The organism is Salinibacillus aidingensis (genome assembly GCF_039522525.1).
Classification (GTDB): Bacteria; Bacillota; Bacilli; order Bacillales; family Alkalibacillaceae; genus Salinibacillus; species Salinibacillus aidingensis.
This window is the reverse complement of record NZ_BAAADO010000005.1, coordinates 57,672-173,014: the sequence shown is the minus strand read 5'-3', so window position 1 is coordinate 173,014 and position 115,343 is coordinate 57,672. Positions and strand designations below refer to the sequence as shown.

Here is a 115,343-nt window from a genome sequence, read left to right as displayed (position 1 = left end):
AGTGAGTGCAAACATTCACTGTATTTTTTATGTTGGACGGTCATTTTAAAATATCGGATTTGTGACTAAGAAATCAGAATGGCCGCGTCCGCCTTTGTTTATGGGGGTCATTTTAAAAAAATCGTTCGACAAATTCAGGGATGGTTTTAGTCTTTTTTTGGATATTTCTTTGATAGGTTCCCTCTCTTTTCAAATTTTTTCCCTGGTTTTAATAATATAATATAAATCTCGGTTATTATGTAAATATTTGTAATATTGTCATCGACATTTTATTCCATTCTTTTAATCTTAAGTCTTATATACTACTTTATGGTATCTATAGACTAGAGAACATGTTTCGGGAAAGTCTTACTTAAAAAAGAGAAAGTATTTATTCTTAGAGCAGAGGGGGAATCAATGGAATGAGTCAGCTTACAAGCCTTGACCCTGAGTGGGTAGAACTCATACTGGAAGCGCTGGAAATAGGTATTACTGAGGAGGAGATAAAAAAATTTCTTACCAATCCTGTTCCCTTTTAGTCGTATAGACTTAATTTTTAAAAAATTACGTTCTCCATATCAAACAGCTGGACGTTTTTATGTTATAATGAGGCCTAAGGAAGGTGAAGAAGATGATAGGGGAACGTATAAAAAAGCAGCGTGAACAAAAAAATATGTCACTCTCCGAACTAGCTGAACAAGCAGGTGTGGCAAAATCATATTTAAGCTCCATTGAACGGAATTTGCAATCCAACCCTTCCATTCAGTTTCTTGAAAAAATTTCTGCTGTTTTAGGTGTATCGGTAAATACCTTTCTTCATGACAGCACAGAGAATCTGTCAAAGGAACATTTAGATCAGGAATGGATAACCTTAGTTCAGGAAGCCATGCAATCTGGTGTTTCCAAAGAGGAGTTTAAAAGCTTTTTAGAATATAATAAATGGAAGTTAGAGCAAAATAAATAAAGCGAACCTTCCATGAGTGGAGGTTTTCTCCATCCCCCACTGATGGTTAGTTGAACTTATCAGGAATTTAATGGCCGTTTATCCTCCACTTAGTCTTGTTGGGTACCCTCAAAACCTGAAGCGAGGGTATTACGGCCAGTTAATGCGTGATAAACGTATTACATAGACAAGGCTTAATGTCCCGAAATAAAAAAGAGCATTTCCAAATCACCTTGAAAATGCTCTTTTTCGTACATCTCCTATTTTTGGTCAGCCGGAAACACAACGCCTACCTGCTTCCGCGCTTCCTCCATAATTCGGGCTGTTGTGACGGAATTCTTAAAGGTATTGATATCTGATTCCAATTTATTCTCTTTTATTAGCGAAATGAATTCCTTTGCTTCATCATACATGGAATTCTCTTTTTGTGGAACACTTAAATCTTCTTCATTTCCATGATGGTCCCGGAATACTACTCGTTCAGCCCTATGTATAGGGTCAATGATAAGGCTCCCTTTCTCACCTTGAATTTCAGAAGGCAATTCTGTATTGGTAATCTTGGAATGCATAACGATGCCTTCCATTTCATCATATTTCACTAAAACCGTACCTTCCCCATCTACTCCGGATTCTAACATTACACCATTTGCTTTTACCTCTTTAGGTTCGCCAAACAGCACCACCATTGGATATATACCATATACTCCAATGTCCATCAGAGATCCATTCGAAAATTCAGGTTTAAAGGCGTTTAGCACAGTACCTTCTTTGTAAGTATCATATCTGGAAGAATATTGGCAGTAGTTGCCTATATATCGACGTATCTTCCCCACTTTATGTAAATTTTCCTGAACAGCCTTAAAATTAGGCAGAAAGCTGCTTTTTAGCGCTTCCATAAGCAAAACCTGATTGTCCCGCGCTGCCTGGATCATTTCTTCCACTTCACGCACATTTGACCCCATAGGTTTTTCACATAACACATGTTTTTTTCCATTCATTAAAGCAATAGCATACTCTTTATGAAGAGAATTTGGAGACGCAATGTATACGGCATCAAGCTGATCACTATCCGCCATCTCCTGAATGCTCGTAAATGTATATGGAGCATTATACTTCGATGCAAATTCTGCTGCTCTTTTTTCTGTACGTGAAAACACAGCCGTTAATTGAAAATCCTCTACCTGTTGAGCTGCATCTAAGAACCGTTCTGTTATCCAATTTGTCCCTATAATTCCGAATCGTACCATATAAAAACCTCCTAGTCTCTAGTTATAAATCCTGGGTAATCCTCTTATGTTGTCGCGATCATCACGGCCCTTCTCTTTACTATTGTCCAGCTGCAGGGCCTGGTCCTGGTAATATAAGAAATGCCACTTTTTCTTATATAGGTTCAAAGCTTAGCAAGGCCCTTCCGCTTTCCTATGTATATTTTACATGGTATTTGTGAATTTATAAACGAATAAACTATTTTTGATGGGATGTTTTATAAAGTGTTTGTGCGGTTATAGAACTATATAAGGAGGAATGATGTTGAAGCTTAATGTTACCCAAAAGCTGATAAAAGACCATTTGGTATCCGGGGAGATGACTCCTGGTGAGGAGATTGGGTTAAAGATTGATCAGACTTTAACACAGGATGCAACCGGAACAATGGTTATGCTTGAGCTTGAAGCGATGGGACTGGATTATGCCAAAACAGAGGCATCAGCCCAGTATGTCGATCATAACCTGATTCAAGTAGATAATAAAAACCCTGATGATCACTTGTTTTTACAGAGTGCAGCCAGACGTTTTGGACTGTATTATAGTCGCCCTGGAAACGGCGTTAGTCACCCTGTCCATATGCAAAGATTAGCGAAGCCCGGGAAAACATTATTAGGTTCAGACAGTCATACATGTGCAAACGGCAGTATGGGAATGCTCGCCATGGGGGCTGGCGGTATTGATGTTGCAATGGCTATTGCCGGCGAACCCTTTTATGTCAAAATGCCTGAAGTCTGGGGAATTAAATTGACCGGTGAACTGCCTGACTGGGTTGGAGCCAAGGATGTTATTTTGGAATTGCTCCGTCGTCACGATGTAAAAGGCGGAGTCGGACGTGTGATTGAATATTATGGTCCAGGATTAAAGAATTTAGATGCCATGGATCGGCATGTGATTGCCAATATGGGCGCTGAACTTGGAGCCACAGGAACGGTCTTTCCTTCCGATGAGGAAGTGAAGCGCTTCTTAAAAGAACAGGAACGTAGGGACGAATGGATTGAATTAAAGGCGGATAAAGGAGCTTCCTACGATATTGAGGAGGAAATCAATTTATCCGAGCTTGAACCTCTTATTGCAAAGCCATCAAGTCCAGGTAATGTAGTCCCAGTTAAGGACATTGCTGGCGAATCCATATATCAATCCTATATCGGCTCTTCTGCTCAGCCTGGTTTTCGTGATTTTGCCATGGCAGCTGAAATTGTAAAGGATAAAAAGATTGCTGAAGGCGTTTCCTTAGATGTTAATCCAACATCACGACAGATGCTGACAGAACTTGTACAGGAAGGACATATCGCAAGCTTCCTTCAATCGGGAGGACGTCTTCATCAGGCTGGATGTAATGGCTGTATTGGAATGGGGCAGGCGCCTGCAACCGGCCGAAACAGCCTGCGTACAACACCAAGAAACTTTCCTGGTCGTTCCGGCACCAAAGAAGACAGTGTCTTTCTATGCGGACCAGAAACGGCAGCCGCCTCCGCATTAAAGGGTGAAATTACGGATCCTCGTACATTGGAGATGAATTATCCAAACATTAAAGGGCCGAAAAAGCCGAATGTAGATGATCAGCTACTGGATAAACCCTTACCGGAGGAAGAAGCTAAAAAAGTAGAGCTCTACAAGGGGCCTAATATTGCCTCCATACCGGAAATGGATAGGCTGCCAGATGAGCTGGAGGTACCGATACTTCTTAAAATGAACGATAACATTTCCACAGATGAAATTTTAGCTGGTGGCGCCAGGGTTCTCCCATACCGCAGTAATTTACCTGAAATCAGTAAATTCACTTTTGAAATCATAGATGAGAGCTATTATGACCGTGCTATGGATATTCGGGATCATGGCGGCCATGCTATTGTAGGCGGCTATAACTATGGTCAAGGGTCCAGCCGTGAACATGCCGCACTCGCTCCACGATACCTCGGATTACGTGTCGCTGTAGTCAAAGACTTTGCCCGTATTCACTGGCAGAACCTGGTTAATTTTGGTGTCCTCCCTCTTACCTTTAAACACGATGAGGACTTTGACAAATTACAGCAGGGAGATGTACTCCAATTTAAAGACCTGCGTGACAAGGTACAGCAGGGTAATGACATAAAAGCGACGGTAAAAGACAAGAATATTGAAATGGAACTTACACATGCTCTATCTTCCAGACAAGTTGACATGATGCTTAAAGGCGGCTTAATTAATTGGGTGAAGGACAGACAGAATTCAAAAGCTTAATACCACGCATGAATTTGCGGTACCGTGTAAAACTATGGGCAACCATTGAAACAAGGAGAGATTTACCATGGTTGACCGTAATCATGTATGTAAAGCATGCGATGGTACTGGACTTTTAGCTGATGATGAGGAATGGCAGTATACGTGTACTGTCTGTGGGGGTGATGGGGTTTTTCAGCCGGGAGACAATCCTGAGCCTGACACTCCTTTTTCGGTAGATGAAAATAATCGAGTTCTTGAATAAAGGAGTGCTTATTAGCACTCCTTTATTTTGATATGTGCATTTTTATGATGTAAAAAATCCGCAGCAATAAAAAGCCTGTTAAAGCTCCTACTGTATTAAGAAGAATATCATCCACGTCAAAGCTTCCTACTCTGAAACTCAGCTGACACAGCTCCAGAATAAAAATACCGACCAAAAATACTTTAAGAAAATCCCTGATTACCCAAAGCTTTTGAAAGCACAGAGGTAATAGCACTCCAAAGGGAATGAAAACTCCTATGTTACCGGCTAAATTGATCAGCCAGGTTTCTAAAGGAAAGTGAGAAAAATTCTCGATATAAAGCTTTAATGTTGATAACGGAATCAGATTATACATGTAATCTTCGGTTTGTACCCTGGAGAAACCAAAAAACATCCAATAAATAAGTAAACCTGTATATAGTATTAAAATAGCGACAGCCTTTTTTCTCAACTAAAAACACCTCTAAATTGATTATAGATTACCTGTAACACCATGACTACTGTAATCTGAAAACCTTCGAAAATGAACAGCCTAATCTTTAGAAAATTTTTGCGGATAGAAAACGTGAAGCATAATATACTTGTAAATAGGTGCAATCATCAAGGAGGTGCTTTCTCATTTTAAGGATCCTGAAAAATAAGACACCGCTGACCGAAAGCATTCCTCCCGTGACGCAAAAGGAAGGAACGGTACAGATTGGACAGCAGATGGTTTTCTATTCGATCATGGAATTGGATGAGGAAATTCCCTCCTACGTCCATACTCCTAGAAAACCAATGGGTGAAAGAGGGTAATTTTTCCCTTTTTCACCATATCTTATAGGTTTTTCCATTACACTTTGTTAAAATTTATGTAATATAAAACAAGGTGTGGTGATGGAATGAAGTTTCGTAAATTCTTGAATGTTACTTACATTTCAAGCATATTGGGAATTTTCAGCTTTATCATCCTAACCGCCACTTTATCAAAAGAAAATTTGAATGAAGTGACAGGCTTTATTTTATTTCCCTTTACGGATAAGCTTCAGCCTGGTTTACAATCCTCACGATTTATCCATTGGCTGGTGATTTCCCTGGCTATGATTTTTTATATAATTATGATTAAAGGAATAATCAGATTATTTCAAAAGCCGGTCCAACCGCAATCCTCCTACCCTGAAATGGTCTGTCAAAGCGAAATTGCCTCTATGTTAGATGCTGTAGACTCCGAAGATGATGCCAAAATTAATGAAAAAATTATAACTTTTATGAAAAAATTTGACGAAATGGTTGCAGAAATTTTTGAAATGGATAACAATGATTTAAAGAGTTTATGGGTGCTGCAAATGGATAAGGATGAATACCAGAAATCCATTGAAAAAGAAAATGAGGAATTTTATCAAAACGATCATAAAAGCTTTTTAATGATTGTAAACTTAAATGAGCATTTGAAGCCAACCGAAGAAGATAAACGTATTATAAGATGGGCGCTTCAGCAGCCTAATCCGCAGTTTTGGGATGATCGGGTGAAACGTAATTTTAATGGAGAAAACCGGGAATTTGTGTTTGTCCGGAATTACGGGGAATTTCGCCTTGGTTATGCTCTATTATTTAAACATCAGCATATGATTACAGAAGAAAAGCTTCAACACTTTCAGGCAGCGTCCTCCTATTTGATGCTGTTAGGCAAAATTAACGACCTTACACACAAAATGATTAAATATATACTAGAAAAGGTGGTATAAAAGTGAAAGTAAAGGAAAAGGAGACGAAAAAGAATCCGACAAATATCTCTGTTTTAACTTTATCAACAGATATGAAAGTCCCCCCTGCCAAATACGAATCAGGATTTAAAAAACTGGATTCAAAAACCGGAAAATGTTCACCAGCAAAAGCCCGCACCTTACTTCGAAAATGGGTATAACAAAATACACTCCTATAAGCTAATTGACATGAATACCACTTATCTATATACTTATTCCATGAAATAGAATGATCCATAAAAGTACGGGAGAGGTTCTTAGCTTAAACCCTCTATAAAAAACTAAGGACATATGACGTGATAGAATCAGCCATATCCCCTTAGGATATGGCTTTTTTAATGGCCGAATAAAGGGAGGTTTGAAGATGTCCGACAGAAATGATGAAGAGCTGACAGATCTGTCACTACTGGGAAATCAGCAGACAACTTATGCTTTTAATTATACACCTGAAGTGCTGGAAACATTTGATAATAAGCATCCGAATCGCGATTACTTTGTAAAGTTTAATTGCCCGGAATTTACAACCTTATGTCCTAAAACCCACCAGCCGGATTTTGGTACGGTTTATATCAGCTATATCCCCGATCAAAAAATGGTAGAGAGTAAATCTTTAAAACTATACTTATTCAGTTTCCGTAATCATGGAGACTTTCATGAAGATAGTATGAACATTATAATGAATGATTTAATTGAACTTATGGACCCTCGCTACATAGAGGTATGGGGCAAATTCACCCCTCGAGGCGGAATCTCCATTGATCCATATTGCAATTATGGAAGACCAGAAACCAAATATGAAGAAATGGCCATGCATCGCCTGATGAATCATGACATGTATCCGGAAAAAATAGATAATCGATAATAGAGGGGAAACTTGGAATCCTCCCATAAAAGGAGAGGATACAGAATGTTTGTTTACTTAAATGCTTTATTTGTGGGGTTATTAGTTTTATCAAATATCCTGGGTGTCAAATTGTTCAGTATCGGTGATTTTGTTTTACCAGCTGCCGTTATTGTATATGTCATTACCTATTTAATTACAGATGTGATCGGTGAAGTATACGGAAAAGAGGCAGCAAAGAAAACCGTCCAGGCTGGTTTTTTCACTCAAATTATTGCGCTAATATTCCTGTTTATCGCTATAGAGTTGCCTGCTGCTCCGCTGTTTGGAAATCAGCAGGAATTTGAAACCATATTAGGTGGCAGTCTCCGTGTAATTTTAGCCAGTACATTGTCCTATCTTGCCAGTCAGCATTTTGATGTGTATATTTTTCATCGTCTAAAACGTAAACACGGTGCAAAGAAACTGTGGCTGCGAAATAATGTTTCTACTATATCAAGTCAGTTTGTCGATACAAGTATATTCATTACGATTGCTTTTATGGGAACTGTTCCGGCAACGGCATTACTAAGCATGATGGCCACCCAATATGTATTTAAACTGATTGTAGCGCTTCTGGATACGCCAATTACTTATCTATTCGTAAAGATCGCCAGAAAGGAAAAAGAAACTTCAGATTTGCCAATCAGTGCATAATCTATTGAACTATGAGAGGGTGGGACGTAAAAAAACAGACGACCCACCCTCTAAAATTTCTATATAAACGAAGAAGGCTAACTCATCATTTTGAGTCAGCCTTTTATCAATGGGAGTGCTCCACGGGTTGGGTTTATTCAAATTAAAGGATATCCAGCTGGATGAGGAATGCTAGAAGAACTTGAACAAGTACTTGCAGGGACAGGGCGATATCCGTATCGCTGGTCGTTACGTTTACATCTTTGGATCCTTCGATACGTACTTTCTGTTTATTAATCTGCTTCATTTCCGTGCGTTGTAACAAGTCATTGGTTACCTGCTCGGCGCGGTTTGAATCTGCAATCGTGATATTAACAACGACTGCGATAGCAATCTGGATAGCCACCTGAATGGATAGAGCAATTTGTGTGTCATTGGATGTGACATCTACATCACAGGAATCGATAATCTCAATCACTTCATGGGATCCCTGATGCATTTCGTCAACCTGATAGGCAGCATTATCAACAAGCGCATCGTCATCACTAAAGCCTCTATTCCCCATCATAGCGCCAGCACGAGCACCTCTTTGTGAATCACAGCCGCAGTCACAATGGGAAGATCTGACGTTTCTGTGTGATTCACATCCACAGTCGAAATCACTAACTCTGGCATTTCTGCGTCTACCGCAGCCACAATCATTCTCCCACGTATTTCCTGCAAAATCTACAAAATCGTTTCGCCTTCTTCTCCTTCTTACCATTATCCATCAACCTCCTTTTCTTTCTTTTCCTTTAAAAACTCTCGAAGCGGACTTTCCTTAGGTTCTGAATCCTTCTCTCCATCTTCTGACTGAGATGATGAGTTAGAATCATTTTGCTGGGCAACATATTCGTTAACCATCGTTTCAAGATTTTGGGCTATATTTCGTAGTTCCTGTTTTTGAGAATCTGATAAATCGTTGACACCTGAATCTTGACCTATGCCATGCTTTTGCAACACTTTAGAAACCGAAACACCGGCTAAGCTCTTGGATAAATTCTGCAGCTCCTGGTTGAGTTCATTCATTGTTTATCCATCACTCCTTTCAACTATCTTTCACTAGTAGTATATGGGGGAACTCTATGTTAGTCAGGGCTGTCTCCTATTCTATTGTAAAAAGGGTTCCTATCCATAGTAGAATATAATAGTAGAGTTACCTATAATCATTTGCTAAAGCTTACGATGACAGGAATGAAAAGGGAATTCCATTAAACCTGGAGTTCTATATTCTCCTTGTATTAAAGTAATTTTTAAATTAAGAATAAAAAGATAAACAGAGCACAATAGCAATGAACTCTTATTGAAACCCTTTAACAGTAGCATTTTCTTTTTTACAAGAAAGACGCTCAGAGATGATGATCCCTGAGCGTCTGCAAAGAATTAACTATGATTTTTAATCTGATTAAACTTACCTTACTGCCTTACTTCTGTTATTTAGCAAATGAACGACCTTTTGCTCATACTTTTTGATTTTTTTATTGTTTTTGGTTTTCTCAAAGAATTTGATGACATCTGCGAGGGCATTTTCCAGTAACTCCCCAGGTCTTTTCAGCTTCAGTCATTTGATTGAGTTCAATATATCCCAATATTTCCAACACGTTCAGCGTATACATGTCCTCCCCATCAGACTCCAGCTCCTGTTTGGCTTCCTCCACCGAATGAATAAGGTTCTCATAATCTTCCTGTTCAAAATAATAGACGATATCGTTTATAAATTCTGTATCCGTACTCTCTTTCGGCTGTTCGAGTCGATTCTTAATATTTATCTCCAAAACGTGATCCTCCTTTTTAAATGGCACACCAGGACACTACTTCCATTCCTCTCCATTACGAAAAAGCTCTATTCTTAATTTTTTGATTGATCCACGTAGCGGAATAGAATCGGTGCAGTAAATATCCGTCTGTACTGTTTCTTTTGCTTCCTTAAATCACTGCTCTGGATAAACAATAGAGAAAAGGTCTCCCAAAGAAATACCCATCCGCCAACTGTTAAGCTTAAAGAAATGATTTCTCCTACTAATTCGCTCTCATTTGTCGCTTTAAAAAAGTACGATACAATGGTAAATAGCAGGGACAGGATAATGTATATAATCGATCGCTTACGCTTTTCTGAGAAGCGCTTCTTCGTTATGTAGTGAGAATATTGGAAATAATTTCGTATTCCTTCAGCGATCAAAGCTTCCATCTTTTCGTCTTTATTTTGATTACTCATATTAAATCGAAGCTTAATGCTCCTTTTGGAATCAATGTCATAGGAGCATTCCTCCAAAAAGGATTTCAGACTGGAGTCCAGATCACGAATATTATAAACGGATGAATCCCAGGTATTAAAAACATCATCATAGTTTTGAAGTGAAATTTCTATGATATATTCACCTGTCTCTTGATCTATCGTATAAAACTGATCCATAAAATTCTGTTTCAAACGTATCTCTCCTTTTTTCGGAGTTCCTTACCTATCGTAACACGACTATTTATCGCATCTCTACTATTTGGAGTGATCATAATGACAAAGAAGCAACGTCTTGAGTTTGAACGATCTTGGAACAAGAATCTATCTGAAAGGGACCGGCTTATCATTCAACAAATCTTTCAAAAAACCTGTGCTTCCCAGCAGTTCTTCACACTTCTATGGACAGCTGTTAACTATCGGTCAGATTTTCTGGTAACTGTACTTATCCATAATCGAAGTGAGCAACCACTGACATTTAATAATCGTACGTTACGTTATGTAAACAAAAATCAAGTTATCGCTGAGCATACGTTTCAGTTACGTGACCTTATCATTGAACCTTATACAAGTGTGCCCTGGACGTTTATATTTCCCGAAAAAAATTGTTATTCAAAGGTTACAGGTGTAAGTGAAGGATATGTGGAAAACATACTTTGAGGCTTCTATTCATTCTGAAGGCAAAAATAACCTGCCTTGAAGTGATTAGCTTCAGGGCAGGTTTTTATACTTTACTGATTTTGTTTTCTGAGGATATCCCCCGCGAGTGCATAAAGAATAACAGTGGTTACAAAATGGGAGGAATTATCATTGGCATCCTGCTGAGGGTAAACCTCAACGTAGTCCATCCCATTTACACCTAATTTTGCAAAGGCATGAACCAGTTCGACTAGCTCATAGGAAGTAAGACCATTGCCATCCACCGGTCCACCCGGATTAAAAGCAAAATCCAGCACATCACTGCAAATGCTTAAGTAAACCGCATCGGTACCCTCGCTTGCAATATCATAAGCATGCTTTGCCATTGCCTCTACATCATTGCTTTTCCTGATTTCTCTTGAAGTTATCGTCGTTGCGCCGGCTTCATCTGCATATTTACCAGTCTCAGGTTTATTTCTTGGGCCATGAATTCCCATATGGACAATGCTTTCGTTTCGTACACTTTCACTTTCATAAATACGTGCAAAAGGGGTGCTTCTTGCGTATTTATCTCCCTCATAATCAGGATGGTTATCGTAGTGAGCATCCAGGTGAATGATCCCCACTTTTCCATCGACCTTTTCACTCAGGGCCTTTACAATCGGATAGGTAATCCCATGATCCCCGCCAAACGCAACGGGAAAGGCATTGGTATCCCATACTTTGGCTGCAAAGTTCGTGATTCTGTCCATCGTTTCGAACGTATCCGCCGGAACAACATCCACATCACCTAAATCAGCAAGCTGATAATGACTCAAAACATCGATATGGTTCAACTCTGGTAAATATCCCGAATAACGGGCAGAATTGAGACGAATCACTTTCGGACCAAGCTCAACACCTGTGTAATCTCCCCAGGTAACCGCACCTTCCCACGGTACACCATAAATGAGTACATCATAATCATTTACATTCTGATCCTTAATCGAAGCTTTTTTACCCCCTAAAAAACAAGGGGTATTGCCATATAATTTTTCATTACTCATGCTGTTCCACTCCCTTTGCCTTGAATGTTAATAGTTGTTTGATTACTGCAAAAATTCCGTTTATAACTATATTGTAGCGGAAGGTGGGCTTCCCTTAAAGCAACAGGTATTTTTTGAAACACCTTATCCTATTATGCGCCGGCAACCTTATCATACTCTTCCTTCACTTCATCAGATGATTTTTGACCTACAAAACTGAAGATGATAATAGCAATACTGGAGAAGACAAAGCCTGGTACCATTTCATACAGGGCAGATCCTGTATACTGCCAGGTAAATACTGTGACACCACCGACAATAATACCGGCAAGTACCCCGTTTCTGGATGTATTTCTCCAGAATAAGGAGAATAACACTGCAGGGCCAAACGTTGCCCCGAATCCAGCCCAGGCATAAGATACAAGATCCAGCACAGAGCTCGTTTCATTCCAGGCAATCAATAGCGCAATAATGGCAATCACTAACACAGAGAGACGTCCAACCCAGACCAGCTCCTTATCTGAAGCATTTTTACGAAAGTATTTACGGTAGAAGTCTTCAGAAAGTGCACTGGAGGATACGAGCAGTTGGGAGTCTACCGTACTCATAATGGCAGCTAATACAGCAGCTAACAGCGCACCAGCTATCCAAGGGTCATATACGACCTGCACAAGCTGAATAAACACCTGCTCAGAGTCTGCAAGCGGCTGATCAAATGTCACAATCCCAAGCATCCCAACGATAAGGGCACCATATAACGGAATGACAAGACCAAGGGATATGCTGATTAACCTTGCTTTTCGCACTTCCTGATGGGATCGGATAGCCATAAACCTTGCTAAAATGTGAGGCTGTCCAAAATAACCAAGCCCCCAGGCCAAGGCAGAAATAATTCCTACGAAGCCTATCGGACCTGCCGCTTCCCAAATAATTCCTTCCGGCTGATTATAGGAGGTTGCAGCAAAACCATCTACCAGGCTTCCATTAACTGCACTCAGCTGCTCGAACAGACCACCAAAACCGCCAACCTGAATAAGTCCATAAATGGATGTAAATAACAGAGCCGTCGACATTAATACACCTTGTATAAAGTCTGTATAACTAACCGCAATAAATCCGCCAAGAAACGTATATCCAACAATGATAAGAGCACCGATAATTAATGCGAAATGATAATCGACGTCAAATGTCCCCTGGAACAGTTTGGCACCACTCACCAAACCCGAGGCTGTATAGAATAAGAAAAAGGCTAAAATAAATACCGCTGAAATAAGACGAAGCAGATTTGATCGATCACGGAATCGATTTTCAAAAAACTCCGGCAGGGTGATGGAATCATTGGAGTATTCCGTATAAACACGAAGGCGCTTTGCAACATAAGTCCAGTTAATCGCAGCTCCAACTGCAAGACCTACAGCAATCCATAAGCTCCACTGGCCAAAACCGGCTGCATAAGCTGCCCCGGGCAATCCAATTAAAAGCCATCCGCTAAAGTCACTGGCTGCAGCCGAAAATGCCGTCACCCAGCTTCCAAGCTTACGACCACCCAGCACATAATCTGATAAAGTATTTGTTTTACGATACGTTATAATTCCAATGGTTAACATAAGTGCCAAGTAGGCTACAAAAGTAATTAAAATCGGATCCATTAACCTTCATCCTTCCCTTCTTTAAAGTAAGTGTATATTGCCCAGATAACGAGTAACGGCATGGGCACCGCAAACCAGAATAATGTCCAGCCTGTAATCATTTTCTTCCCTCCTCTTATGGAATGTATAGAAAACGATCCTGAAAACAGGAATCGGTTTTCTCATGTCTCAGGGTTCCTTCCTGTCCATTTCCCGCTTCCTTGAAGTGACAGAATTGAATATAAATATAGAATTTTTAAAAAATTGTTATACATATAATTAAAAGGGATATTCCTTAATGAATCAAGTATTTTGTCAAAAAACATCATAAAGTGAAACTTCCATCAGTGGGGGTTTACTCCCCCCACTGATGGTTAGTTGAACTTATCAGGAATTTACTGGTCGTTTATCCCCCACTTGTAGTTTTGTTGGCGTAACCTCAGGACCCTTGAAGTGGGGATATTACGGCCAGTTAATGCGTGATAAAATCCTTATACCTATATGTACTTACTGATTTATCCAAACTTTATGAGGAATAAAGAAAAAATTATAAAAGAATGGGTGGTCCCAAAATGAGATCACCCTTCAGCACTTCTCCTTATAAGTTCCTAAGCATTATCCTATGAGGTCTTTTTTCGAATGGCCGGGGCCATGGACAGCTTTGAATACCCAACAAACATGAGAATGATCATTCCTACCACAAAAGCAATAAAGTATGGAGAAATTATATCCCGTATAAACCCGGTAACAAAGGAACTTATAATAATTCCCAAAGAATAAACAGCTGACATGACACCAAAGGCTCTGCCATGATACTTTGCAGAAACACTTTCCGTAATGGCTGTAGCAATGGCCGGCATGACCAGACCAAAGAAAAAACCAACGAAAAACAATGACACAGGTAAAGCAAAAGATAACCCGAACAATAAGAACAAAGAGGCATTCATCCCTGCAAGGCCTGTCATAAACCTTTTAAAGGGATCGAAGCGATTAATAAAGAAAAGGGATAAGGCAAGAAACGTACCAAGCCCCATAAAGCTGAACAACTGACCTGTATTTAACGTGGAAACCCCTCTTTCAACCGTTAAATAAGGTATTTCATAAGCAATGACGCCGTGGATATACATCACGGCAAATCCGATCAAATAAATGAGTTTCAGTTCCTGTGAAGTAAAGATTTTCATAAGACTAACTTGTGTACCTCTCGGCTCTTTCACGATAAAATCTCTTTCCTTTAAAAAGGTCATCCCATATATACTAGTAAGTAACATCGCAGATCCAATAAAGTAATACGTATTCACATAACCTATCCACACTACCATCTGCCCACCAATGACAGGAGCCATAATGCTTGCAATGGTTGTAAGAATCCCGTTAATCGCCATATTCTTCCCCTGTTGTCTTCGGTTTTTCGCATATCCTGATAGAAGTGTGAAAGCTGCCGGAATTAAAAAGGCCATAGCAAACTCATTTAAACCATGCAAAAGAAATAGTTCACTCGAGTTTGAAACCAGGCCATGCGCTATAAATAGCCCTCCAGAAACAAACAAGGGAAAAATAATAAAAAGTTTCTTCCCAAAACGATCAACCAGGGGCCCCGCCAATAAATTTCCAACCAGGTCGGCCAGTGATCCAAAACTGAGCATCATTCCGATCAAAACACTTGTAGCCCCGAACCCAGATGCAAAGGGTGTGAAGACAGGTGATTCGATACTCGCAATTAAACTAATCAAAAACATAATCAAAAAGATTGGTAGTTTTTCTGCAGCTGTCTGCTTCAAATTTCCTCACCTCTCTCCAACAATGTATGCAGAGAATAGCGAAGTTAGACAAGCTAATTTTTTGGGGACTGTCCCTAAAACAAGGTAAGGGAGTGTTGCACATGAAAACGATTGGACTTATCCGTGGTATGAACTGGAAATCATCATTGGAATATTACCCAATCATTAATGAAGAAGTGAACAAAAAATTGGGCGAAATGCATTCCGCAAAATGCATTTTATATAGTATTGATTTTGATGAAGTCGAACAATATCAGAGAAACTGAGGATGGGATAAAGCTGGTCAATTATTAGCAGAAGTTGGACAATCTTTAGAATATGCTGGTTCAGATATGATCGTGATTTGTACCAATACCATACATAAAGTCATTCCTTATATGGATAAAACGCTAACTATCCCTATTATTCATACCGCCGATCCAACAGCCAGGAAACTCCAAAACGAAGGTATTCAAAGAGTCGGACTGCTTGGAACGCAATATACAATGGAACAGGATTTTTATACATCACGTCTGGAGGCAAATGGTATAACGGTATCTATTCCAAACAGAGAAGATAGACAGAGACTAAATGCCATTATTTTGAAGAATTGTGCGTCGGGAAAACCAGCCTCTCTCCAAAAATTTTGTTTTGGACATTATAAAACAGTTATTCAGTCACGGAGCTAAAGGGATTATTTTAGGCTGTACGGAACATGGCTTATTAATAAATCAACAGGATACAGATATTCCTTTATTTGATACTACTTTTCTACACGCTAAAGAAGCTGCTCATCTGGCATTAAACATAGAATCATAGACTACAATAAAGGCTTCTCTGGTAAATATCAGTAAAACCAGGAAGCCTGAGACAAAATCTGTTTTCTATGATAACAGGACTAAATAACCGGATAATAAGGTTCATATCTTGGATAACAGTAATATGGCGGTCTTGGACCAATCTTCGGTGCCTTAAAAGGATGAGAATTCTCATCATAGATGACTGCATCCTTTTCATTAGACTGGTTGATCAACAGTAACTTCACTTCAGGATTGTAATAATATTGCATTCCAATTCCTCCTCATTGCATATTCCCTATATGCTATTCTCCTTTCAAAAAAACGAGCCTGTACTTATTTGCACGTCATTCGCCTAAGAAACATAGGTTAATTTAAATTGTTAATGAGGAGGATTGTGCATAAAATGTCTACGAATCACTCAAAGAACCAAAATTATCCCTTGTACCCGAACTACGGGAAAATTACACAATATGAGGAGGTTCCCTTAACCGTCCCTGAGCAGCGTCAATATCGGCAGCCTGGTGTAGAAGGAGCAATGGTACCAAAGCCCATAGTTGAAAATCCCAACTACAAAGGAAGTGGCAAATTAACAGGAAAGGTTGCCCTCATTACTGGAGGAGACAGCGGAATGGGGGCAGCGGCAGCTATTGCCTTCGCAAAGGAGGGCGCAAATATTGCCATCGCTTACTTAGATGAGCATGAAGATGCTAAGCGAACAAAGAATAGAATTGAAGAGATTGGTCAAAGGTGTTTATTGCTGCCTGGTGATCTCAGACACAAACAACAATGCATTGACATTGTAAATCTTACGGTAAATAGGTTCGGAAAACTCGATATTCTATGTAATCATGTCGGAATTCAATTTCAGCAATTAAGCTTACTGGATATCACCGATGAACAGTTCGATGACACCTTTAAGGTCAACATATACTCACATTTTTATACAACCCGTGAAGCACTGAAACACCTAAAAGAAGGGAGCTCCATCATTAATACATCTTCTGTAGTCGCGTTTGATGGCAACGAACAATTAATTGACTACACTGCAACAAAGGGAGCCAACGTAGGATTCACCCGTGCTTTAGCCAACAGTCTGGTAAAAAAAGGAATCCGTGTCAATGCCATTGCTCCAGGACGTATATGGACTCCTTTAATTCCATCAAGTTTCTCTGCAGATCAAGTGCCACTAGCCAATAATCCCATGGATCGACAAGGCCAGCCATTTGAAGTCGCTCCTACCTTTGTCTATCTTGCTTCTGATGACTCCCGTTTTGTAACAGGGCAAACATTACATGTAAATGGCGGGCAGGTGTTTGGGTAACTTCCTGAAAAGAAGCAGAACATTTTTATCTGCTTCTTTTTCTGTTACAAAACGTAAAGACCTAATGTTGTTAAAACCTTATTTCTCTTAAATATCCTTATCCTCCCACCGTTTTTTCCGTATATAGTACACAACTGAATAAGGAAAAAGAAAACATTTGAACTACCCGCCACTTATCACCCTTCGGGCTGATTGAAGTGGGGATTCCTAGGAACACCAACCTATCGGTCAGTTAATTATTAGGCTATCCCCGCAGTTCCTGCGGTTAATCGTATTGCTTCCTTACGAAGATTGATACTTGCGTTAATATCTCTATCATGATGAGTGTTGCATTCTGGGCATTCCCACTCACGCAATGCAAGATTCTTAACGTCTTTGTTTTGATAGCCGCAACAAGAACAAAGTTGGCTGGAAGGGAAGCTTTTCGCTACTGTGACTATTTGTTTTCCATACCATTTTGCTTTGTATTCAATCATGGTACGGAATGGCGACCAACTTACTTCACTTATCGCTTTAGCTAAGTTGTGATTTTTCAACATATTACTTACCTGCAAATCTTCCATACCAATGATGTCGTGGTTTTTGACAATACTGGTAGAGATTTTATGCAAATAGTCCTTTCGTGCATTAGCTATTTTTTCATGCAATCGTGCAACCTTGATACGTTGCTTATGCCAGTTAGAAGAACCTTTTTTTCGTCTGGAAAGAACCTTTTGGGCTTTTGCTAACCTTTTCTCAAGTTTACGGAAGTATTTAGAATTCTTATATACCGTTCCGTTAGATAGAATCGCAAAATCCTTTAGTCCAACATCAATGCCAACAGACGAATTTGTTTTAGGTTGCTCATGGACTTCTGTTTCAACAAGAATAGATACAAAGTATTTCCCACTTGGGTTACGTCTAATCGTAGCGTTTAAAATACGACCTTCAACTTCTCGGCTTTTTGCAAACTTAACGAAACCAATCTTAGGTAACTTGATTTTATTATGAACAATAGCAATGTTGCCGTTTGTATGTTTAGTTACGTACGATTGAACCTTGTTCTTTTTAGACTTGAAACGAGGGGATTTGTTCTGTTTTTTAAAAAATCGAGTGTATGCATCTGAAAGGTTCTTAAGTGAGGATTGAAGGGCAATGCTGTCGACTTCCTTTAACCAGACTAATTCTTTCTTAAGTTGAGTTAATTGTTTAAAGGAGGCCTTATAAGTCAAGCCTTTGCCAGTCTCTTTATATATGTCCTTCCATTTTGCTAAAAAGTGATTGAAGACAAATCGAGAACATCCAATAGTTTTAGCAATGAGAATTTTTTGCTCTTTTTTTGGACAAACCAAGCCTTGCCCAGTAACCTTTTTAAATACCCTGTTGTTATTTGCTTTACCGTTAAAATTGGCAGGAAAAATAAACGATCAAAAGAGTCCAGATAAATTCGTTAATACGTGGTAAATATTTTTCTATAAATAAACAACAGTCTTTTAGATACAGCCAGCTATTTATTTTACAAAAAAACTCAACACTTCTTTTATATTGTCTTAACATTTGAGCATTAAAATAGAATTAACTTATCTACTTGTGTCAAAATTATTAATCAATTATATGGGGGTAGGTAGTGTTGAACCGTATTGTCACGTGGATATCAACAAATGATAGGTATGCATTTCAAATCATTAATCATAAACTAAAAAGTAAATGGCTGGATTTGATCTTGCCAAAATTAACACATTTAGGTGGAGCAACATGTACGATTTCATCTTTGCTATTCATCATTCTTATTTCTGAGTCAATATTCCGGGCAGTAGCAATAAAAGCGCTTATTTCGCTGGCATTAAGTCACTTTTTTGTTCATATCATAAAGAAAATATATTCCCGTGAGCGTCCCTACGTAAAACTACCTGATATTCAATTAGGAGTACAGCCACTTAAAGATTATTCCTTCCCTTCTGGTCATACCACGGCAATTTTCTCCATAGCTGTTATCATTGCATTACACTCCATTATCTTAGCGATTATCCTCTTACCGATAGCGATGTTAGTAGGATTTTCACGAATGTATCTGGGTTTACATTATCCCACTGATTGTATTATTGGTGCTCTACTTGGAACAATCAGTTCTTTTATCGTCTATTTCACGACAATTTTTTAACAACTTTAAGTACTTTCTTATCAAATGAAAACCCTCTATAACCTGCAAAGATTATAGAGAGTCTTCATGTTCAGCTATTTTATCTGTATTTTCTCCTTCCCTTCAATCCATTCCGGAAAGAAGGCCAGTTCAAGCGACACAGGTGACTTCAGCTCACTTAATTCATTTGAAATCACTTCGATTTGTGAAAAACCTCTCTCCTCATATCCATACTGCATGCTTGAATTCGCTGTAATTTTCCTCCCATTTGCTCCGGTTATCGTACTGAAAATCGAATAATAAAATTCCTCTTTTGTATGCAATTCCATCTTCAGAGAGCCCTTATCGATTTGCAGGTTTCTCAATTTATTTCCATCCGGCTGTTTCAGGATTTTCTCTTTGTCCATATCAATGACAACTTCACTTTCGTCCCGATCAACAGCCTGCAACCTGTTAACAATCAGGTACAGTTCCTTAGGTTCATGAAAATAATTACTCTGCATATAGATCATCTGTTCATCATCTGATAGGCCTGTTGCTGTCACGCCATTATTAATTTTTCCCCACATTTCTCCTTGCTCATCAACCAGCTGTAAACCTTCATAATTTAAGATTTCCTTTGTATTGTCTGAATCTGCTTTTATCCGGATAGCCGTTCGAATCGGATTGACCGTTACATCTAAAACGTTAATCCTTTGACCATCCAAAACGATTTCTTTGTTAATCTCATATGTCTTCTCGCTCGGTAATTCTTCCGGTATTGTAAAAGGAATTTCCATTTCTTCAGCAGAGCTTCTTAATCGGGTCTGAAGTACAAATTCTTTGACTTCATAAGTTTCATCGAAGAAAACTTCAATGGTACCACTCGAACCATATTCATCCTGATCGGTCAGGTTGTCACTGCTCATGGATAAGGAGCGATAATCTACTTGTTTTCCATCCGGGGTTTTAAGCCGAACATTTTGAAGGGCTGCCGGACGTCCTCCATCCTGATCCTCAAGAGTATAGAATAGGACAAATCCCTTTTGATCCGCAATGATTCCATCCAGTGTAATCTTCACTCCATTATGATGAATGGACGTGCCAATTTCGTTATAGTGATCATTTTTAATCGCTGACATCATGCCTTTATCATCCCTGATTAATTCCACAATTTTCTCCATTCCCGGAATCGATGTCATGTATTGGGCAAATGCCGGTGAAATCCGAATAGAACCAATGAAGGAAATCAACAATACAGCCACTGCAGCCGCACTGATTACCCATCTCTTCATATTTTTAGACGGCCGACCTGATGCCTTTGCTTTTTGAAAGCCCGTAAAAATAGCGTCATCGAGAGCCTCAGAAGGAATGTCTTCCTGGCTATATTTTTCTTTGAATGTGTTCAGTTTTGCTTCTTCCTTTTCAAACATCTGCATTTCCCTCCTTCTCATCCAGCACTTGTTTTAATGACTGCAAGGCTTTGTTCAGCCAGGTCTTAATGGTACCCTCTGGCCTTTTCAGAACTTGTGCGATTTCCTTAATCTTTAACTCATGAAAATACTTCAGCATTAATAATTCCCGGGAACGGTCATCCAGTAGCTGCATGGCATCCTCAAGCTCCATTTTTATATGGCTGTCATTGGTTTGAATCGTCTCCATTTCTACCGGTTTAGAGGTAAATCGTTTTTTCTTCCGGAGCTGATCATTACAATAATTAATCATGATTCTGATGATCCAGGTTTTGAAATATGCCGGCTCTTTTAATGTTTTTATTTTTCTGTACGCCCGGAATGTGACCTCCTGCACCGCTTCAATGGCATCATTTTCATTTTTAAAATAAGCGAGCGCCGTTTTATATAATTCTGTTTTGTATCGCTTCATTAGTTCCAGGAACGCTTCATCACTGCCCCGGATGGCTTCCTGGACTGTTTGAATGTCATTTGGCAAGGTGTATCCCCCTTATGTACGGTATCTCTACCCTATTAGACTGTGGGATGAGTAAAAAGTTTTGTTTTTTTTATCATAACCCGCTTGTCCTCAGCAAAAAACTACCCACTCGCTAAAAGATGTGCGAATGAGTAGTTTTTATATAACTTAAATTTTAAATAAAACCATATTACTTTCCATTTTTAATAGCCCCCATTTATTTGGCCAAGGCTTTTTTATCCATTGTTCATTGTTGTTCATATTCATACACACGTAACCGCAGTCCGATTTCTTTCACTGATTGTAATACCTTCCTGTCAAAGCTGCTGCTGAATATTTCTCCTGGTCCTGAGCCACGGCTGCCCGTCGTCGGCTTAATAATCTGATTATGGCGATCATAGAGTTGAATGATATCTCCCTTGGAAACAAGGCTGACTTGCCCGCCTCGGTTTGTTATATGATATTGGCTGAGAAATTTGCCACTTCCTGCTTTAAGATTATGCTGAATATTAAATTGAAAGTGATAGCTCCCCGATTCATTCCAAACCTTCTCAAGATAAACTGTTGATTGAAACCTTTTATCGACTTCTTCATTAAAGGACTTCGTGTCCCCCTCAGGAACGTCCATTCACTTCTTATCTAACCGAAATTTCAGCGTATCCTCTTCAACCTCATTTACGGCATACCCGTTTTGCTGATAAATATCATCTTCCAGCTGCTCAGGATAGATAGAAAAATAGAAATAAAAAGCAAAGCCTATAATCACAATTACCGCAATAGCAAGGTAAACTTTTTTTCTCAAATGATCCCTCCCCTTGTTCCCTTTAAAAACAAGCCCACATCCATTGATTACACATAAACTTACAAATACCCTTTCATCCTGATTACTTTACCGTCAACTTCAGGACCGATTTCCACCATCCCGTTTTTATAATAAAACTTTATCGCAGAGGTATTGGAGGGAGAGACTCTCAGATGATATTCGTGGACCTTATGATTGCGGAAAAACTGTTTTGCATAGTTATGTAAGTGTTCTCCTTTCCCTTTTCCTCTCAAGTCAGGTACCAGGTAAAATAAGTGCACGTATCCAATGGTTCGCCCATCATATTCGCGAATGGATAATTCTATCTGTCCTATATATCTTCCATCTTCCTTCACTAAAACAAAACCTTCTGGAAAATCCTTTTGTTTTTCTTCTACCCAACGCAGGTATGCTTCTTTGTCAAAATTGGAAGCATCTCCAAAGCTGACTTTGAATGTGTCTTTTCGGAAGTTAAACATTTTTTCACTATGCTCTTGCAAATCTATTTTCTCAAATTGCACTTATTCTTCCCCCCTGTTCTCACTTCTTTTCCAATCTCTTGTTTCACTTCCCTATTTAGGAAGGTGCCTCTCAGTCGCAGAAACGATCAGGAGTCCAGAATCACACCGGAGAAATCTCCTTTTAGCACCTTCTTTTCCTGCTGGTTTCTGCATATAAAAGAAGCAACAATCGCTGTTCTGTTCTTATCCTCCTGCCATTCATATTTTTCAATTTTAACCTCGCAAATGATTCGATCCTCAGTAAATACAGGACGTAAAAATTCGAAGTTCATATTGCGGGCGAGTACGTTATAATCCCCACCCACTTTTGTCGGCAAAGTTGCAGTCAATAACCCCTGAACGACAAGCCTTCCTTGTTCATCGGGCGTTAAATGATGACTTCCTTCATCACGGGACACTTCCGTAAATAATTCCACATCCCTGACTGTAAAGGTACGTTCAAACGTAATGATATCTCCCACTTTTAGCGGCATCATGATCTCCCCCATAAGTTAACGCTATATAGTCAATAATACTCTGAATATTTACACACTATCAACCTGATAATTTTATACAGCCAGAAACATATACCATTTTTCACGTGAATTCGCATTGATTTTACACACTCAAGAACTCATATTCTTAACAACAGGGTGTCTGATATATAGTGTAATGAAAGCGAGAATGATGTGATTATCCATTGAGAGGTACTTTAAATTCAGATTAAATAGAAAATTAATATCATTGGTCTAAAGCATATAAAGATGAAGAGTTATTTGATTAACGGGTGCGAATGCTTAACAAGGTATTCGCTTCTTTCGTTATAGGGCAGGATTGTTTAATAAGAATATGAAACTTTACAACAAACCATAACGTCGGATTAAGCAAAAGAGGGATACTGTAATGAGAAAAATTAAATTGATTTCCATACTCTTATTATTTTCTTTGGTCTTAATAGGGTGCCAAAAAAGTAACCTAAACCTGAGTGACGATGTTACAAGTATAGAGGTGTATGAATGGGGCAGTGAAGAAATGGTCACTACTATTGATGAAAAAGAATTTATTGAGGAACTTGTAAAAGAGTTAGATAGTGCAAAAACAGCTTCAACAGCATCTATGGACCTTGCATTACCAGATTATGACTTACATTTTAATAATAATGATGGAGAAACATTATTTACAATGGGATATTATAAAAAAGTTATGAATTTAGATGTAGAAGGTCGATATATAGATTTTAGTGAAGATATAATGTACAACGTCGAACTCGAGTTACCACTTGAATAATTAGTGCTATTGCATTAACGGGTGCAATAGTCGAACAAGAGGCTGTCGAATGTGGCAGTTCTTATTGTGTCAAAGAGGTAGTTTAATTCTACAAAGTTAAAGTATTATGAGAATTTCAAAGTAAAAATTGGTTGCTTTAGAAAGGGGTATTATTATAGTGTATCGCATTAGTTTAGAGAAGTTTAAAAAAAATGATTTTGATTTTTATTTTAGTCTTGTTTCTAACGAATCGGTTATGGCAATGATTACTGAACGTTCAATTCCAATGAAAGAAGCACAAGAGAATTTTCAGAAGTTATTAGATACAAATAATGATTTTGAGGGATTTGGTACATACAAAGTTTTTAACAGTAAAAACGATGAGTTTATAGGACTTGGAAAGCTAATTAAAAGCAATGAAAATAAAGAAGCTGAGTTAGGTTATATGGTATTACCAGAGTATTGGGGGAAAGGGTATGGTAGTGAGATTGCTGAGATTTTATTAGAGAATGCTAATAAATTAAGTTTAAATCGTGTAACTGCTATTATTGACCCTAATAATTTACCTTCAAGGAAAATATTAATTAAAAAAGGATTTATATCGGAAAAGATATGTGACATAGATGGCTTACCTGGGGAATATATGAGTAAAGTTTTATAAATTGTTGTTTCAATACGTTAAATAGATTTAAAAATAGTAATAAAACAATATTAGCCACTTTGTGAAAAGATGCACTTAAAGTAACGGGAGCAATAGTTCAAGAAGCAATTAAAAATAAATAGAAGAAAAATCTCAGTTCACTGAACTGAGATTTTTTTAATTTTAATAACAATTATAACCAATCCTTTTTTGTATGTTTTATAACATGTAACCATCTCACATCACTAAGATTGGGGATTGTGATAGAATAAACCATAAATAATTTTGGAATGGGGAGACAAACAAATGATATTAAATAACAATAATGGTCTTCTTCTCATGCGCCATGATCACTTACATGAACGAGACTGGAGAAACGATGATTGCTACAAACTTATTTTTTCTCCATATGGGCAAGCTGAATATCAGTTAAATCAAGGCGATATTTCTATCGGTCAAAATGAATTTTTTATTTTCAACCCTAATATTGATCATAAACAATTAAAAGCAACAGAGGAAAAGTTCCTAGTTGAAATACAACCATCATTACTACAAGAGACCGCACAGCAATTAGGATTCAAAATGATAGAACCTGAATTTTCTTTGCTTTCCTATCGACATGCCCAGATTCATCAATGGACATCATTTATAAGAGACTTTTTAAAAGTTAACGAGGATTCAAATCCAATGTCCAATCAACTTTTTCTCGAAAATAGTTTAGCGCAAATTTCTATTTTAATGCTTCAATATGGTTCTGGTTCACACCAAAATCAGTTTCCAAAGATAATTAGCGAGAAGAATATTAATAATGTATTAGATGCACTAAAGGATAGCTATCAGGAAGATTGGACGTTGGATCAGATGTCTGTAGTCGCAAGAATGAGCAAATACCAGTTCGCTCACTTTTTCAAGGAAAAAATTGGGATTTCTCCATATTCATGGCTTCAGTTATATCGTCTATTTAAAAGTCAACAACCACTTATTTCAACAGATCAAACAATTTTAACCATTGCCCTTGAACATGGTTTCAGTAGCGTGTCATCTTATAACCATTTATTTAAAAAAATTTATAGTAAAACGCCAACGCAATTTCGTTTTATTCATGGTAATTAATAAACCTATAATACTTGTTGTAATTATAAGAATGCCACTAAATAGCATTAACTTTTGTATCGAAATGAATGATACCAAAAAACCGTAGATTCCTAATGAAACAGTATTTGAAAAATATAATAAAACTGCATTTGAGCTAAAGGCTCTCCCCATTTTTTCTTCAGGAACAAGTGACTGAATAAGGTAAATGCGTGATAGTCCAGCTATTGGTAATCCAATAGCTACTATTGCGCTGCCAATAAAAAAATGGTTTATCCCATAGAAGAGACCATAGTAAGCTATCCCAATTCCCCAAATCATTGCCCCAACAAGATGAATCTGAAGAGTCATTTTCTTTAAGAAAAGTGGTAGGATGATATTGGTTAAAATAACTACGCCTCCAAAAACTCCTTGGATAATACTGTACAATTCTTCACTTTCGGAACTCATTTCACTTAGAGCAAGTAAAAGCCCCACCTCCCAGACCCATGTGTTAAAGAAAACTGTTATAAAAGTGAAAAGAAAGAGTTGTCTTACACTAGTGTGTGCTTTAGCCCAAGAAGCAAATTCTGCGATAGAACTAAAAACCTTCTTAACTGATTTGTTAACTACCTGTTTTCTTTCCTGTATATTTACTTTTGAAATACAGTATGCACTAACTGCGTATGTTAAGGCATCAAAAGTAAAGAAATGGATGACTCCATAACTGTTCAATAGCCAAACAGATAGAAATGGACTTAAAACAGTCACTCCTCTAGTTAGGGTATCATTTAAACTGTTTACTTCAGTTCTTTCTTCTTCCACTGTTATGATAGGCAGGACAGTTCTGTGCGTCGGATTAAAGAAACAACCAATACTCTGAATAAGAAAACTAACGACTAACAAGTAAAAGTAGGAGAGTAATTCTAAGTAAAATAGGCATACAATGGATAATATTAATGGGATCCGAATCATATCTAAGACAATTAATAATTTTTTCTTAGGTAGCCAGTCTGCTATAACTCCACCAATCAACCCAAATAGTAAATAGGGTAGGGTCTCTGCAATAGCCATTCCAGTTGTAAGAACTTTGGATCCTGTTAAGTCGTAAGCCAAAAATAGAAAAGCCATTCCCGATAGAACATCCCCGAGCTTAGAAGCTCCTCCTCCAAGTAAGTAGTACCGTATATTTTTATCTTTCCATATCCTCGTAAACAATTAAATCACCTCAGAGACAACTATAAGGATAAAGCTAGTTAGAATCTGCTTGATTATTGTTACAAAAGAGGACAATTTCCCGCAAGAATATTCTTTCGTAAAAGCTTATCCTAAATTATGGGTAACATCTTTGCCTATTCATCTAGTCTTTCAATTAATAAGGAGTGATACAATTGAAACATGCGTTGGTAGTTGGTGGTACTGGAATGTTATCAAATTTATCGGTTTGGTTGCTAAAGAATGGTTATCATGTATCTGTGATTGCAAGGGATAACAGGAAAATGGAAAATTTAATTAAAAGAGCTGGTAAGCGCAATATCACACCAGTATTGGTTGATTACAGAAAAGATAAAGAACTAAGATACAAACTGAAGGAGGTTATCCAAACAAACGGCGAAATTGATTTTGTTGTAGCTTGGATTCACTCCAATGCCGAAAATGCACTTGAAATAATTGCTGAAGAAGTAACCAAAACGGTCAATCAATGGGATTTATTTCATGTGTTAGGGAGTAGCGCTGATCTTGAAAACCTAAAAAAGTCAGTAACGATTCACGGAAATTGTATTTATCACACTGTTCAACTTGGTTTCATTCTTGAGAATAACCACTCAAGATGGCTAACTAACAATGAGATTTCTGAAGGAGTTATTGAAGCTATCAAGAATGACAAATCAAATCATGTTGTTGGGGCTATTGAACCTTGGGAGCTTCGTCCTTAATAAGGTTTGTTTATAATTTTGTAGGTATAACATATTAAATAGCATGAGGGTCCTCATTTGACTGTTACCACAAGACTGAATAATACTTCTGCAAGAAATATGGAAAGAAACGGTTTTAATTTTAGTGTATAAGAAAGTGATAATGAATAGTCCATTGTGGAACTAAAGGGGGCGATAATTGAACAGGGCTGTCGGTTCTTAAACTATTAAAACAGATTGGTAAAATAGGGGAGGAAGAGTTAATGTCTGAATTCGTAAAAACAATGTTGGTATGGATTATAATATTTCCAATATTAACTACAACTCTTTCAATAGTGATTGATTACTTCAGAGGTTTATCCATTGAGGTGATATCCTACTTGCCCAATTTATTAGGATTTGCAATAGGTGGTGTACTCATTGGCTTTTTAAGGTATTACTTACAACAAAAATCAAAAGAAGAAAAATGATACAATGCTTATTACACTAAAGGGTGCGAATATTGAATAAGGGGGTGCCGATGCGGCAGCTCCTATTGTGTTAAAGGGCAGTTAAGTTGATATAACTGTTAAAATACAGGAACGAACGTTCTTTTAGGGGGGGGACTGAAATGCAACTTTATTTATACGATGACAGACTTAAAAATGCAATCGAAAATTATGAATTGACTGAGGAACAACTTCGCTATAGTGACATCCCAAAGATTATATAAAATTATCTGACGAAGATTCTAATCGTTATTCAATCTTAGCAATGGAAGAAGACAAACTTGTAACTTATGTTTTCTTTTGATATTAGAAATGACCATCAACACCCCTATTAAATAAATGAAATACCAATTTCTAAGAAAGTAACCACTGAAGACCAAAAAATTACTATGGTGAAGTAAACTGATGATTGTAATTCTCTTTTGGCTTTTGTTGCTTTTCCATGCCTTTTATCTTTGACTATTAGATAGATACCAGAAATAATTCCTAAAATAAATAGCCCAAACCAAAGGGCATATGTGAAATCGATCTTTCCCACCTTTTTATAAAACTTCTTACTAAAAAAACTGCCCTTTGCCACAATAAGCTATTGCTCTTATTATACAAACGCCCCTGTTACTTCAACAATTATTCAGAAGCCACAAGTTCTACTTTTATTCTATCTGGGTCTTCAAAATACACAGCATAATGATTATCCCCCCCAGCAAAGGGATGTCTTTTTGGATAAAGAATGTTTATTCCTTTGTCTTTTAATTTGTCTGTTATTTCATCTACATTTTGACGTGAACTTGCGTGAAACGCCAGATGATTAAGACCTACTCGGCATCTGTGGTATCGAATGTCTAAAAACCTATCCTCTGTTTGCACAAAAACAATATATGTATCATCTATTTTCCAACTTTGTCCACTTTCCCATTTTTGAAAAGAAGTGTATCCTAATTCTTCAAGAAACCAGCCCCAAAAATCTAATGTCCTTTTTATATCTGAGACATATAATTCAATATGATGAAGCAACCCTTTTGACAATGAAAACTCCTCCCTGCTTTTTATTCTATTGCGTTAGTCCATAAGGAATGGTGGAGACAACCTTTTTCCACTAACGCCCCCCGTTAGCTTAAAGTCACAAAATGTATTTTAGTAATTTTTTCTTCTTCCTAACCAAAAAGTACAGCTATAATAGATAACCCAAAAAGCAATGACAACTAGAAATGAATAGTACCTATATTCACTTGGCAAAAAGTTAAATAGCAAAATTGCTAATATTAAAAATAAAGGCATTAGTATCCAATAAAGCTTTCTCTTTGTCAATGTATCTCCACCTCCTTTAGATAACGCTTCTTAAACTATCGTACCCGTTACTTTAATAAGCCTTAATCTAATAATTGAATTGTAATCGCTAATGTACCCCATTCCTTTTCTTTCTCTGGAGTATATATTCTATAAGTCCGTTCTACCATATCTTCAATTGAACGACCTACAGCATCAAAATCACTTGCAGGAATGCTTTCATACATTTCTTTGAATGTTGAAAACTCCCTTAATTCAATAACCTCAACTGTTAATGTTTCATTTCTATATGGAATTTTTGTGAAATTTATAGTATCTCCTACACTTATTTTTCTCCTTTTCTCATCATTCAATCTTACTTCTACTTTCTTTTTTCCTGACTTAATTGAATCAAAAGGTGTTTCATAAAGTCCCATATTGTGTTCCATTTTCTCAACTCCTAATTATCTATTTCTTATTAAACAAACCTGCTTCGTTAGCATTTACGAGTAAATTAAATCTATCTGAGGGAGTTGAATAACATCATTTAACTTATTTTACCATATATGAGTTAATTACCCTGAAATTCAATCAATTAATTATACAATTTGAATTGTAATGAGCCTTACAATTTAGCCTACAATTCAATATGAAAAAAGTAGTTCAATCAGGGGTACAAATTACATTTTTGTACCCCAAAACTGAACTACTTAAGAAAAATTCCAAGTCCTTTTTGATATGAATTTTATTGTGAATTTAGTGCGAATTCCGTAAAGTTTTGCACGTCACAAAAGAACGCGTTAATAAGTTCAACCTATTTTCACATCCCTCGAGCCACTTTCACAATTATTCCTCTTCCGGCTCATCCCCAAGGATCTTAACTTCTCTCTCAAGCTCTACACCAAATTTTTCTTTAACGGTATCCTGAACCATTTTGATCACTTTGATGTAATCCGATGTAGTAGCATTATCCTTGTTCACAATAAAACCGGCGTGCTTGGTGGATACCTCCGCACCGCCAAAACCTTTTCCCTGCAGGCCGCTATCCTGAATTAATTTTCCGGCGAAATATCCCGGTGGCCGTTTAAATACACTGCCGCATGAAGGGTATTCCAGGGGCTGTTTGGATTCCCTTTTATAGGTAAGATCATCCATCACCGCTTTTATTTCATCAAAATCTCCCGGTTTTAAATCAAATGTTGCTTCCAGGACGATATAACCTTTGTCAGGGATGTTACTGGTTCGATAACCTAAGTCCAGTTCATCAGCAGATAAGGTGAGCAGTTCACCTTCGCGATTTACCACAACAGCGTGGCGTAAGCAATCTTTTACTTCTCCTCCATATGCACCGGCGTTCATAAATAAGGCACCGCCTACCGTTCCCGGTATTCCACAGGCAAATTCAAGACCTGTCAGTTCCTCATCCAACGCTTTCCTTGATGCATCAATAATCCTTGCTCCACTTTCGGCAATAATACTGTTGCCTTCCCTGCTTATTGAATCAAACCGTTTGAGACTCATCACAATGCCACGAATCCCGCCGTCATGAATAATTAAATTGGATCCGTTCCCCAATAAAGTAAAAGGAACCTCTTCTTTATTGGCGAGCCTGACGATTTGCTGCACTTCATCTATGCTTGCAGGAGTGACAAAAAAGTCTGCTTTTCCTCCCAAACGTGTGTACATATGTTTTTTCAAATATTCGCCCATCATCACATTCTCTTCAGCTGTAATGGTACATAACTGTTCATAAACATGATGGTCATTACCCAATTTCATCATCCTTTTACCTACCTGACTATAATTTGTTCATTTAAAATGATTTCTTATATATATCATACTACAAGATGACTGTAAATGTTGCATATATGGAAGGTGAATCATGAATTTTAGTTTAGTTATAAACGTATCTCGGGTTTGGAGAGGCTTTCCACCATATGTCACAAAATAGTTAAAGAAATAGAAGAAATCATTACGGAAACAGATGGTGGACATAGTATAATAAAGTGAAACTTCCATCAGAGGTGGTTTTCTCCATCCCCCACTGATGGCTAGTTGAACTTATCAGGAATTTACTGGCCGTTTACCCCCTACTTAGTCTTGTTGGGTTACTCTCAAGACTTAAAGCAGGGTTATTACAGCCAGTTCATGCGTGACAAAATTTAATCATGATAAAGTGGAGTGAGTGGAAATGAGATTAAAAACCATTATCGTTACTTTACTCGTTGCAATTGTACTAGCTGCCTGCAGTAGCAATAGCAATGAGGAAACAAAAAATAATCAAGAAGTAGATATTAAAAAAATCGTTCAGGATTATAGTACAGACGAAATCACAGCCCAGTCTGCTTCCATCACATCAGAACAGCTGATCGTTACAGACAACAACGGTGATGAATCGACCTATTCATTACCTGAGGATGAGTTTTTTGTTTCGATTGCCCCATTCATCAATGAAACCCATCCCTGTACGAATCATAGCTTAACGGGCTGCCAGGGAGAACTGGTCAATAAAGATTTCGAGATTTACATTGAGGATATGGATGGGAACGTCATTTTTGATGAAACGAAGAACTCAGGCTCAAATGGATTTGTAGATTTATGGCTGCCAAGAGAGAAGACTTATCGTGTAAAAATTAATTATGAAGGAAAACAAGTAGAATCAGAGGTTTCCACTTTTGAAAATGATGGCACCTGCATAACGACCATGAAATTAACATAGAAAATTCCAAGTCATTCAGTTTTGCATTCCGCAAATTCAAATCAAAATGGCTATAGATTTTATCCGATTTGCTTTGCAGTGAATGATAAACACTCATTTAATGAAGTTGTGTCAGCAATAAAAGGTCATACCATAAAACGATTATCCATTCTCACTTAAACTTGAGGATGGATTTTTCGTTCTTATATTATACGACTTAAGCAGTAACATTAAAAAAGCAGTTCAATGGTACAGTACTCCAAAACCGAACTTAACCTATTTATGATACTATTTTCCTTCCAATAAAAGCATACTACCCTTCGTCCTGGATAAAACTACAATTGTTAAAACGATGAAAGGAGTGAGGATAATGGGCGTATTATCCAGTTCACCAACCACCATGGATCAATGTATTGAAGAATGTTTAAGATGTGCCCGTGCCTGCGAAGAGTGCCATACAGCATGTCTGCAGGAGCCGGACGTCCAGGCACGCATTCAATGTATGCAGCATTTAAATGACTGTGCTGAAATCTGTTTCCAGGCAGCTGGACTGATGGCAAGAAACAGTCAAAGTGCCAAGGATTTCTGCAACTTTTGTGCAACAATGTGTGAGGGCTGTGCAACGGAATGTGACAAATTTCAGGATGAACATTGTAAAGAATGTGCTGAGATTTGCCGTTCATGCGCAAATACATGTAGACAAATGGCCTCTTAACACACATATAGAAACGAGCGTTAGGTTTACAAGTCCCAACGCTCGTTTCTATTTTTACATTACGATTTAAAGCTTCCATTCATATAAAGCCGCTTATAACTATGCCTTCAATAATCTTGCATTAATCGCTACGATAATCGTACTTAAACTCATCAGTACAGCACCTACCGCAGGACTAAGTACAATCCCAATCGGAGCAAGCACACCTGCTGCAAGTGGAATGGCAAAAATGTTATATCCAGTTGCCCACCAAAGATTCTGTACCATTTTCCGGTAGGTTTTTCGGGATAAATTCATTAAGGCGACCACATCATTTGGATTGCTTTTCACAAGCACAACATCAGCTGTTTCCATGGCTACATCCGTCCCTGCACCGATCGCAATCCCTAGGTCGGCCGTGGCCAGCGCAGGAGCATCATTCACACCATCACCTGTCATAGCAACCTTCCATCCTTTTTCTTTAATCCGTTTCACTTGATTTGCTTTATCGTCTGGTAAAACTTCTGCATAAACTTCATCTATTCCTAACTGACCCGCTACCCAATTGGCTACATTCTGATTGTCACCTGTCAGCATAATCGAATGAACGCCTTTATCTTTTAGCGTTCCAATGGCTTCTTTTGCTGTATCACGAACAATGTCTGCAAGTGCAATCATACCAATCAGTTTATCTTCAAGCAGAGCAAAGACAACGGTTTTTCCTTCCTCTGACATTTTATCAAAGACCTGCTGATCATAAGACAGGTTATTGTTATTCACATAACCGGGACTCACGACATTCACTTTTTTTCTATCTACGTACCCTTGAATGCCTTTACCTGTTATGGATTCGAAGTCTGTAACGTTGCCCAGCTCAATATCTTTTTCGTTCGTCTCTGTTACGATTCCAGCTGCTATCGGATGCTCCGAATTTTGCTCGATACTGGCTGCCAACTTTAAGATTTCTTCTTCCTTATACCCCTGAGCAGGTATAATATCTGTTACGCCAAATTCTCCTCTTGTTAGCGTTCCTGTCTTATCAAACACAATCGCATTTAAATTGCGTGCACCTTCAAAATTTGCACGGTTGCGGATTAACAGTCCATTTTTAGCTGAAATCGATGTGGAGACAGCTACCACTAGAGGCGCAGCTAACCCTAACGCATGAGGACAGGTGATGACCATTACTGTTACCATGCGTTCAACAGCTACATCAAAGGAATATCCAAGGAATAACCATATAAACAGGGTAGCGAAACCTGCTGTTAAAGCCAGGTAAAACAACCACTTTGCTGCACGGTTGGTTAAATCCTGTGTTCTCGATTTTGACTCTTGCGCCTCTTTAACCAACGTAATCACTTGGGATAAATACGATTCTTCCCCTGTTTTTTCTACTTGTAGTTTAAGCGATCCTTCCTTATTCACTGAGCCACCGATTACCTCGTCACCGTCTGTTTTTTCGACTGGCACGGATTCACCTGTAAGCATTGACTCATCGATAGCTGATTTTCCCTCAATGATGGTACCATCAACCGGAATCTTTTCACCCGGCTTTACCAAGACCCGGTCATGATTCTGTAGCGCTGATAAAGGAACATCCTCCACTTCATTATTCTCATCCAAGCGATGGGCTTCATTAGGCATAAGTTTTACCAGCTGGTCAAGAGCGTTCGATGCTCCCATCACAGATTTCATTTCAATCCAATGACCTAATAACATAATATCGACCAATGTAGCTAATTCCCAGAAGAACTGACTGCCTTCCCACCCAAAGACAACCATGGTGCTATACCCATAGGCAATGGTGATCGCCAAGGCAATAAGTGTCATCATACCTGGATTCTTTTCTTTCAGCTCACTTATACCCCCGGAAATAAACGACCAGCCACCGTAGAAAAATACAATGGATGACAGCGTAAATAAAATATACAGATCCCCTGTAAAGCGCCAATCCACCCCAATAAAACTTTGGATCATCGGTGATAGGGCGAGAATAGGAAGGGTAATAATAAGTGAAATGTAAAAGCGCTTTTTAAAATCATCTACCATATCCCCGTGGTCATGATGATCATGTCCTCCGCTGTGACTGCCATGATTATGATGGTCATGATTTTCATGTTGATGATGGTCTTTGTGTCCATGATGTTCATGATGACTTTCATGAGTATGCTTGCCATTATAATCATGAGAATGATGTTCATGGTGGTGATGATCATGATTATAATTGTGTTCATGGCTCTCGTGACCTTTTTTATCCAATTGAATCACTCCTTTTAAACCAGGCAATAGTTATGATATTTATTTTGTACAAAGTATCTTTAGGGTAAAATGATTTGGTAAACAATAGAACAATCCCTTCCTGATTGTTCTATTGTTTTACGTTCCTAACTTTTAGGGAAAAAGACCTTTACCTCTGTCCCTGCATTCGATTCACTGTCAATCTCAATTTTTCCCTGGTGTGCTTCTACTAAAGCTTTTACAATCGAAAGGCCAATCCCTATTCCCCCTGTCTTTCGGTCTCTGGATTTATCCCCGCGATAAAATCGTTCAAAAAGATAAGGAATGTCTTCACTGGCAATTCCAATCCCCTCGTCTTTCACCAGAAATCCCACATCATCATTCGTAGCCTCTGTCTTCACAAGGACCCTTTTTCCGGCAGGGGTATATTGAAGAGCATTATTTACGATATTGGTTAAAATTTGTACGACACGGTCACGGTCTGCTTTAAACCAATATTCTCGATCAGGCTTTTGAATGGTTAATTGAACGCCTTTATCCTGAAATGCCGGTGTAAATTGCTCTTCCAGTGAATGCAGAAGCTTATGTACTTCTATGTCTGTTTTATTCAGTTTCATTTGCGGGTTTTCAGCAGCAAGTAAATCTTCCAATTCATTTACAAGACGGACAAGACGCATCAACTCATCGTGGCTTTGCTGCAGCCTTTTCTCAGTTGGTTCAAATATACCATCGAGGTACGCCTCCATCTGACTTCTCAATGTAGCAATCGGCGTCCGTATCTCATGGGCAAAGTCTGCGGTAAACTGTTTCCGGAGCTTCTCTTCCTTAGATAATGATTCAGCAAGTTCGTTAAACGATTCGCCAAGTGGCTGCATTTCCGTGGTTAGTTCATTCACATCCACACGCGTCCGCCATTTATGCGCTTGCAGTTTCTGAATCGCTTTTGAAAGTTTTTGTAATCCGCTTGTCAGATGTTTCGAAAATAAAAGACTGAACAGCAGAGCTAATAGGACCGTCACAATTACAGCGAGATAAATATTCGATTTTATCGTTTCTAAAAAGGCAACCTCTTCACCGATCAATTCCTTAGGAAAATAAACCTCCATTCGGCCAATATCGGTCGTATCCGTTGCCAGGTTATAAGATGCTTTTTCATATTCGGTAGCCTTGTTTACATCAGAATTCATCCCCATGTTTCCCATCATGCCAAGCATCATTGTTGTATCAGCAATTAATTTTCCGTCTTCATTATAAATTTTATAAAATAAGTCCTCTGTCATAGCCTGCTGATGGAGCAAATTGTTAAGCCGATTATTCATCAGCTTCCCTGATTCTTCATAGGATTGAACGATTTCCTGCTTGATTAATGAACTGCTTTCCGTTCGGTTCGTTTGTAAGTACTGATTAAATTGATTTTCAAATCCCCACAATACTGAAAAACTGGTCAGTAAAATACCGGATAGTGACACAATTAACAAGTAAATGAAAATCTTAGAACGCAGCGTCAGACGCATCAAGAGTTCCTCCAAACTTATAGCCCATTCCAAATACAGTTATGATATATTCAGGGTGACGAGAATCCGCTTCAATCTTTTTACGCAGGTTTTTCACATGTGTATCAATACTTCGTTCATACCCTTCAAAATAACTTCCATCCTCCTGAATCTTCTCCAGTAAATCCAGTCGACTGTAAACCCGCCCCGGGTAGCTTGCCATGGCGACCAATAGCTTATATTCAATGGGGGTAAGGGATAGAATCTCACCATTGGATTCCACCTCTTTTTTAACAAGATCTATCATCAAATTTTTATCATTAAAGGAGAGCTGTTGTCCTTTATCTGCTTTCTTTACCCTCCGCAAAATGGCCTTTGCTCGGATCACGACTTCTCTAGGACTGAATGGTTTCGTTACATAATCATCCGCACCGATGATGATGCCGTTAATTAAATCGTCTTCTGCTGATTTTGCGGTCAGCATAATAATCGGAACATCACTTTCTTTTCGCGTTAATCTGCATACCTCTTCCCCCGATATATCCGGCAGCATCAGATCTAAAATTATAATGTCCGGTTGAGTATCTTTTACTTTTTTTAAGGCTTCAATTCCATTTGAGGCTAATGTAATGTCCCATCCCTCTTTTTCAAAATAGGCCTCCAGCACTTCAAGAATGGCCGTTTCATCATCGACAATAAGGATTTTTGTCATATTCCATCACCTCTTTTGCCTATCTTACCACCTTATGAAAACGAAAATCATCATCTTCACAACTTCCACACAAGTTCATCACAAAATATCCATCTGTGAGAGTTATGATTTAAGTAAGAAAGGAGAGGTTATAAATGAAAAAATTATTAACAGGACTATTAGCAGGCGGACTTTTATTAGGAGGTGCTTCCTTTGTTGCAGCCGAAACAAATGGTTATGGCCCCTTCAGTTTTGAAGAAATGCAGCCATTTATGGAAGAGATGCACCCTGATTTTTCAAGGGAACAGCAGGAACAAATGTTCAATGATTGCCATGGAGAAGATGGCTACATGAGAAATCAAACAGAATACCGCGGCATGATGAACAATTTTTAAGCTACAGAGGTGATTTTTATATGATGGGTGGATATGGCGGCCACGGTTTTGGAATGATGGGTTATGGGTTTCTTGGATGGATCATCAACCTGCTCGTTATTGGCATTGTCGTTTATTACGCCACCAAGCTGGCATTGAAACATCATGATAAAGATAAGCAAAAGGACTGACTTATATGTCAGTCCTTTTGTATACCTATAATGCGGCCTTTTCAAATTGATCAAGCAATTCACGTACTTCATCAGTTGACTCTGTATCCATTAACTGATTTCTTAATTCACTCGCCCCTCGAAACTCACGGACATAGATCTTAAAAAAGCGAAGAAGAGGTTTAAATGGACGTGGCTCAAATTCCTTTGAATATTTATCATGGAGATCAAGGTGAAATCTTAAGAGATCAAGCAATTCCTTACTGCTATGCTCCTTTGGCTCCTTTTCAAAGGCAAATGGATTTTTGAAAACGCCACGCCCAATCATCACCCCATCCACGCCATATTTCTCAACGAGCTCAAGGCCCGTCTGACGGTCAGGAATATCCCCATTTATTGTCAGGAGTGTATCAGGAGCCACTTCATCACGAAGTTTCTTAATCTCCGGGATCAGTTCCCAATGAGCATCGACTTTACTCATTTCCTTTTTAGTACGCAGGTGAATGGATAGATTCACAATATCCTGTTTCAATAAATGGGTGAGCCAGTCGCGCCATTCCTCTACATGTGTGTAACCAAGCCTTGTCTTTACACTTACGGGCAATCCTCCAGCTTTTGCTGCCTGTATTAAATCAGCCGCAACATCCGGACGACGGATCAGACCGCACCCCTTTCCTTTTGGTGCGACATTAGGTGCGGGACAGCCCATATTAATATCAATTCCCTTAAATCCTTTTTCGGCCATCCCGATGCTCATTTGACGAAAGTATTCAGGCTTATCTCCCCAAATATGAGCGACAATCGGCTGTTCATCCTCTGTAAACGTTAATCGCCCACGTACACTGTAGATTCCCTCTGGATGACAGTAACTTTCCGTGTTTGTAAACTCTGTAAAAAACACATCAGGCCTGCCCGCTTCACTTACCACATGACGAAACACAACATCCGTCACATCTTCCATTGGCGCCAGAACAAAAAACGGTTTAGGTAATTGATGCCAAAAATTATCTTTTCTATTCATCCTTCATATCTCCTCGTTTATAGTATCGGGACACGGGGACAGGTTCATTGTCCCACTTACGTCCGCAGCTTTTTATATTTCGCTCTTTCATCATTCGTTTATTATATCTGCTATCGATAAAATACCCTAAATCATTATATACTCATTTTTATGATGTTAAAAGTGGGAAGCAAGGTGAAAAATCATTCAAACACTTCCATATTTTACCCTTTGTGATTTATTATGGTTGTAGTGAGTTTTCTATCGCAGAGGTGGGGTATGTTGAAACAATTACCGATTGATAAAATCAAAACTTGTACACTGATTGTATTAGCGCTCCTGGTATTGATAGGTGAACCCATATTATACCAGGAAAAAGCGGAAGATAAGAGAGATTTGGAATTATTGTTAAATCATTTTTATCATGAATTAGACCGAACGATTTCAGCAATGGACTACACTTTAAGCCTGGACCTTGATAAACAAGAGAATCAGGAGAACTTTATCCGTTCCCTCTATTCCATTGAAAAACATTTAGAACGTACGGGGCTTATGTTAAAGGCTGGTGACTTTTTTGTAAGTGATACCATCACGTACGAACCCATATTCTTTATTAATCGAGGAATAACTGGAATTGGGGAAGATAAGCAACTTGATGCCAGTGAAGCAACATTCCTAAGAAATTTTAAGAATGAACTTGAGACCATACGGAAAAGGTTGTATTCCGGAAACCGGGCAAGAGAATCCTGATCTTACAGTTGAAGAGTTTAACCAGGTCATTTCTGAAGTTGTGAACAACAGTGATTTATTATTTTAACTAACATTTTTCACTTAAAACATTATGCCAGCCGCGTTCCTAAGAAAAGGCTGGCTTTTTGAAAATGAAAAAATATATCACTTTATTTTCTATAGTTATAATAATAATTACAATCTTATATCTAGTTTGGTATGCATTCCCTAAGAACTTTAATTCAACTTTTAATGGGATACTCTTTAATCTGGATGACCCTGATGTGGAAGAAAATGTGAGCATTTATTTTGATGGAACAATTCGAAAACGCCTAAATGGAGAAATGACTTATGATGGAATTGTTCGTATAAAGGGTGATAAATTCCCCGTTCCAAAGGGAAAAAGAGATTTAATTATAAACTTTGATAAAAATGGTATGGGGCTAATGACATATATGTATTACACAGAAAATGGTGAGCCAAAGCATTATGTATATGGAACCATTACTCTTAACGAGGACCTTACTAAATTGACTATATTAAGATATAGAAATAACGGTTCTCATGGAAGTTGGACAAAAAATGACGGCGATATAATATCGGCACCTGCAACGACAAGAAAAGAAGCATTAAAAATTGCAGATCCATTCGTTGATTATCATTTACAGCAGAGGGAGAAATAAATTTAGCGTCCGGTCTTCTTTATTGGAATAATGAACCTTTGTCTCAGTCCTCTCATTCTTAACTTTATTTTCAATCTTTTGCTCAATTGATCGAATAAAATCATATGTATAAATCTCCCCATTCTTTTCCTCCGTTTTTGTCACTTCCCACTGATTACTACTTCGACTGATATGAAATAAAGTATTTACCCCCGTTTCTGGTCTTTTATCAAGAATAAAACCATCGTTCTTTTCTTCACTTATATATGCCTTAAGTCTTGTCCTTCAATGAATTCCTCTACTAAAAAGCGGTGTTCCCACTCTTTAAATACTTCCACTAGATTAACAACTCCGTCTACATCACTAAGCTTTTGTAAAGCATTACGTTCTATCTGGTGCCTTCTTAATGCATCATTCCCTCTCCCATCTAATCCAGCATTTGGTCTGGCTTCCTTGACGATAACTTTCTGATTATCCTTCTTCTTGCTAGCGAGGTATAACCCACCAGAATTACTATAATTCAGAGCTGTTTCAATCTTATATTTCTGTAACTTACTTTTCTCTTTCTTCTCTGCAGTTTCAGAAGTATTCATACTATCTAGATAATCATCGAAATTCTTAACAAAGTCAGGTACCTGATAAAAAGGGGTCCTTTGATCTTCAATTAATTTCCCCTTCTCGTCTCTAATACAATGTTCACCATGTTCGTTTAGAATTCTTTCAAATGCTCCATATCGATAGAATATATTGCTGTTTTTCCACCTCTTATCATTAAGAATATATGGTCCTTTTTCAAATTCCTTAGTTTCTGAAACAAGTAAATCTAGCAGTTCGAGAAAGTTTTGATCATTAATAAGATAGATAGTAATAAACTTACCCGATGAAGAACGATTAGCATTTTTTGAATTCATCTTTACATAGCTCCATCAATGATTTTTCTGAAGTAAGAAATTGTATGTGATTTAAAATTCTTTCTTTTGATAAATAACTAAAGCAATGAAATAAGAAAAAATATAAAGGATGATACCTACCGTAATAAATAATATCGGTATGGTTATCGATAAATCTAACTTTAGTGATGAGAGTGGTAAATCGGCCACTATATAGCCAAATCCAAATCTAGCAAAAAAGCCAGCAATTCCTCCTCCAAGTACAATAGCATCCGACTTATTTGCACCAAAGATATAAAGGAGGGGATAAACGATCGAACCAGCAACAAGAACAACGAAAAGCCCCATCGCTACAATATTAAATAGGCTATCGGTTGGTGTTTCAGTCATGTTGTTATAGACATAGAAGATACAATACGACAGTACGGCTCCGATAATAACTATACAAAAATAAAACGTATAATGACTTTGCACAACATTACTTCTAGTAATCGGCAAAGTAAGGACGAATTTGTCATAATCAGACTTACTTTCGGTTTTTATGACTTCCAGTGAAGGCATGGCCATTAATAAGATAATTAATAAAGTGGCAATCCCCTGCATAGAGGAACCACCAAAATACAAAAGGATTCCAGCTATTAATATTGCTAGCCCTGTGTATGCGAGAATACTTCGATAGACTAGGTAAAAGTTTGTCAATAATAGGCCTCTCATTTATTTTTCACTCCTAGTTAGAAATACACTAAGTTCATCCATCGAGAAGTTTTTGGAGTCAATTCCCTCCGGCAACTCTTTTCTGTCCGATACAAGTACACTAAAATGAGAACCATGGTTCCTTTTCGCCACAACAATATTTTTGTTGAGTACAGGCAGTTGATTCTCATGAACATCTACAATCGCATAATTTTCAATAACCTTATCTTTCTCTTCACTTAGTAAAACCTCACCCTCTTTTATAAATACTAGATGGCTAGCTACTTTCTCAATGTCACTCATAATATGAGAGGAAAGTAATACACCTTTATCTCCATACTTCACAAAATTTATTATCTCCTCTAACACTTCTTCTCTAGAAGAAGGATCAAGTCCTCCAGTCGCTTCATCTAGTAGTAATAATTTTGCATGATGAGATAACGCAACAGCTATCGAAAGCTTCATGGACATTCCACGGGAGAATTCATTTACCTTCTTATCCATAGGCAAATGGAATGAATGAATTAGTTGATAAAAATGATTTTGGTCCCATGTGTTATATAATTTTTTTAACACATTATTTAATTGTTTGATTGTCAGATGAGCTGGTAAGTTCATTGCATCGAATACGACACCAATCATCTCCTTCTTCTCAGGGTGGATATTTATATTTTCCTCATCAAAAATTTTAACTGTGCCGGTATCATGGGAAACTAATCCTAGAACTGTTTTAATTGTTGTAGATTTACCTGCTCCATTATCACCAATAAACCCTACTATTGCACCAGGTGGTACATTGAATGTCATATCTTTTAAGACAACATTATTGCCAAATGATTTTCTTATATTACGAATTTCTAATAAATCTACCATTTTTTCACTCCATATTCATACAATCTAATAATTTTCTTCATGGTCATACTTACATTAGATGAATGGTAAAAACTTTAAATAAATGTATTTTTTTGCCATAATAAATCATAAGTTAGATTACTCGATATAAAAAGTGTCTTTCGAATCATTTCTTCCTGCCTTTTATCTAACATTTATGACATTCTTCATATGAATATTTTCTTAAAGTAATTTGCCCCATATGCATTTTGTCCTCATAGCAAACGTGTCAATTATCCATTCCTTCTTGATTTCAAACTAGATTTGTTAATCAAAATTATAGGATTCTATTTATTGTTTTATGATTAGTGTTGTACGTGACTCCTCGGAAAAGTGTGCGTGTAATACTCCTTCCAGGTCGTGTTCGGTTATTGTTTCAAGTGTATGTAACACTTCAAATAAGTTCATCTCGTTAAACTGATACCGTGAAAATTGATTTGCAATGAATTGAGGCGAATTAATCGACCTTAAAAAACTGCCAATCTCTTTCTTAATAGCACGTAAGTACATCATCTTTCTTTATTGACATTTTCTTAAATTTAGAAACTGTCTTGTTGACAATATTTATAACTTCTTCGGGCTCATTACTATTTCCCCCAATTACAAAAACCAAATTTTTTCATTTGTATAGTCATAAGTAAGTGACTCATCGATATAACCATTATTAAACATTTTTTCATTCGCTTCAGAACTACTACCGAACATTAACTTCAACAAAACATTAAGAGATAACTCATATTTAAGCAGCTCTTTCCCCTTTCTCATTGGGTTTGATTCTTAATACCCTATAATAACTTTTGGTATTTGTACTGGAAACTTCATAACGCTTGACTTTCGGTTCACCTTTACATCTTCTTCAGGGAAAATGCGTTCTATCTCTCCAAATTTTTGAAACGTTTTTTGCTCTTGATTTTGTTTAATGAACTCAATGACTTCGTAAGGATCCACAGGACCAAATACAAATAGTAACATGTTCTTAGGGTGATAAAATGTATTATAACAAGTGTATAAGTCCTCTTTAGTAATTTTATTTATTGAAGATAGGGTTCCCGCGATATCATTTTTTACAGGATGATGCTTATACATATTTTCTAAGATTCCAAATCGAGCTTGCCAGTTCGGGTTATCGTCATACATTCTGATTTCTTTTCGATGATCCCTTTTTCCTTTTCTATCGCTTCATCAGTAAAGTATGGTTCTTGAACAAAGTCGAGAAGACTAATAATATTTTTTTTATATTCGACGTAGCGGACAAGTTATAGGTCGTTTGAGTAAAATTAGTAAATGATACCCTGATATCGAAGAACATGTAAGCATTCAGTTTGATGGAACATTTAGCAAGCGGCCTAATGGAGAAATGATTTACGATGGAATTGTTCGTATAAAGCGAAACTTCCATAAGTGAGGATTTTCTCTCCCCACTTAGTCTTGTTGGATTACCCTCAAAACTTAAAGTGGGGGGTATTACGGCCAGTTAATGCGTCATAAAAGGTGATGAAATTCCTGTTCCAAGAGGAAAAAAGGGACTTAATTATAAACTTTAATAAACTTTGTATCGGGCAAATGACATTCATATATTACACAGAACAAAGTTTATTTTTCATTCTTAATTTTACTTTCAATCTTTTGCTCAATTGTTCGAATAAAATCATATGTATAAATCCTTCCATTCTTTTCCTCCATTTTTGTCACTTCCCACTGATTACTACTTCGACTAATATGAAATAGAGTATTTATCCCCGTTTCTGGTCTTTTGTCAAGAATATAACCATCGTTCTTTTGTTTACTTATATATGCAAATGTATATCTTGGGTGATATACTCTTTCAGAGAAGTACTTCGTTAAAAAATCTTTGGAAAAAGTATCGATTTCTTTAAAAACATAACCTTCCAAATTCATTCCAAAGTTGCTCTTAAATTCTTTTAGCACTTCTTTATTTAAAGTCTTAATTACCTTTTGGTCATAAAGCTTCCTAAAGCGTTCCTCCTTTTTCTCATACTTAGCATTGATTTCCTCAAGAGTTAGATCCTCTGAACTTTCTTCAGGTTTCACTTCCTCTTCAGTTACAAAACTTACACATACGATAAATATGAATAAGGCAATGACCGACACGATAAGTGATGTCCTTCTATGCAACAATCACTTCAACTCCTTCGTCTAATTTCTTAAGGATTAAATTAAATGATTTATTTCTGGCTTGTTTTAGACAAAATTTCTCTCACACAATTTTAACATAATATTCCATTCAGTTAATACAAAAAATCCCATATAATAAATAAGTACTTCCGTTGTGACGTACATAATACAACTCAGAATTAGCAGTTACTACTACAATCGAATGAAATTTGTAATTTTATGTTAAAATGATAATAGAGTTTGTAGAGTAATGAAAACCGAATGTTTTAATGAAAGAGCTGTAAGGGGGAGTAGTGTTGAATCATGTCATTAAAACTTAAATTATTGGAATTAGTTATATTTTTTTCAGCTACTGGTCTATGCTTTTATTTATTTGATGGCTGGTTGGAATTTATAAGCTTTATAACTACTGCAGTGATCCTTGATATTATTTTTGATAAATTCAATAAACGAAGTAACAGAGTGGAAATGAAACCGTAGTTATTTTTATTCACTACAATCTATAACATTTTGAAAAAACACACTTAAATTATTGGAGGTATATTCATTGATCAAAGGTCTATACGAAGCACATTTACCAGTAAGTGATTTAAATAAGTCGATTGAAATTTTTGAAGGGCTTGGCTGAAGTTTGATCATAAAGTGGAAGATCGATTAGCTTTTTTATGGATTATAAAAGACCAAAGCTGGCTTGGTTTATGGAAAACCGATAAAGTTGAGGCAGAGTATCATCCTTCCATTAGACATATAGCTTTTGAGGTATCTTTGGATGGTTTGAAAAACTCGGTTAACTGGCTAACAAATAGAGGATAAACCGAGAAAAACTTTTGGCTTTGAGCCTGTTGAACCATTTGTGATGCCTAATCCAAATGAACGGTTTGGCCATGCAAAGATACATTTTAATGACCCGGATGGAAATAGTTTAGAGTTCATTTGCAAGATTAATAATCCTAACCATTTGACTGAAAAACTGTATTTAAGTGAATGGGAAAAATTAAATGGATTAACAAAATAGTATGCAGCCTTGATGAAAGCAAAAAAGCGTTTGAAAGACAAAGAAAGAGATTTCTCACTTTCTCCGTTTCCCTCAAACGCTTTAAGCCTTTTTCTTTATAAAATTGGGGTTTTGGCAGAACTCTATGCCAAAAAGTAAAAGGTTATTTTTGCATTACAAATTCAACTCTATTTGCGCCACGCATTCCACATGGCTCGTCTGCGGAAACATATCCACTGGCTGCACCTGTTTAGTTTCATACCCACCCTCAGCTAAGATATTCAAATCTCTTGCTAAAGTGGATGGATTACAGGAAACATAGACAATTCGCTTCGGCTGCATGTCCAGCATGGCCTTTAGCAGTGTTTCATCACAGCCTTTTCTGGGAGGATCCACAACGATAACATCCGGTCTTAATCCTTGCGCTTTCCACCAGTCCATCACCTTTTCAGCGGCTCCGACATAGAATTCTGCATTATCAATATGATTCAGTTTTGCGTTTTTCTTTGCATCATCAACAGCCTCAGGAACGATTTCTACTCCATACACCTTTTTGGCTTTCTGAGCCAGGAAAAGAGAAATGGTTCCAATCCCGCAGTACGCATCAACTACGGTTTCATTACCGCTTAAATCAGCGTATTCCAATGCTTTGTCATACAGGGTTTTCGTCTGCTCAGGATTTACCTGATAAAAGGACTTGGCTGAAATCGCAAATTGTGTATCCCCAATGGAATCATGGATGTACTCTTCTCCCCATAGGAGTTTTGTCTTTTTCCCTAGAATAACATTTGTCCGTTCAGGATTTACGTTCTGCATAATGGATTTTACATTCGGATAGGCCTTACGAATTTCCTCGACAATCTTCTCCTGTTGCGGAAGCTTGTCCGTCCTGGTTACAAGCACAACCATAATCTCGTTGGTTTCCTTGCCATTACGGACCATGATATGCCTTAGAATCCCGCGATGTTTATCCTCATCATACGGAGTAATCCCTGCATCCTCGGCAATTCGGCGCACGGCTTCAACCATTCGATCATTCTGTTCATCAGTAATCGGGCAAGTATCCATATTAATAATGTCGTGGCTCCGCTTTTTATAAAAACCTGTTTCAAGGCGGCCTTCTACTCCCTTAACAGGAATTTGAACCTTATTTCGATAACGCCATGGGTCCTCCATACCAATCGTCGGATGTACAGGAACCTCTTCTAAATGGCCAATTTTTCGCATGGCATCCTGTACCTGCTTTTGCTTCACGTCCAATTGCATCTTATAGCTCATGTGCTGAATCTGACATCCACCACATTGGTAAAACACATCACACGGAGGTTCAATACGCTCCGGGCTTTGATCGAGGACCTTCAGTAATTTTCCGAATCCGAAATTTTTCTTGACCTTAACAACTTTAACCTTGGCTTTTTCCCCTGGTAATCCATAGGGAACGAACAGAGGGTATCCATTTATCTTTCCTACACCTGAGCCTTCGTGGGTCAAATCGACAAATTCAAGCTCGATGGTTTCATTTTTTGCCACAGGTGGTTTCACTTTTGCCATTATGAATCTTCCTTTATGTTTAACTTTAGTTCTATTTTTCCATTAAAACGTTAAAACAATCATCTGATTCAAAGTTTGTCCATTTGCATCACCTTTACAAACAAAGAATACGAAATCAGACAACCTCATGTCTAATCCGTATTCTCAGGTACGAAGAATTCAATATGCTGATACAAATTGACAAATTTCCCGGGCAATAATCCGCCATATTCCCCGTCAATATTTAACGATACGTTTTCTTCTACATCAACCGTCAGTGATTTTGTCTTTGTATAAATGATCTTGTCGTGGTGAATATGGTTCCCCTTAAGAAGGCTTGTCGCTATTTTAGGGATATCGCCAAAATGTGTTTTACGAACGATCAATAAATCAAAATAACCATCGTCCATTTCACCTAAAGGGTTTGCTCTTTCAAACCCGCCGATTGAATTGGAATTCGAAATCAGAAACATCATGATGGGCTCTTCCAGAATATGATCATCATATTCAATTCGGACATTGATTGGCTTCATAAACGGAAGCATTTCGATTCCTTTAATATAATAAGCAAGCTGGCCTAGCATCGTCTTTAATTTGCTCGGAACCTCATAGGTGAGCTCGGTTATTTTTCCACCACCAGCTATATAAATAAAATACCTATCCTCATCAATTTTGCCAATATCGATTTTTTTCGTATTCCCGGCGATAACGACATCAATAGCCTTTTGAATGTTTCTCGGAATTCTCAGAGATCGTGCAAAATCATTGGTTGTCCCCACAGGAATCACACCAAGCTTGGGTCGAAAGGGTTGCTCTGCCAATCCATTGACGACTTCATTAATCGTTCCATCGCCACCAGCTGCGATAACAACATCATATTCCCTTGTGACAGCTGTTCTTGCTGCTTCTGTTGCATCTCCCTCACCGGTTGTGGCATGTGTAGAGGCTTCATACCCTGCTTCTTCCAGCTTTCGTAAAGCTCTGGGCAGCTCTTTCTGAAATGCTTCACGTCCCGATGTCGGATTATAAATAATTCTGGCACGCTTCATTTTCTTCACCTTCATTTTGGATATCTATACCAATCTCATCATATCCCTTTTTATTTGAAATGAAAAGAGCAGATTCAGCTGTATCTGCTCTCTTCACTATATTTATGCGGACAACCTTTATTTTTTCCTGTTTTCTTTATCTCTTTTCCATTTCGCCTAAAAGAATTTTGTTGACCATTTTCGGATTTGCCTGTCCTTTAGTTGCCTTCATCACTTGACCGACTAAGAAGCCGAGCGCACGATCTTTTCCGTTCTTATAGTCATCAATGGACTGTTGGTTTTTATCAAGAATACCTGTAATAATTTCGGTAAGCTGACCTTCATCCGAAATTTGAACAAGCCCTTTATCTTTAACGATTTTTTCAGGATCTCCACCTTTTTCAACCAGCTCGCTAAAGACTTTTTTCGCAATCTTGGAAGAAATGGTCTCATCTGCAATAAGCTTCACCATTTTCGCAAGGGATTCAGGAGTTAAAGCAATATCTTCCAGTTCCTTATCATTTTTATTCAGATAACCTGAAACTTCCACCATTAACCAGTTGGAGGCTAGTTTTGGATCGGCACCTGCTTTAATCGTCTCTTCAAAGAAATCGGACATTTCCTTTGTAAGAGTTAGAACCATGGCATCATAGGCAGGAAGCCCCAGTTCATTCATGTAACGGGCTTTTCTGGCATCAGGAAGTTCAGGAATTTCTGCCCGAACCCGCTCTTTCCATTCTTCATCAATATAAAGTGGAACTAAGTCAGGCTCTGGGAAGTAGCGATAATCATCGGACCCTTCCTTTACACGCATGAGAATCGTTTCCTTCGTTTGCTCATCATAACGACGGGTCTCCTGAAGAATCTCACCACCGGACAGAAGCACTTTTTCCTGACGCTTTTCTTCAAACTCCAGCCCTTTTTGCACATAGTTAAAGGAGTTTAAGTTTTTCAGCTCCGTTTTAACACCGAATTCCTCCTGACCAATAGGACGAAGGGAGATGTTGGCGTCACATCGAAGCGAGCCCTCCTCCATTTTACAGTCGGAAACTCCGGTATACTGAATAATCGACTTCAGTTTTTCCAGGTAAGCATAAGCCTCCTTTGGTGTGCGAATGTCAGGCTCTGAAACAATCTCAATCAGCGGTGTACCCTGACGATTAAAGTCAACCAGAGAATAGCCATCATCACTGTGTGTCAGCTTTCCGGCGTCTTCCTCCAAGTGAAGACGGGTAATCCCGATTCTTTTCGTTTCACCATCTACTTCAATTTCAATCCAGCCATTTTCCCCGATTGGCTGATCAAATTGCGAGATCTGATATGCCTTAGGGTTGTCCGGATAAAAGTAGTTTTTACGATCAAATTTTGTATTTGTAGCAATATCGCAGTTCAAGGCCAGTGCTGCCCGCATGCCGAAGTTTACGGCTTCTTCATTTAAAACAGGCAATACACCTGGATACCCTAAGTCGATTGGGTTTACGTTCGTATTGGTATCATCCCCAAATGCGTTTGGACTTGGACTGAAAATTTTCGACTCTGTTTTAAGCTCCACGTGAACCTCTAACCCTATAATGGTTTCGAAATTCATGACTGAACACCTCCCAATGCTGGCTTTTGCTTATGATAATCGGTCGCCTGCTCAAATGCATGGGCTGCACGATAAACTGTACTTTCATCAAAGTGCTTACCGATAATTTGCAGACCGATTGGCAGTCCCTCTGGTGAGAAGCCACAAGGAATGGAAATCCCCGGTACGCCAGCAAGGTTAACAGGAATGGTCAAAATATCATTCGCATACATCGTCAATGGGTCTTCAATTTGTTCCCCGATTTTGAAAGCAGGTGTAGGCGTTGTTGGTCCCATGATGACATCATACTCTTCAAGAACTTTATCAAAATCCTGTTTAATTAATGTACGAACCTGCTGTGCTTTTTTGTAATAAGCATCATAGTAGCCTGAGCTTAAGGCAAAGGTTCCCAGCATAATCCGGCGTTTAACCTCTTCACCAAAGCCCTGGCTGCGAGACTCTTTGAACATATCCATCATCGACTTCGCATTTTCGGCACGAACTCCATAACGAACCCCGTCAAATCGTGCCAGGTTCGCTGATGCTTCAGAGGATGCGAGCAGGTAATAGGTAGCCACAGCATACTTTGAATGAGGCAGGGAAACCTCCTCCCATTCTGCACCTAATTCTTCATATTTTTTCAGTGCTTCAAGAATGGAATCGCGAACCTCTTTATTAACCCCTTCTCCTAAATATTCTTTAGGCACGGCAATCTTTAAGCCCTTCACATCACCTGTTAAGGCTTCGCTGTAGTTTGGGACTTCAACATTCGCACTTGTGGAATCCATTTTGTCGTGTCCGGAAATCACTTCAAGCACTTTTGCATTGTCCTCCACCGTTCTTGTTACAGGACCAATTTGATCAAGGGAGGATGCAAAAGCAACCAGACCAAAACGGGAAACTCTTCCATATGTAGGTTTTAACCCAACAACACCGCAGAAAGCTGCCGGTTGGCGAATCGATCCGCCAGTGTCAGATCCCAATGCATAAAGGACCTCGCCGGATGCCACAGCAGCTGCAGAACCCCCGCTGGATCCACCTGGGACATAATCGGTATTCCATGGATTACGTGTCGTAAAATAGCTGGAGTTCTCATTGGACGATCCCATCGCAAATTCGTCCATATTCAGCTTTCCAATCGTAACCGACTTTGCCTGATTCAGCTTGTCCACCACGGTGGCATTATATAAAGGATCATTAAAGTTATCTAAAAACTGACTTCCGCATGTAGTGCGCAGCCCTTTCGTTACAATATTATCCTTGATCCCGGCCGGAAGTCCGAACAGCTTTTTTTCGGCTGTCGCATCACTTTCATCTAGCTCTTTTGCCTGTTGACGTGCCTCTTCCTCATTCAGGGTTAAAAAGGCTTTCACCTCGTCATCCACATCGGAAATTCGTTGATAAGTCTCATCCACTAAATCCTGAACCTTGATTTCGTTATTATGTATTTTTTCCTGCAGTTCTTTAATAGAAAAATCAAATAGTGACATGTCTCCTGCCTCCTTACTCTAAAATAGATGGAACGCGGAATTGCCCATCTTTCTTGTCTGGCGCGTTCTTCAGTGCTTCTTCCTGAGTGAGCCACTGCTTCGGTTCATCTTTACGCATCACATTTTTTAAATCCAATACGTGTGTGGTTGGCTCTACATTTTCCGTATCCAGCTCATTCAATTGCTCAGCAAATTTAATAATCGAACCAAGCTCATCCGTTAATTTTTCCGCTTCTTCTTCCGTAATCGCAAGACGAGCAAGGTTTGCAACGTGTTTTACCTGATCTTTAGAAATATCATCCATCTCATTCACCTCCAAATTTTCTCGAACACTTACAATATTTATTTATAATAGCAAAATTACCTATGAAGTAGCAACTTGTACCAATCTATATTCTAACATTTTAGAGGGGGGAGAGGAACAATTTAGGATGAGTAATGTGGTTAGGGGATAACCCATGGGGGAGACTCGTAGGAGATGGATATGCGCGGGCGGGATTGATGACTTTTGTGTTTTGGTTGATAAACTGCTCATGTTGGTGGATTCTTCCTCTGAATTGATTGATACTTCTGCGGGGATAGTGGATAAAACCTCGAGGGAAACGGATACGCACAGCCGGGACTGATTCCTGGGGCATATTGATTGATAAACTGCTCAATTTGGTGGATACTTCCCCCAAATTGACTGATACTTCCGCGTAACTGACTGATAAACCCGCGGGGGAGACCGATTCACACAGCCCGGATCGATACCTGATGTATTTTAATCGATAAACCCCTCAATTTAATGGATTCTCCCTCCAAATTGACCGATACTTCCACAAAACTAACCGATAAACCACTCACTCCGACCGATTCCTCCCACCCCCCCTGATATGAGCGCACTCCACCAATTCAATCAAACGTTTGTTTAACACCCCTGCTCCCCAATTCAAACAAGCTGATTTCCCGGAAACCTATTGCTTCTTTTCCATTCTATTGATATGTTTTGAATAAGCCAGAGGGAGTTTTCGACCAATAAAAGCTGGGGGCAAACAAAAGAATGCCTGCTCTGCGGCAACAGAACAGGCATTCATGGGTATTCGTTTAGGATTTAACGGTAAACTGCTCTTCTTCTGTGGAACCTTTAAGGGCGGTTGTGGAAGATTCGCCTCCAGAAACAATGGTAGATACCTGATCAAAGTAACCAGTTCCAACTTCCCTCTGGTGCCTTGTTGCTGTGTAGCCATCTTTTTCACTGGCAAATTCGGCCTGTTGCAGCTCAGAGTAAGCTTCCATTCCACGCTCTTTATAGCCTTTAGCCAGCTCAAACATGCTGTGGTTCAAGGCATGGAAACCAGCCAATGTTACGAACTGGAACTTATAGCCCATCTTTGCCAGCTCTTTCTGGAAGCTTGCTATGGTTTCCTCATCAAGCTTTTTCTTCCAATTAAAGGATGGAGAGCAGTTATAAGCAAGCAGTTTATTTGGATATTTTTCATGAATAGCGTCCGCAAACTTTTGTGCTTCTTCCAAGTTTGGCTCAGACGTTTCACACCAGATCAGATCTGCATATGGAGCATAAGCCAGCCCTCTTGCAATCGCCTGATCAATACCAGCTTTCGTACGGTAAAAGCCTTCTGAAGTACGTTCACCAGTAATAAATTCATGATCATACGGGTCTACATCACTTGTTACCATATCCGCTGCATTTGCATCGGTACGGGCAATAACAATCGTTGGTGTGCCCATTACATCTGCTGCAAGTCGAGCAGAAATCAGGTTTCTTACCGCCGTTTGTGTAGGAAGCAGCACCTTTCCACCCAGGTGACCACATTTTTTCTCAGAGGATAGCTGATCTTCAAAGTGAACCCCTGATGCTCCGGATTCAATCATGCCTTTCATTAATTCGAACACATTCAGTTGACCCCCGAATCCTGCTTCAGCATCTGCTACAATTGGCTGAAACCAATCGATGGAATGGTCATTTTCAATATAGTGAACCTGGTCAGCCCGCTGTAGTGCCTGGTTAATCCTTTTTACAACGTGCGGAACACTATTTGCCGGATAAAGGCTTTGGTCGGGATACATATGACCGGATAGATTGGCGTCTGCTGCAACCTGCCATCCACTCAAATAAATGGCCTTCAATCCTGCTTTTACCTGCTGAACAGCCTGGTTTCCTGTCAAAGCACCAAGAGCATTAATATAATCCTCAGTATTTAAATAATTCCAAAGCTTCTCGGCACCCTTTTTCGCCAATGTGTGCTCAATATCAATAGAGCCTCTAAGGTTAATCACTTCTTCAGCTGAATACGGACGTTCTACACCCTTCCAACGATTGTCCTGCTCCCAGCTTTTTTCCAATTCTTTTACTCGATTATCCATTATAAATTCCTCCCCTGAAAAATTCATATTATAAAATTTCATAGCCTGGTAATGTTAAAAATTCTTCCAATTCATCTTTCTCAATTAACTCGTCAAACAGCTCAACAGCCTCATGAAATCTTCCCTGTTCAAACACCTCTTCTCCTATCTCTGACATAATTTTGTCAACCTCTTCCTGCTTGAACTGTTGATAGAGATTGACGGTTATCTTCCTTCCATCTGAAAGGACACCTTTAGGATGACGGATCCACTGCCAGATTTGTGCTCGTGAGATTTCAGCAGTTGCCGCATCCTCCATTAACTGATTGATAGGGACAGCCCCTCTGCCTTGTAACCAGTTCGCGATGTAGAGAAGACCAACGCGAATATTTTGTCTTAGTCCAAGCTCTGTAATATCACCGGTTGGAATTTCAAGTAAATCCCCATCAGTCACCTCCAAGTCCTCCAATTTCTTTATATCAACCTGGCTGGCACCTGGCATCTCCTTATCAAACACTTCCTTTGCTACAGGAACCAATCCAGGATGAGCAACCCATGTTCCATCATGACCATCTTTGGCTTCTCGTTCTTTATCGGCTTTCACTTTGGCAAAAGCATCTTCATTTGCGGCTTCATCATCCTTGACCGGAATTTGTGCGGCCATTCCTCCAATCGCCTGCGCTCCCCGTTTATGACACGTTTGAATGGTCAGCCGGGAATAGGCTCTCATAAACGGAGCGGTCATCGTTACCAGCGAACGGTCCGGCAGTATAACCTCTTCATGGCCTCTAAGCTTTTTTAAATAGCTGAAGATGTAATCCCACCTTCCACAGTTTAGTCCTGCAGAGTGTTCTCTTAATTCGTATAAAATTTCATCCATTTCAAAAGCGGCCAATATCGTTTCAATTAATACCGTTGCTTTGATTGTACCCTGTGATAGGCCGAAATAGTTTTGGGCGAATGTAAATACATCATTCCACAGGCGGGCTTCCAAGTGACTCTCCATTTTCGGCAGATAGAAGTATGGCCTCGTGCCCGCTTCTACTAACTTTTCAGCATTGTGGTAGAAATACAGCCCAAAATCAAACAAGCTCGCACTCATCGGTTTTCCATCAACCACTAAATGTTTCTCGTCTAAATGCCATCCCCTGGGTCTGACAAATAAGACAGCTGTTTGATCATTCAGCTCATACGTCTGCCCGTTATCTGTGATCATGTCAAGCGATCTTCGTACAGCATCCTTCAGATTAATCTGACCCTGAAACACATTTTCCCATGTAGGAGAAGTGGCATCTTCAAAACAGGCCATATAGACGTTTGCATCTGAACTGAGAGCGTTGATGACCATTTTCCGATCCACCGGCCCTGTAATTTCCACTCTCCTATCCTGGATTTCCTCGGGGATTGGGGCAATGGTCCAGTCACCCTCCCGAATATGTTTTGTTTCAGGTAAAAAGTCAGGTTTCTTTCCAGCATCTAATTCCTTCTGTCGTTCTTCTCTGTACTGTAACAGTTCTTTTCTGCGCTTACCGAATTTCCTTTCCAGCTGCTGCAAAAAGACAAGTGCCCCAGCTGTCAGGATCTCCGTCTCGTCGCGCCTCTCTTCCCTTGGCCTCGGAATACCTGCAACCTTAGCTGTCAAATCCTCACCATCCTTTTTGTTATATTACAGTTTATTAATTATGTTTTGTATTATATAACAGTAATTTCGAAAATGTAACCCCTTTTTCAGAAAAAATTAACAAAAGATTTCGACAGGTTGTTATCAACATGGAGATAACTCATCTTATTGATTTTGGAGGGATGGTTACGCAACAAAATACTATTAAAGCCGATTAAACTCTAATTCATCCACAACTCCCCATTTCTAATCAGCTACCCCATCATTTATCCGAACCCGACCGATTTCCAATATCCTAAATAAAAAAGGATGCCCCACATCATAGTGGAGCATCCTTTTCTTCTGATTTAGTTCCTGGCTATCGAACGTGCTTCATCAAATTCTTTGTCCATCTCCGGTTTGGTCTTTGTAAAGAGACTGATTCCAATTGTTAAAATCATATTCAACAAGAAACCTGGGACAATTTCGTATAATTCGAATATACCACCTGTTAAATTAGCCCATACAACGACTGTAACAGCACCTGTTATCATCCCGACGATTGTCCCGGGAGCTGTAACCCGTTTCCAGAACAGTGATAACAGAATGATAGGTCCAAACGCAGCACCAAATCCGGCCCATGCATAGCTTACAAGTCCCAGTACTGAACTTTCAGGATTACTTGCAATCATTATAGCAATAATGGCAATGATGATAATGGACAGACGGGCTATGGTAACCAGCTCTTTGTCTGTTGCGTTTTTACGGAAAATTCCCTTGTAGAAATCCTCTGCCAATGCAGATGACGACACTAGTAACTGAGAATCGATTGTACTCATAATAGCAGACAAAATAGCCGCCAGCAGGATTCCTGCAATGATGGGGTTGGTTAGCATTTGTGAAAGTAAAATGAAGATGGATTCCTCATCATCTAACAGGGAAAAATCAACGGCAGTTCCGTCTTCTAATACAGATGCCAGTTTTACATTTTCCTCTGCCAGGACACTCGCATCCATGGAGCCTATATAAGCAAAGCCAGCCAGTCCCGCAAAGATTGCACCAAAGAGGCCAAGAACCATCCATGAAATTCCGATAAACCTCGCTTTAGGTACGTCCCGATGAGATTTTAATCCCATAAACCGTACAAGGATATGAGGCTGTCCAAAATAGCCCAGTCCCCATGCCAGTGATGAAATAATTCCAATCATTGCTACACCTGACACCATCTCTAAATGATTGGTGCCCATCTGTGTACTAAGCTCTCCTACCTTATTAAGAGTCTCCTGCCATCCACCAAGTTCATTAATGGCCACGATAGGCAGAATAATTAATGCAGCAAACATTAAGATTCCCTGAATAAAGTCGGTCCAGCTTACAGCTAAAAAACCACCTAAAAATGTGTAAGCAATAATGACAATGGCACCAATCCAGAGACCCTGCGTATACGTTAAATCAAAAGACGAACTGAACAATTTCGCTCCTGCCGTCATTCCTGATGCTGTATAGATCGTAAAGAAAAATAGAATAACCAGTGCAGATACAAAACGAAGGATATGAGAGTGGTCTTTAAAGCGGTTTTCAAAAAAATCCGGAATGGTAATGGAATTGTTGGAAACCTCTGTATAAATGCGTAGACGCTTCGCAACAAATTGCCAATTAAGATAAGCACCCACGGACAGACCAATAGCCAGCCATGCTTCTCCTAAACCTGATAGATAAATAGCCCCAGGCAGCCCCAACAGCAGCCATCCGCTCATGTCCGATGCACCGGCACTAAGGGCGGCAACACCCGGACTTAAACTTCTTCCGCCTAAGAAATAGTCTGACAGATTACTTGTCAGCCGATAACCGACAATACCGAGTAAAAGCATCCCGGCCAGATAAACAATAAAGGTAATTAACGTACTCATGAATCTTTGTCACTCCTGTTGAATAGTGTAATTGCTGATAAAATAATCAATATTGGCATAGGAACAAACAGCCAAAATAATGTTGCTCCGGATAAAACATAATCCTGCATGATTCCCCTCCTCTAAAAACACAATGAGTTTATTATCACATTTTGACAGAAGTTTGACAAAACGGTCTCAGTCTGAATAAGTTCCCTTAATTTCCATGAATATATCCAAGAACCATATAAATGGTTTGCATAGCTTATTACGACATTATTCGACATTTTGCTCTGACATGCAATCAATTTGCTGTTTAAGATAGAATATATCAAATGCAAGTTTTTTAAAATTACGGTAAAGAAAAATAACCCGATTAACTCCTTGTTATGGAGTTTACCGGGTTATTTTTTATTGAGAATCCTTCTATTCATCTGCCTGCAATTGGTTTTCTGCCATTTTAGCTAAATCCTGGGCGTTCGTACTAATTTCCTGAACTGTAGATGATATTTCCTGTATGGCAGCAGCCTGAGCATCCGTCATTTTGTGGATTCCTGCAAATGCTTCGTCGAATTCTGCAATTAAATTTTGTATCTTTTGTGTTGCTTCGTCAATTTTTTTAACATTGTCCTTTGAATTATTGGCCAGTTTACGGATTTCCTCGGCAACAACACCGAATCCTCTTCCACTCTCACCTGCGCGTGCTGCTTCAATCGATGCATTTAGCCCTAGCAGGTTACTTTGGTCAGAAATTCCTCTGACAACGGTTGAAACCTCACCAATTTCTTCTGTACTCTCACTTACTTTTTCCACTTGTGAGGAAACATCTGTTACATGCTGGGCCAGTTCATTAATGGAGCTGGTTACTTCCTGGATGGATGCAGCAGATTGTTCAACTACTGCAGATAAGCTTTCAGCGACTTCGTACAATTTGTTAGCCTTCTCCAGACTGGTTCCCATACCTACGCCACCAATAACCGCTCCTCTCTCATCATGCAACGGAATCGCACGTGCAATAAGAGGGAAACCAAATAATTCCTTGGGCACAATTTCAGCTTTTGACTGGTTTTCCTTAATGGCATTCGTAATGATGTCACCCTCAGCAAGAGGATCACCCGGAGTAACATTAAGAGCAAAGGTTTCTCCAGGAATGTTTATAATTAGTTTTTCTGTATCATAGATTCCAACTGTGACATCATCCTGTATCAATTTATTCAGATATGGTGCCACTTTAATAAAAGCATTTAGAATGTCAGAATTTGTTTCAATTTGTTCAGTAACATCTGTCATTTTTGTTTTCACTCCTATTAGTATGGAAGTTGTCGCTGCCCATAGTTAATGGATATCCATTTTAAAGTTGTGAACTCTTCAAGGCTCCATTCTCCATTCAGGCGACCCAGACCGGACTGCTTCTCTCCACCAAACGCAACAATCGGTTCATCGTTAATGGAAATATCGTTAACGTGAATCATACCAGTATGCACTCGTTTAGCCAGTTGAACCCCACGTTCTCCGTCAGACGTATGAACAGCGCCACTGAGACCAAAATTCGTATCGTTAGCTAATTGAATGGCTTCTTCATCTGACTCAAATTTCATCACACTTACGACTGGTCCAAACATTTCTTCCCGTGCAACAGCCATATCCGGAGTAACATCTGTCAAAATGGTTGGTTCGACCATGTTGCCAGTGATGTTCCCTCTGAGTAATGGTGTGGCTCCCTCCTTAATTCCTTTTTCAATTAAATCGTTAAGGTTGTTAGCAGCCCCTTCGTTTACAACAGGACCGATAACCGTTTCAGGATCACGTGGATCACCGGTCTTCAGTGAAGCAATTTTATTCTTGTATTTCTCTATAAACTCGTCATAGACGGACTGATGAACGAGAATTCGGTTCGCCGACATGCAAATTTGACCTTGATGAGTAAATCGGCTAAAAGCAGCTGCGTTAACGGCATAATCGATATCAGCATCATCCAGAACGATGAATGCACTATTCCCGCCTAATTCGAGCAATGGCTTTTTAAAGTTCCTTACTGCTACTTCTGCAATATGTCTACCTACCGTTGTTGATCCTGTAAAGGAGATGATTCTTGGAACAGGATGCTCAACAAAAGAATCACCAATTTCACGAATATCGGTAGCTACAACGTTGAATAGTCCCTTAGGAACACCCGCCTCTTCAAAAATTTTCGCAATTAAAGTTCCTCCGACTATAGGCGTTTCTTCATGTGCTTTAAGAACGACCCCATTACCAGCACCAATAGCAGGTGCGATTGATTTAACAGATAAAAAGAAAGGGAAATTGAATGGACTGATCACTCCAACAACCCCCGCCGGCATACGGTACAAACGGTTTTCCTTTCCATCTTCAACAGATGGAAGAATTTTGCCTTCTTTTTTAAGTGGGAAGGTTGCTGCTTCCTTGATCATATTTTTTACCAAGCCAATTTCAAATGCTGCCTTTAAGTGTGTACCTCCAAGTTCATCAATAATGATACTTGTGATATCCTCTTCATTTTCTTCTATGTAGGATACTGCCCTTTCCAGAATGTCCCTTTGTTTATAAGGATTAATCTGATTCCATTCGTCCATCGCTTTACGTGCCGCCTGATAAGCCTCATCTATATCATCAGGTGTTGCCATTTGAAACTCTGTAATTACTTCACCATTATATGGATTTATATCCGTCAATTTACGAGCGCTCTTTCCATCACGCCATGTTCCAGCAATGTATTGTTTGTTTAGTGCCTGAATATCCAACTTTTTCCCTCCCAGTAATTAAAAACCTTTTCATTTTATATATCGGTTGAGGCTATTAAATATTGAGGTGAGTAAAAATATTGTTCGTGCGTTTTTAATAATTAGGAAAAAGATACTACGAAATGACACCAGATTCTCTTTTTATTCTAACGAAGGTATAGATGTGGGTAGAGGACAACTTTCTGTTCACATAAGAGTAATGATATCCTGGGCAAAAAGAAAGACGTCCTGAACTGTTTCGTCCAGGACGTCTCCGTCTATTTTTTATAGCATTTCGGATGTGGACTTACCTTGCATAAAGTTAGTTAGATACCCAGGTCCGCCAGCTTTGGAGTCTGTACCGGACATGTTAAATCCGCCAAATGGATGGTAACCAACAATGGCTGCTGTACAACCGCGGTTAAAGTAAAGGTTCCCGACATGGAAATCCTCTCTCGCCTTTTCAATATGATCACGATTGTTGGAAATAACTGCACCTGTTAAGCCATATTCCGTATTGTTAGCAATATCAATGGCCTCATCAAAATCTTTAGCTTTTGTGAAAGCAACAACAGGACCGAAAATTTCCTCCTGCATAATGCGGGCGGTTGGAGATAAATCTTTAAAGACTGTCGGCTTAATAAAGTACCCTTTGGAGTCATCCCCCTCTCCGCCAGTTACTAATTCACCTTCTTCTTTTCCAATATCAATATAGCCCATAATCTTATCATATGCTGCCTGATCAATGACCGGTCCCATGTAGGTAGTGTTCTTGACAGGATCATCCAGTGTGCAGTTTTGTTCAGTTAATTCTTTCACACGTGTCACGAGGTCATCATAGACTTGTTCATGGGCGACTACCCGTGAACAAGCGGAACATTTCTGACCGGAGAAACCGAATGCACTGTTCACAATAGATTCTGCAGCCAGTTCAAGATCTGACTCGTTATCTACCACGATCGTGTCCTTACCGCCCATTTCTGCGACCACACGCTTCAGCCAAATTTGCCCTTCCTGAACTTTGGAAGCGCGTTCATAAATACGTGTTCCAACCTCTCTGGAGCCAGTAAAGCTTACAAAACGTGTACGAGGATGATCAACCAGGTAATCCCCAACTTCGGAACCGCTTCCAGGAATGTAGTTAATAACTCCGGCCGGCATACCTGCCTCTTCCATAACCTCCATAAACTTGTAGGCAATAACAGGGGTTGAACTAGCAGGCTTTAACAGAACCGTATTCCCTGTAACCATTGAAGAAACTGTAGTACCTGTCATAATAGCAAACAGGAAATTCCATGGGGAAATGACTACGCCAACACCAAGCGGAATATAGTGAAAACGATTATTTTCTATCGGACGACTGTTCACTGGTTTGCCATCCTTTAATTCAAGCATTTGGCGTCCATAGTATTCTAAGAAGTCAATCCCTTCTGCAATACCTGCATCCGCCTCTTTCCAGGGCTTTGCTCCTTCCTTAATCACCCAAGCATTAAATTCCAATCTGCGACGACGGATGATGGCTGCCGCCCGGAACAAAATGTCTGCACGCATCTCCGGCTTCGTTTTTCTCCAGGTTTTAAAGGTTTCATCTGCAGTTTGCATCGCTTTTTCAGCCAGCTCCTGATTAGCCTTGGAAACCTTACCTACTACTTCTTCCTTATTCGCCGGATTTCGGGAAACCAGTTTATCATCTGTATAATAGCGTTCTCCACCAATAATTAACGGATATTCCTTACCCAATTCTGCTTCTACTTGTTTAATAGCCTCTTCCTGCTGCTTACGATTCACCTCATCTGAAAAATCCATAAAAGGTGTGTGAGTGTACGGTACTACCATGTTCATTCCTCCCTTTCGTTATGTGGATCACCCTTTTTATCTCTGTAAGGTGCCTATCCCTATTTTAACCTATTCAGACAAGGCGTTCAAATCCCACTATTACCATTTTTCTGAAATTTGTTAAGGAGGCTTATAAAGTGAAACTTCCATAAATGGGGGTATTACGGCTAGTTAATGCGTGATAAAGCAGAACAAAAATATGAGGCTAACCTTTAAGATGGTCAGCCTCAAACTTAGCTACTGATAAATATACACTTCCGGCTTTTCTTCACCAGCTTCTCTCCAGATGAGAGCTTCCTGTTTATCCGGAGATTTAACATTGATTTCAATATCGTAATTATTTCTGAAGTTTTCCATAACCAAACCATAGGCAAACTGGCTAAAAGCTGTCACTTCTGACTTTCCATGAAATTCAATCGGGATATTAATTTTTAATTCCTGCAATTCATCGTTCACGTAAAACCCTTTACCAATAACGCCTACAAAATTAGGGAAAAACTCGCGTACTTCATTCGTAAAGTCCTTCATGACCGTCGCCTCTGCCTGATAATCGCTGTCAGCTTCATCAGAAGGGAACAGGATATAGTCCTCATTAACGCTCTCCCATTCTCCGATTGAAGAGCTGCCTTCCTCAACGAAGGTTTTTGCTACAAAATTCCCCGGCACCAGCGAAGATTGCTCTTCTTCTCTAAATAAGGCAATCATGATTGGAACATCTTTTAATTCCTCTATTTTCCGTACACGCTGTAAAATGGTTTGTGCATAATCTTTTCCCTTGGACAGCATTTCATCTTTAGGAATATCCTCGTAATAGGTCCTGCCGGGTTCTGTTTCAAATTGATAGACGGATTTTAAGGCCAGACCAATCGAGACTCCTTTTACCCCCACTTGATTTCCCTTCGTCTTTTGAAGGTAATTTTGCTCTAAAATGTGAGACAGATAACGTGGGGCATTACGAAACGCCTGGGGATCGGGGTTATCTTCATCCTTAATATTGATACTTGGGTTAAGGCCTTTCTCATGTTCTTCACTGTTCCGTTCCAGCCAGCTGTATACCGTATCTTCTGTTAGATACTGACCTTCCTGAAACAGATAATCATCCGGGTTAAACACGTCCTTTGAATGTCTTCGTAATCCCTCTTCAAGCTCTGTGATATCAAACCGGTTGAATACCTGATTGACGATCACACCTCTTGCAGCAGCTGGTTTATATTCTACAGGCATTTTGTACTCTTCATCAGAAATGTTATAGCTGGGTACAATCGCCGTTTCTGATTCCTCTTCCTTTGTATCCTGAACAATCTCTTCCTCTTGATCATAGTTCGGCGTACAACCGGCAATCAGGAGAACGAACAAGACAGGAATTACAAAATATTTTTTCATCATTACCTCTCCACTCCTATTCGCTCAAGGCGTCTATCATTTGCTGCTCATTCCAAATCGTAACACCAAGTTCCTGCGCTTTATCATACTTCGAACCAGCATCCTCACCAGCCACGAGAATATCCGTGTTTTTACTTACACTGGTCGTTACTTTTCCGCCTAAGGCTGTAATCTGTTTTTTAGCATCTGAACGGGAGTATTGCTCCAGTTTACCTGTTAAAACAACAGTTTTGCCTGAGAAAGGTGATTCCGTATCAATATCTTCCGCAGTTAAGCCCTTATACTCCATGTTTAATCCTAAATCCTTCAGCTCCTGAATAAGACTTTTCACCTGAGGTTTTTCGAAATAGCGTACAATGGAATCTGCTACTTTCTCTCCAATGTCCTGAATGGCTATTAAGTCTTCCAGATCAGCCTCCAGCAAGTGATCCATATGTTTAAACTGTTCAGCTAACGTTTGAGCTGCCTTGCTTCCCACATACCGAATGCCTAAACCAAAAAGTAATCGTTCCAGTGAATTTTCCCTGGACGTTTCAATGGCATCCAGTAAATTGCTTACGGACTTTTCACCCATTCGTTCTAATTTTAACAATTCTTCTTTTTCAAGCTTATACAAATCAGCAATGGTTTGAACGAGGTCATGTTCAAAGAGTTGCTTAATGACTTTTTCACCAAGGCCGTCAATGTTCATTGCATTTCGTGAAACAAAATGGATCAGGCCTTCTCTTAAGTGGGCTGGACAATTAGGGTTAATACACCGTAAGGCAACCTCCTCTTCCAGTCTGACAAGCTCACTGCCGCATTCCGGACAATGGGTTGTCATATGAAAGGGCTCTTCACTACCTGAACGTCGCTCCACATCCACACGGACAACCTCCGGAATAATGTCGCCTGCTTTTTTAATGACAACCGTATCACCAATGCGGATATCCTTTTCACGGATTAAATCCTCATTATGTAAAGAGGCCCGTTGTACCGTGGTTCCGGCTAATTGAACCGGATCAAGAATGGCTGTAGGTGTGACAGCTCCCGTTCTTCCTACACTTAATTCAATCTCTCTTAAAGTTGTGGTTGCTTCTTCAGCTGGAAACTTATAGGCAATCGCCCAGCGGGGACTTTTTGCCGTAAAACCAAGCTTCTCCTGAACAGCAATCTGGTCTACCTTAATCACAATTCCATCGATTTCATAGCTTAATTCAGGACGGTGCTCCGTCCAGTATTGAATATATTCAATGACTTCATCAATGTTTTCACAGGTTTTTGTTTCCGGATTCACTTTAAACCCTAATTGCTTCAAATAGGCTAACCGCTCACTATGGGAGGCAATTGCGCCTGCTTCCCATTCCCCCACACTATAAACAAAGATATCCAGGTTCCGCTGGGCTGCAATTTTAGGATCTAATTGTCTTAAAGAACCTGCAGCGGCATTTCGAGGATTGGCAAACACGTCCTTGCCTTCCGCTTCTTTTGCTTCATTAAGGGCTCTGAAGGACTTAACAGGCATAAAGGCTTCTCCACGAACCTCAATCGTTTGTTCTTCACTGATTTTTAATGGAATACTGCGGACGGTTTTCAGATTCCGGGTAATATCCTCGCCTGTGCGGCCATCCCCACGTGTAGCACCTCTTTCAAAAATACCATCTATATAACGCAGGGAGATAGCCAATCCGTCAATTTTTAATTCACAGACATAGCTGATTTCCTTCGCATCTGCCCCTTCTCTTACCCTGCGATCAAAGTCCCGCAAATCCTGCTCATTAAAGGCATTACCTAAGCTGAGCATGGGAATATTATGCTGAACTTTTTGAAAGGCATCTAAAGGTTCACCGCCCACTCGCTGGGAAGGAGAATCCGGTGTGACGAATTCCGGATATTCTTCTTCCAGGTCTTTTAGTTCTTTCATTTTAACATCATATTCATAGTCAGGCACAGAAGGGCTGTCTAATACATGATACTCATAATTGTATTGGTTCAGTTCTTTTTTTAAAGCTTCCACTCTTTGCTTTGCGGTTTCTTTTTCCAAGGTCACGCACCTCCATTTACCCTTTTGAAATTGGGGCAAATCTAGCTAATAAACGTTTAATTCCAACGGGGGCAGGAAAGGCAACATCCAATTCCATATCATCACCACTGCCCTGTACCTTCACAACGGTTCCTGTTCCCCATTTCTTATGTTCCACCTTATCACCTGAAGACCAATCGACGGATTCCCCGCCGGTAGATGGCTTTCTGATTTTCTGAGGTTTACGCTTAGGTCTTTCCGGTGACCGCTGCTGAAAAGAGTCCTGAATGGATGTACGCTGCATCTGAAAGCCTGATGAAAATTGGCTGTCCTCTACACCTTTATCTATATATTCCTCTGGTATTTCATTAATAAAACGGCTGATTGGATTCATATTGGTCCGCCCATACAGGGTTCGCATTTTTGCCTGGGTTAAAAACAATTTCTTTTCTGCCCTCGTAATCCCTACATACGCTAATCTTCTTTCCTCTTCCATTTCTTCTTCATCCATAAGTGAACGACTGTGCGGAAACACACTTTCTTCCATTCCGATTAAAAATACCACCGGAAACTCTAATCCTTTAGCTGAATGCAGCGTCATAAGCACAACTTTATTATCATCGTCCTCATCATCCACTTTATCAATATCAGATACCAGGGCCAAATCGGTTAAAAACGCGATTAATGACTTGTCCTCATTGACAGCTTCAAACTGATTGGTAACCGTTTTAAATTCATTAATGTTTTCCAGTCTGCTTTGTGCTTCCAGGGTTTTATCATTTTTCAGCATTTCTTCATAGCCTGTTTTTTCAAGTACCTCTTCTACAATTTCCGTTACGGACAGAAACTCCTGCATCTGAACCCAGTTTTTAATCTGCTGCTGGAAATTAATCAGAGCGTTTGTTGCCCTTTTGCTTAAGCCGATAAAGTCTGCTTCTTCTGCAGCCTGATAAAGGGAAAGGTCCTGTGACTGAGCATAGGCCAGCATTTTATCTACAGATGTATTTCCGATTCCCCGCTTCGGTACATTGACGACCCGCTGAAAACTAATATCATCATTAGGGTTGGCAATCAGACGTAAATAGGCGAGCAAATCTTTAATTTCCTTACGATCGTAGAATTTTGTCCCTCCCACAATCTGATAAGGAATATTCGACTTCATAAAAGCATCCTCAATCGCACGGGATTGGGCATTGGTCCGATATAAAACAGCCATATCCTGGTATTCCAGGTTTTCCTCATTCATTAAGGCTTCCATTTGTTCTACAACATAAAGAGCTTCATCCCGCTCACTTGAAGCCTGATGAAACTGAATGGACTCCCCCTCTGTGTTTTCCGTCCATAACTCTTTTGGCTTCCGTGAAACATTATTCTCAATGACATGGTTCGCTGCCGCCAGGATTTTTTTCGTTGAACGATAGTTTTGCTCCAGCATAATTGTTCTGGCATTTGGATAGTCGTTTTCAAAGGATAGAATATTCTCAATGTCAGCTCCACGCCAGCGATAAATCGACTGATCCGAATCCCCTACTACACATAAGTTCTGATGGCGTTCAGCCAGCATTTTGACCAGCTGATATTGAGCATGGTTGGTATCCTGATACTCGTCCACATGAATGTATTGAAAACGGCGCTGATAATATTGCAAGGTTTCCGGAACCTGTTCAAATAATTGAATGGTCTTCATGATAAGATCATCAAAATCCAGCGCATCGTTTTTCCCTAATGTTTTCTGATATTCCTCATAAATGCGGGCATTGGTCTCTTCATAAAAATTATTCGCTTCTTTTTTAAATCGCTCAGGTTTCATCAATTGGTTTTTCGCCGAACTAATTCCATTCAGCATGGAACGGGGATCCCACTTCTTCGGATCAAGATCCAGATCTTTAATAACCTGTTTGATTACGGACAATTGATCGGCTGCATCGAGAATCGAAAAATTCCGGTTATAGCCAATCCGGTCGATATCCCGGCGTAAAATTCGTACACATAAGGAGTGGAACGTGGATACCCATATGGCATCTGAATCTGCACCTGTAAGCCGGCGAACCCTTTCTTTCATCTCACGAGCCGCTTTATTCGTAAACGTAATAGCAATAATGTTGTACGGAGGCACACCTTTTTCATGAAGGAGGTAGGCAATTCGATGGGTTAATACACGGGTTTTCCCACTTCCTGCACCCGCCATAATTAATAGGGGACCTTCCGTATGCTGAACGGCCTTGGCCTGCTCACTGTTCATTCCTTGTACGATTTGATCTGCTATACTCACGGTATCCCCACCTATCTAATTGTTTTTATATTTTTTACAGCTTTTACAGTTTTAAGTGCATTGTTCAAGTCATCATAAAGGGCATTCCCCACGACTACGATATCAGCAAATGGAGCTATTTCCTCTGCCTGCTCTGCGTGATGAATCCCTCCGCCATAAATTAACAAAGTCTGATCCAGCTTTTGTTTCACACGTTTCACCAGCTCCGGGTTTCCATATGTACCACTGTATTCTAAATAAAAGAAGGGAAACCGGAACATTTTCTCCGTCATTTGGGCATAAGCCATGACGTCCTCATCCTCTAAAGGTATGGAATCTGTATATTGAAAAGCTTTTGAGTCCGGATTTAACATACAATAGCCTTCCATAAAAATTTCATCCCAGTTCATGATCTCTCCATATTCTTTCACTGCCTGATGATGTAAATCCATAAACCAATTTTTATTCCGGCTATTTAATACAGATGGGATAAAGTAATAATCAAATCCAGGGGTAACCGATTCTGTATTGGAAATCTCCAATACGCACGGTACAGTATAACGTCTGACACGTGAAAGGAGCTGTAAAACATTATCCAGCGTTACTCCATCCGTTCCACCAATGATAATCGCATCTGTCCCGGACTCACAGACTTTTTCTAAATCAGCATCAGATATTTCTTTGTTTGGATCCAGTTTAAACACATGATTCCACTTTTGAATATCATACATTTCAGACCGTCCTCTATTATATAAATTACATCCCCATAATTATAGCAAAAATTAATTCAGGTTTATATCTAATAAAGTGAAACTTCCATCAAGGGGAGATTCTCCATCCCCCACTGATGGTTAGTTGAACTTATCAGGAATTTACTGGCCGTTTATCCTCCCTTCCCTCAAGACTTCAAGAGGGTATTACGGCAAGTTATTGCGTGATAAAAATATTAAAACGTCCGGAAAATAGGGAACTTGTGACAAAAAGAAGGATATGCTATGATTAGATAATCAGAAGACAGTGCAAGTGAATAGATTAAAGTACTATGATGAATTTATAGTATCTAAATCCTCTTCCTACAAGCGATTCAGGGATGGTGCGAGCCTGGAGAATGATTTAGAGAAACGGCAATTCGGAGTACGTCTTGATGGAAGTGGATGCAGAGCCTCTGCATCAATCAGGGTGGAACCGCGGGAGAACTACTCTCGTCCCTGGGCATTTAGCCCGGAGACGAGAGTTTTTTAATGTATACAAACATTATAGAACAAACGTTCGCATAAGTCAACAACATTTTCTACAAGGAGGATATTAGTATGGCGAAAAATATGGAAGAAGTCGTGAATCACGTAAAACACCGGGGATTTGTATTTCAGGGCTCAGAGATCTACGGAGGACTTGCTAACACATGGGATTATGGTCCTTTAGGCGTTGAACTGAAGAAAAATTTGAAGGATGCCTGGTGGAAGAAATTTGTTCAGGAGTCTCCTTATAATGTCGGCCTGGATGCATCCATTCTTATGAACCCTAAAACCTGGGAAGCATCCGGACACCTCGGGAACTTTAATGACCCTATGATGGATTGTAAAGAGTGCAAAGCCCGCCATCGTGCAGATAAGCTCATTGAAAACTATTTTGAAAGCAAAGGCGAGGAAGTTGTGGTTGATGGACTTCCATTTGAAGAAATGCAGAAAATGATTGAAGAAAATGATATTGTTTGTACGGAATGCGGAGCAAAGAACTTTACGGATATCCGTCAATTTAATTTAATGTTCAAGACTTATCAGGGGGTTACAGAAGGCTCAACCGATGAAATTTACTTACGCCCTGAAACAGCACAGGGAATTTTTGTGAACTTCAAAAATGTTCAGCGTTCCATGCGCAAAAAGCTCCCATTTGGTATTGGACAGATCGGAAAAAGCTTTAGAAATGAAATTACACCGGGGAACTTTATTTTCAGAACCCGTGAATTCGAACAAATGGAAATGGAATTCTTCTGTAAGCCAGGTACGGAGAAAGAATGGTACCAGTATTGGCTCGATTTCTGTCATAACTGGCTGCTGTCATTAGGATTGAATGAGGAAAACGTCCGCCGTCGTGACCACACAGAGGATGAGCTTTCCCATTACAGTAATGCAACAACCGACTTGGAATATAAATTCCCATTTGGATGGGGTGAACTGTGGGGCGTTGCTTCCCGTACAGATTATGATTTGAACCAGCATGCGGAACATTCGGGAGAGGATTTCCAATATATTGATCAGGAGAATAATAATGAACGTTATATTCCTTATGTCATCGAACCGGCATTGGGACTGGACCGCCTTGTTCTATCCTTCCTTTCTGATGCCTATGATGAGGAGGAGCTGGAAGATGGATCCAAGCGGACAGTTATGCACTTCCACCCGGCCGTAGCACCATTTAAAGCAGCTGTGTTCCCGCTATCCAAAAAGCTTTCAGATGAAACACAGGAAGTCTATCAGGAACTGGCGAAAGATTTCATGGTTGATTATGATGAATCCGGTTCAATCGGGAAACGTTACCGCCGTCATGACGAAATCGGAACGCCTTACTGCATCACATTTGATTTTGATTCCCGTGATGATCAGCAGGTAACGGTACGAGACCGCGACACCATGGAACAGAGCCGTATGCCAATCAGTGAATTAAGAGATTTCCTAAGCAGTAAGATGGGTTATTAACAAAGGCGGAAGCGCCCGCTTGTCCAACTGCGGCTCCCAAAGCCCAAGCGGTCATAAGCAGAATACCCTACATGGCCAAAATACGGCCACTCCGGATATTCTGCTTATGCCGTCGGGCCTAAACGGTCGCCTCCGATTTTCCATTAGCGACGTACGGACTGGACTGAGCCGGAGGAGATAAAGTGAAACTTCATTCAGTGGGGGATTCATCCCCCACTGATTGTTAGTTGAACAAATCGGGTGTTTACTGGCTGTTGCCCCACTTATTTCTTTCAGGGGCTTACAGCCAGTTAACACGCGGAAAAGGAAACACGACGAACCTTGTGAGTCGATGTTGACTTATCGGACGGAGGTGAAGGAAGTCACGCTAGTCGCTGGGTGCTGGAGCCGGACGTGGCCTCTCATGATTTTTTATCCACAAATCTGAAATTTTATAATTTCCTAGACAACAAAAAGAAGCGCATGGATTCTGGCCATGCGCTTCTTTTTATTTACTTTTTTCTTTTTCATATATACGGTCAAGAACCAATTGATAAGCATCATTGCCATAGTTCAGGCATCTTTTCACTCGGGAAATAGTGGCTGTTGATGCACCGGTCTGATCCTCTATGGCATGATAGGTGTCTCCCTCTCTTAGCATACGGGCTACTTCCAATCGCTGAGCCAGGGATTGAACCTCATTCATCGTTGCCAAATCATCAAATAATTCATAGCATTCTTCAATCGTTTCCAGGGACAGGATGGCTTTAAATAACTGATCCAATTCCTTTCCACGAAGTTTATCAATTTGCATGTGTAAGGTACCCTCCTCTTTTACGTACTCTAGTTAAACTGAACGGACTGGTCGATTCCTGGTGTCTCTGGAACTACATTCACCCATGTCTTACCTGGAACAAACTTTACCTTTTCCCCATTTTTAAATGGTAAAATTCTTCCGTCTACGTTTTTCCATTCGACCTCCTGAACTTTACCTTTCTGGACAAGGTAACCCCTGCCCCCTGATTCTAAATCAATGGCACGGCGGTGGGCAGAGTCAATCACCCGATGTCCGGTTTCAACAACAAATATATTATCTAAAACGACAGGTTCCTCTGTTTCCAATTCGACGGTTTTCTCTCCGTCACTGTAACGGACGTACTGTTCATTGACCTCATCATATTCATACGTGACTTCCTCTAGCCCTTCATGATATACAATATGGACCCGGGATGCTTCTTCTCCGGAAATTTGGCTCACTTCATCCTTGGAAAGAAAAGGATAAGGCTCATAATCCTGGTTGATGTCGATTCCTTTTTGCTCTGCTGCTTCATACACATTGGGATAAATTAAGTATGAATCATGAGGTGCTGCACGAAAGCTTTCCCGTTTAAATAAATACCGGTCATCATCATGGATAGCTCCACGGATTAAATCTAAATCTTTATTCATGATGATATCTTCAATATGGTGAGCCGCTCCATGATAAATATAAATCGCACCCATCCCTTGAGCAAGGTCGGCATAATATTCTCTTGCACTTCTTACAGGACCCGCAACTTCGGGTTTCTCACTGTGAAAGAAGGCAAGAAATCGTGTAATCGGACCTTCAGCCAACAGTTCATAAACGATATCTGCTTTCGACAGTCCTGACTGAGGCCGGGCCTTTGTATGATTATTAACCATCACGCCTACTATCCGATTGTTAACAGGCTCATTTGTTCCAACGCCTGTTAATGGATATGTATTCTGATATTCGGGTTCTGGTGGTTCCTCAGAGGGTTCTGGTTCGACAACTGGCTGTTCTTCTTTTGCTTCTTCTTCACTTTCCTGATTATCCGCTCCTTCATTGCTGCACGCTGTCAGGAATAACGCGATAATCATGAAAAGGAGAATGGAGCATTTCTGTAATCCTTTTTTCAATCTATCCCCACCTTTAGTTCTGCTAAACTTTACTCCTTTTATATTTTAACGCATTATTGAAGGAAAGAGTACCTCCTTCTTTTTAACATCTATAATTCCTCTTTGTGTAATTCGAATATAAGGTAAATGAGCAGCCGATAAAAATAACAGTGTATAAATGGGATCGTTAAAGGAATAGCCATGTTCCTTAATGGTATTGGAAAGTTCTTTTTCGCTTTTTATAAGCTCCTCCATTCTGACATCGGAAAGTCTGCCTTCCATTTTTAACGGAAGCTCACAAATAATTTCCCCCTTATCCGCTAACACAATACCGCCCCCAATCTCTTTTAACCGATTGAAGGCTAAATGAATATCCGATTTTCTTTTTCCAATCAGCGTAATATCTCCTGCGCTTGAGTAAGAGCTCACCAGACCTCCTAAAGATTTTGTGAATCCTCGTAAAAGGGTGGCAATCCGCCATTCTCCCTGCCGGTCCATTAAAATGAGAAAGGCCTCCTCGTTATCTTCTGCTATCTCATCTCCCTGAAGTTTATCATTAATGGTAAAAGGATTCATAATGACGTCATTGGCCATTTCAAGTCCAACAGGAACGAAAAATCTGAAATCACTGTCACGCAGCTCCCAATCAAGTTTCAGCGGTTCAATGCCGTATTTTTTCCAGTCAAAAGATGGCTGTTCATATTGGACATTCCCATCATATTTAATCCATTTTCCTTTGGCCAATACAGAGACTGGGGTAGGGTTCTCTTTATCTTCCAGAAAATTGATATGCGCAATTCGTCCCGGACCAATACTGCCGACCAAATGATCAATTCCAAAATGCTTTGCCGCATTGTAGGATCCCATGGCATAAGCATCTTCCACTGGTATTCCTTCCTCTATCGCAATTTTAATACACGAATTAATAATACCGTCCTCATAATAAGAAGGAGGAGATCCATCAGTTGTCAGCATAATTTGATCGTAGGAAGTGATGTCATAATCCTTAAGTTCTCTTAGTATTTTCCGCAAATCAGGACGAATCGAGGATTGGCGGAGGGCGACCCGATATCCCAATAAAAGACGGCGATACACTTCCTCCCCTGATATCGACTCATGATCACTGTCAGCACCAAGAAGCTTCATTTTTGTCAGAGTTTCCAGTGATGCACCCGGAAAATGCCCTTCCACAGGCTTCCGCAACCGTTTCGTCTCCTGCATCCAGTGCAGCATTCGATCATCGTCTTTTAACACACTCGTCCATGAGGTTAATTCACCGCCCTGAATGACCGCATCATGCTTTAACCAGGATAAAACATTGGCTTTACGGATAAATTGTTCATCATCCTGCAGAAAGGACTGAGAATCAAAGCGGGCCCACCAGTAAAGAGAGGTTGGCAGGTCATCCAGCTCTCCTAGGATAGAAAACGCTTTCTTGTTATCCAATAAATAAAGGTACAAGAGATTATCATTAATGAAAACAGATGTACCTAGCTGGGATGCATATAGTGATAAAGTATGGGGATTATATAATTGAAACGGATGAGCATGCGGCTCGATATATCCTGGAACCAGAAATTGATTTTCACAATCAATCATCTGTACATTTTCGTGTTTAGGCAATCGGTCCCCCACGTAAACAATTCGATCTTCATAAATCCAGATATGAGCCTGCATCCATTTTTTTAAAAAAACATTCAAGTAAGTAGCATTTTTTAAAACGAGTGTCGGGATTAAGCGATCATCAATGACAGCTACATGTTCACGAAGCTGCCGATTCCGCCAGCGGCTATTAAAAGTCATAATTGGTCCCCCTTTTATTGACAAAACAGTGGATTGCTTTTCTATTCCATGTGTATCACTGAAAAACTTTTATTATGTAAAATTTTAATACATTAACGCTGTGAAGGGAAGGATAAATTTGGTTCAGAAAAACGTAGGTACCATTAATGCATTGATTCGAATTACATGTGGACTTACAGCGGTAAGCTATGGAACCGCACGTTTAGTCAAAAAGGCTCAAAATGGAACAGATGGTTTATTAATTCTTATGGGCGCAATGAAAGTAGCAGAAGGCATCGTGCGTTATTGCCCTGTCACCGATATGATTGACAACACCCAAATGGGACAGAATCTTATGCAGGGCATGCAGCAGCAGCCCACACAAATGACCCAGCAGCAAAACCAGCCAATCCCCCAGCAAAATCAGACCAGTCAATATGATATTTAAAGTTGAAAAAGCTTGAGGGACAAACCTCAAGCTTTTATACACCTTTTAGAGAAGCCCAATTCTTTCAAAAATTCCATCCACATTTTTTAAATGATACTCATAATCAAAACACTCATCTAAGTCTTCTTTCGATAAAACATCTGTAATCTCCTTGTCCTTTTCCAGAAGTGAACGGAAAGGAACGCCTTTTTCCCATGCCTCCATAGCTTTAGGCTGTACAAGATCGTAAGCTTGTTCACGAACCATCCCGTTATCAATAAGAGATAGCAGAACACGCTGAGAAAAGATCAGTCCATATGTCTTGTCCATATTTTTTCTCATATTTTCCGGAAAGATGGTTAAATTTTTTACGATTCTGCCAAACCGATTCAGCATGTAATTAATAGCAATGGTACTGTCAGGCAGAATGATCCGTTCAGCTGAAGAATGGGAAATATCCCGTTCATGCCACAGCGGAACATTTTCGTAAGCCGTCAGCATGTGACCGCGAACCACCCTGGAAAGGCCGGACATATTTTCCGAACCGATTGGATTACGTTTGTGCGGCATAGCAGATGAACCCTTTTGTCCTTTGGCGAAAAATTCCTCAACTTCACGGGTTTCCGTTTTCTGCAGCCCCCGTATTTCAATGGCAAACTTTTCAATGGATGTGGCGATCTGGGCTAAAACAGATAAATAATGAGCGTGTCGATCTCTTTGCAGGGTCTGTGTGGAAACAGGTGCAGGGGTCAGCCCCAATTTTTCACATACATACCGTTCGACAAAAGGATCAATATTCGCGTATGTACCCACAGCTCCGGACAGTTTGCCCATTTCAATCTGTTCTCTTGCAGACTCAAATCGAGTCAAGTTACGCTTCATTTCTTCATACCAAAGAGCCATTTTCAGACCAAAAGTCGTCGGCTCCGCATGAACCCCATGCGTGCGTCCCATCATAACGGTGTATTTATGCTCCTGTGCCTTATTTGCCAGGATATCAATAAAATTATTCAGGTCTTTTTCGATGACTTCATTCGCCTGCAGCAATAAATACGATTGTGCTGTATCAACCACATCGGTGGAAGTAAGGCCATAATGCACCCATTTCCGTTCTTCCCCTAAAGTTTCCGAAACCGCTCGGGTGAAAGCGACCACATCATGTCTTGTTTCCTGTTCAATTTCCTTTACTCTTTCTACATCAAAGGAAGCATTTTTTCTAAGAGCTTTTACATCTTCAGCAGGAATGACACCAAGCTCACTCCAGGCTTCACAGGCCAAAAGCTCTACCTCAAGCCAGGCATTCCACTTGTTTTTTTCTGTCCAGATGGCTCCCATTTCTTCTCGTGTATAGCGTTCGATCATAGCTATTCCCCTCTCTGCTCTCTAACTTTCATTATGTATTTATTCCTTTGGGACTGCATCAAATATAATTTCCTGCCTGACTGGTTCAACCCCATCGTCAGTTTCCTGAAACACAGGCTTTTCAAAGCGTTTAACCGGCCGATAGCCTTCTTTGTCCATTCGGGTTAAACAGTCATGAATCGTTTCATTCTCCTCCACCTTGAATTTTTTCTTCTTCTTTGCCATTTTTGTCACCACCAGCTACCCGTTTATTTCGTCTGATTCTGAGTCTTCGTACCTGCTTTACCCAGAAACCGCCATGAATGGTCTTCGGTTCATAGGCAATCATAAAGGCTTTTGGATCGATTTCCTGAATCGTCTGATACAAGTTTACCTCATACTTCCTTGGAGTCAAAATCTGCATAGCCAGACGATCCCCATCCATTCCGTGCGCATGCCAGCTTGTAACCCCATAGCCTTTATCTCTCAGCGTTTTAGTGAATTCAATATCAGGATTTGTGGAAATCACATTAACGGTAATATAACCTAAAGCAAGCTTCTCTTCAATTTTCGTACCAATCAGAACGCCAATCCCAAAACCTAAAGCATAAGCAATAACGTTTTGGATCTCATTCAAATTATCTAATACCAGGCCTAATCCGACAATATAAACGACGGTTTCAAACATACTGACTAATGCTGCCAAGTATCGCTGGCCCTTTAAAGTAAGCATCATACGAACGGTTGAGAGTGATACGTATACAATATTGATCACTAAAATAATCGATACCATAATCAGAGCATTTTCCAACATCGTAAAACCTCCTCTATCTTATCATTTGAAGCTCTTATTATTATAATCACCCACTTCCCAGTTTTTGCATAAATTATCTAGTGAACGTCGACCTGTTCAGCAGTCGCCCCCCTCCTGAGTTTGCACATGACAGGGGCGATCCTCAATTGTGCTTCAGAGGTCGGATGAACGCATTGACCATATATACTTACTTTGGAGGTAAAATTATGGATCCGTTTAAAAATATGCAGGACTGGAAAAAAAATATGGATAACTTTTTCGGGGAGCAGTTCTGGAGTGAATTTGAAGGCATCCTGAAACCACCCATTCCCCAAATTAATATGTATCAATCAGATCATGAAATCACAATCCTGTGTAATATACCCGGTACAAACGAAATCAAAAACATCGACCTGTTTGTAGACTATGCCAGTCTTGAAATTCAGGGTGTTATTAGTTTACCCGCTCATGGGAATTTAGTACAAGAGGAAATTTCACAAGGGGCTTTTGACCGATCGATTGAACTGCCCTTTCCCGTTCGGGGCGACAAAGTAGAAGCCACCTATAAAAATGGCCTGCTAACCATTCAGCTTCACCGACTGATTACGAAAGAATCCAATAAAAATCGCGTCGCCGTGCGGGTGATGGATGAAGATTAAAGGCGGTTGGTTCTCTTTATAATGGGGATGGATAATGGGGTTGGGGGTTGGGGATTGAGGGCTGCAGTCTCAGGAGTGAGGAAAGTTTCCAGATGTTCAATTTGATGAGGCCAAAGCGTAAATCCAGGGTCAGGCACTCTGGATTTTGTTATGCATTTTATTTTCCACCTGCTTTGATGTGGTCTGAAGGTGATGGTGCGGTTTAATGGATGAGACTTTGCCTGGATTTGGGCATTTTTTAATGTGTTTGGGGATGATTCATCCTGGATCGGGGTGCGTGGTTGACTAGATGTCAATCTTGGCGATGCATTATCAATCTAAATATTTTGGAATCAATCAATTTCCGTCATTTATCAATCGGGTTTCGGATTTAATCAATCAGATTCTATTATTTATCGGTTTGTTTATGTTGATGTAAGCAGGTATCGGGAGCGCGGCGCGTACGTATCGATCTATGTGCTGGTTGAATCAATCGGTTTTCCTGCTTTATCAACGGGTATTCAAGCTGTATCAATCTAATTCTGATTTTTATCGCTCTTCATTTTTACAGGGAAAATTTTATCAATCTATGTCAGGGTTTAATCGGTTGATTTGGGTGATAATCAAGTCTTTTTTACCGATTTATCCACCTGTTTCCGTCATTTATCGATCAGTTTTACCTATTTATCCGTCAGGCGCCCGGCAATCGGTCAAAATTAAGGAAGTATCAACCAAAACAGCGGGTTTATCCGTTGCTGCACCGCATTTATCAATCAAAAACCCCCTTTTATCGATCAGATTATCGGTCGGAAAAATTCATACGCAACATAGTCAAGTCCATAAAAAAACACCATACCCATGGTTATCCATGAATATGGTGATCATTTACATCCAGCAAAGATCTCATGATATTAAGTGATATACACGCGTTCTGTTTTTTCCTGATTGGGTGGCACCTGTGGATTGAAGCAAGTTATAAGCAACAGATGGAGATTCAACTTGCAAAAATTTCCGTGCCTCCTGATTGTTTATCGTTTTATCCATTAATAAGGCGTAATCCTGAAGGGCCTGAGCATGAGCATCCTTAGAAGAGATTTTACAATGAGGGCAAATCCACTTTCCCGATTTTCTTTTCATCGGAGCATTTTCACAATTGGGGCACTGCACACCTGTAATGAGGTCTGTTTTTGCGACTTCAAACAGATTGAGGATATCTGGATCTTCAGGTACGTTGCTCTTGATTAGCCGTTTGGATAAGGAACGAATTTGCTTTAGCGTCAGCACGTCTTTCGGATAGGCTGCCTGCATTTCATTTATTTTCTCCAACAGATGAGTGCTATGCAGAACCCTATTGACATATTCTGACTTAGGGTTGGTTGTTTTTAAAATTGACTTGGGGTTGGCCATAACAACCAGGTGTTCAACGGGAATTCCTGAAACTTTAATGTCCTCGAGCCACCTTTCAAATTGATATTTCTGATGCTTCACCTGCTGCAGCGGGTCGGAAAAGTCACCCACCCCGGAAACCAGCCCTCCATCCAAAAAGCCCCAGCCCGGACAAACCGGACTGGGGCTCCCATAAACAATTGATTAACTTAAGAAAATAAAATACAGAACGAAGACGACAAATAATCCATACATAATCGGATGAATTTCTTTTGTACGCCCTTTTAAAATCAGGGTTAGCGGATAAAATACAAAACCAATGGCAATTCCGGTTGCAATGCTGTAGGTTAAAGGCATCGTCACAACGGTTAAAAAGGCAGGTACGGCAATCTCAAATTGATCCCATTCTATATTTTTCAGGTTGGATGCCATCATGACACCGACGATGACCAGTGCTGCAGCTGTAACCTGGGAAGTTACCACACCCAGCAGCGGGGAAAAGAACAGTGCGAGCAGGAATAAACCAGCTGTAACGACTGATGCAAAACCGGTACGTCCCCCTGCGCCTACACCCGAGGTTGATTCTACATAGGATGTTGTAGTCGATGTCCCCAATACCGCTCCGGCAACTGTAGCAGCCGAGTCGGAAAATAGCGCTTTTCCTGCACGGGGCAGCTTATTATCCTTCATTAAACCCGCCTGCGTAGCGACTGCCACTAACGTCCCTGCTGTATCAAAGAAATCAACAAACAGGAAGGTAAGAATCACAACAAGCATTTCCATTGTGAAGATATCTCCAAAGTGGGCAACCGCTTCGCCAAAGGTTGGGGCCAGACTTGGGACACTTCCAACGATTTGATCGGGGGTGTCAATCAGACCGACGATCATCCCGGCAATGGATGTGATAATCATTCCATAGAAAATACCGCCTTTAAAGCCAAGAACCAGTAAAATGACTGTTATGAATATCCCAAACACAGCTAATAGAGTGGTAGGTTTTGTTAAGTCACCTAAAGCAACTAACGTACTTGGCTCGGCAACAACAATTCCTGCATTCTGTAAACCGAGAAAAGCAATAAACAAACCGATCCCCGCACCAACCGCCATTTTCATTTGGGCAGGAATGGCATTAATAATCGTTTCCCGAATTCCTGTCAGGGTCAGCACGATAAAAATAAGTCCTGAAGCAAGCACCCCCGCAAGAGCTGTCTGCCATGGAATTTCCCATGTTAACACTACCGTATAGGCAAAAAATGCATTCAATCCCATGCCCGGCGCTAATGCAATCGGATATTTGGCAAGCAGACCCATGATTAATGTCCCAATGGCCGCAGCCAGTGCAGTAGCAGTAAATATGGCCCCTGCATCCATTCGGTTTGCCAGATCCGGTACATCCTGTAGTGATAAAATGCTCGGATTTAAGAATAAAATATAAGCCATAGATAAGAACGTGGTCATACCCGCAATGGTTTCTCTACGATAGTCGGTTCCGAGCTGATCAAAATTAAAAAACTTTTTCATTTCCCTTCCTCCCTGGTTTGTTTTAATGAAAGAAAAAAGACACCCCCGGCTATAGCCAGAAGTGTCTGCGTACGGAAGGAAACTGCATACGTGTCAGGTTTTCATCCATCCTGAAAATACAGAAAATCAGCAAGGAAAATGTATGCAATCACCCTCGTAGTCAGACCATTTACGGCGGTCCGGTAGAAACTCATGGGCCATATCCCCAAAATTATACGATGGTATTTCTTCTTATTATTAAGTTCACTTTCATTGTAAAGGAGTCTTTTGCCTTTTGTCAACTGAATTACGAATATTTTACTAAAACTTAATTACTATTATTCGTTTTATTCCCATTCAATGGTGGATGGTGGCTTACTGGTCACATCATAAACAACACGGTTAATCTGATTGACTTCGTTGACCATCCTGTTCGAGATTTTTTCCAGAACTTCTAAAGGAACCCGTGCCCAGTCGGATGTCATCCCATCCACAGACGTAACAGCGCGAATGGCTATGGTATGATCGTATGTCCGGGAGTCTCCCATAACGCCGACACTCTTAATATTCGGCAACACGGTAAAGTACTGCCAGATTTCCTTCTCAAGACCTGCTTTTGCAATTTCATCACGCAAAATCGCATCTGATTCCCGAACGATCGCCAGTTTTTCTTCTGTGACCTCTCCAAGAACCCTTATAGCCAGCCCCGGTCCAGGAAATGGCTGTCTCCAGACAATATCCTCAGGCAGTCCCAGCTGCAGTCCAAGCTCACGAACCTCATCCTTAAATAACGTGTTAAGAGGCTCAATTAAGTCAAACTTCATATGCTCAGGCAGTCCACCTACATTATGGTGAGACTTAATGGTTTGTGCCGTTTCAGTTCCACTCTCAATAATATCGGTGTAAAGGGTGCCCTGAGCCAGGAAATCCATGTGTTCGAGCTTAGATGCTTCCTCATCGAAAACATAAATAAATTCATTACCAATGATTTTACGCTTTTTCTCAGGATCTGACACGCCGGCAAGCTTTTGAAGGAATCGGTCTTTGGCATCAATTTTAATCACATTCATGTGAAACTGATCCCGGAACGTATCCATTACGGTATCCGCTTCATGCTTTCGGAGCAATCCATGATCCACAAAAACACAAGTCAGCTGGTCCCCGATTGCCTGGTGAATCAAGGCCGCTACAACCGAGGAATCAACACCTCCGCTTAACGCACATAATACATTTCTGTCGCCCACTTGCTGACGAATTTTTTCCGACTGCATCTCAATAAAGTTTTCCATAGACCAATTCGCTTCAGCCTGACAAACATGAAAAATAAAGTTTTTCAGCAAATCATTGCCATAGGTTGTGTGATTGACCTCAGGATGAAACTGAACGCCATATAGAGGATGCTGCGAATGGCTGATGGCCGCAACAGGACAGGATGCACTTACCGCATCAACCGTAAAATCATCTGGCGCCTCTATCACTTTGTCACTATGACTCATCCAGACTATCTGCTCATGAGGCAGACGATCAAACAAGCCCTCCTCATGCCTGATGCTGATTTCCGCTTTTCCATATTCCCTGTCATCAGCCTGTTCCACATTTCCTCCATAATGGTGAACCATCAGTTGCATTCCATAGCAAATGCCTAATACTGGCACACCCATATTGAAAATTTCCGGGTCACAGCGAAAACTGTCCTCTTCATAAACGCTGTTTGGTCCCCCCGAAAGAATGATGCCCGCTGGTTTCATCTGTTTTATCTCTTCTGCTGTCAGACGATGGGAATGAAGCTCACTGTAAACCCCCATTTCCCGGATTCTTCTGGTGATTAACTGATTATATTGACTTCCAAAATCCAATACAACAATCATTCCTTGCTGTTTACCTTCCATTCGCATTCACCCCTGAACAATTTGATGGCTAACATTAAAATTCTGTAAAAAAAGGATTTCCACCCTCAAACGAAAAGAAGGCAGAAATCCAGTACATGCTATACGTCCATCCTGCCTTCATAGTCGGGATATTTAAGGTATCCCGGTAGAGACTCTCGAACCGTATTATCGAGGATATATGAAGGAATGAATCTTTCATTAAGTTTTTCTCATTCTATCAATCTCTTTCACAAGAATCAAGACATGATTTTCCTGATGAGATTTTCCCAGAGTTCCTGTTTGCGGGTCCAGTCGCTGATATCCTGCTCATCCCGATATAAAATTCGTTCATAAGCGTTTGTCAGCCGTCCCATTTCGTTTGTACGAAGCCGGTAATCCACCATATTGGCATATTCACGCAGGGTCTGATCTGAGTCTCTTTTGTATCCTTTATGGTTAAGAAGAGAGAGCAGAAAACGATAGGACTTCATATACGTTTCAATATCTGTATTTTTCGTCCACTGCCTCCGTTTGAACCAATATGCGATTGTGTACCTTTTCCAGTACAGGATACCCAGAATTCCTAAAAGAATAAGACCTGTGATGATCATCTGGTTCATCGAAATATTCCAACTAAAACCGGAACTGGATTCTTCCTCTGTGCTGGTTTCAGGAGTCTGTTCTTCCATCTCACTGACTGGTACATCCTCATTTTGGTTAATCAATTCCTCTAAATCCTGTCCCGAGGTCAAATCAATCGGATTATAAAAGCCCTTTGTCGGTTCAAAAGGGACCCATCCAATGTTCGGAAAATAAACCTCCACCCAGGAATGGGCATTTGAGTTCGTAATCTCATAAGTGTTAGCTTCAGCTGACCGGTCAACGACTTCCCCGGGTGCAAATCCTTTTACCCATCTGGCCGGAATATCAATAGAGCGTAATAGCATAACCATGGATGTGGAAAAGTTATCACAGTATCCTACCTGGGATTCAAACAGGAATTGATCCACATAATCCTGATCTTCACCAGGAACAGGTACATTTGTCGTACGATATTGAAAGTCCGAGGAATCAAAGTGGTCCTCTATTGCTTTGGCTCTGTCATAACGATTCGTTTCCTCAGCCGTTAATTCCTGTGCCAGTTCCTGAACTCTGGAGGGTAATGTCTCCGGTACTTGTGTATATTGATCCTGAATAGCCTGCGGATCCTCCTCGCTGCTCTCCCGTAAATTTTTCAAGGAGTATGTTGGCTGATCATAGGTAACCGCATAATCAGGGACAGATACCTCTTCACTGCCTTGACGGGGGTAAATTTCTCCTGTTCTTTGATTATAAGAAAAGGTATAGGATGAATTCCCCTCTGGCTGAACCTCTGTTATTCCATATGGATATACCAATTTTGGCAGCACTTCTGCTTCATTAAATGAAATGGTTCCCCGCTGTTCCTTCGTTTCGACTGAACCTGATATATCGGTAATAAATATAGATCCATCCGGGCTGAAGGTAAAGGATTCCTGTTCAGCCTGCTCCGACCGAACCCATCCTTTTCCTGTGTAAACATCTTTCGTTTCAATCTTCCAGTATTGAGCATCTTCTACCGTAGCTTCAAAAACGACGGAATGATCCTGTACAAAGGATCCTCCCAGACGCTCATCGTTCTCCCCGTAGCCAACCTTTTTAATGGCTGAACCTGAACCGCCACCGCTTCCCGTCACATCAGAGGCTGTGGTTTGAATAAAAGGAACAGGGTCCGGCCATTGAGGACTGGACTTAGGGGCCAAATATCCAATCACACTCGAAACAACGACAAGGGTTATAAGCGGCAATACCCAGGAAACATAATTCCCCTTTGGCAGCTTAAACAGCTTTTCTTTCATAAGCACACGCTGAAGATTGGTCACACCTAATATCATCATCGAAATAAAAAATGTCCGAACGATGGCATACCTGGCGTCATATACAGTGAACGTGTCTGTAACTGTAAGAAAGATGAAGGTTAGAATCACAAAAAATAACGTTCGTTTTGCAATCACAAACCAGTAGTAGAGCAGGTAGCTCATCAGCCACAATAAGACCAGGAATAGAAGCGAACGGAACAAAGCCGTCATTTCCCACCATTGCTGTGATAGCATGGCTTCTGTATTCCACTGAATGTCAGAAAATAAATGCTGGAACCAGGCAGAGCTCAGAAAGGTTTCCGAAAAGAACAATCCATCCAGTATAAAAAGCAGACCAAATAATTTAAGAGGAGATGTGATCCACCATTGAAGCTGCATATAAGACAGGAAAAAGCAGAACATCGTATACAAAACAAAAATACTGACATTCCCTGTATCCGTTATTTGATCTAACGGTCTCAGCCATTCCCAAAACAGTAAAAAACTGCCGATATATATGATCGAATTTAACCAAAACTGACGTTGCTGTTGGTTCGTCTCTAAACGCATATTACGCGTTCACCTCAATTTTTTCCTTCGTTAATATTTCTTCTGTCAGCAAATTGATGACAACGCCACTACTTTTCAAGTACTTCAACCGCTGATGTTCTTCACCTGAAACTAGTGAGCCTGATTTGACTAAAAAGAGCACGATACGGGAACTCTTCCTGTTTAAATGAAGTAAAGTCTCATAAAGCTCCAGTGATAAATCAGTGGTAATAACCATTGACATATAGCCCTTTGGCAGATTACCTGTCTCCTGTTTTATCATCTGACCAAATGGCAGGTTATTTTCAGGCTGCACGGTTGTCAGGTAGCGTTTGACCTGTTCCTTGCTCATCGGGTTCTTGTGAACAGGAATGACTTTTCGGTCAGCCCCTAAGGACGCAAAGAACAACTGGGCTGATTCTTCTTTAATCGTATCTATCAGAGATACCGCAACCTCCACGGCCCCCTCGAAATTCAGCCAATTATAAGAGTCAATCTTAGATGCATCAAATAGAATATACATATCCTGACTTTTTTCCTGTTCAAACTCCTTAGTCATCATTGCGTTGTTTTTGGCTGTTGCCTTCCAATCAATCCAGGACATCCGGTCACCTGGTACATATTCACGAACCCCTGATACAGCCATCGTATTTTTTACCATACGATTGTATGAGCTGGATTCTCCTTCCTCAAAGCTTTGGGCATGCTTATGAAGCAGCAGCTTTCGTTCCATGGGGTAAACCATAACAGAATCCTGAACTTCAAAGGTTTTCTCTCTTTTAATGAATCCAATAAAATCACCGGTAACAACCCGAACCTGATGAAAAAGATGCTCTCCTCTTGGCACTTCATCGATTTGATATTTAAAGGAAAACGTCCCTTTAAACCAGGGAAAAATGACCTTTTTGGCTTTTCGGTTCTCTTTCAGCACATCCGGACTGGCCATATGTGCAAACTTTTTTCTCTTCGTATCCCTGTACTGGACTGAATCAGGTAAAATATCTTCAATGATACAGTAATACAAGGGAAGCAATCGGGGACGTTTAAAGGTTATGTCCACCTCGATTGTACTCCCCGTTTCTGTAATGACCGTGGAAATGTTTCGCTCCAATTTAATACGGGCCATTGGATAAAAGAATAATAGCATCATATATAGAAATATTGGGAGAGTACTAAAAAATAGAAACCAGCTGACAAAACCGCCCTGAAACATTGCATATGCATACAAAACTCCTGCCGGCAAAAGGATACCGAGCAATTTTAGACCGTATTTTATAATCGTACCCATATCTATCCCCTATCTATTGGAACATTGGTCTGTGCCAAAACTTCTTCCACAATCATTTTTTCATCTTTATCCTCAAACTTACTTTCTGAAGTAATAATCATTCGATGAGACAGGACAAAAGGAGCTAAGTACTTCACATCATCCGGCACAATATAATCACGATTATGAATAAATGCATAAGCCTTGGCTGCTTTCATCAATGCGATTGACCCGCGTGGACTGGCTCCTAAATAGACCTGTGGATGATTTCTCGTACCGCTTGTAATATCGACAATGTATCGCTGTAAAGACTGGCTGACAAATACGTTATCAATTTCATTCTGCAGCTGAATCAGCTCTTCCTGAGTCATAATTGGCTCAATTTGATCGATAGGATGGGAATGGGATGTACGATTTAACATGTCCATTTCCTCCTGTGGACTTGGATATCCCATATTCAGTTTCATTAAAAATCGATCAAGCTGTGCTTCCGGAAGAGGATACGTTCCTTCATATTCAATCGGGTTTTGAGTCGCCATGACAAAAAATGGGCGTTTCAACGGGACACTCATCCCATCAACGGTAATACTATTTTCCTCCATCCCCTCTAACAGAGCCGATTGTGTCTTGGGTGATGTACGGTTAATCTCATCGGCTAAAACGATATTACCCAAAATTGGCCCGGGGCGAAATTCAAACTCCATTTCCTTTGGATTGTAGATGGAAACACCTGTTACATCTGAGGGCAATAAATCAGGGGTGAACTGAATTCGCTTAAACTCACAATTCAGGGATTTCGCCAGAGCACGAACAAGCATCGTCTTCCCTACCCCTGGAACATCCTCTAATAGGACATGGCCACCGGATAATAAGGCTACAATACTTAATTTTGTCACTTCATCTTTTCCAATAATTACTCTTTGAATATTTTGCAAGAGCTGGTCGGCTTTTTCTTGATAAACAAATGTCTGCTGGGTCATTGCTTTTATTTCCTCCCAAATAAATAATCGAAATATTTTGTGAAAATTTGCCACACTATAACTATACTATATTCCCAGTATGGACACAAAACAGAATTCTTATAATCTATCTGGTAATATTTAGTCTCCCCAATTCCTCCTATTCCCTTGGTAAAAATCGTAAAAACACTGTTATGACGGCGTTAACAAAACCTTCAAAATGTATTCAACAATCGGTAGCAAAGTCAACTATTTCCGTGATTTTAATCACATGTGAGGATTTGGAAACTAGATTACGATAATAGTGCATTAAAAATATTGGTTTATTGAGGGAGGGAAAATTGTGAAAGCCAATAGTATGATTTTTATCATTGGTTTTGTGCTTGCATTTGCAGGCGGCTATTTATTGTTTGGCAGCTCCAATGCTGCAGAAGAAACTGTTGATCCTGCACCAGCAGAGGATACTACAGCTTATATTTTTGGAAAGTCCTGCCTTACACCTTTATAAAACAAGTACCCAGCTAATTGACCAGGAGGATGTTCAAATGATCATGCTGTCAAAAGATTACATAGCACAGGAACAGGGGATTGCTGTCAGCAAAAACAAGCAGACCGAACGGGTCAAAGCTGTGCGGGAAAATGTAGAGGGTACCGATGCCTACAAAGAAGTCATGCAAGGGATTGATGAAGACTAAGGTTGAAGTTGAAGTTCAATTTTAATATTGAAAATCGTTCAGTTGAATCTTCATTCAGGTTTGAATAAAATATAGTTTGTACTGGAAAATAAATATGAAAACAAAATTCAAAGGGGGAAGCATACTTATGAAAAAGTGGTTATTTCTTTTCATCGCTTTATTCTTAACCATTGGGCTTGCAGCCTGCGGAGAAGCAGACATTGAGGAAGCAGAGAATGAAGATAATCAACAAGAAGACACAAATGGTGACAATGCCGGAGAACAGGAAGACAATCAAAAGGAAGAAGAAACAAACGAAAATACAACAGAAAAGTTTGCCATTGGGGATACAGTCAATTTTGATGGTGTCAAAATCACGCTAAACGAAGCAAGAATTGAACCAGGAGGAGAATTTGACACACCACAGAATGATCAGTTTGTTGTTGTAAATTTATCGGCTGAAAATACCACCGATGAAGAAGTCACCATGTCCTCTATTATGAATATAGAATTAAAAGATGCAGAAAGCTACAGTTATAGTACAACCATATTAACAGAAGGAATTAAAGCTCAGTTTGACGGCTCCATTGAACCAGGTGGGACATTAAGAGGAGAGATCCCATTTGATGTTCCAAAATCAGAATCATACGAACTGCATTTTTCAGATCCATTTAAATCTGGAAAGGCAATCTGGGAAATCCCTTCTGACCAGCTGTCACAATAAAATCAGGATGCTTTGACACACAGGTATATCAAAAGGAGGTATACAGCATGTTCCATCATTGCCTTGTATACTTCCTTTTTGCCTGAAATTTAAAATCAGGTACAATTACACATGTTTTTATAGTAAAATAGTTGCTGTAGATAAATTGGTAATTAAGGGGGGAAAGACCATGAACAGAACAGTTGAATTTGTGTTAGGACTTATTGGTGGTATTTTTGGATTCTTTGGTGCTATTATTGCGTTATTTATCGGTGGTGTAGATGCCGCAGTCAGCGACGGTTCCAGCGAGATTACCGGTTTGGGATGGGCAGCATTTTTATTCTCTGCATTAGCTATTGTAGGATCGGTAGTGGTTCGATCCAAAGCTAAGGCTGGCGGTATACTGCTCATCGTATCCGCAATCGGCGGACTAATCAGTATCTCAGCATTTTACCTTATTTCCGCAGTCCTGATTGGAATTGCCGGACTTATGGGTATATTTAAAAAGGATAAAACAGCTGCTTAAGTTTATAAAAAGGACGATACCTGCTTTCGGTACCGTCCTTTTTATTCATCATATACATTTTCCAGATAAATGAACTTCGGCCCCTCTCCCCTCGCCGGTATTTTATCTTTGAAAAGAGGAATATTCACCCCTGTAATACTCTCAAAGGTAACCGAAGATTCCACCTCCAGCCGCCATTCTGAATTGGACAACACAATCGTGGTATCCTCAGAATTGGCTTCCTCACTATCACGTATAACTGACTGCACAGCATTAGAAATAGCAGTGCTAAACGACGAACTATTTAAGCGACTCCTAAATGTATTTTTCAGCTGATCATGTGCATCTATTTCAGACGGGAGAACATCATTTAATGCTTTTATATAGGCCTGGTCAGAGGATAATCCTGTTCCTTCATGCGCATCCTGTTGTTCACGCACAAGCTCTCCCAGACTTTTTCCTCCATGGTTAAGCTTAAAATCAATGGAAGCAGCCAGATGGTTATCAAATTCCTCAATGGCAGCCTTGGATTCCTTTATATAAACCGAGGAACCGGCTAAAGCTGCCTGCTGAACGGTATAAGAAGCTTCACTTCCTACCAGAAACACCTTCGTAATATTGATTATAATAGCGAATAAGATCACCACTATGCCAAGTACCCATAATAAAAACAAAGAGGCATTCCCTTTTTCATCACTCATACATGTATTCATTCGACCAGCACCTGACTTACCGTCGTTTCTTCTAAATCAATAGCAGTAGCTGATTTCCATTGATCCGGAACAAAAATAAGTGAATGCTTTCCCTCTACCAATAACTCAAACCGTCCATCTGAATTTATATATTCCACGTTCATCCTTTCATAATTTAAGACCGAGCTGGTCCCAATCACGTCTTTTATTGTATCCTCAGCCTTATCAATATTCCGGGTGATGGAATAGGTTTTAGCACCTTCATTTGCGGCTGTATGGATTGTATAAACGGCGTATCCTGATGCAACCACCTGCCACAAAATAAGAAAGAACATAAAGAAAAAAGGTAAAATCCCCAGAAACTCCAGACTGATGGCCCCCTCTTCTTCCCTGAGTTTTTTCATCCATTTTTTCATGCGAGACCCTCTCCCGGGACTTTTTCTTCAGGAGCTTCTTTATGTAATTGGTTAATTTTAAACTGTAAATACCAGAAGTGGAAAAAAAAGAGAAGTACCCGGCTAATCCGCAGTTCCTCATAATAATCTTCCAGTTGTTCCGTTATGCGGAAAACAGAATAATAAAGTAAACCTAAAAAATAATAAACCAATATTACATTCACCGATTCCATAACGACCCTGCCATAGGGAGTAAAAAGATAAGCGTCTGCAAAGAAAAGAATAAAGGATAGGCTTAAAAAGATCATAAAAAATATCCACCATCTAAACAGAGCTCTATTTTTTCCCGCAATCGTCTGTATGGCCTCTTTTCTCGTTAGAAACCAGTAAGCGATATACATACCTAACGTGAGAAAGGAAAGGAGAACAACAACGAGCGTGCGGCTATATTTAAAAGGTATTTGATTCGCAGCTATATCCATGGGTATCCTCCTCATCACAAACGCTCTTCAGCATGGGAATATCGAAACGTTAAATAAAAAATCAGAAGGGGAAATACAAATGAGTTTATAATCGCCCTTGCAATCCCATATACATAAACGTTATTTTCAAAGTTTTCAAAGGTAAGCATAATCAACCCCCATACAAGCACCTGAACACTTAAAATCACCAGCCAATCCATTAATAGTAAAAGATGTTCATCTCTCATCGTTCTGCCGGCATGTCTTATCATATCGTTCACCTTGCTGTGCGAGACATAAAAAGGAATTAACAGGATCAGTGAAAAGCAAAGGATCGTCGGAATGTATAGCAGGAAGCTGCCCAGGACCCCCAGGATATACAGTGGAACGGTCAAAAACAGAATGGTCCCGAAGTGCCTGATAAACTCATATAATAACTTCCAAACCGATAGGTCCTCCTCATCTTCAATATCAGATATCGCCAGCCTGTTAAATACAGGAATGATAAGTGTAAAGTTGACGACGATTAAAAATAGAGCATACAAATTAGGGTATTGTTGATTGGTTAATTGCTGATAAAAGTAAAAGGTCGCAAAGTAGCATAAGAGCGTAAGTGGAATCACCAATATAACGCTTAGCATTAATATTTTCATCAGTTGCCGGTTATATAGGGCCAGACTTTCTTTAATCATGATTCCACCTCTCCATTCGCTTAAGAATTGTTATCATAAGGAATGCTGTTATGAAAGAAGTTACGATACTCGCCGTTATTTGATCATTTACCTCAAGAGGGGACGTGAAAACCGGAATATGAAGGACGACAATAGAAAAAATAAAATTTAAAACGGTTAAGGTTAAGCTCCCCATAAATGTGGCAAAATAAGGGGTTTCACGATTCCATAATGGAGCTAAAATCCCTATGGATACATACGTAATGAGAAATGCTGCAATAATTGTCCCCTGCACATTCAGTACATTCATTAGGCCCAGAAGAAATGAAATAACGATGGTAAGGAAAATGGAAGCCCCCATTGCCCGAATTAGTCCTGTAAATTGAAACATATGACGACTCTCCTATTGATTTTCTAGTTCCTCCATACGCTGAGGGGTGATCAACATAACAGGAGCAACTGATAAAAAGATCATTCCACATAAAAATAGAAAAATAGATATGGCCAGTGCATCCGGATTTGAAGATCCAATGGTACCGGCAAACAGTACGGTTCCAAAAACAATAATTAAGGGTGCATAGATTTTGTAGATTTTACCCAGACCTGTTTGTCCCGGATTCTGGATACCCTGAGCAATTTTTTCGGAAAACAAGTACGGAAGAAGAACCAGAGCAGCAAGTATGACAATTCCTGCCCAGAAAGCTGCGGTGCCATAAATAATACGAAATACAGGAATGGTAAAATGAATCGTCAGGACGTTTAGCATCACATATGATAGTAACGAAAAATACCTCTTGCTCTGATATCGATGCACTCGCCACAAGACAATAAAAAGGATCATACAAACCGCAGCTAATCCTAAATTAAAACCGAGTAATCCCCAATTCACTTCAGGGATGAAGCTCATTAAAAACCCCGTAAGAATGAGTAAAAAGGTCGTGGGAATAATTCGACTATGTTTAAATTCGACTTCCTGATTCATGCTTTATACCTCCATTTAGAATGGTACCCCATAGATGGATGGGGCACCTTTTTAATCAAATATTCCGCCTAATTTTGAAAAGGCTGATGATACCTTGTCTTTCGCCCATGTTGCGGCTTCTTTTGCAGCACCAACTCCTTTTTTAACTCCTCCGGCAATTGCGTCATAGCCTTTCTTGATGCCTTTTGTAATGCCTTTTTTGATTCTTCCTCCTACATTGGTCCCATTGAAGAAGTAAGAGGTTGCTATTCCCACTCCTAAACCGGCTGCCGCTCCTATTATGGTTCCAACACCAGGTACAACAGACCCTGCAACTGCACCTGAAGCCATTGCAGAGGCTGCACTTCCCGCAGCTGTGGATGCAACCCCAATGGCAGCATCTGTCGTGAAGGAGGCCGCAAAGTCAGTGGTTGCTAAACCTCCTAAATCAGAGAATCCATTAGAATGATCATAAATCGATCCTGCAGAGTTGAGAATAATACCGGCAGGACCTCCCAATTTCACCGAACTGCTGGGCTTCCAAAAGCCTTTAGAAAAGACATTCCACGATTGGCTGACAGCACTTTTGGCAGACTGAGCAGAATTTTTTAATAAACCACCCATTGTACCTGCATTCGGAATAGATTTACTGCTAAGAAACGCATTCATGCGATCCTGTCGAATATATCTCACTTGCGGACCCATCGCTTTGCTTTCTCCGTTAAATGTGTACTGTCGATACCGATCATAAAACCAATTTGACAGACGGTTATTCAGTTTATTTTTTCCTTTCACTGAATAGTTTCCACTCTCTAATTGTCTGAATTGAAATCCTGCATATAAAGAAGCTGCGCCTTGAGCTACATCATCAGCAAATTTAAGCCCATAATTTTTCATATCTTTTAAAAAACCAGTAATATGTCCATAAAGACCCTGACTGCCGTCTGTTGACTGAAGTGCAATATTCAGGAAAGACTTTGTTTCTATTTCTCCTTCACCTGAATTTCCTGCATTCCCATGACCACCACTGCCTGACGAGGGTCCATCGCCTCCATTTATTGCATTGCCATCTACAGCATTACCGCCCTGAGAAGCATCCCCGCCATTTACCGGATTTCCACTTGTTGGAGCTTCACCATCCCCACTTTGATTTCCTCCATTAATAGCAGATCCGCCATTCAGGGTATCACCAGTATTGGGATTACCACCTTCCGTTGCTGATCCCCCAGCGCCAGAGTTTCCCCCATTTATGGGAGATCCGGGACTAGTAGCCTTTCCACCTTCCATCCCGTTGCCGGACTGTGATGAGGAGCCTGATTGAATAGGACTTCCAGGTGAAGCTGCATCTCCTCCTATCGGTTGATATGCAGGGAATTCTGGAACATTGGGAATCATAAATAGTCCTTCATTTATTGGTTCGCCTTCTATAATAGGTTCGCCTGAGTTTTCAAATTCTCCTTCTTGAATAGGGTCTCCATAAGGCAGGACTTCACCTGGAATAATATACTCTCCACCTTCAATCGGTTCCCCCGGAGTAATAGCTTCTCCAGGGGTAATTGGGGTACCAGGTGTTATAAAGGTGGCATAGCTTACGATGGGAAATAGATTCCAAAAGGTGATAAATCCAATGATGATAATCGCCATGGACCTCTGCACACGATACCTTTTCAAAGAATCACCACTCTTCTATTCTTTCACATTCAACTCATACTTTTCCTCCAAAGCTTTCATAGCCTCTTTATAGCCTTTGTCATTCATCTCTTCCAGCTCTTGTTCAAACTTATCAATCTCTGAAATGATCCAGTCATGATATTCTGAATTTTTCTTTTCTAAATAGACTCTGGATTCATCACTGATATATCCATAATCATTGAGTGCATTTGCAATAAAATTAATGCTCGTTCGCTCATCGACTACTTTCGATTCTTCATCTGTAATATAGGAAAAAATGTCCAGCTCATTTGAAACGTGCTGTAAATCCAGGCTCTGTTGTCCCTGTTCTTTCCAATCCTGCCATGCATCGGCAATGTTATTAACCTTTTCTAATTCCTTCGTGAGCTCATTTTCATCGGATACAGTCTGATAGATTCCATCAACAGAATCGGCAATTTTCTTTAAATGGTTCTGTCCCTCTCCGTTTACATCGAATCCCAGCACATTAATAATCGGTGTTATATTTGATTGATATAATTCCTTGGCGGTCTGGACAGGTTTGGTGTCACAGGTTTCAATTCCATCACTGACCAGGTAGACAATATTGGTGTTTTTACTACCATCAAGGGAAGACAAATCCTTCTGCGCTTCCTGTAAAGCTAACCCTGTCGGTGTCCAGCCTGCCGGTTTTATTTGACTGAGCGAATTCTTAAAAGAACCAGCATCATAGGAATCAAATCCATAAATCTTTTCTGTACTGCTACAGGACATTTTTTTATCCGCATCTGATCCTGTCCCCTCGTGACCATAGACTCGCAAAGCCACATTTGTCTCTTCTGGTAATTCACTGAGGAATTTTGATATGGCATCCTTTGCCGCATTCATTTTGGTTTTTCCATCAACCCTCTGAGCCATGCTTCCGGATGCATCTAAAAGAACGACAACATTCAATTGCTCTTTAAATTGATACCTTGAATCTTCAATGTCCGGATTCCCAAGGGACTGAAACTTCAATTCCTTTATAAGGTTTTCCGGCCCTTGATAATCAAGCTGAACCCGTTTTAAAATTTCCCGATACAGCTTATCTAATTCCTGATCTGTCGGATTTTCCTTATCTTGTGGAAACGGCAAATCACTAAAGTGTTCCGCCAGTTCTTCATCCTGCTCTTCTGTACTTTTATCTGAATCATAATCGTAAACAGGACCTGCATCCTCTCCTACTGGCAATGCTTCTAATTCCTGATAGGTAGACGGAAAGGAGATATCCTCCGTGTTTCCTTCTGTAGAAGAAGCTGGTTGATCTTCTTCTGTTTTCTTTTCCTTTTTGATATCCTCTGCCGTATTTTCAGTTGACTGTTCTTTATTTTCTGAAGTCGGTTCCTTTTCATCTTTTGTACATCCTGCTGCCACCATAACGAACATTATTAAGATAATGATTATGAGTTTGTTCTTTAGCAACCTATACACTCCTCAGTAAATCAATGATATACGTATAAAAAATTAACCTACCATATTGCTGATTTTGTTAATGATATTTTTGATAATATCGGTTATTCCGTCACTGTTATCATTAAGCGCGGATGAAATAATCCCAAGGACCAGAATTAACAGCGCTGCAACTCCCAGCCACTCGAGCGACTGCGCCCCCCGTTCGTTTCTAACCGGCTGTGTCCATTTCACATAAAGCTTTGTCAATTTTCCCATTCCTCATCTCTCCCTTTTTTTAATTTTGAAGCAACTGAAAAATATTTTGATTTTGACTAAACATATTCATCACCATCAACCCGCCAATCAATATCAGGGATGATGGCAGCACAATAAACGTTGTAATCAGGGTTACTTTCGGCGATGCTTTAGCTGCTTTTTCTTTGATCGATTCCTTTTTCAGCTTTCTCATTTCCTCGGCCTGCTGCCTGAACGTTTGTGAAATCGGTATTCCCAGCCGCTCTCCCTGAAGAAGTGACTTAATTAATATTTGAAACTCTTTACTTTCATTACGACTTAACAGCATTTGATAGGCTTCCCTTCTTGGCACCCCGACGTCAAGCTCCTGAATAAAACGGCCAAATTCCTCTCTAACAGGGCCATCAAAATAAGGCACAATATCTCTTAATGCCTGATCAAGTCCGACCCCTGCCTGCAGGGTGACACTCATTGTGTCCAGGAAATCCGGAAGCTGAAAGGACAATTCCTCCTGCCTGTTTTTTGCCTTCGATTTTATCCAGTAAATCACACCCGCATAGCCTAATAACGGATAAATGATAACGGTGAGCTCTGAAAAAGGAAGGCGCAGCATGAGGCTGATTCCGCCTAGCATTAAACCAATAATAGCCATAAATATTTTTAAGCCTTGAAGCCTCTCAACATTTAATTTATAAGGATAGCCTGCCTGCATGAGCCACTTCCTGACATCATGATTTTCACTGCTGAAATTAATTCGCTGACCTATATGAGAGAAATCATCCGCATATTGAAACAGCTTTGTTAATAAACGTTCCTTTTTGGATGATCCTTTTTCAAGCAACTGGAATAGGTAGGTTTGTTGTTTTACATCCTCTTTTAAATCCTGTTTATAAACCATAAATTGATAGAAGCTGCGTAAACTTAGTCCCAAAAATAACAGAGATAAAATTAAAAACACGACAATGAGGCCATCCATAGCATCACATCCTAATGTTTGTTACCTTTCGTACTAATAAAAAGGTTGCAACCGTACCGCCTATGAATAAGAGAGCAAGCAGGATACCAATCCCTGACAGTAAAGGATCAATGAAACCGTCGATGATATTGTTCATCATCAACACCAGAAAAACGGGGATTACAGGAACTAAATAGGAAATATACCGTTGTTCAGCGGTCATCGTTTTAATTTCCTGTTTGAGAATTTTGCGGTCTTCTAAGGTCTGACCCATTTCCTCTAAAATGGCTGATAAATTTCCCCCAGCCTTCTTTTGAATAAGTACAGTGGCAACAAAAAGCTTAAATTCCCGGTTATTCATGCGTTTTTCCAGCGATTGAATCGCACTGTTGAACTCAATGCCTAAAGAAAGCTCATGTGCCAGCTGCTTAAACTCGGCTCTCGCAGGGTCATTAATTTCCTGAGCAACCATCTGTATCCCTTGATTGAGAGTCATACCGGAGCGTGTAGCATTGGCAAGAATCCTGCAGATTTCCGGCAGCTGTTCGGCCATTCGCTCCTTCATCTTGTTTTTTCTTACCATAAACAGAAGCTTCTTTGCTGCCTCAATAAATAACAGAGAGGTGATGAAGCTAAGAAGAAACCTTAAGTGAAATAGGCTCGATAAGACAAAAATCAGTCCCATAAATGCTACAATTTGAGCCCCGAGGAATTCGGAAGGTGTTAGCGGGATGTTTGCAGATCTCAATTTTTTTAACATGGGCCTGGCTGCATCTGTCTGATCAAACCGGTCTCCTAATAAGACAATAAAGCTCTTTCTTCTTTCCTCTACATGGTAAAATTGCTCTGCCTGTTTCCTCCAATCCCTTTTTTCTTTACGGAAATCCAAGTAATAAAGGATTCCCACCAGAAACGATAACGCAGAAAAAGTAGCGATTAATGCTGCAGTCAAAACCTGACCTCCCTTCGATTTAATTGAAAAATAGAATCAGAGACTTGATTTCCAAACACTTGAATCCTTTCCAGACATTGCGGAACATAACCAGTCGGTTTATAAAAGCCTTTCACTTTCCCATCTTCGGTGATTCCCGTTCGTTTGAAAGTGAAGATTTCCCTCATTTCATGGGTGCCATCCTCATTTTTCTTAAGCTCTGAAATAGATACCATTTTTCTCGTTCCATCTGACAGCCGGTTTACTTGAATGACAATATCAATTGCTCCAATAATGTACTCTCGAATAATTCTGGAAGGAAGCTCCAGCCCAGCCATAACAACCATGGCTTCCACACGTCGAAGAGCATCATCTGGTGAGTTGGCATGAACGGTTGTAATGGAACCCTCATGGCCGGTATTCATAGCCTGAAGCATATCAAACGCCTCTCCGCCACGGACCTCTCCTACAATAATACGGTCCGGTCGCATTCTGAGGGAGTTTTTGACAAGCTTTCGTATGGTAATTTCACCTTTACCCTCTACGTTTGCAGATCTTGATTCCATGCCAACAACATTGGGTCGATCCAGCCGCAGCTCTGCGGAATCCTCAATCGTCACAACCCGTTCATCATGTGAAATGGAGGCAGCCAGTACATTCAACAGTGTTGTTTTCCCGGAGCCTGTTCCTCCTGAGATGAGGATGTTCAATTTAGCTTGAACAATTGCTTCCAGGAACAGCGCCATGTCATAATTTAGCGAGTCAAAACGTAATAAATCCTCCATTTTAAAGGGGTCCTTCTTGAACTTCCGGATCGATACGAGCGTTCCATTTAAGCTAACTGGAGGAATCACCGCATTCACACGACTTCCATCCGGCAATCTTGCATCAACCATTGGTGAACTTTCATCGATTCTTCTGCCAATGGGTGCAACGATTCGATCTACAACATGACGAATATGGTCATCATCCCGGAACGTCACCTGACTTTTTTCAAGCTTTCCAAAACGCTCAATATAAACCTCATCATATCCGTTAATTAAAATCTCCGTAATGGAATCATCATGAATCAGGGGCTCCAATGGTCCATAACCAACGGATTCATCCAATATACGGTTAATTAACATGGTTTTTTCCTGTCGTGGAATAATCACTTTTTCCTCGGACATAAATTGAGAAATGAGCTGTTCAATTTTTAACCGCATTTCCCCTTCACTTAGACTGGTCAAAGCTTCAAGATTTGTATCTCGCAACAGCCTTGCCTTATAGTGTTCCACTAAGTGTTCAATTTCGTTCGTTGCTGACTTCCCCTGAACCACCCTTTCCTTGCGTTTATCAAATAAAGATGGCATGATGTACCCTCCTTACAGAGAATCTATAAACCATTCGTCCTTTCGTTATTTAGGATTTAACACAGATTTGACAAATTTACGGATGTCTTTAGAAAATGGAATGAGCTTTTCTTTGGGCTTTTTACGAATCACTTCTCCCTTATTAACAAACGACTGCAGACCCTTGTAGTCATATCGAATCGTCGTTTTGATAGGGAAACGCAGGAGGTTCTTCAAATCCTTAATCTGCAATTCTTTATCCTTTGATAACTGGTTTACAATCATGGATAGACTTGATTGAAGGTGAATACCTAAGCGTTCACAGACCTCTTCAAAATTTTTTAAAACCTTTAGGGAGGTCGTTTCCGGAAGCAGTACATAGTAAATTTGATCAGACTCTTCAATCGCAGCAGCCGTCAGTGCACTCATTTGAGGAGGCAAATCAATGACACAGTAATCAAATGACCGCCTGCACGTCCTGAGTAACCGGCTGATAAAATCTTCATCCAGCTGCTCACCCACCTCGGCATCGCAGGGACTGATTAACACCTCGAGCTGGGAATTCTCTTCAGTCTGGGACACATTCCGAATGTGATTTTCATTCAGCTCCTGAATAACAGGCTTCAGGTCAGCAATGGAGCGGTTCGTGCTGATGGACATTAAGGTTTCAATACCGCCATATTGAAGATTTAAATCGATTAAAATGACCTCGGCTGCGGACTCCAGCTTTAACGTTTGCGCAAAAGTGGAAGAGATGAGGGATTTTCCTGTGCCCCCTTTTCCACTGTAGAAGGAGTAAATCTGACCTCTTCCTTTGCCAAACATAATCGGCTGCTCTTTTTCAGAATCCAATCTCATTTGATAGCTTTTTTGAATTGTTGGAAACCGGCTGATAAATAACGATAATTCCTCGGGCAAAACGAAAAACTCTTCCGCACCTGCTCTTGTAATATTTCGAAGCAGGTTAATATCGGATTCCGTCGCTAAAAAAATGGTAAAGGTTAAGGGATTAATCGATTTTATGTATTGAATTTGTTCCACAATATGGTCATTGCTGCTTTGAACCATGATCACGATATCTCTGGTCTGCCGGTTCACTTCCCGGGATACGTCCTCAAAGCGTACGACAGTGATTGTATTCTCGTCACGGTCAAAAGAGTTCAGCAATTGATTGGTAATGGTCTCATCCTCACTCACGAGTAAAATATCCAAATTACGGTCCATGTCCACGTCTCCTTGAATTTCCTGTTTCATGACTCATTCCTGATTACATCCATCCTGATCAGCCTGAATTTGATCCATCAGAGGCATTGGAATTTCCAACATTCGCCTTTAAAACCCGGATGTGCTCAGCATAATGCTGCACATGAATCAGTTCTTCAACCCTTTCTGCAGGAATAACCACACCGATTCCCAGCATGTTATTGTCTTTTGATTGCGCATGGTAAACGAGAACATCCTTCATAAAGGTTTCGGTCCTCTTCTCCCCCTCAATTTCTCTTGAAACAACAAGATCTACACGATCCAGTGGTTCAATGAATTGATCAAATGTGAGTGTTTCTGATGCCGGCAGGGAAACGAGTCGATTGTTCTCATCTCTTAGATGGGATACTGGTTTTATCATTTCTTCTGTAATAAGGTCCCCCTCGCCAAGTTGAACAACGGAAACCCGATTTTTTAAATTCTCCATACTGGTTATATGTGAATCTGTTACAAACTTATTGGGAATTTCCATCACTGTCACAGCCTTCTCACTTATTTCCTGTCTTGCCGGGATATTGTCATTAGCAACATAAACCTCGGTCATGCCGCCAAGCTCTGCATTCAGTGACTTTACTTTTTCATAAACGAAGTAACCTGCGACTAATGCCAAAATAAAAGCGAGAACTAGAAAGATGAAGGCTCTTTTCTTTGATTCAATCATATGCATTGTCTCCCTATAGAATCCTTATATAAAGTGAAATGTCTATCTGTGAGGGTCTCCACCCCTCCTCACTGCAGCCAACAATGTATAAACATCTAAATTTTAAAATTATAGTAATATTTAGTCAATTCAGCTCATTATTGGGTCTTTTTATCCATTCTAAGGGGCTAAAGTCCTGGTCATTTCGTTAAAAATAGAAAAATGATATGAAAAAAGGCGGGTGTATTCCATACGATTTATTCTATTCATGTCGAAACGCATTAAGAATCCTGTCGAAGTTCCACATAGTAGCTAAAAGGTACTAATTTTAAAGTTTTATATTTTTTACATAGAATGAAACTTCAGTTAATGTTTTTGGCCCATAATGTCAATCTCCATCAGTAGGAATTTTCTCCATCCACACTTATGGTTAGTTAAACTTATCAGGAATTTACTGGCCGTAAATCGAGTAGGAGGAGGTGATTAGACTCCGACCTTACACACCACCGTACGTACGATTCCTTATACGGCGGTTCATTTTTATATTAAGCATGTACTTTCTTGTAATGTTATAGTTATACACAGGAGATTAGCCCAAACCGGGCTAGTCTCTTATTTGTTATGGTCCTTGTAAGGACCCAAAAGTAAGCTATGCGGACTCCTCCTTTACTCGTGTAGCTATTCTTGTAGGCATCATATTTGTTCATACCTAGCTTAATTAAGTTCTTTCTTCGATTCTTCGGTGTTTTCCATTCTGTCCATATGCACGTTCTTAGACGAACTCTCGTGTGAGAGTCAATACGTTCTAGAAGCGTCTTCATATAGCCCATTTTAAAGTAGTGAATCCATCCTCTTATGTCTAATTTGGTGAATAATATCCTTTGTGTTTTCTATCATGTACAACGGTAGTTCCTTAGTTGTCATGCCATCTACACCTGCGACACCTTTGTTCTTGATGACTTGCCTTTGTGCCTGTTCAAGATTATCCCTTCTCAGAATCGATTCTAGAAGTTTCTCTTCATACATGCTTGTTATTTCCTTTCCTTCTTGTGAAGTCGGTATCCACTTTAACGCGATATGCCAGTGGTCTTTTTCCTCTTCCAATACAGATTTCCATAACGATAAAATTGTTCAGCCCTTCGCTTTTTCTAACTTTCGATAGACGTCTTCACCACTACGGCTTCGGCTGACTTCTCTTTACCCAAGCTTACATAGCTATAAGCCTTTGGCATAGATGATGAGACCTCCCCGATTAAGGTGTGGACTCTTTCGCTCCATCCATCTGCCATATTTACACCGTATGATATTGGGTAGCTATAGGACTTTGACTTCTTTAGCAGGCTTATCCTCATACGTTGCCTCTTATATGGTTTCTGTTCGTCAAACCAGAGTTTTGTCTAAGGCTTCCTTCAGATTCCACGTCACCATGGACACCCTTGCCTTCAGCTATGTGCTTACCGTTACCAGGTCGCACTCGGGACTTTCACCCGTTAGAGTCCACCCATGCCGGGCACACCTAAAGAGGCTGTTCCTGTTTCGGAACAGCCTTCTGCATCTTTCAATCTATAATTTTCCAGTATGCCGGTTTCACATTGTAATCCATGTCAAAGACAAAAGGTGCATCTTTCCCTACACCATCGTTATATTGTTCTGCACGGTCATCCAGCCATGTGTGATTGTCAGCAATACCCCAAAATGTGACACTACTGATTTTATCATCTAATCTTTCATAAAGTTCAAATATATCGTTATAACGCTCTGCCTGCCGTTCGAATTCACTATAAGGAATGTCTTTATATGTTTTATAGGCAGGTGTCGGCGGCCAGCCATAAAGGCTTACATCAAGCTCAGTGATTTGGTTATCTAAGCCAAGATCAGCAAACATATTGATGGAATCTTCCATTTCCTTCAAGGATGGCCATCCAATCTGGATATGGGATTGATGACCGATTCCATCAATTGGAACACCTTGTTCCAGCAAATCGTTTACTAAGTTATAAAGAAATGTTTTTTTTGGTTCAACTTCGGTATTATAATCATTAATATAGAGCATTGCATCTTCATCTGCAAACTTTTTGACGGTTTCAAATGCAACTTTGATATAATCTGTTCCTGTAATTTGATACCATGGTGATTCGCGAAGACCTCTGTCATTGGATGCATTTTCATCAATGACTTCATTGACAACATCCCAGGAATCAACATCATCTTTATAACGTTTCACAATCGTTTTAATATGTTTTCTCAGGCGCTTTAGCAATAACTTTTTATTCTTTCTCTTCTGTTTTGGGTCCGTAGCCTCTACCATCGGTTCCCCTTTTTTATCCAGAAAAAACCACTTTGGTACTTGGCTATGCCACACTAATGTGTGAAAACGTATTTCCATATCATGTTCTTTGGCAAACTGAATAATTTTATCTGCTTGCTCAAAATCAAATTTCCCTTCTTCCGGCTGAATGTTTATCGGCTTCATCACATTCTCTGCAACAATACTATTGTAGTGATGTTTTAAAATTTCTTCCTGAATCCCTTCCAATTGGTATGGCTCAACAGCAGCGCCAATTTCAAACGATTCTTCATAGCGTTCTTCAAGTGATGGTACTCCCAAGGCATTAATAGAACCAGAGTTTTTTTCAGCTAAAACAACATTGGCTCCGGTTGGAATGAGAAGAGTTAGAGCCATTCCAGTAAACATTAACTTACGCAGCCCTTTTCGCATAAATATCCCCTTTTCAGAAATTTTTAGAGAAACACAGTTAACAGATTAAACAATGCTGAAAGAAAGCGATTCCATTTTCAGTGACAAAAAGCTTTTTGTATACTGCTAGCAGCTATTATTTTAGCAACAGCCCAATAGTTTATCTATTGGATGAATAAAGTTTTTTCATGAAGAGTCAAAAAACGGTTAAATAGCCCCAAATATATAGTCCCTTTTATTACATTGATATCTATCAATTGAACTATTAAAACGGTATCGAAATTGTTTATTAATAACGAAATAACATTAATTGCTGATTCAATTGATTCGTTTTACGATATACTTCTTGATAAACCGCAAATAATTCCTTATACTTTTCTACATTTTCTGGAATGGGCTCATAAACTTCGCCCTCTTTCAAGAATACATCCGCGCAATCCTTCAAGGAATTAAACCAGTTACAGCCGTACGCTGCAAGCATCGCAGCACCCATGCCTGGTCCCTGTTCACTTTGCATCTTAACCATTTTTGCATTGAAAATATCGGCTTGCATTTGCAACCAGGATTCACTTTTTGCTCCTCCACCGATGGAAACAATCGTATCAATGGTTTTGCCATTTTCCCGAAAGATTTCTACTGATTCATTAAGGGAGAAGGTAATTCCTTCGATTACAGCCCGAACAAAGTGTGTCATTTCATGGGATCCATCCATTCCGATGAAGCTTCCACGAACATTTGCATCCACATGTGGAGTTCTTTCCCCCACAATATAGGGTGTAAACAAGAGTCCATTAGCTCCCACCGGGACAGTATCCACGTCTGCCAGTAACTCATTAAAGGAAATGTCTTTAGCAAATGTATCTTTAAACCAGGATAAGCTGTAGCCTGCTGCTAGAGTTACCCCCATAGTATAAAAGGCCTCGGGAGCAGCATGATTGAAGTAATGGGCTTTACCGCCAATATCCTTGTCACCGCTTGCTTCATAGGATAATACCACACCAGATGTACCAGTGCTTACCATTGTTTTGCCATCCGCTAAAATACCTGCCCCAATTGCACCACATGCATTGTCTGCTCCACCAGCAAAAACACGGGTCGAAAAACTTAAACCAGTTACTTCTGCCACACGATTTGTGATGGTCCCCACTTCCTCATGAGATCCGACTAGTGGAGGACAAATTTCCGGATTAATATCCAGGATTTCACATATTTCTTTGCTCCACATTTTTTCCGATACATTCAACAGTAACGTTCCTGCTGCATCTGAGTATTCCATATGCAGTTTACCCGTCAACTTTAAACGTACATAATCTTTTGGTAATACGAACGCATGAGCCTTTCGGAAAACCTCTGGCTCATGATTTTTCACCCACAGGATTTTCGGGAGTGTAAATCCTTCCAACGCTATATTCTTCGTGATGTTAACCAGACGTTCTTTTCCAACACGTTCATAAATTTCTTCACATTCCGCCGTTGTTCTTGTGTCATTCCAAAGAATAGCATTACGCAGAACTTCATTATTTTCATCGAGAAGCACCAGTCCGTGCATTTGTCCGGAGAAACTAAGGCCCTCAATGTCTTCCGGATTTCCGTCGAACCCTTCCAATAATTCGGTTATTCCGGCAGTTGTCTGCTCCACCCAGTCATTCGGGTTTTGTTCACTGTAACCGACTTTTTCCTGAAATAATGGGTAGGACTTGGACACTTCCTGCGTTACTTCCCCTTGCTGATTTACTAATAATAGTTTAACTGCACTTGTCCCTAAATCAACTCCGATTACATGTTTCATTCTTAATCTCTCCCGCCCTTAAAAATCAGTCACATCCACTAGTTATATAAAAGGATATTCATTTTGAATAAAAGGCGAAGACATTGAAGGAAAGGTCTGGTCTTCACCTTTCACCTTTTATGATTTATGTTATGTCCACACTATTTATATAGCTTATTCAGCAAATGCTGTAAGTAGATATTGATTAATTATAGCTTTAATGCGTTCCAGTTTACCAGATTCATTGCGGATTTCTTTTAATCCTAGCGCATGCTCCTCCAGTTTGTGGAAGTCTGCTTTGCCTTCTACAATGTCACGGCCGATTCCTTCTTTATAGGAACTGTAACGATCTTCCACCACATTTTCCAGCACTTTGTCATCGATAAGGCGCTGTGCTACTTTTAGTCCTACTGCAAAGCTATCCATTCCAGCAATGTGGGCATGGAACAGGTCTTCCGGCACAAAGGAACCACGGCGAACTTTTGCATCAAAGTTCAATCCTCCACGGCCCAAACCGCCATTTTTCAGAATTTCATACATTGCCAAGGTTGTGGAATAAAGATCTGTTGGAAATTCATCCGTATCCCATCCTAGTAATGGATGTCCCTGGTTCGCATCAACTGACCCGAGCATATTGTGAATGCGTGCATAATGCAATTCATGTTCAAATGTGTGCCCTGCTAGTGTTGCATGGTTTGCTTCGATGTTAAATTTAAAGTGATCCTGCAAATCATAGTTTTGCAGGAAAGCATAGCCGCTTGCTACATCAAAATCATATTGATGGGATGTTGGCTCTTTTGGTTTTGGCTCGATAAGAAACTGTGCTTCAAAGGCAATTTCCTTTGCATAATCAACAGCCATATGGAAAAAACGGCCTAAATTATCCAATTCCAGTTTCATGTCGGTATTGAGCAAGGTTTCATACCCTTCTCGGCCACCCCAGAATACATAGTTTTCTGCACCGAGCTCCTTTCCAATCTCCAATCCTTTTTTCACTTTTGCAGCTGCATAGGCGAATACATCAGCATTATTAGATGAACCTGCACCATGAACAAAACGAGGATGTGTAAAATTATTAACCGTATTCCATAACAATTTGGTTTTACTATCTTTCATGTACTCTTTAATCATTGCGACAATCGTGTCCAGGTTTCGATTTGATTCTGCTAATGTGTCTCCTTCTGGTGCAATATCTACATCATGGAAGCAAAAATATGGGACATTCAATTTCTCAAAGAATTCAAATGCAGCCTCTACACGGGCCTTTGCTAAATCCATTCCTTTGTATGTATCCCAAGGTCGTATCGCTGTACCTGCGCCAAATGGATCCGTCAAGTCTTCCGTGAAAGTGTGCCAGTAAGCAACACCAAAACGTAAAATTTCCTCCATCGTTTTCCCGCCAACTTTTTCATCAGGATTATAAAATTTAAATGCTAACGGATTCGTTGATTTCGGACCCTCATAAGTGATTTTGTTCATTTCTTTGAGATAAGCCATCGTCGATAACCTCCTTAATTTATAATCCACCCGAATGAAAGTATTTTCACAATTTAATTGTAACATTTATTTATTAGTTCGTCTATTGAATAAACTAAGTAGTTTTCCTTCTTTGAGCATTAAGTAATGGGAAATATATTGGACAAAATATCTTTTTGAGGTTACGATATGAAAAGGTAAAATGATACACAACCTTCAGTTAGTGAGAGCTTTTATTCCCTGCTGTCTGGTAGTTAAAACAACGGAAAATTACTGGACGTATACTCACCTCTGATCCTTCTTTTGAAAATCTGAAGCCAGTAGCGGAGATATATATAAACAATGAGTTAATATATAATAAAAAAAATCTTCTTCCATATTGCAGTTCTTTATACATAACTAATTGTTTTCTGATGACCCGCAAATCGAAATTCGTTACATATATGGGAGGATACAGTCTTGAATACAATTACCAGTACACTTTACAATATCATGGAATGGATTACGAAATTTGCTTATGTAAACCTTCTGTGGGTTACCTTCTCATTACTTGGAGGGATTATTTTCGGTTTCTATCCTGCGACTACTTCAATGTTTGCTATGGTCCGTGATTGGCTGCGAAATAACCCGGATCTCCCAGTCCTAAAAACCTATTGGAACTATTACAAGCAGGATTTTTTAAAAAGTAATCTGCTGGGGACTTTTCTAAATCTATTATTTATCCTTATTGCGATTGATGTCTATTATATTCAGCTTAATATAGACGAGCAAATGAGCTGGACCTATATCCCATTATTTGCATTTATGCTTCTTGTAGCCATATTCCTATTTTATATCTTTCCAAGCTTTGCCCATTATGATTTAAACAGTTTTGGATTATTAAAAAATGCTTTTCTTATCATGTTAATTAACCCGGTTCTAAATATCCTCATGACAATCTGTCTGGTTTCTTCCTTTTTCATTATGTGGCAAATTCCTGCATTATTATTTATATTCGGCGGAACTACTTACGCCTTTATCACTACCTGGTTTAGTCTTCAGGCTTTTGATAATGTACAACAAAAACAAGAAGATATTTAAAAAAAGAGATTTTGGCTTGAGTTCTAAACGACAGGAAAAGCTTTGAGTAATTTACATCACACAAGTAAATGTGCATACATTTTATGAGGAGTCGGCATGTATCAACTGCTAATAAAAAATAGCCTTTAAAAAAGACCACCTTATCTGTCTATTTTGAAAAACAGTCAGGTAAGGTGGTCTTTTTTAAAAGTAATCTAAGATACTGTCTATTATCTACTATCCTTTTACTGCACTTGCAGTAATCCCCTCCATAATCTTCTCACTGAAAAATAAGAAAGCAATAATAATTGGGAGTACACTAATGACCAGCGTTGCACCAATCGCTCCCCAATCAGTCATGTATTGTCCAATAAAGTTTTGAATTCCAACAGTCAACGTTTTGAATTTATCTGAACTGATAAATGTGTTAACAAAGACAAATTCGTTCCAGTTATAAATCATATTAATAATAACTGTTGTTGACATAATTGGTGCCGATATCGGTAAAATGATTCTGAAAAACATACGATGGATCGAACTTCCATCAATAATCGCCGCTTCTTCAATTTCTCGTGGTATTGTCGTATAAAATCCAAATAAAATCATGACAGTTATCGGCAGGTTATACGTTGTATATGTGATTACAATCGACAATGGATTATCAATTAAGTTTACATTTGTAAACATATTGTAAAGGGGTATTAAAGCAGAGTGGACTGGAATCATTAATCCAATCATGATAATACCTAATACAAGACCACTATATTTCCAATGCATTCTAGTAATTGCATAAGTTGCCATACTTGCAACCAGGATGGTTAAAACCGTTGCAAGAGCCGTAATCCAAACACTATTCCAGAAGTATATTCCAATTCCACCTTCAAATACTTTTAAATAATTTTCCCATTTCGGATCAGTTGGCAAAGCAAAAGGATTACCGGCAAAGTTTTCCTGATTACTCTTCAGTGAAAACAAAACCAACCAGATAATCGGAAAAATCTGAAATATAGCAACAAAAGCTAAAACAACATATAGTAAAATAAAACCGATTCTTCTCATTGTATGCCCCCCTATCAATACTGAATCTCCTCTTTGGTTGCTGTTAGCTTACGGATAATAAACGTCACAATTAAGGTAATAATTAATATTAAGAACCCTATTGCACTACCGTAACCAAAGTTATAGCTCTCAAAAGCTAATTTATACATGTAGGAAGCCATAACTTCACTAGCTCCATTTGGACCGCCACCTGTCATAACATAAATTAAGTCAAAATATTTTAGTGAACCTACAACAGCTAACACAATTGTTACCATAAACACATTTCGAATTAATGGAACTTTAATTTTAAGTGCAATTTGTAATGGTGAAGCACCATCAATTTTAGCTGCTTCAATCAGTGAATCTGGGATATTTTTCAGTGCTGCATAATAGATTAATATATAGAAACCAGCATATTGCCAAATAACTGGAATAAAGATGGCATATAACACAATACTTGTATCAGCCAGCCAGTTTGGCAAATTTTCCACACCGATTGCCGACAAAATGCTATTTACCATCCCGTTCGTTGGATTGTACATTTTAATCCATAACTGGGCTATTGCTACAGAAGAGAGTAACATTGGAATTAAATATATTCTTCTCAAAAGGTTTGCGCCTTTAATTTTCGAAGCTAAGATTAAGGCAACTGCCAGGTAAATAATTAAACTCAATGCAGAAAAAAGAGCAAGTAAAAAGGAATGAAGTGCACTTTCCCAGAACTTACCATCCTGTAATGCAACCTTATAGTTTTCCAGGCCAATAAATTCCATTACTCCAATTCCATCCCAGTCCATTAATCCAAAATATCCGGAGAGAATTAATGGAACCACAATGAGAATACCTATTAAGAAAAGCGCTGGAAATGTATATAAAAAAATAACCCATTTATTGGACATTATTTTGTTCATAGCATTCAACCCCATTTTTATTGTGTAACCTTATGCTGGATGGACTCTATAATAGTTTATGTGTTTAATAGGAATCCATTCTCTTAAGTAGAAAAGGACAATCCAAGTTTGTAGGATATGTCCTTTTCCAGTAAACCTGATTTACATTTTAGCCAGTTCTATCCTTCATCCGCCAAAGCCTCTTCATTTCTTTTTGCAAATTCCTCTGGTGTTATTTCACCACCAAAAAGTGCTTGAATTGCATCTAAGTGTACCTGTGCATCTTCCGCATTCATTTGCACATCTGCATACAATGTAATATTGTTTGCTGAATTTAAGTCATTTAACACATTATTATACATTTCTGGAAGTTCCATGGAATCAGTATCAACTTTAGTTGCTGGGATAATACCTACATCTGTTACCGATCTTTCGCCCCATTGTTCAACAAGGTAAGAGGCAAATTTCTTTGCTTCTTCTTTTACATCAGAGTTTTGGGAAACGAATAAACCAACACCTGTTCCACCTATATAATTGTCCTTATTACCATTTCCATCAGCAGTTGGGAACTTAAAGTAACCTACATTATCCCGAAACTCCTGTGAAACATCATCGTTTGTTGTATAGTTTGGAAGATCCCATGTTGCGATTAAATACATAGCTGCCTGTTCTGCCATAAACATGCTCTTGGCTTCTTGATCACCGATACCATTAAACCCTTGTATAAAGGCATCTTCTTCAACTAGCCCCTGTACCTCTTCAGCCGCTTGAACCAGTGCTGGGTCTTCAAAAGAACCTTCTCGATTAATTGCTTGGGTTAATACGTCTTCATTCCCACTGAGTCGATCAGCTAAATACATGTACCACATAGACCCGGTCCACGCATCCTTATTACCTAAAGCGATTGGATTGACACCGTTTTCATTTAACGTCGCAACAACCTCTTTTAACTCTTCCAATGTCTGAGGGGCTTCTAATCCATACTCATCAAAAATTGCCTTGTTATAGAAAACGTATGAAGTATTTAGCTCTAATGGCAACCCATAAGTTGTACCATCCACGGAAAACGCTTCTGTCGTTCCGGAAACAAAATCATCTTTATTAAGTATATCATCTAATGGTGCGTACATATCACCTTCCACATATGGCTTCATATATCCTGCAGCCCATGTCATACCAACATCAGGTAATTCATCTGAAGTGGATAGTACTTTAATTTTGTCTTTATACTGCTCATTACTTAAAACTTCAAGATCAATGGTGATATTTGGATTTTCATTTTCAAAATTTGATATGATATCGTTAACAACTTTGTGATGCTGAGCCGAACTCCCCTCAGGCCATAAATGCATAAATTTTACTGTTTTTGTATCACCAGAGTCGGATTCATTTGATGCATCTTCATCACCTGTACAAGCAGCAAGAACAAAAACGGAAACAATCAACACAAACATAAACGAAACCGCTTTCCTAACTTTCATAACCATACCCCCTGTAAATTATTAAAAAAATGCTTAGGTATAAGCTTTATCTATATATTACCAGAACTGCTAATTGTTTGTCTAGTGGATGAACAAAGTTTATAATAAGATTATAACATGCTATACTATGGCAATAATAAGAGAAAGAGTTGATACGAGATGACAGGAAAAAAAACATGGAACCAGCATGTAGTCAAAAAACAGAACAAAGGACTGGTTCTGGAAAGTATTAAACAGAACTCCCCTATTTCCAGAGCCGATATTGCGAGTTCAACTGGATTAAATAAGGGAACGGTTTCTTCTTTGGTTAATGAACTACTTGAAGAAAAAATGATTGATGAGTCAGGTCCTGGAGAATCCAAGGGCGGACGAAGGCCTGTAATGCTCTTTTTTAACCAGGTAGCTGGATACTCTGTGGGAATTGATTTAGGTGTCAATTATATATTAGGTATACTAACCGATTTACGTGGAAACATCATTTCTGAAAGAACATCCAATTTTATCAATTTAACCTACGAGGAAATTTTGAAAGAGTTATTTCAAGTCATTGATACACTTATTAAGTCTGCCCCTGAAAGTCCATATGGGATTGTTGGAATTGGAATAGGTGTACCAGGTATTGTGAACAGAGATGAGAAGATTTTACTTGCTCCAAACCTTGGCTGGAGAAATGCAGAATTAAAATCAACTCTTGAAAAAAAATTCAATGTTCCCGTAACCATTGAAAATGAGGCTAATGCTGGTGCTTACGGTGAGAAAAACTTTGGCATTGGGAAAAACAATCAAAACATTGTCTATGTCAGTGTAGGTATAGGGATAGGTGTTGGACTCATTTTGAATGGACAACTATATCGAGGACATAATGGTTTCTCCGGCGAATTCGGGCATATGACTGTTGAAGTGAATGGTTCCAAATGTAGGTGCGGCAATAAAGGATGCTGGGAATTATATGCTTCAGAACAATCCTTGTTGGGAAATACAGAACAGTCTGGTAATTTAAATCTCCAAACAGATAAAGACCATACCCTGGAAACAATCTTAGATCTTGCCCAGAACGGAGATAAAGAAGCTATTCAACGATTTCAAAATATCGGTCAATACCTCGGTGTAGGAATTAATAATATTATTAATATTTTCAATCCGGAACAAGTCATTATTGGAAACCGAATGGCTAGTGCGGAAAAATGGCTAAAAGAACCATTAAACGACTGGATCCATAATCAGACCTTATGGTTCAGCCAAAAAGACCTAAGGATTGATTTTTCCCATTTACTAACTCATTCTACTGCTTTAGGAGTTGCTGCGTTTTCTACAGAAGAATTTTTATACAATAATATCCATAAAGAAGTTACAGTAAGTTAACCATTTTAACTTTTCTCTCGTTCCGGACGGTATTGTATAAAGTTTTTCTAAAGGTACAAGACTGCATTCTTTTTAAACCATTTAAAAAGAATGCGATCTATAAGAATACATACTGGAGTGATGGAGAATTCCTTGACTCCAAATTACCTTCCCGCAATTTCTATTAGTTATTAAAAAATTTTAGAGAGGTGATAAATATGACAACAATACAAAATCCGATTTTAACTGGCTTTAACCCGGACCCAAGTATTTGCCGAGCTGGAGAAGATTATTATATTGCGGTTTCAACCTTTGAGTGGTTCCCTGGTGTTGGAATCTATCATTCTAGGGATTTAAAAAATTGGCGTCTCGTTTCCCGCCCACTTAATCGCTTAAGCCAATTAAATATGATGGGAAATCCGGACTCCGGGGGAATTTGGGCACCTGACCTATCTTATCATGATGGCAAGTTCTGGCTTATTTATACTGATGTAAAAGTAACGGATGGACAATGGAAAGATAGCCATAACTATCTGGTTACCTGCGACACAATTGACGGTGAATGGTCTGAACCAAGTTATATGAATAGTTCTGGTTTTGACCCGTCTTTATTCCATGATGACGATGGCAAAAAATATTTTGTAAATATGGTATGGGATCCGCGCGTCGGTAATCATAACTTTTACGGTATCGTACTTCAGGAATATGATCCGGCACAGAAAAAGTTAGTTGGCAAAAAAGAAGTTATTTTTAAAGGAACTGATGTAAAATTAACTGAAGCACCGCATTTATATAAGATAAATGGCTATTATTATCTACTGACTGCGGAAGGCGGAACGAAATATGATCACCAGGCAACCATTGCCCGATCCAAAGACCTTTGGGGACCATATGAAGTACATCCGGAAAATCCGTTAGTAACCTCTATGCCATATCCTAGAAATCCGTTGCAAAAGGCCGGACACGGATCAATTGTCGAAACACATACTGGAGAATGGTTCATCACTTATCTCGTTGGGCGTCCACTTCCAAAAGAAGGAGAGCCTCTGCTTGACCCACGCGGATTTTGCCCGCTTGGACGCGAAACGGCAATTTCCCGCCTTGAGTGGAAAAACGACTGGCCATACGTCGTTGGAGGTAACCAGCCTTCTCTGGAGGTTGAAGGACCTGATATAGAAGAAGCGAAATGGGAACAAAATGATAATAAAAAAGATGATTTTGATTCTGAAACAATAAGTATAGATTTCCAGACATTACGAATTCCTTTAGGTGAGGAAATCGCTTCGTTGAAGGAAAATCCAGGTCACTTACGCATTCATGGAAGAGAATCATTAACATCAAAATTTACGCAAGCATTTGTAGCAAGGCGCTGGCAGCATTTTACTTTTACTGCTGAAACAAAAGTGAAATTTAATCCGGAAAACTTTCAACAGGCGGCAGGCCTAGTAAACTACTATAATACAGAAAACTGGACTGCACTGCAGATAACATGGAATGAGGAAAAAGGCAGGATCCTGGATCTTACCACATGCGATAATTTTACATTTGATCAGCCGCTTCAAGGAAAGGAAATTGTTGTTCCAGAAAACGTGGAATATGTTTACTTTCGCGTTAATGTAAAGACCAATGTCTATACGTATTCTTATTCCTTTGATGGGACAAACTGGACAGAGATTCCTGTAGAGTTCTATTCCTATAAATTATCGGATGACTATATTCGCGGTGGTGGCTTCTTTACCGGAGCATTTGTCGGTATGCAGTGCCAGGATACATCCGGAGAAAACATAGCAGCTGACTTTGATTATTTTGTTTATAAACCTGAATAATTTTCGTAAACAGGCCAGTGTAAGTTCCGGCCTGTTTTTTATATATCCACTAGTAGTGATGCTATGCCGTTGACTTGGCCTCGACCAATGCCTTTTTCTCCCACTTACGACTGCGCCAGCGGAATAACATAATAATTCCACGGAACCACTCATCTACTAACATCGCAATCCAAACCCCAATAAGCCCAAATTCTAAGTGTACACCTAATATATAGGCCAACGGGACACTAATTCCCCACATTGAAAGAATCCCCATCATGACGGGAAATTTTGCATCCCCCGCCGCCCGCAAGGCACTAATAATAACTAGATTAAACGTTTTTCCAGGCTGAAGAATAATTCCAATGACTAGCAGCATAGCACCACCTGCAATAATCCCTTCTTTATTTGTGAAAATTTGCATCAAGTTCTCCCCAAAGAAGGCAAATATGATGGACGGTATGATTGTGAAGATCAAACCATATTTAAGTCCACGAAACATATTATGATAGGCTGCTTCTTTTTCACCAGCACCAACTAGCTGACCGATATAAATTTGCATCCCCTTTGATATCGACATCGATAATACGGTAATCAGAGCCATTAAATTTTCTGTATAGACTTTCTTTGCCATAGCACTGGCCCCTAAAAGCATAATGAAGAAGGTAATCGTGATCTGGCTGGTATTGTAGGATAGATGCTCTCCTGCTGCCGGAACACCAATCCCCAATATTTTTTTCAAGTACTCAGATTTAAGTTTAGTAAAATCACACCAGGTCAACTTAATCTCTACTCGTTGGCTAACAATCCAAAATAGCACGAACATGGCCAGTGTACGACTAATCATTGTCGCAATAGCAACCCCTGTTACATTTAGCTGAGGAACGCCTAAAGCTCCAAAAATAAACAGATAGTTTCCGAAGATGTTGAGTACATTCATCGCCAGTACAACTAACATAACATCTTTTGTATGTCCCATAGCCTGTAAAACCGAAGATACAGTAATCACCATCGCTTGTGTAAATAAAGTTCCACCTACAATGGCCATATAAACAGCACCGTATTCCATTAAATCTGATTCTAAATTAAACAGACTCAAAAAAGGGTAGCGGAAACTTGCAATTATGATACTGATAAATAGCCCAAATAATAGATTCACAACAATTGCATTGGCAATGGTGATGCTGACATCTTTTGGCTTATTAGCCCCAACAAACTGTGAGACCACTACTCCGGAGCCCATGGCTGTAAAGTTAAATAGAACAAAGGTTAATACCATAATCTGGTTGACCACACCAATAGCCGCTACCGCTCCATCAGAAATAAAGCTAATCATAAATACATCTGCAAAATTCATCATCGTCTGCAAGAGTACTTCTATAAAAATAGGCCATGTAATCGTAAATAAACGTAGCTTTGCTGCCATGGATTGGTTTGGCATTTTTGTTCATCCTTTATCATGGGATTGAAGATTATTTCCTTACCCACTTTCTTTTGAAAAATAAATAATGATAAATCGTTTACATATAAAAGACAGTATCATATAGCAAACATTTAATCTACTATACCAATACTCTTTTTAATTTAGCTTCCTCACCTATCATTTACATCCTACGTTTCGACACGGTTCCATTAGTTAACAAGAAACATAATTAATATTTGCCGCAATAAAGGGCTAACCCAGAAGTTATTGGTCCGTAACTTTTGGTGTTAGCCCTTTTAATTTCAATGGTATTCCCCATTTCTCATTGCCCATAACTTCTCCTATCATTTGGCTACTGATTAGCCACCATCACAAATCATCAAAACCGTTCAAATCACTTGTTTTCGTATACTGTCGCGATTTTTGCTCAAAAAAATCTGTTTTGGTACCGTCAAAGTTATCCGCATAAGCACGGATCCATTTCATCGGATTTTCTGTATAATCCGGATAAATCTCACTCAGCCCCATCATTCGC

Annotated in this window: 121 protein-coding genes, 2 pseudogenes and 3 riboswitches (1 of these 126 only partly in view); of the genes and pseudogenes, 38 read left to right on the top strand and 85 right to left on the bottom strand. The window is 39.7% G+C overall.

Annotated features, from left to right (window positions below; all coding sequences use genetic code 11):
- Window positions 1-401 precede the first annotated feature (401 nt).
- Window positions 402-518, top strand: coding sequence for an anti-repressor SinI family protein (locus tag ABD006_RS13210; protein WP_343841904.1), 117 nt, complete (start codon window positions 402-404; stop codon window positions 516-518).
- Between the two features lie 92 nt (window positions 519-610).
- Complete coding sequence (locus tag ABD006_RS13205; RefSeq protein WP_343842213.1) at window positions 611-943, top strand: helix-turn-helix domain-containing protein; 333 nt, start codon at window positions 611-613, stop codon at window positions 941-943.
- Window positions 944-1,182: 239 nt separating this feature from the next.
- Here the strand turns inward: ABD006_RS13205 and ABD006_RS13200 are convergent, their stop codons facing one another.
- Entirely contained in the window at window positions 1,183-2,169 is a 987-nt protein-coding gene (locus ABD006_RS13200) for a Gfo/Idh/MocA family protein (protein WP_343841901.1), read from the bottom strand.
- Window positions 2,170-2,452: 283 nt separating this feature from the next.
- Between ABD006_RS13200 and ABD006_RS13195 the strand changes: the two genes are divergently transcribed.
- Together ABD006_RS13195 and ABD006_RS13190 are read left to right on the top strand one after the other, a co-directional pair.
- Complete coding sequence (locus tag ABD006_RS13195; protein ID WP_343841898.1) at window positions 2,453-4,408, top strand: aconitate hydratase; 1,956 nt, start codon at window positions 2,453-2,455, stop codon at window positions 4,406-4,408.
- 67 nt (window positions 4,409-4,475) lie between these two features.
- Entirely contained in the window at window positions 4,476-4,652 is a 177-nt protein-coding gene (locus tag ABD006_RS13190; RefSeq protein ID WP_343841895.1) for a hypothetical protein, read from the top strand.
- A 22-nt stretch (window positions 4,653-4,674) separates the two neighbouring features.
- Here the strand turns inward: ABD006_RS13190 and ABD006_RS13185 are convergent, their stop codons facing one another.
- Window positions 4,675-5,103: a VanZ family protein gene (locus tag ABD006_RS13185; RefSeq protein WP_343841892.1), complete on the bottom strand. Its 429-nt coding sequence runs from the start codon at window positions 5,101-5,103 to the stop codon at window positions 4,675-4,677.
- 218 nt (window positions 5,104-5,321) lie between these two features.
- Here ABD006_RS13185 and ABD006_RS13180 point away from each other — a divergent pair, with 218 nt between their 5' ends.
- The 5 genes from ABD006_RS13180 (at window position 5,322) to ABD006_RS13160 (ending at window position 7,931) form a co-directional block, all read left to right on the top strand.
- Window positions 5,322-5,447, top strand: a complete 126-nt coding sequence (locus ABD006_RS13180) for a hypothetical protein (RefSeq protein WP_343841890.1) — start codon at window positions 5,322-5,324, stop codon at window positions 5,445-5,447.
- 86 nt (window positions 5,448-5,533) lie between these two features.
- Window positions 5,534-6,376 (top strand): hypothetical protein, encoded by an 843-nt coding sequence (locus tag ABD006_RS13175; protein ID WP_343841888.1) that lies wholly within the window; start codon window positions 5,534-5,536, stop codon window positions 6,374-6,376.
- A 2-nt stretch (window positions 6,377-6,378) separates the two neighbouring features.
- The gene (locus ABD006_RS13170) at window positions 6,379-6,555 is read left to right on the top strand and encodes a hypothetical protein (protein ID WP_343841885.1); all 177 of its coding nucleotides are present in this window, start codon (window positions 6,379-6,381) and stop codon (window positions 6,553-6,555) included.
- Between the two features lie 83 nt (window positions 6,556-6,638).
- Window positions 6,639-6,685: riboswitch (PreQ1 riboswitch) on the top strand.
- A 73-nt stretch (window positions 6,686-6,758) separates the two neighbouring features.
- Window positions 6,759-7,256 carry a preQ(1) synthase gene (queF, locus tag ABD006_RS13165; RefSeq protein ID WP_343841882.1) on the top strand — a complete coding sequence of 166 codons (498 nt, stop codon included), beginning with the start codon at window positions 6,759-6,761 and terminating at the stop codon, window positions 7,254-7,256.
- Window positions 7,257-7,301: 45 nt separating this feature from the next.
- Window positions 7,302-7,931, top strand: coding sequence for a queuosine precursor transporter (locus ABD006_RS13160; RefSeq protein WP_343841880.1), 630 nt, complete (start codon window positions 7,302-7,304; stop codon window positions 7,929-7,931).
- Between the two features lie 142 nt (window positions 7,932-8,073).
- On the opposite strand, the gene ABD006_RS13155 is transcribed toward ABD006_RS13160, so the two are convergent.
- From ABD006_RS13155 to ABD006_RS13135, 5 genes are all read right to left on the bottom strand, one after another.
- A complete protein-coding gene (locus ABD006_RS13155) occupies window positions 8,074-8,475 on the bottom strand; it encodes a spore coat protein (protein WP_343841877.1) in 402 nt (133 codons plus the stop codon).
- Complete coding sequence (locus tag ABD006_RS13150; protein WP_343841875.1) at window positions 8,475-8,633, bottom strand: hypothetical protein; 159 nt, start codon at window positions 8,631-8,633, stop codon at window positions 8,475-8,477. The genes ABD006_RS13155 and ABD006_RS13150 overlap by 1 nt, the downstream gene beginning before the upstream one ends.
- A gap of 39 nt (window positions 8,634-8,672) precedes the next feature.
- Window positions 8,673-8,978 (bottom strand): hypothetical protein, encoded by a 306-nt coding sequence (locus ABD006_RS13145; protein WP_343841872.1) that lies wholly within the window; start codon window positions 8,976-8,978, stop codon window positions 8,673-8,675.
- Window positions 8,979-9,445: 467 nt separating this feature from the next.
- Complete coding sequence (locus ABD006_RS13140; RefSeq protein ID WP_343841870.1) at window positions 9,446-9,724, bottom strand: hypothetical protein; 279 nt, start codon at window positions 9,722-9,724, stop codon at window positions 9,446-9,448.
- A 74-nt stretch (window positions 9,725-9,798) separates the two neighbouring features.
- Window positions 9,799-10,377, bottom strand: coding sequence for a hypothetical protein (locus tag ABD006_RS13135; protein ID WP_343841867.1), 579 nt, complete (start codon window positions 10,375-10,377; stop codon window positions 9,799-9,801).
- 81 nt (window positions 10,378-10,458) lie between these two features.
- On the opposite strand from ABD006_RS13135, the gene ABD006_RS13130 reads away from it, so the two are divergent.
- Window positions 10,459-10,842, top strand: a complete 384-nt coding sequence (locus tag ABD006_RS13130; protein WP_343841865.1) for an SLAP domain-containing protein — start codon at window positions 10,459-10,461, stop codon at window positions 10,840-10,842.
- A 71-nt stretch (window positions 10,843-10,913) separates the two neighbouring features.
- Here the strand turns inward: ABD006_RS13130 and ABD006_RS13125 are convergent, their stop codons facing one another.
- From ABD006_RS13125 to ABD006_RS13115, 3 genes are all read right to left on the bottom strand, one after another.
- The gene (locus ABD006_RS13125) at window positions 10,914-11,867 is read right to left on the bottom strand and encodes an agmatinase family protein (protein WP_343841863.1); all 954 of its coding nucleotides are present in this window, start codon (window positions 11,865-11,867) and stop codon (window positions 10,914-10,916) included.
- Between the two features lie 131 nt (window positions 11,868-11,998).
- Window positions 11,999-13,495 carry a sodium/proline symporter PutP gene (putP, locus tag ABD006_RS13120; protein WP_343841860.1) on the bottom strand — a complete coding sequence of 499 codons (1,497 nt, stop codon included), beginning with the start codon at window positions 13,493-13,495 and terminating at the stop codon, window positions 11,999-12,001.
- 599 nt (window positions 13,496-14,094) lie between these two features.
- Window positions 14,095-15,255, bottom strand: a complete 1,161-nt coding sequence (locus ABD006_RS13115) for an MFS transporter (protein WP_343841857.1) — start codon at window positions 15,253-15,255, stop codon at window positions 14,095-14,097.
- A gap of 101 nt (window positions 15,256-15,356) precedes the next feature.
- Between ABD006_RS13115 and ABD006_RS13110 the strand changes: the two are divergent.
- A pseudogene (locus ABD006_RS13110) lies at window positions 15,357-16,053 on the top strand (aspartate/glutamate racemase family protein).
- A gap of 79 nt (window positions 16,054-16,132) precedes the next feature.
- On the opposite strand, the gene ABD006_RS13105 reads toward ABD006_RS13110, so the two are convergent.
- Entirely contained in the window at window positions 16,133-16,303 is a 171-nt protein-coding gene (locus ABD006_RS13105; protein WP_343841854.1) for a hypothetical protein, read from the bottom strand.
- Between the two features lie 134 nt (window positions 16,304-16,437).
- On the opposite strand from ABD006_RS13105, the gene ABD006_RS13100 reads away from it, so the two are divergent.
- A complete protein-coding gene (locus tag ABD006_RS13100) occupies window positions 16,438-17,355 on the top strand; it encodes an SDR family oxidoreductase (protein WP_343841853.1) in 918 nt (305 codons plus the stop codon).
- 239 nt (window positions 17,356-17,594) lie between these two features.
- On the opposite strand, the gene tnpB is transcribed toward ABD006_RS13100, so the two are convergent.
- Complete coding sequence (gene tnpB / locus ABD006_RS13095) at window positions 17,595-18,686, bottom strand: IS200/IS605 family element RNA-guided endonuclease TnpB (RefSeq protein ID WP_343841851.1); 1,092 nt, start codon at window positions 18,684-18,686, stop codon at window positions 17,595-17,597.
- Window positions 18,687-18,961: 275 nt separating this feature from the next.
- On the opposite strand from tnpB, the gene ABD006_RS13090 reads away from it, so the two are divergent.
- Window positions 18,962-19,495 carry a phosphatase PAP2 family protein gene (locus tag ABD006_RS13090; protein WP_343841849.1) on the top strand — a complete coding sequence of 178 codons (534 nt, stop codon included), beginning with the start codon at window positions 18,962-18,964 and terminating at the stop codon, window positions 19,493-19,495.
- A 74-nt stretch (window positions 19,496-19,569) separates the two neighbouring features.
- Here ABD006_RS13090 and ABD006_RS13085 read toward each other — a convergent pair whose 3' ends face one another.
- The 6 genes from ABD006_RS13085 to ABD006_RS13060 form a co-directional block, all read right to left on the bottom strand.
- Complete coding sequence (locus tag ABD006_RS13085) at window positions 19,570-20,886, bottom strand: DUF4179 domain-containing protein (protein ID WP_343841846.1); 1,317 nt, start codon at window positions 20,884-20,886, stop codon at window positions 19,570-19,572.
- Window positions 20,879-21,403: a sigma-70 family RNA polymerase sigma factor gene (locus ABD006_RS13080; RefSeq protein WP_343841843.1), complete on the bottom strand. Its 525-nt coding sequence runs from the start codon at window positions 21,401-21,403 to the stop codon at window positions 20,879-20,881. The genes ABD006_RS13085 and ABD006_RS13080 overlap by 8 nt, the downstream gene beginning before the upstream one ends.
- Before the next feature lie 226 nt (window positions 21,404-21,629).
- Window positions 21,630-22,010, bottom strand: a complete 381-nt coding sequence (locus tag ABD006_RS13075) for a hypothetical protein (RefSeq protein ID WP_343841840.1) — start codon at window positions 22,008-22,010, stop codon at window positions 21,630-21,632.
- Entirely contained in the window at window positions 22,011-22,184 is a 174-nt protein-coding gene (locus ABD006_RS13070; RefSeq protein ID WP_343841837.1) for a hypothetical protein, read from the bottom strand. It lies immediately after the preceding gene.
- A 59-nt stretch (window positions 22,185-22,243) separates the two neighbouring features.
- Window positions 22,244-22,705, bottom strand: a complete 462-nt coding sequence (locus tag ABD006_RS13065; protein WP_343841834.1) for a GNAT family N-acetyltransferase — start codon at window positions 22,703-22,705, stop codon at window positions 22,244-22,246.
- Window positions 22,706-22,791: 86 nt separating this feature from the next.
- Complete coding sequence (locus ABD006_RS13060; RefSeq protein ID WP_343841832.1) at window positions 22,792-23,178, bottom strand: hotdog family protein; 387 nt, start codon at window positions 23,176-23,178, stop codon at window positions 22,792-22,794.
- A gap of 409 nt (window positions 23,179-23,587) precedes the next feature.
- On the opposite strand from ABD006_RS13060, the gene ABD006_RS13055 reads away from it, so the two are divergent.
- The 3 genes from ABD006_RS13055 (at window position 23,588) to ABD006_RS13045 (ending at window position 25,703) form a co-directional block, all read left to right on the top strand.
- Entirely contained in the window at window positions 23,588-23,971 is a 384-nt protein-coding gene (locus ABD006_RS13055; protein WP_343841830.1) for a hypothetical protein, read from the top strand.
- A gap of 157 nt (window positions 23,972-24,128) precedes the next feature.
- Complete coding sequence (locus ABD006_RS13050) at window positions 24,129-24,611, top strand: GNAT family N-acetyltransferase (protein WP_343841828.1); 483 nt, start codon at window positions 24,129-24,131, stop codon at window positions 24,609-24,611.
- 285 nt (window positions 24,612-24,896) lie between these two features.
- Entirely contained in the window at window positions 24,897-25,703 is an 807-nt protein-coding gene (locus ABD006_RS13045; RefSeq protein WP_343841826.1) for a helix-turn-helix transcriptional regulator, read from the top strand.
- Here the strand turns inward: ABD006_RS13045 and ABD006_RS13040 are convergent.
- Window positions 25,644-26,879, bottom strand: a complete 1,236-nt coding sequence (locus tag ABD006_RS13040; protein ID WP_343841823.1) for an MFS transporter — start codon at window positions 26,877-26,879, stop codon at window positions 25,644-25,646. The genes ABD006_RS13045 and ABD006_RS13040 overlap by 60 nt on opposite strands.
- Window positions 26,880-27,043: 164 nt before the next feature.
- Between ABD006_RS13040 and ABD006_RS13035 the strand changes: the two genes are divergently transcribed.
- Window positions 27,044-27,598: a short-chain dehydrogenase gene (locus ABD006_RS13035; RefSeq protein ID WP_343841820.1), complete on the top strand. Its 555-nt coding sequence runs from the start codon at window positions 27,044-27,046 to the stop codon at window positions 27,596-27,598.
- A gap of 242 nt (window positions 27,599-27,840) precedes the next feature.
- Entirely contained in the window at window positions 27,841-28,047 is a 207-nt protein-coding gene (locus tag ABD006_RS13030; protein ID WP_343841818.1) for a hypothetical protein, read from the top strand.
- A gap of 349 nt (window positions 28,048-28,396) precedes the next feature.
- On the opposite strand, the gene ABD006_RS13025 is transcribed toward ABD006_RS13030, so the two are convergent.
- The 4 genes from ABD006_RS13025 to murB all read right to left on the bottom strand — a co-directional run bounded on the left by ABD006_RS13025 (window position 28,397) and on the right by murB (window position 31,113).
- Window positions 28,397-28,603 (bottom strand): hypothetical protein, encoded by a 207-nt coding sequence (locus tag ABD006_RS13025; RefSeq protein WP_343841816.1) that lies wholly within the window; start codon window positions 28,601-28,603, stop codon window positions 28,397-28,399.
- A gap of 89 nt (window positions 28,604-28,692) precedes the next feature.
- Window positions 28,693-29,091 (bottom strand): VOC family protein, encoded by a 399-nt coding sequence (locus ABD006_RS13020; RefSeq protein ID WP_343841813.1) that lies wholly within the window; start codon window positions 29,089-29,091, stop codon window positions 28,693-28,695.
- Between the two features lie 344 nt (window positions 29,092-29,435).
- On the bottom strand, window positions 29,436-29,780 hold the full coding sequence (locus tag ABD006_RS13015; protein ID WP_343841810.1) for an ASCH domain-containing protein: 345 nt from the start codon (window positions 29,778-29,780) through the stop codon (window positions 29,436-29,438).
- 397 nt (window positions 29,781-30,177) lie between these two features.
- Entirely contained in the window at window positions 30,178-31,113 is a 936-nt protein-coding gene (murB, locus tag ABD006_RS13010; protein ID WP_425542227.1) for a UDP-N-acetylmuramate dehydrogenase, read from the bottom strand.
- A 409-nt stretch (window positions 31,114-31,522) separates the two neighbouring features.
- On the opposite strand from murB, the gene ABD006_RS13005 reads away from it, so the two are divergent.
- Entirely contained in the window at window positions 31,523-32,050 is a 528-nt protein-coding gene (locus ABD006_RS13005) for a CueP family metal-binding protein (protein WP_343841808.1), read from the top strand.
- Between the two features lie 349 nt (window positions 32,051-32,399).
- Window positions 32,400-32,744, top strand: coding sequence for a four-helix bundle copper-binding protein (locus ABD006_RS13000; RefSeq protein ID WP_343841806.1), 345 nt, complete (start codon window positions 32,400-32,402; stop codon window positions 32,742-32,744).
- A gap of 99 nt (window positions 32,745-32,843) precedes the next feature.
- Here ABD006_RS13000 and ABD006_RS12995 read toward each other — a convergent pair whose 3' ends face one another.
- The 3 genes from ABD006_RS12995 to ABD006_RS12985 all read right to left on the bottom strand — a co-directional run bounded on the left by ABD006_RS12995 (window position 32,844) and on the right by ABD006_RS12985 (window position 37,166).
- The gene (locus ABD006_RS12995; RefSeq protein ID WP_425542226.1) at window positions 32,844-34,982 is read right to left on the bottom strand and encodes a heavy metal translocating P-type ATPase; all 2,139 of its coding nucleotides are present in this window, start codon (window positions 34,980-34,982) and stop codon (window positions 32,844-32,846) included.
- Between the two features lie 125 nt (window positions 34,983-35,107).
- A complete protein-coding gene (locus tag ABD006_RS12990; RefSeq protein ID WP_343841804.1) occupies window positions 35,108-36,475 on the bottom strand; it encodes a sensor histidine kinase in 1,368 nt (455 codons plus the stop codon).
- Window positions 36,453-37,166 (bottom strand): response regulator, encoded by a 714-nt coding sequence (locus ABD006_RS12985; protein WP_343841801.1) that lies wholly within the window; start codon window positions 37,164-37,166, stop codon window positions 36,453-36,455. Before ABD006_RS12985 ends, ABD006_RS12990 begins: the two co-directional genes overlap by 23 nt.
- 134 nt (window positions 37,167-37,300) lie before the next feature.
- Between ABD006_RS12985 and ABD006_RS12980 the strand changes: the two genes are divergently transcribed.
- Both ABD006_RS12980 and ABD006_RS12975 read left to right on the top strand, forming a co-directional pair.
- On the top strand, window positions 37,301-37,540 hold the full coding sequence (locus ABD006_RS12980; RefSeq protein WP_044163982.1) for a hypothetical protein: 240 nt from the start codon (window positions 37,301-37,303) through the stop codon (window positions 37,538-37,540).
- Between the two features lie 20 nt (window positions 37,541-37,560).
- Window positions 37,561-37,710 (top strand): hypothetical protein, encoded by a 150-nt coding sequence (locus ABD006_RS12975; RefSeq protein ID WP_343841797.1) that lies wholly within the window; start codon window positions 37,561-37,563, stop codon window positions 37,708-37,710.
- Window positions 37,711-37,735: 25 nt separating this feature from the next.
- On the opposite strand, the gene ABD006_RS12970 is transcribed toward ABD006_RS12975, so the two are convergent.
- Window positions 37,736-38,710 (bottom strand): tRNA dihydrouridine synthase, encoded by a 975-nt coding sequence (locus ABD006_RS12970; RefSeq protein ID WP_343841794.1) that lies wholly within the window; start codon window positions 38,708-38,710, stop codon window positions 37,736-37,738.
- Window positions 38,711-38,971: 261 nt separating this feature from the next.
- Between ABD006_RS12970 and ABD006_RS12965 the strand changes: the two genes are divergently transcribed.
- Window positions 38,972-39,439: a hypothetical protein gene (locus ABD006_RS12965; protein WP_343841791.1), complete on the top strand. Its 468-nt coding sequence runs from the start codon at window positions 38,972-38,974 to the stop codon at window positions 39,437-39,439.
- Between the two features lie 131 nt (window positions 39,440-39,570).
- The gene (locus tag ABD006_RS12960; RefSeq protein ID WP_343841788.1) at window positions 39,571-40,101 is read left to right on the top strand and encodes a hypothetical protein; all 531 of its coding nucleotides are present in this window, start codon (window positions 39,571-39,573) and stop codon (window positions 40,099-40,101) included.
- A 239-nt stretch (window positions 40,102-40,340) separates the two neighbouring features.
- Here the strand turns inward: ABD006_RS12960 and ABD006_RS12955 are convergent, their stop codons facing one another.
- From ABD006_RS12955 to ABD006_RS12930, 6 genes are all read right to left on the bottom strand, one after another.
- Window positions 40,341-40,991 (bottom strand): class III lanthionine synthetase LanKC N-terminal domain-containing protein, encoded by a 651-nt coding sequence (locus ABD006_RS12955; RefSeq protein ID WP_343841785.1) that lies wholly within the window; start codon window positions 40,989-40,991, stop codon window positions 40,341-40,343.
- Window positions 40,992-41,042: 51 nt separating this feature from the next.
- Entirely contained in the window at window positions 41,043-41,684 is a 642-nt protein-coding gene (locus ABD006_RS12950; RefSeq protein WP_343841782.1) for an ABC-2 transporter permease, read from the bottom strand.
- The gene (locus tag ABD006_RS12945) at window positions 41,685-42,536 is read right to left on the bottom strand and encodes an ABC transporter ATP-binding protein (protein WP_343841780.1); all 852 of its coding nucleotides are present in this window, start codon (window positions 42,534-42,536) and stop codon (window positions 41,685-41,687) included.
- 309 nt (window positions 42,537-42,845) lie between these two features.
- Window positions 42,846-43,067, bottom strand: coding sequence for a hypothetical protein (locus ABD006_RS12940; RefSeq protein WP_343841777.1), 222 nt, complete (start codon window positions 43,065-43,067; stop codon window positions 42,846-42,848).
- 264 nt (window positions 43,068-43,331) lie between these two features.
- Complete coding sequence (locus tag ABD006_RS12935; protein WP_343841776.1) at window positions 43,332-43,691, bottom strand: M16 family metallopeptidase; 360 nt, start codon at window positions 43,689-43,691, stop codon at window positions 43,332-43,334.
- 456 nt (window positions 43,692-44,147) lie between these two features.
- Window positions 44,148-44,666, bottom strand: a complete 519-nt coding sequence (locus ABD006_RS12930; protein ID WP_343841775.1) for a hypothetical protein — start codon at window positions 44,664-44,666, stop codon at window positions 44,148-44,150.
- Window positions 44,667-45,237: 571 nt separating this feature from the next.
- Here ABD006_RS12930 and ABD006_RS12925 point away from each other — a divergent pair.
- Together ABD006_RS12925 and ABD006_RS12920 are read left to right on the top strand one after the other, a co-directional pair.
- A pseudogene (locus ABD006_RS12925) lies at window positions 45,238-45,705 on the top strand (VOC family protein).
- 12 nt (window positions 45,706-45,717) lie between these two features.
- Window positions 45,718-45,843 carry a hypothetical protein gene (locus ABD006_RS12920; protein ID WP_343841773.1) on the top strand — a complete coding sequence of 42 codons (126 nt, stop codon included), beginning with the start codon at window positions 45,718-45,720 and terminating at the stop codon, window positions 45,841-45,843.
- Window positions 45,844-45,858: 15 nt separating this feature from the next.
- Here ABD006_RS12920 and rlmD read toward each other — a convergent pair whose 3' ends face one another.
- The 16 genes from rlmD to pcrB form a co-directional block, all read right to left on the bottom strand.
- On the bottom strand, window positions 45,859-47,235 hold the full coding sequence (rlmD, locus tag ABD006_RS12915; protein ID WP_343841771.1) for a 23S rRNA (uracil(1939)-C(5))-methyltransferase RlmD: 1,377 nt from the start codon (window positions 47,233-47,235) through the stop codon (window positions 45,859-45,861).
- A gap of 131 nt (window positions 47,236-47,366) precedes the next feature.
- The gene (locus tag ABD006_RS12910) at window positions 47,367-48,263 is read right to left on the bottom strand and encodes a diacylglycerol kinase (protein ID WP_343842204.1); all 897 of its coding nucleotides are present in this window, start codon (window positions 48,261-48,263) and stop codon (window positions 47,367-47,369) included.
- Complete coding sequence (locus ABD006_RS12905) at window positions 48,238-48,360, bottom strand: hypothetical protein (RefSeq protein WP_343841769.1); 123 nt, start codon at window positions 48,358-48,360, stop codon at window positions 48,238-48,240. Before ABD006_RS12905 ends, ABD006_RS12910 begins: the two co-directional genes overlap by 26 nt.
- A gap of 39 nt (window positions 48,361-48,399) precedes the next feature.
- The gene (gene gatB, locus ABD006_RS12900; protein WP_343841767.1) at window positions 48,400-49,830 is read right to left on the bottom strand and encodes an Asp-tRNA(Asn)/Glu-tRNA(Gln) amidotransferase subunit GatB; all 1,431 of its coding nucleotides are present in this window, start codon (window positions 49,828-49,830) and stop codon (window positions 48,400-48,402) included.
- A complete protein-coding gene (gatA, locus tag ABD006_RS12895) occupies window positions 49,827-51,299 on the bottom strand; it encodes an Asp-tRNA(Asn)/Glu-tRNA(Gln) amidotransferase subunit GatA (RefSeq protein ID WP_343841766.1) in 1,473 nt (490 codons plus the stop codon). Before gatA ends, gatB begins: the two co-directional genes overlap by 4 nt.
- A 13-nt stretch (window positions 51,300-51,312) precedes the next feature.
- Entirely contained in the window at window positions 51,313-51,603 is a 291-nt protein-coding gene (gatC, locus tag ABD006_RS12890; protein ID WP_343841764.1) for an Asp-tRNA(Asn)/Glu-tRNA(Gln) amidotransferase subunit GatC, read from the bottom strand.
- 782 nt (window positions 51,604-52,385) lie between these two features.
- Window positions 52,386-53,666 carry an isocitrate lyase gene (gene aceA, locus ABD006_RS12885; RefSeq protein ID WP_343841762.1) on the bottom strand — a complete coding sequence of 427 codons (1,281 nt, stop codon included), beginning with the start codon at window positions 53,664-53,666 and terminating at the stop codon, window positions 52,386-52,388.
- Between the two features lie 28 nt (window positions 53,667-53,694).
- Window positions 53,695-55,287, bottom strand: a complete 1,593-nt coding sequence (aceB, locus tag ABD006_RS12880; protein WP_343841759.1) for a malate synthase A — start codon at window positions 55,285-55,287, stop codon at window positions 53,695-53,697.
- 326 nt (window positions 55,288-55,613) lie between these two features.
- Entirely contained in the window at window positions 55,614-57,155 is a 1,542-nt protein-coding gene (gene putP, locus ABD006_RS12875; RefSeq protein WP_343841756.1) for a sodium/proline symporter PutP, read from the bottom strand.
- A 405-nt stretch (window positions 57,156-57,560) separates the two neighbouring features.
- Window positions 57,561-58,424 carry a methyl-accepting chemotaxis protein gene (locus ABD006_RS12870; protein WP_343841753.1) on the bottom strand — a complete coding sequence of 288 codons (864 nt, stop codon included), beginning with the start codon at window positions 58,422-58,424 and terminating at the stop codon, window positions 57,561-57,563.
- A gap of 17 nt (window positions 58,425-58,441) precedes the next feature.
- Complete coding sequence (locus ABD006_RS12865) at window positions 58,442-59,896, bottom strand: aldehyde dehydrogenase family protein (protein WP_343841750.1); 1,455 nt, start codon at window positions 59,894-59,896, stop codon at window positions 58,442-58,444.
- Window positions 59,897-60,160: 264 nt separating this feature from the next.
- On the bottom strand, window positions 60,161-61,711 hold the full coding sequence (gene pruA, locus ABD006_RS12860; RefSeq protein WP_343841748.1) for an L-glutamate gamma-semialdehyde dehydrogenase: 1,551 nt from the start codon (window positions 61,709-61,711) through the stop codon (window positions 60,161-60,163).
- A 237-nt stretch (window positions 61,712-61,948) separates the two neighbouring features.
- Window positions 61,949-63,097 (bottom strand): CamS family sex pheromone protein, encoded by a 1,149-nt coding sequence (locus tag ABD006_RS12855; RefSeq protein WP_343841746.1) that lies wholly within the window; start codon window positions 63,095-63,097, stop codon window positions 61,949-61,951.
- A gap of 13 nt (window positions 63,098-63,110) precedes the next feature.
- Entirely contained in the window at window positions 63,111-65,117 is a 2,007-nt protein-coding gene (gene ligA, locus ABD006_RS12850; RefSeq protein ID WP_343841743.1) for an NAD-dependent DNA ligase LigA, read from the bottom strand.
- Window positions 65,118-65,133: 16 nt separating this feature from the next.
- Entirely contained in the window at window positions 65,134-67,338 is a 2,205-nt protein-coding gene (gene pcrA, locus ABD006_RS12845; RefSeq protein ID WP_343842201.1) for a DNA helicase PcrA, read from the bottom strand.
- 41 nt (window positions 67,339-67,379) lie between these two features.
- Window positions 67,380-68,078, bottom strand: a complete 699-nt coding sequence (pcrB, locus tag ABD006_RS12840) for a heptaprenylglyceryl phosphate synthase (RefSeq protein WP_343841741.1) — start codon at window positions 68,076-68,078, stop codon at window positions 67,380-67,382.
- Window positions 68,079-68,370: 292 nt separating this feature from the next.
- Between pcrB and ABD006_RS12835 the strand changes: the two genes are divergently transcribed.
- Together ABD006_RS12835 and ABD006_RS12830 are read left to right on the top strand one after the other, a co-directional pair.
- The gene (locus ABD006_RS12835) at window positions 68,371-68,589 is read left to right on the top strand and encodes a hypothetical protein (protein WP_343841739.1); all 219 of its coding nucleotides are present in this window, start codon (window positions 68,371-68,373) and stop codon (window positions 68,587-68,589) included.
- 68 nt (window positions 68,590-68,657) lie between these two features.
- Complete coding sequence (locus tag ABD006_RS12830) at window positions 68,658-70,043, top strand: glycine--tRNA ligase (RefSeq protein WP_343841737.1); 1,386 nt, start codon at window positions 68,658-68,660, stop codon at window positions 70,041-70,043.
- Between the two features lie 487 nt (window positions 70,044-70,530).
- Here ABD006_RS12830 and ABD006_RS12825 read toward each other — a convergent pair whose 3' ends face one another.
- Genes ABD006_RS12825 through ABD006_RS12815 form a run of 3 tightly spaced genes read right to left on the bottom strand, consistent with a single transcriptional unit; the run spans window position 70,531 to window position 73,724 of the window.
- A complete protein-coding gene (locus ABD006_RS12825) occupies window positions 70,531-70,836 on the bottom strand; it encodes a YerC/YecD family TrpR-related protein (RefSeq protein ID WP_343841735.1) in 306 nt (101 codons plus the stop codon).
- Window positions 70,837-70,865: 29 nt separating this feature from the next.
- The gene (locus tag ABD006_RS12820; protein WP_343841732.1) at window positions 70,866-71,942 is read right to left on the bottom strand and encodes a DUF3048 domain-containing protein; all 1,077 of its coding nucleotides are present in this window, start codon (window positions 71,940-71,942) and stop codon (window positions 70,866-70,868) included.
- Window positions 71,943-71,987: 45 nt separating this feature from the next.
- Entirely contained in the window at window positions 71,988-73,724 is a 1,737-nt protein-coding gene (locus ABD006_RS12815) for an adenine deaminase C-terminal domain-containing protein (protein WP_343841730.1), read from the bottom strand.
- Between the two features lie 118 nt (window positions 73,725-73,842).
- On the opposite strand from ABD006_RS12815, the gene ABD006_RS12810 reads away from it, so the two are divergent.
- Window positions 73,843-74,151, top strand: a complete 309-nt coding sequence (locus ABD006_RS12810) for a YgaP family membrane protein (protein ID WP_343841729.1) — start codon at window positions 73,843-73,845, stop codon at window positions 74,149-74,151.
- 45 nt (window positions 74,152-74,196) lie between these two features.
- Here ABD006_RS12810 and purB read toward each other — a convergent pair whose 3' ends face one another.
- From purB to ABD006_RS12795, 3 genes are read right to left on the bottom strand one after another with little or no spacing between them, the layout of a single operon-like run.
- Window positions 74,197-75,492, bottom strand: a complete 1,296-nt coding sequence (purB, locus tag ABD006_RS12805; protein ID WP_343841727.1) for an adenylosuccinate lyase — start codon at window positions 75,490-75,492, stop codon at window positions 74,197-74,199.
- A gap of 39 nt (window positions 75,493-75,531) precedes the next feature.
- The gene (locus tag ABD006_RS12800; protein WP_343841725.1) at window positions 75,532-75,717 is read right to left on the bottom strand and encodes an NETI motif-containing protein; all 186 of its coding nucleotides are present in this window, start codon (window positions 75,715-75,717) and stop codon (window positions 75,532-75,534) included.
- The gene (locus ABD006_RS12795; protein WP_343841722.1) at window positions 75,677-76,285 is read right to left on the bottom strand and encodes a DUF2179 domain-containing protein; all 609 of its coding nucleotides are present in this window, start codon (window positions 76,283-76,285) and stop codon (window positions 75,677-75,679) included. The genes ABD006_RS12800 and ABD006_RS12795 overlap by 41 nt, the downstream gene beginning before the upstream one ends.
- Before the next feature lie 206 nt (window positions 76,286-76,491).
- Here ABD006_RS12795 and ABD006_RS12790 point away from each other — a divergent pair, with 206 nt between their 5' ends.
- Window positions 76,492-76,923 (top strand): Hsp20/alpha crystallin family protein, encoded by a 432-nt coding sequence (locus ABD006_RS12790; RefSeq protein WP_343841720.1) that lies wholly within the window; start codon window positions 76,492-76,494, stop codon window positions 76,921-76,923.
- A gap of 289 nt (window positions 76,924-77,212) precedes the next feature.
- Complete coding sequence (locus ABD006_RS12785; protein ID WP_343841717.1) at window positions 77,213-77,341, top strand: hypothetical protein; 129 nt, start codon at window positions 77,213-77,215, stop codon at window positions 77,339-77,341.
- Window positions 77,342-77,805: 464 nt separating this feature from the next.
- On the opposite strand, the gene ABD006_RS12780 is transcribed toward ABD006_RS12785, so the two are convergent.
- From ABD006_RS12780 to ABD006_RS12755, 6 genes are all read right to left on the bottom strand, one after another.
- Window positions 77,806-78,420 (bottom strand): hypothetical protein, encoded by a 615-nt coding sequence (locus ABD006_RS12780; RefSeq protein ID WP_343841715.1) that lies wholly within the window; start codon window positions 78,418-78,420, stop codon window positions 77,806-77,808.
- Between the two features lie 72 nt (window positions 78,421-78,492).
- On the bottom strand, window positions 78,493-79,809 hold the full coding sequence (locus ABD006_RS12775) for an NCS2 family permease (protein ID WP_343841713.1): 1,317 nt from the start codon (window positions 79,807-79,809) through the stop codon (window positions 78,493-78,495).
- Window positions 79,810-79,946: 137 nt separating this feature from the next.
- A riboswitch (purine riboswitch) is annotated at window positions 79,947-80,048 on the bottom strand.
- 87 nt (window positions 80,049-80,135) lie between these two features.
- On the bottom strand, window positions 80,136-81,683 hold the full coding sequence (guaA, locus tag ABD006_RS12770; RefSeq protein ID WP_425542224.1) for a glutamine-hydrolyzing GMP synthase: 1,548 nt from the start codon (window positions 81,681-81,683) through the stop codon (window positions 80,136-80,138).
- A gap of 94 nt (window positions 81,684-81,777) precedes the next feature.
- A riboswitch (purine riboswitch) is annotated at window positions 81,778-81,879 on the bottom strand.
- A gap of 34 nt (window positions 81,880-81,913) precedes the next feature.
- Window positions 81,914-84,103, bottom strand: coding sequence for a DUF4129 domain-containing transglutaminase family protein (locus ABD006_RS12765; protein WP_343841709.1), 2,190 nt, complete (start codon window positions 84,101-84,103; stop codon window positions 81,914-81,916).
- A 1-nt stretch (window position 84,104) separates the two neighbouring features.
- Entirely contained in the window at window positions 84,105-85,370 is a 1,266-nt protein-coding gene (locus ABD006_RS12760; protein ID WP_343841707.1) for a DUF58 domain-containing protein, read from the bottom strand.
- Between the two features lie 2 nt (window positions 85,371-85,372).
- Window positions 85,373-86,329, bottom strand: a complete 957-nt coding sequence (locus tag ABD006_RS12755; RefSeq protein ID WP_343841704.1) for an AAA family ATPase — start codon at window positions 86,327-86,329, stop codon at window positions 85,373-85,375.
- 322 nt (window positions 86,330-86,651) lie between these two features.
- On the opposite strand from ABD006_RS12755, the gene ABD006_RS12750 reads away from it, so the two are divergent.
- From ABD006_RS12750 to ABD006_RS12735, 4 genes are all read left to right on the top strand, one after another.
- Entirely contained in the window at window positions 86,652-86,816 is a 165-nt protein-coding gene (locus ABD006_RS12750; RefSeq protein WP_343841701.1) for a hypothetical protein, read from the top strand.
- A 37-nt stretch (window positions 86,817-86,853) separates the two neighbouring features.
- On the top strand, window positions 86,854-87,003 hold the full coding sequence (locus ABD006_RS12745) for a hypothetical protein (protein ID WP_343841698.1): 150 nt from the start codon (window positions 86,854-86,856) through the stop codon (window positions 87,001-87,003).
- 127 nt (window positions 87,004-87,130) lie between these two features.
- Window positions 87,131-87,706, top strand: a complete 576-nt coding sequence (locus tag ABD006_RS12740) for a DUF4352 domain-containing protein (RefSeq protein ID WP_343841696.1) — start codon at window positions 87,131-87,133, stop codon at window positions 87,704-87,706.
- A 169-nt stretch (window positions 87,707-87,875) separates the two neighbouring features.
- Complete coding sequence (locus ABD006_RS12735; RefSeq protein ID WP_343841694.1) at window positions 87,876-88,211, top strand: DUF4064 domain-containing protein; 336 nt, start codon at window positions 87,876-87,878, stop codon at window positions 88,209-88,211.
- A gap of 41 nt (window positions 88,212-88,252) precedes the next feature.
- On the opposite strand, the gene ABD006_RS12730 is transcribed toward ABD006_RS12735, so the two are convergent.
- The 19 genes from ABD006_RS12730 to xylA all read right to left on the bottom strand — a co-directional run bounded on the left by ABD006_RS12730 (window position 88,253) and on the right by xylA (window position 105,789).
- On the bottom strand, window positions 88,253-88,903 hold the full coding sequence (locus tag ABD006_RS12730; protein ID WP_343841693.1) for a Tad domain-containing protein: 651 nt from the start codon (window positions 88,901-88,903) through the stop codon (window positions 88,253-88,255).
- Window positions 88,900-89,298: a TadE family protein gene (locus tag ABD006_RS12725; protein ID WP_343841692.1), complete on the bottom strand. Its 399-nt coding sequence runs from the start codon at window positions 89,296-89,298 to the stop codon at window positions 88,900-88,902. The genes ABD006_RS12730 and ABD006_RS12725 overlap by 4 nt, the downstream gene beginning before the upstream one ends.
- Complete coding sequence (locus ABD006_RS12720; RefSeq protein ID WP_343841691.1) at window positions 89,295-89,759, bottom strand: hypothetical protein; 465 nt, start codon at window positions 89,757-89,759, stop codon at window positions 89,295-89,297. The genes ABD006_RS12725 and ABD006_RS12720 overlap by 4 nt, the downstream gene beginning before the upstream one ends.
- Window positions 89,760-89,773: 14 nt before the next feature.
- Entirely contained in the window at window positions 89,774-90,430 is a 657-nt protein-coding gene (locus ABD006_RS12715) for a hypothetical protein (protein WP_343841689.1), read from the bottom strand.
- Window positions 90,423-90,800 (bottom strand): hypothetical protein, encoded by a 378-nt coding sequence (locus ABD006_RS12710; RefSeq protein WP_343841687.1) that lies wholly within the window; start codon window positions 90,798-90,800, stop codon window positions 90,423-90,425. The genes ABD006_RS12715 and ABD006_RS12710 overlap by 8 nt, the downstream gene beginning before the upstream one ends.
- Window positions 90,801-90,812: 12 nt before the next feature.
- On the bottom strand, window positions 90,813-91,391 hold the full coding sequence (locus ABD006_RS12705; RefSeq protein WP_343841685.1) for a hypothetical protein: 579 nt from the start codon (window positions 91,389-91,391) through the stop codon (window positions 90,813-90,815).
- 51 nt (window positions 91,392-91,442) lie between these two features.
- Window positions 91,443-93,026, bottom strand: a complete 1,584-nt coding sequence (locus tag ABD006_RS12700; RefSeq protein WP_343841682.1) for a hypothetical protein — start codon at window positions 93,024-93,026, stop codon at window positions 91,443-91,445.
- 30 nt (window positions 93,027-93,056) lie between these two features.
- On the bottom strand, window positions 93,057-94,481 hold the full coding sequence (locus ABD006_RS12695) for a VWA domain-containing protein (protein ID WP_425542223.1): 1,425 nt from the start codon (window positions 94,479-94,481) through the stop codon (window positions 93,057-93,059).
- Window positions 94,482-94,523: 42 nt separating this feature from the next.
- Window positions 94,524-94,727 carry a hypothetical protein gene (locus tag ABD006_RS12690; protein ID WP_343841678.1) on the bottom strand — a complete coding sequence of 68 codons (204 nt, stop codon included), beginning with the start codon at window positions 94,725-94,727 and terminating at the stop codon, window positions 94,524-94,526.
- A gap of 19 nt (window positions 94,728-94,746) precedes the next feature.
- A complete protein-coding gene (locus ABD006_RS12685; protein WP_343841677.1) occupies window positions 94,747-95,682 on the bottom strand; it encodes a type II secretion system F family protein in 936 nt (311 codons plus the stop codon).
- 4 nt (window positions 95,683-95,686) lie between these two features.
- On the bottom strand, window positions 95,687-96,613 hold the full coding sequence (locus ABD006_RS12680) for a type II secretion system F family protein (protein ID WP_343841675.1): 927 nt from the start codon (window positions 96,611-96,613) through the stop codon (window positions 95,687-95,689).
- Window positions 96,610-97,944: a TadA family conjugal transfer-associated ATPase gene (locus ABD006_RS12675; protein WP_343841674.1), complete on the bottom strand. Its 1,335-nt coding sequence runs from the start codon at window positions 97,942-97,944 to the stop codon at window positions 96,610-96,612. The genes ABD006_RS12680 and ABD006_RS12675 overlap by 4 nt, the downstream gene beginning before the upstream one ends.
- 45 nt (window positions 97,945-97,989) lie before the next feature.
- Window positions 97,990-99,177 carry a CpaE/TadZ family protein gene (locus ABD006_RS12670; RefSeq protein ID WP_343841672.1) on the bottom strand — a complete coding sequence of 396 codons (1,188 nt, stop codon included), beginning with the start codon at window positions 99,175-99,177 and terminating at the stop codon, window positions 97,990-97,992.
- A gap of 28 nt (window positions 99,178-99,205) precedes the next feature.
- Window positions 99,206-99,847, bottom strand: a complete 642-nt coding sequence (cpaB, locus tag ABD006_RS12665; RefSeq protein ID WP_343841670.1) for a Flp pilus assembly protein CpaB — start codon at window positions 99,845-99,847, stop codon at window positions 99,206-99,208.
- A 554-nt stretch (window positions 99,848-100,401) separates the two neighbouring features.
- Window positions 100,402-100,647: a hypothetical protein gene (locus ABD006_RS12660; RefSeq protein WP_343842198.1), complete on the bottom strand. Its 246-nt coding sequence runs from the start codon at window positions 100,645-100,647 to the stop codon at window positions 100,402-100,404.
- A gap of 10 nt (window positions 100,648-100,657) precedes the next feature.
- On the bottom strand, window positions 100,658-100,930 hold the full coding sequence (locus tag ABD006_RS12655; RefSeq protein ID WP_343841669.1) for a hypothetical protein: 273 nt from the start codon (window positions 100,928-100,930) through the stop codon (window positions 100,658-100,660).
- A gap of 454 nt (window positions 100,931-101,384) precedes the next feature.
- Window positions 101,385-102,545 carry an endo-1,4-beta-xylanase gene (locus ABD006_RS12650; RefSeq protein WP_343841666.1) on the bottom strand — a complete coding sequence of 387 codons (1,161 nt, stop codon included), beginning with the start codon at window positions 102,543-102,545 and terminating at the stop codon, window positions 101,385-101,387.
- A gap of 268 nt (window positions 102,546-102,813) precedes the next feature.
- Window positions 102,814-104,313, bottom strand: coding sequence for a xylulokinase (gene xylB / locus ABD006_RS12645; RefSeq protein WP_343841664.1), 1,500 nt, complete (start codon window positions 104,311-104,313; stop codon window positions 102,814-102,816).
- 153 nt (window positions 104,314-104,466) lie between these two features.
- Window positions 104,467-105,789 carry a xylose isomerase gene (gene xylA, locus ABD006_RS12640; RefSeq protein WP_343841662.1) on the bottom strand — a complete coding sequence of 441 codons (1,323 nt, stop codon included), beginning with the start codon at window positions 105,787-105,789 and terminating at the stop codon, window positions 104,467-104,469.
- Window positions 105,790-106,227: 438 nt separating this feature from the next.
- Here xylA and ABD006_RS12635 point away from each other — a divergent pair, with 438 nt between their 5' ends.
- Window positions 106,228-106,848, top strand: a complete 621-nt coding sequence (locus ABD006_RS12635) for a YesL family protein (RefSeq protein ID WP_343841661.1) — start codon at window positions 106,228-106,230, stop codon at window positions 106,846-106,848.
- Between the two features lie 216 nt (window positions 106,849-107,064).
- Here the strand turns inward: ABD006_RS12635 and ABD006_RS12630 are convergent, their stop codons facing one another.
- The 3 genes from ABD006_RS12630 to ABD006_RS12620 form a co-directional block, all read right to left on the bottom strand.
- Window positions 107,065-107,886 (bottom strand): carbohydrate ABC transporter permease, encoded by an 822-nt coding sequence (locus ABD006_RS12630; protein WP_343841660.1) that lies wholly within the window; start codon window positions 107,884-107,886, stop codon window positions 107,065-107,067.
- A gap of 14 nt (window positions 107,887-107,900) precedes the next feature.
- Complete coding sequence (locus ABD006_RS12625) at window positions 107,901-108,779, bottom strand: carbohydrate ABC transporter permease (RefSeq protein WP_343841659.1); 879 nt, start codon at window positions 108,777-108,779, stop codon at window positions 107,901-107,903.
- A 158-nt stretch (window positions 108,780-108,937) separates the two neighbouring features.
- The gene (locus tag ABD006_RS12620; protein WP_343841657.1) at window positions 108,938-110,239 is read right to left on the bottom strand and encodes an extracellular solute-binding protein; all 1,302 of its coding nucleotides are present in this window, start codon (window positions 110,237-110,239) and stop codon (window positions 108,938-108,940) included.
- Window positions 110,240-110,398: 159 nt separating this feature from the next.
- On the opposite strand from ABD006_RS12620, the gene ABD006_RS12615 reads away from it, so the two are divergent.
- Window positions 110,399-111,601 (top strand): ROK family protein, encoded by a 1,203-nt coding sequence (locus tag ABD006_RS12615; RefSeq protein WP_343841655.1) that lies wholly within the window; start codon window positions 110,399-110,401, stop codon window positions 111,599-111,601.
- A 197-nt stretch (window positions 111,602-111,798) separates the two neighbouring features.
- Window positions 111,799-113,406 (top strand): glycoside hydrolase family 43 protein, encoded by a 1,608-nt coding sequence (locus ABD006_RS12610; RefSeq protein WP_343841653.1) that lies wholly within the window; start codon window positions 111,799-111,801, stop codon window positions 113,404-113,406.
- A 61-nt stretch (window positions 113,407-113,467) separates the two neighbouring features.
- Here ABD006_RS12610 and ABD006_RS12605 read toward each other — a convergent pair whose 3' ends face one another.
- Both ABD006_RS12605 and ABD006_RS12600 read right to left on the bottom strand, forming a co-directional pair.
- Window positions 113,468-114,826 (bottom strand): MATE family efflux transporter, encoded by a 1,359-nt coding sequence (locus ABD006_RS12605; RefSeq protein WP_343841651.1) that lies wholly within the window; start codon window positions 114,824-114,826, stop codon window positions 113,468-113,470.
- A gap of 351 nt (window positions 114,827-115,177) precedes the next feature.
- Window positions 115,178-115,343, bottom strand: partial view of a ribonucleotide-diphosphate reductase subunit beta gene (locus ABD006_RS12600; RefSeq protein ID WP_343841649.1) — the 3' portion only. The gene runs 878 nt beyond the window's last position; the window shows 166 of its 1,044 coding nt (coding positions 879-1,044); its start codon lies off the right edge, out of view; its stop codon occupies window positions 115,178-115,180.

Bases quoted from the DNA above. Each gene is read 5' to 3' on its own strand.
- ABD006_RS12975 (WP_343841797.1), top strand. From the start codon at position 37,561: ATGATGGGTGGATATGGCGGCCACGGTTTTGGAATGATGGGTTATGGG.
- ABD006_RS12985 (WP_343841801.1), bottom strand. From the start codon at position 37,166: ATGACAAAAATCCTTATTGTCGATGATGAAACGGCCATTCTTGAAGTG.
- ABD006_RS12610 (WP_343841653.1), top strand. From the start codon at position 111,799: ATGACAACAATACAAAATCCGATTTTAACTGGCTTTAACCCGGACCCA.
- ABD006_RS12715 (WP_343841689.1), bottom strand. From the start codon at position 90,430: ATGATTAAAGAAAGTCTGGCCCTATATAACCGGCAACTGATGAAAATA.
- ABD006_RS12775 (WP_343841713.1), bottom strand. From the start codon at position 79,809: ATGAAAAAGTTTTTTAATTTTGATCAGCTCGGAACCGACTATCGTAGA.
- ABD006_RS13160 (WP_343841880.1), top strand. From the start codon at position 7,302: ATGTTTGTTTACTTAAATGCTTTATTTGTGGGGTTATTAGTTTTATCA.
- ABD006_RS13125 (WP_343841863.1), bottom strand. From the start codon at position 11,867: ATGAGTAATGAAAAATTATATGGCAATACCCCTTGTTTTTTAGGGGGT.
- rlmD (WP_343841771.1), bottom strand. From the start codon at position 47,235: ATGGCAAAAGTGAAACCACCTGTGGCAAAAAATGAAACCATCGAGCTT.
- ABD006_RS12755 (WP_343841704.1), bottom strand. From the start codon at position 86,329: ATGACCCAGCAGACATTTGTTTATCAAGAAAAAGCCGACCAGCTCTTG.
- ABD006_RS12630 (WP_343841660.1), bottom strand. From the start codon at position 107,886: ATGAGAAGAATCGGTTTTATTTTACTATATGTTGTTTTAGCTTTTGTT.
- ABD006_RS12945 (WP_343841780.1), bottom strand. From the start codon at position 42,536: ATGGTAGATTTATTAGAAATTCGTAATATAAGAAAATCATTTGGCAAT.
- ABD006_RS12795 (WP_343841722.1), bottom strand. From the start codon at position 76,285: ATGTTGGAAAATGCTCTGATTATGGTATCGATTATTTTAGTGATCAAT.
- ABD006_RS12870 (WP_343841753.1), bottom strand. From the start codon at position 58,424: ATGACAGATGTTACTGAACAAATTGAAACAAATTCTGACATTCTAAAT.
- ABD006_RS13210 (WP_343841904.1), top strand. From the start codon at position 402: ATGAGTCAGCTTACAAGCCTTGACCCTGAGTGGGTAGAACTCATACTG.
- ABD006_RS12910 (WP_343842204.1), bottom strand. From the start codon at position 48,263: ATGAAGCGTGCCAGAATTATTTATAATCCGACATCGGGACGTGAAGCA.
- gatA (WP_343841766.1), bottom strand. From the start codon at position 51,299: ATGTCACTATTTGATTTTTCTATTAAAGAACTGCAGGAAAAAATACAT.
- pcrA (WP_343842201.1), bottom strand. From the start codon at position 67,338: ATGAACAGTGAGCAGGCCAAGGCCGTTCAGCATACGGAAGGTCCCCTA.
- ABD006_RS12855 (WP_343841746.1), bottom strand. From the start codon at position 63,097: ATGATGAAAAAATATTTTGTAATTCCTGTCTTGTTCGTTCTCCTGATT.
- queF (WP_343841882.1), top strand. From the start codon at position 6,759: ATGTCCGACAGAAATGATGAAGAGCTGACAGATCTGTCACTACTGGGA.
- ABD006_RS12785 (WP_343841717.1), top strand. From the start codon at position 77,213: ATGTCAATCTTGGCGATGCATTATCAATCTAAATATTTTGGAATCAAT.
- ABD006_RS12605 (WP_343841651.1), bottom strand. From the start codon at position 114,826: ATGCCAAACCAATCCATGGCAGCAAAGCTACGTTTATTTACGATTACA.
- ABD006_RS13000 (WP_343841806.1), top strand. From the start codon at position 32,400: ATGGGCGTATTATCCAGTTCACCAACCACCATGGATCAATGTATTGAA.
- ABD006_RS12615 (WP_343841655.1), top strand. From the start codon at position 110,399: ATGACAGGAAAAAAAACATGGAACCAGCATGTAGTCAAAAAACAGAAC.
- ABD006_RS12725 (WP_343841692.1), bottom strand. From the start codon at position 89,298: ATGAAAAAATGGATGAAAAAACTCAGGGAAGAAGAGGGGGCCATCAGT.
- ABD006_RS12920 (WP_343841773.1), top strand. From the start codon at position 45,718: ATGAAAGCAAAAAAGCGTTTGAAAGACAAAGAAAGAGATTTCTCACTT.
- ABD006_RS13205 (WP_343842213.1), top strand. From the start codon at position 611: ATGATAGGGGAACGTATAAAAAAGCAGCGTGAACAAAAAAATATGTCA.
- purB (WP_343841727.1), bottom strand. From the start codon at position 75,492: ATGATCGAACGCTATACACGAGAAGAAATGGGAGCCATCTGGACAGAA.
- ABD006_RS12660 (WP_343842198.1), bottom strand. From the start codon at position 100,647: ATGAAGACGCTTCTAGAACGTATTGACTCTCACACGAGAGTTCGTCTA.
- ABD006_RS13030 (WP_343841818.1), top strand. From the start codon at position 27,841: ATGTCTGAATTCGTAAAAACAATGTTGGTATGGATTATAATATTTCCA.
- ABD006_RS12800 (WP_343841725.1), bottom strand. From the start codon at position 75,717: ATGGCAAAGAAGAAGAAAAAATTCAAGGTGGAGGAGAATGAAACGATT.
- ABD006_RS12620 (WP_343841657.1), bottom strand. From the start codon at position 110,239: ATGAAAGTTAGGAAAGCGGTTTCGTTTATGTTTGTGTTGATTGTTTCC.
- ABD006_RS12970 (WP_343841794.1), bottom strand. From the start codon at position 38,710: ATGAATAGAAAAGATAATTTTTGGCATCAATTACCTAAACCGTTTTTT.
- ABD006_RS12685 (WP_343841677.1), bottom strand. From the start codon at position 95,682: ATGGATGGCCTCATTGTCGTGTTTTTAATTTTATCTCTGTTATTTTTG.
- ABD006_RS12760 (WP_343841707.1), bottom strand. From the start codon at position 85,370: ATGGGTACGATTATAAAATACGGTCTAAAATTGCTCGGTATCCTTTTG.
- ABD006_RS12730 (WP_343841693.1), bottom strand. From the start codon at position 88,903: ATGAATACATGTATGAGTGATGAAAAAGGGAATGCCTCTTTGTTTTTA.
- xylB (WP_343841664.1), bottom strand. From the start codon at position 104,313: ATGAAACATGTAATCGGAGTTGATTTAGGGACAAGTGCAGTTAAACTA.
- ABD006_RS12650 (WP_343841666.1), bottom strand. From the start codon at position 102,545: ATGCGAAAAGGGCTGCGTAAGTTAATGTTTACTGGAATGGCTCTAACT.
- ABD006_RS12790 (WP_343841720.1), top strand. From the start codon at position 76,492: ATGGATCCGTTTAAAAATATGCAGGACTGGAAAAAAAATATGGATAAC.
- ABD006_RS13105 (WP_343841854.1), bottom strand. From the start codon at position 16,303: ATGCAATATTATTACAATCCTGAAGTGAAGTTACTGTTGATCAACCAG.
- ABD006_RS12765 (WP_343841709.1), bottom strand. From the start codon at position 84,103: ATGCGTTTAGAGACGAACCAACAGCAACGTCAGTTTTGGTTAAATTCG.
- ABD006_RS13145 (WP_343841872.1), bottom strand. From the start codon at position 8,978: ATGAATGAACTCAACCAGGAGCTGCAGAATTTATCCAAGAGCTTAGCC.
- putP (WP_343841860.1), bottom strand. From the start codon at position 13,495: ATGGATCCGATTTTAATTACTTTTGTAGCCTACTTGGCACTTATGTTA.
- ABD006_RS12940 (WP_343841777.1), bottom strand. From the start codon at position 43,067: ATGATGTACTTACGTGCTATTAAGAAAGAGATTGGCAGTTTTTTAAGG.
- ABD006_RS13190 (WP_343841895.1), top strand. From the start codon at position 4,476: ATGGTTGACCGTAATCATGTATGTAAAGCATGCGATGGTACTGGACTT.
- ABD006_RS12950 (WP_343841782.1), bottom strand. From the start codon at position 41,684: ATGAGAGGCCTATTATTGACAAACTTTTACCTAGTCTATCGAAGTATT.
- ABD006_RS13085 (WP_343841846.1), bottom strand. From the start codon at position 20,886: ATGTTTGAAAAGGAAGAAGCAAAACTGAACACATTCAAAGAAAAATAT.
- ABD006_RS13200 (WP_343841901.1), bottom strand. From the start codon at position 2,169: ATGGTACGATTCGGAATTATAGGGACAAATTGGATAACAGAACGGTTC.
- pruA (WP_343841748.1), bottom strand. From the start codon at position 61,711: ATGGTAGTACCGTACACTCACACACCTTTTATGGATTTTTCAGATGAG.
- ABD006_RS12740 (WP_343841696.1), top strand. From the start codon at position 87,131: ATGAAAAAGTGGTTATTTCTTTTCATCGCTTTATTCTTAACCATTGGG.
- ABD006_RS12705 (WP_343841685.1), bottom strand. From the start codon at position 91,391: ATGAATCAGGAAGTCGAATTTAAACATAGTCGAATTATTCCCACGACC.
- cpaB (WP_343841670.1), bottom strand. From the start codon at position 99,847: ATGATTGAATCAAAGAAAAGAGCCTTCATCTTTCTAGTTCTCGCTTTT.
- gatC (WP_343841764.1), bottom strand. From the start codon at position 51,603: ATGGATGATATTTCTAAAGATCAGGTAAAACACGTTGCAAACCTTGCT.
- ABD006_RS12670 (WP_343841672.1), bottom strand. From the start codon at position 99,177: ATGAAACAGGAAATTCAAGGAGACGTGGACATGGACCGTAATTTGGAT.
- gatB (WP_343841767.1), bottom strand. From the start codon at position 49,830: ATGAATTTCGAAACCATTATAGGGTTAGAGGTTCACGTGGAGCTTAAA.
- ABD006_RS12690 (WP_343841678.1), bottom strand. From the start codon at position 94,727: ATGGGAAAATTGACAAAGCTTTATGTGAAATGGACACAGCCGGTTAGA.
- ABD006_RS12625 (WP_343841659.1), bottom strand. From the start codon at position 108,779: ATGAACAAAATAATGTCCAATAAATGGGTTATTTTTTTATATACATTT.
- ABD006_RS13045 (WP_343841826.1), top strand. From the start codon at position 24,897: ATGATATTAAATAACAATAATGGTCTTCTTCTCATGCGCCATGATCAC.
- ABD006_RS13100 (WP_343841853.1), top strand. From the start codon at position 16,438: ATGTCTACGAATCACTCAAAGAACCAAAATTATCCCTTGTACCCGAAC.
- ABD006_RS13175 (WP_343841888.1), top strand. From the start codon at position 5,534: ATGAAGTTTCGTAAATTCTTGAATGTTACTTACATTTCAAGCATATTG.
- aceA (WP_343841762.1), bottom strand. From the start codon at position 53,666: ATGGATAATCGAGTAAAAGAATTGGAAAAAAGCTGGGAGCAGGACAAT.
- ABD006_RS13015 (WP_343841810.1), bottom strand. From the start codon at position 29,780: ATGGAACACAATATGGGACTTTATGAAACACCTTTTGATTCAATTAAG.
- ABD006_RS12935 (WP_343841776.1), bottom strand. From the start codon at position 43,691: ATGTATGACGATAACCCGAACTGGCAAGCTCGATTTGGAATCTTAGAA.
- xylA (WP_343841662.1), bottom strand. From the start codon at position 105,789: ATGGCTTATCTCAAAGAAATGAACAAAATCACTTATGAGGGTCCGAAA.
- ABD006_RS13075 (WP_343841840.1), bottom strand. From the start codon at position 22,010: ATGGACGTTCCTGAGGGGGACACGAAGTCCTTTAATGAAGAAGTCGAT.
- ABD006_RS12960 (WP_343841788.1), top strand. From the start codon at position 39,571: ATGAAAAAATATATCACTTTATTTTCTATAGTTATAATAATAATTACA.
- ABD006_RS12675 (WP_343841674.1), bottom strand. From the start codon at position 97,944: ATGCCATCTTTATTTGATAAACGCAAGGAAAGGGTGGTTCAGGGGAAG.
- guaA (WP_425542224.1), bottom strand. From the start codon at position 81,683: ATGCGAATGGAAGGTAAACAGCAAGGAATGATTGTTGTATTGGATTTT.
- pcrB (WP_343841741.1), bottom strand. From the start codon at position 68,078: ATGTATGATATTCAAAAGTGGAATCATGTGTTTAAACTGGATCCAAAC.
- ABD006_RS12710 (WP_343841687.1), bottom strand. From the start codon at position 90,800: ATGTTTCAATTTACAGGACTAATTCGGGCAATGGGGGCTTCCATTTTC.
- ABD006_RS12955 (WP_343841785.1), bottom strand. From the start codon at position 40,991: ATGAATTCAAAAAATGCTAATCGTTCTTCATCGGGTAAGTTTATTACT.
- putP (WP_343841756.1), bottom strand. From the start codon at position 57,155: ATGAGTACGTTAATTACCTTTATTGTTTATCTGGCCGGGATGCTTTTA.
- ABD006_RS12720 (WP_343841691.1), bottom strand. From the start codon at position 89,759: ATGGATATAGCTGCGAATCAAATACCTTTTAAATATAGCCGCACGCTC.
- ABD006_RS12745 (WP_343841698.1), top strand. From the start codon at position 86,854: ATGATCATGCTGTCAAAAGATTACATAGCACAGGAACAGGGGATTGCT.
- murB (WP_425542227.1), bottom strand. From the start codon at position 31,113: ATGATGAAATTGGGTAATGACCATCATGTTTATGAACAGTTATGTACC.
- ABD006_RS13155 (WP_343841877.1), bottom strand. From the start codon at position 8,475: ATGGGGAATAGAGGCTTTAGTGATGACGATGCGCTTGTTGATAATGCT.
- ABD006_RS12735 (WP_343841694.1), top strand. From the start codon at position 87,876: ATGAACAGAACAGTTGAATTTGTGTTAGGACTTATTGGTGGTATTTTT.
- ABD006_RS12980 (WP_044163982.1), top strand. From the start codon at position 37,301: ATGAAAAAATTATTAACAGGACTATTAGCAGGCGGACTTTTATTAGGA.
- ABD006_RS13130 (WP_343841865.1), top strand. From the start codon at position 10,459: ATGACAAAGAAGCAACGTCTTGAGTTTGAACGATCTTGGAACAAGAAT.
- ABD006_RS13055 (WP_343841830.1), top strand. From the start codon at position 23,588: ATGAGAAAAATTAAATTGATTTCCATACTCTTATTATTTTCTTTGGTC.
- ABD006_RS12815 (WP_343841730.1), bottom strand. From the start codon at position 73,724: ATGACTTTTAATAGCCGCTGGCGGAATCGGCAGCTTCGTGAACATGTA.
- ABD006_RS12990 (WP_343841804.1), bottom strand. From the start codon at position 36,475: ATGCGTCTGACGCTGCGTTCTAAGATTTTCATTTACTTGTTAATTGTG.
- ABD006_RS13060 (WP_343841832.1), bottom strand. From the start codon at position 23,178: ATGCCGCTAAAAGTGGGAGATATCATTACGTTTGAACGTACCTTTACA.
- ABD006_RS12825 (WP_343841735.1), bottom strand. From the start codon at position 70,836: ATGCAAATTGATAAACTTCGTGGAAAGGAATTGGATCAGTTATTTAAA.
- ABD006_RS12830 (WP_343841737.1), top strand. From the start codon at position 68,658: ATGGCGAAAAATATGGAAGAAGTCGTGAATCACGTAAAACACCGGGGA.
- ABD006_RS13005 (WP_343841808.1), top strand. From the start codon at position 31,523: ATGAGATTAAAAACCATTATCGTTACTTTACTCGTTGCAATTGTACTA.